We start from the raw sequence: 113,231 nt of genomic DNA on the forward strand, positions 1-113,231 counted from the left end.
GCACGCGGTCGCTGCCCGATTGTACCGGCAGGTGGAGGAACGGCATCAGGCTTTCGACGTCGCGGTGCGCGTCGATCAGGCCCTGGGTCATGTCGTTGGGGTGACTGGTCGTGTAGCGGATGCGGGCGAGGCCGGGGATGCGGTCGAGCGCGCGGATCAGGCTGCCGAGGTCGTGGCCGCCGCCGCTCCAGGCGTTGACGTTCTGGCCGAGCAGCGTGATCTCGCGCGCGCCGGCGTCGATCAGCGCCTTCGCCTCGTCGACAATCGCCGCGAACGGCCGGCTGACCTCCGCCCCGCGGGTGTAGGGAACGACGCAATAGGTGCAGAATTTGTCGCAGCCTTCCTGCACGGTGAGGAAGGCGCTGGCGCCGACCCGGCGGCGCGCGGGCAAGGCGCCGAACTTCGACAGCAACGGCATGTCCGTGTCGAGCGCGGGGGCGCCCGCCGCCGCTTTGGCGACCAGATCGGGCAGCTTGTGATAGGCCTGCGGCCCGACGACGACGTCGACCTTGGCGCGGCGGACGATCTCGTCGCCCTCCGCCTGCGCGACGCAGCCGGCGACCGCGATCATCGGCGCGCGGCCCTGCTCGCCCGCGACCTTCCGCAGGCGGCCGATGTCCGAATAGACCTTCTCGGTCGCCTTCTCGCGAATGTGGCAGGTGTTGAGCACGACGAGGTCGGCGGCCGCCGCATCGTCGGTGGCGACCATCCCGTCGGCCGCCATCAGCTCGGTCATCCGCTCTCCGTCATAGACGTTCATCTGGCAGCCGAAGGACTTGACGTGGAAGGTCTTTGGGGCAGTCTTCATGGCGGGCCGCATAGCGGTTTCGCGGCGGTTTCGCCAGCCGGCCGCCCGCAGCGCGAGACTGCGGCGGGTGGAAACAACGGAGAGGGGAAGGGTTGTCCGATGCCGATACCAGGAGACGATCATGCCCGTGCCCCCCGAGGAGACCAGCCAAGCCGGCCGGCGGATTGCGATCATCTGCGCGATCGTCGGCGTGCTGATCGTGGTGATCTACGTCGGCAACATCATCGCACAGAGCAAGGAGGTGCAGCAGCAGCGGGAGATGTCGCACGGCACGCGGCAATAGTTCGCACCGCCCGGCGCGGCGGGTCGCTGGCCGCCCTGTCGCTGATGCTGTGCCAGACCCCGGTGGCGTGGGCGCAGGACGATCACGAACGCCGCCCGCCGCGGCGGACGCGGATCACCCTGGGGCCGGAACTGGTCCCCGCCTATCCCGGCGCGAAGCGTGCGCGCCTGTCGCCGCTGATCGACGTGTCGCGGGCGAAGGGCGACGACCCCTTCACCTTCGAGGCGGCCGACGAAAGCGCCGGTTTCGCGATCTGGCAGCGCGACGGCTTCGCGATCGGGCCGGCGCTGGCGGTGCAGGGGCGGCGGCTGGCGAGCGACACCGACGGGCTGTTGCCCCGCATCGGCCGCACGATCGAACTGGGCGGATCGCTGCAATATGCGGTCGGCCCGGCATTCCGCCTGCGCGGCGAGATCCGGCAGGGGCTGGGGGGCCATCGCGGCCTGGTCGCCAATCTCGGGGCCGATTACGTCGCCCGGCGGGGCGATGACTGGCTGGTGTCGATCGGGCCGCGAGTGACCGTGTCGAACGCGCGCTACGACAAAGCCTATTTCGGTATCACGGCGGTGGAGGCGACACGCGCCGGGCTCAGCCCCTATCGATCGGCGGGCGGGGTGCAGGCGGTCGGCGCGACCGCAGGGCTGGTGCGATCGCTGGGCGGCCGCTGGGGCGTCTATGCCTATGCCCGCTATGACCGGCTGGTCGGGGATGCCGCGGCGTCGCCGGTGGTGCGCCGGTGGGGATCGCGCGATCAGCCGTCCGGCGGCATCGGCCTCAGCTACACCTTCGGCCGACGCTGAACGCGGCGCCTCCGGATCGGCGTATCACGCGGATCAGGCGGCGATATCGGCGGCCTCGGGCTGCATCAGCCAGGCTTCCGCCTCCGCCGGATCGAGGAAGAAGCGGGCGCCGCGGCCCTCCGCCGCACGCACGATCTGCTTGCGGGCCAGCGAGGCGCCGACGACGAAGGCGATGCGGCGCGAGCGGGTCGCCGGCGCGCCCAGCACTGCCTGGAAGCGCGCGACGATGTCCTGACTTTGGATCGCCATGTGGCGGATGTCGACCAGCGTCACATGCTGGTTCGGCGCGCAGGTGATGCGGCGATGCGCCAGATCGCGCGCCGCGACGAAGCGCGCGACGTCCTGAGGCTCGAAGAAGCCGGCCATGACGATGCGGACGAGGGCGCGTCCGGGATCCACGGTGATGTCGAACGTTGCGTGCATTTGTAGGGCTTTAGCCGGGCGAATCTTGCGAGATGGTAAAGCCGGGCAGCAATGGACCGGTAAGGCCGTTTGACCGGTGCGGCGCGTCGGCCTTTGGGAGGTGAGAAGACTGTCTGCTTCTATGCTACGGGACTGCTCGGCATTCCGCTCATCATGCTAGACGGTGCGACTTAAGCGTTGGCTGAGCCGTTCGTTTCCGATATCCATGCAGTATACGTACCTCAAGAGTGGAGTCGCGAAATGTTAATGATGCTAGCGCTCCTCATTCAGACATCACCCGTCATTGTTACTGCGCCTGTCGCCAACGAGGATAGTTTCTGCCGGGGTTTGCAACGCCAAGCTCTTCTTGCCAACAAGCTCGGTCCTCAGCGTTTAAGTGCGTCGACTACGCTAGTTAATATAAGCGTGGATTGCCGCCAACGCAGGCTCACTTATATCAAGACTATGGCGGTGCCATACGCCTCTCTTTCATTATCGGCGAAGCGAGGGCTTGAGTCGGCGTGGGATAGTGAGTTCTGCGGTTCGTCGCAATTTGCATCCATGGCCAAGTTAGGGTGGCTGTATAGGGAAAATGTATCGTTGATAGATGGCAAGGCGATGAGCTTTGACGCACAATGCCGGCGCACACCATGATAGCCCTGAACGCGTGGACGTATCGTAGCATGATCTTCCAAACGTCGAGCACGGATTCCTTGTGATCTTTGGACGTCAGTTGCCGCTTGTGATCAGTGCAGCAATGTGGTCGCGCATCCGATCCCGCTTTAGGGAAGCATAGCGTTGATCGCGGTCTCGAATGTCATCGTCGTCGATCCAATGACTCAGCTCCTCCCACGCGTTCTTCTCGGCGCGATCAAGCGCGAAGGGATTGGGGATCGCGGCGTCAAGTTCGGCTTGGCCTACGTCCCCACCGCCAGTCACACGATGAAGAGCTTCAAGAAGGAAGGTTCGGACGGCCGTCATTCTGTGACTTCGCCTCTCTGCTGAAATGTCCGCAATTCGGCGGTAGCGAAAGTTCGATTCTTGCCAGTCAATTTATATGCTGAATGCGTCTCTAGCCAGTGAGGGCTTTAAGCTACTGACGTCGGCCCATGAACCTTGAGTTTGGACCTTACGCGCAATCCATGATTTATAAGCTTGCTGCGGTGGGCTCACGACGATCCGCGGGCGGAGGAGACGTTTGATGAAAGCGATTGTCAAAGCCTTGTGCATAGTGGGTCTTGTGGCAGGAGGGGCGACTTCGGCCCTCGCTGGCACGACTTATTTCGAGAACCCGCAGGCCTATGGCATGCGGCAATACCTTGATGACCAATTGTATCGCTACAATGGCTCCTTGAGGTCGCGCTGCCTGGCGGAGGAGCGTGTCGGTCGCCTCACAACCACATGTCAGCAATACAAGCGCGATCTCAACCGCCTCCTTCGCGATCAGATCAGGCGCGAGGCCGGCCTCTGACTGCTCGAGTTGCTGCCGCCGTCCGAGACCTGCTGCCGGTTGATCACCGCCGGAGATCTGCTGTCGCCGTGTCCGTGTCGCTTCCGCCGCGACCGGTTGATGGCGGTCGGAGCGCCGGTCAGCCGTGCGGCTGGCCGGCGACCTGCTGCCAGGCCTGGGCGGCGATCGCCTTGCGGCCGGCATATTGGGCCGGGTCGAAGGGGGCGAGGCAGGTGAGCGTGACGGTGAAGGTGCCGCGGCGGCGCAGGACGCGGAGCGCGTGCGCCTGGCCAGGCTCGTCGCCGACCCAGGCGAGGTCGGGGGCGTCATAGCCGACGCGGATCGGCTGGACGCGGACGCCGGGCGGCGGCGGGTCGAGTGCGGCGAGCAGCGACGCCTTGAACGGCAGGACTTTGCTGCCGTCGCCGGTCGTGCCTTCCGGAAAGATCGTCACCGGCCAGCCGTGGGTGACTTCCGCGCGCAGCCGTGCGATCTGCGCCGTGACGCCCAGTCGATCCTCGCGCGACACGAAGATGGTGTGGTTGAGCGTGCACAGCCAGCCGATCAGCGGCACGCGCGCCAGCTCGCCCTTGGCGACGAAGGCGCTGCCGGTGGCGCCGGCAATGGCGAGGATGTCGATCCAGCTGAGGTGGTTGGCGAGCAGCACGGCGTCGCGGCTCAAGGGTTGGCCGACGACACGGACACGGGCACCGACGATGCGGGCGACGCGGCCGAGGAACCGGCGCGGCCAGGGCGAGGGCAGGCGCACCAGCCGCCACAGACCATGCAGCACCAGCGCCAGCAGCAGCGCCGCGACCAGAGCGGCGAGGCGCATGGCGAGACGCAATGTGGCGGCCATGCGGTCAGGCCCTGGCGGGACGGACGGGGCGGAACGGACGGGGCGGGGCGCACCGCCGGCTGGTTTGGCCGCCCCGGTCACCCGCGTCAGTTCTTGCGATCGAGGCTGACGCCGTACAATTCCATGCGGTGGTCGACGAGGCGGAAGCCGAGCCGTTCGGCGATCGCCTTCTGCAATTGCTCGACCTCCGGATCGACGAACTCGATGACCCGGCCGGTCTCGACGTCGATCAGATGGTCGTGGTGCGCTTCCGGCGACGGTTCGTAGCGGGCGCGGCCGTCGCCGAAATCGTGGCGATCAAGGATGCCCGCCTCTTCGAACAGGCGGACGGTGCGGTAGACGGTGGCGATCGAGATGCCGGGATCGATCGCGGAAGCGCGCTCATAGACCTTCTCGACGTCGGGATGGTCCTCCGCCTCCGAGAGGACGCGCGCGATGACGCGGCGCTGTTCGGTGATGCGCAGGCCCTTCTGGGCGCAGAGGGCTTCGAGATCGATCTTGCGAGGCATGCGCCATATGTAATGCGAAGCGCTTGTTGCGAAAAGCGCTACCGACTCGCAAAAAGACTGGAAGCCTGCCTTTCTGCAGGGGGGGCGGGAGGGGGCACTATCCGATCCCCTCCCGCCTGTGTCATTTCGCCGGCTTCTTTCGTGGCAGCACCGCCATCGTCCAGTCCTTGTCCGGCACCAGATATTTCGCCGCGGTCTGCTGCAGCGAGGCCGGGGTGACGGCGCCGAAGTCGCGGCCGATGCGGCGGGTCGCCTCGAAGCGGGTCGGGTCGGTGGTGCCGCCCGACAGTTCGCGCAGCCAGAACAGGCTGCTGGTAGCGGCCCGCTGGTAAAGCTGCTGCAGCGGTCCCTTGACGCGGGCGAGCTCGTCGTCGCTGACCGGATGGGCGGCGAGATCGGCGGCGATCTCGCGGGCGAGGCGGAAGAACAACGGCACGTTGCTGGGCGCGACCTGGCTCATCGCCATCAACCGGCCGCCGCCCGGCAGCCCCTTCGGCCAGGTGCTGGCGACGCCGGGGCTGTAGCTGGCACCGGCGGCCTGGCGCATCTTCTCGAACAGCCGGTCGCTGAACACCTGCGCCAGCACCTCCAGCTGGCGCGCGGTGGCGCTGTCCGCCATTCCGGCGCCGGTCGGCCAGGCGATCACCGCCGCCGCCTGCGTGTCGGGGCCGTCGTGCAGCCGGGTGACCGGCGTCGCGACATGGGCGGGGAAGCGGACCGGCGGCGCCGCCGCATTGGCGGCGGCGCGCGGCGGCAGCGCGCCGAAGCTCTTTGCCACCGCCGCGATCGCGGCATCGGCGTCGACCTGGCCGAAGACGTCGACCTCGATCGGGCCGCTGGCCAGCAGCGGCGCCCAGAAGGCCTTGAACGCGGCCGGGGTGAGCGCGTTGATCGCCTTCGCATCCGGCGTCCGCCAGCGCGGATCATTGTCGTGCAGCAAGCCTTCGAGGTCGCGCGACAGCACGCCGTCCGCCGACGACTGATAGCCGGGGATGGCGGTCAGCGCCGCCTGTTTGGCGCGCAGCACCGGGGCGGCATCCCAGCGCGGTGCGGCAAGCTTGCTGGCGATCAGCCGCAACTCGTCGGCGTAATCGTTCGGGCTGGACAGCGCGGCGATCGAGAAGGCGTCGTCGTCGAGGCCGAAGTCTAGGCCGAGCTGCCGGCCGGCGGTGAGCTGGTCGAGATCGTCCTGGCCGAGGTTTCCGATGCCGCTCTCCATCAGCGCCAGATCGCCCGACCAGCCGAGCGACGGCCGATCGGCGGGCAGCGCATTGTAGCCGCGGCCGAAGCGGACGCGGACGAAGACGCGGCCGGTGTCGTCGGGGTTGGGGAACAGCAGCATCGTCACGCCATTGGCGAAACGGACCTGTTCGAGCGGCAGGCCGGCGACCTGTTCGCGGCTGGCGACGGTGCCGGGTGCGCCGAGCGCGGGCAGCTTCGAAAAGTCGACCGAGCTCTGCGTGGCGCGCTTGACGGTCAGCTTCGACACGTCGGCCTTGAGCGCGGCGGCGAGCTTTTCGGCGGTGCCCTTCTCGGCGATGCGGGTGTTGACCAGCGCGCGTGTCGCCTCGCCCTCGAAGATCTTCTTGGTCGAGGCGAGCACGGCGGCGGGGTTGAACATCCCCTTCGCCTTGGCGTCGGTCAGGATGTCATATTGGTTCTGCGGCGCGGTCACCGTTTCGCGGATGTCGAGCGCACCGGCCATGTCGTCGGCCTGTTTGGCGCTCGCCTCGACCCGCGCGGTCTCAACGCCGTTGCGGATCGCGACCTCGTAATCGGCATATTCGCGGTCGATCTCGGCCTGGGTCGGCGGTGTCTTCTGCGCGTCGGCGATCTCGGCGCGGACGTCCTTCAGCGCCTGTTCCCACTGGTCGCCGACCGGCAGGATCAGCACCGTCGTCATGTTCGCCGAGCGCGAGCGGTCGTCGAGGTCGACGCCGGCCTGGACGAAGCTGGCGCCGGCGCGGGCGCGGCGTTCGAGACGGCGGCTCAGCACCTTGGCGGCGATCGTGTCGACCATCCGCTTCTGGTTGAAGATCTTGGTGTCGTTGTTGAAATGCCAGGGACGCAGCACGCCCATCATGACCAGCGGCGGCAGGCCGGCCTCGACCAGAGTCGCACTGGTCGGCTTGCTGGGATCGGGCTTGCCAAAGTCGGGGTCGGCGGGGTTGGGACCATGGCCCTGCCAGCCGGCAAAATGCTTGACGACGAGTTGGCCGAGCGTCGCCGCATCGACGTCGCCGGAGATGATCACCACCGCCCGCTCGGGTCGGTACCAGCGGTCGTGGAAGGCCTTGATCGACGCGCCAGTCGCCGCCTCCAGCGTCTTCAGCGTGCCGATCGGCGATCGGTCGGCGAGCGGCTGGCCGGCGAAGAACAGGGCGTTGGCGGCATCGCCCAGTCGCACCTGCGGCCCCGGCTGCTCGCGCCGCTCGGCAAGCACGATCGGCCGTTCGGCGGCGACCGCGGCATCGGTCAGCGTCGGGTTGGCCATCATCCCGGACAGGATCTTGAGGCTCTCGTCGAGCGTCTGCGGCGTCGCCGAGGGCAGGTCGAGCTTGTAGAGCGTCTGCGTCGGCGTGGTCGACGCGTTGGAATCGGAGCCGAAGGTCGCGCCGAACCGCTGCCACACCCGCTTCGCCTCGCCATCGGGCACATATTGCGAGCCGCGGAACGACAGATGTTCGATGAAGTGCGCGTAGCCGCGTTCCGAATCCTGTTCGTAGAGCGAGCCGGCGTCGATGCGGACGCGGATCGACACCTGCCCAGGCGGTACGCCGTTCTTGCGTACCGCATAGCGCAAGCCGTTGGGCAGGGTGCCGAAGCTCCACGCCGGATCGGGCGGCAGGTCGCTGCCCTTGTACAGCCAGGCGCTGGTGTCGACCTTGACCGCAGGCGCGGTGGCGGACGGGGCGGACTGGCCGGCCAGCGAATTGGCGAGCCCCAGCAGCGGGGCGATAAGCAGAACAGGCGCGAGCGCGCGGGAGAAGAACGCCATAGGCGACGGCTTGTAGCGCCCCGCGACCGATCCCGCCAGCGATGCGCAAAGCGACCGCGGCATGGCCATGATTTCGCCCCGCTCGAAGCGTAGCGACGCGGCCCGGGATGATCCGGTCGGGCACGTATCCGGCCGTGAAGAACAGGCCGTGATAACAGGGCGATGCGAGAGACGATGACGATCGGTGTGACGTATGGCGCAGGCGCGGGGCGGCGGCGCCTCGGCGAGGGCGGCCATGGTTGCGGGGATGGCACGCCGCCCGCCGATCCGCGCACGATCGTGGCGGAAAAGCGGCGGCCGGTGTCGCGGCCGGGCGGACGATTGCGGGATTCGCTCGATCGGCTGATCGCTGCCTCGTCGCTGGTGCCCGACGCGCCGGTGCTCGACGTGCGCGACTTTGCCTGGACCGCGACGCTGCGCCAGGATTGGCGGGCGATCCGTGACGAGGCGCTGGCACGGACCGACCGGTCGGGCGACGTTCTGCTGTGGCAGCGGGGCGATCCGGTGATCGAGCAGCTCGCTGGCGCGCCGCGGACCACGGCCGCGCTGGCGGCGGTGCCCAGGCTATACGACGCCGCCTTCGCCGTCCTGCCGCCCGGCGGCCACGTCGCGGCGAAGCGCGGGGCGAGCAAGGCGCTGATCACCTGCGACCTGGCTCTGTCGGTGCCGCGCGACGGCGACGCGCGCATGCGGCTCGGCGATCGCACCCTGCGCTGGGCGGAGGGCGAGACCCTGGTGTTCGACGACACCCGCGATCACGAACTTTGGAATGGCGGCGGTAGCGCGCGGATCGTCCTCCAACTGCGCTTCGCCAGGCCGCTGCGCCAGCCCGGACGTTGGGTGGCGGGGCTCGTGCTGCGGTATTGGCGGAGAGCGTGACGTCCTTCCCGCGAGCGGGGAGATTTGTGTGGATCGTCGAAACAAAGCCTTTCCGTCGTGCCGCTTGATCGCGACCCGCGCCCGCGCCACATGGCGGCAATGCTGATCGAGACCGAAGTCACGCCGAACCCGGCGACGCTCAAGTTCCTGCCCGGCCGCATCGTCATGGATGCCGGTACGCGCGATTTCGCCACCCCCGAAGAGGCGGAGGCGAGCCCGCTGGCCGAGGCGCTGTTCGCGCTGGGCGACGTGACGGGCGTGTTCCTGGGCCGCGACTTCGTGTCGGTGACGGCGGCGCCGGGCGTCGACTGGTCGGGGTTGAAGCCGGACGTGCTCGCCATCCTGCTCGATCATTTCTCCGCCAACATGCCGCTGTTCCGCGAGGCGCGCGCCGGCTTCAGCGTGCCGCCTGCGGAGGAGGAGGTCGCCGATGATCCCGCCGATGCCGACATCGTCGCGCAGATCCGCGAGCTGATCGACACGCGCGTCCGCCCGGCGGTGGCGAACGACGGCGGCGACATCGTCTATCGCGGCTTCGACAAGGGCAAGGTGTTCCTACGCATGCACGGCGCCTGTGCCGGCTGTCCGTCGTCGACCGCGACGCTGAAGAACGGCATCGAGCAATTGCTCAAATATTACGTTCCCGAGGTCACCGAGGTGAGGGCGGTCTGATGCGCGGACCCCTGAACGACGCCGCCCTCGACACGCTGTTCCGCGATGCGCGCAGTTTCGGCCGCTACACCGACCGGCCGGTCAGCGAAGACCAGCTGCACGCGATCTGGGAGTTGATGAAGTTCGGGCCCACGGCCGCGAACCAATTGCCCGCGCGACTGGTCTGGTGCGCCAGCGATGACGCGAAGGCGAAGCTTGCGGCATGCGTGTCCGAGGCGAACCGGCCGAAAGTGCTGGGCGCCCCGCTTACCGTCATCATCGGCATGGATGTCGAATTTCACGAGCATCTGCGCGAATTCTACCCGCATGTCGACGCGCGCGCCTGGTATGCCGACAGCCTGCCGGCGCGGGAGAAGTCCGCGCTGCTCAATTCATCCCTGCAGGCGGCGTATCTGATCGTTGCGGCCCGGGCGCTGGGGCTGGACGTCGGGCCGATGGGCGGGTTCGATGCTGCCGCGATCGACGCGGCCTTCTTCGGGGACCAGCCCAACGTGCGCGTCAATATCATCGCGACCCTTGGTTATGGCGACCGCGCCTCGTTGCACGATCGCCTGCCGCGGCCGGCGTTCGAACGGTTCAACCGGATCCTCTGATCTCGTACCCGCGGCGCCACCCCGGCGCGGCGCACGCTTGCGAACGGCGTGTGTGCGGGTCGGTCGGCGGCGCGTCGAGGCGGGAACGCTTTCCATCGTAGTCGCGACCGCACCCGGCTGTTGCTCTTGCCGCGCTGCTACGACAAAGCATTGTCTTCATGATCGCTTCCCGCACCCTCGTGATCGATACCGCCACCGCCGCCTGTTCGGTGGCCCTGATCGAGAACGGCCGCGTGGTCGCGGCGCGGCACGAGGTGGTCGGGCGCGGCCATGCCGAACGGCTGGTGCCGATGATCGCCGAACTGCCAGATGGCGGCCGGGCGGAGTCGATCCTGGTCGATGTCGGCCCCGGCAGCTTCACCGGCGTGCGCGTCGGCATCGCCGCTGCGCGCGGACTGGCGCTCGGCTGGGGCGCAGCGGTCGCCGGCTATTCCAGCATGGCGCTGCTGGCCGCCGCGGCGCTGGCCCGCGGCGAGGCGGACGAGGTGACGGTGGCGATCGAGGGTGGCCACGGCGAGCTGTTCGCGCAACCGTTCGCGCGCGGGCCCGAGGCGATCGCGCCGCTTGCCTCGCTGCGGCCAGAGGCGGCGCTGGCGGTGATCGGGGAACGGCCCGTCGTCGGCAGCGGGATGCGCTGGCTGCGGCCGATCGCGCCCGAACTGGCCGGCGAGGAGGCCCTGCCGAACGCCGCCGACGCGGTGCTGTTGCCCGCGGCGCTGGCGGCGCTGCCGGCAAAGCCCGTGTATGGCCGGGCGCCGGATGCCAAGCTGCCCGGCGGCCTCTTGCCGGCGGAGGCCTCCGCCTGATGGCGACGCGCGCCGTCTCGCTGCGCACCGGCGACGCCCGCGACGTCGCGACGGTCGATGCCCTGATGTCGGCAGCGTTCGATCCGCGCTTCGGCGAGGCATGGACACGCAATCAGTGCCTGGGCGTGCTGGCGATGCCGGGGGTGCGGTTGACGATCGCCTCGGTCGACGAGGTGCCGGCGGGGTTCGCGATGGTGCGGAGCGTCGCCGACGAGGCGGAGCTGCTGTTGCTCGCGGTGGCGCCGCCCTATCGCCGCCAGGGCATCGGCGCCGCATTGTTGCGCGCGGTGGTCGCCGAGGCGCATGGCGCCGGCATCGCCGACATGCATTTGGAGGTTCGCGCCGGCAATGCGGCGGTGCAGCTGTACGAGGCCAACGGCTTCAGCAAGGTCGGCGAGCGCCGCGGCTATTATCGCGGGCGCGGCGGCGAAGCGTTCGACGCGCACACCTATCGTCGGAACCTGTAGCAGGCAGGCCGGAGATCGTCCGGCCTGACACCGTCACCGCGACAAGCGTCACGGTGACGGGTCGCCTGCCTATCGGCCGCGGCTTAGCGGTGCATTGCGGCCTTCTCGGCGCGTGCCTTCTTGGCATAATGGTGATGGGCGATCACGCAGCCAGCGGCTGCCCCCATCATGGCGTGACCTTTGCCGACGAAATGGCCGCCGACCGCGCCGGCGGCGGCACCGCGGACACAGCCCTTCGCCAGCGCCGGCGACGCGGTCGCGACCATCAGCGGCAAGGCGAGAAGCGAGACGTAACGCATCGGACGATCTCCCGTAGGTGAATAGCCCCGGTATAGCGGCGTGGCGGCGCGCTGGTTCCGTTACAAATGCGTCATGTCGGGCCGGATCGTCTGCGGTCACGCACCCTTGTACAAGGCGTCGAGACGCTCGCCGTACATGGCGCGGATCATGTGGCGACGAATCTTCAGGCTCGGCGTGAGCTGTTCGTTCTCGATCGCGAAAGGCGCATCGGCGAGGATGAAGCGGCGGACGCGCTCGGTCACCGACAGATCCTTGTTCACCCGCTCGATCGCATGGCCGATCGCGGTGCGATATTCGCTGTTCTCCGCAAGGCGCGAGAAATTGCAGGCGTCGCCGTTGGCGGCGCACCATTCCTGCGTCCACTCCGGATCGGGGACGATCAGCGCGACCATGTACGGCTTGCGGTCGCCATAGATCATCGCCTGGACGATCTCTGGCTGCAGCGTCAGCATGCCCTCGATCTTCTGCGGCGCGACATTGTCGCCCTTGTCGTTGATGATCAGGTCCTTCTTGCGGTCGGTGATCTTGATCCGGCCGGCCGCGTCGAATTCGCCGATGTCGCCGGTGTGCAGCCAGCCGTCCTTCAGCACGCGCGCGGTTTCCGCCTCGTTGCGCCAATAGCCGTGCATCACCAACTCGCCGCGCACCAGGATCTCGCCGTCGTCGGCGATGCGCACCTCGGTCTCGACCAGGGGCGGGCCGACCGTCTCCATCCGCAATCCGGCAGAGGGGCGGTTGCACGAGATGACCGGCGCCGCCTCCGTTTGGCCATAGCCCTGCAGGAAGGTGAGGCCGAGGCTCTGGAAGAAGATGCCGATCTCCGGATTGAGCGGCGCGCCGCCCGACACCATCGCCTTCAGCCGGCCGCCGAACTTCTTGGCGATCTTCGGCTTGAACAGGGCGTTGACCGCGAGCTGCGCGGGGCGGTCGATCAGGCGCAGCTTGCCTTCGTATTCGCGCGCGCCGATGGCGAGCGCCTGGCCGAGCAGTTTCTGCCCCAAGCCGCCCTGCTTCTCGATCGCCTTGCTGATCCGGGTGCGCAGCACCTCGAACAGGCGCGGCACGACGACCATGATCGTCGGGCGCACTTCCTCGATGTTGCTCGCCAGCTTGTCGAGCCCTTCAGCATAGTAGATCTGGCCGCCGAGGCCGATCGGGAAATGCTGGCCGCCGGTATGCTCATAGGCGTGGGAGAGGGGCAGGAAGGACAGGAACACCTCGTCGCCCCAGCCGAAATCCTCCGATATGACGGTGCAGCAGCCGTTGACGTTGTGCAGGATGGCGCCGTGGTGCTGCATCACCCCGCGCGGCGCGCCGCCGGTACCGCTGGTGTAGATGATACAGGCGAGGTCGTCGCGCGCGAAGGTGGCGCGGCCGGCGGCGTGATCCGCGCTGGTCGGATGGTCGGCGATCAGCTGGCGCCAGCTGTGGAAGTCGATGCTGGCGGACGGGGCGCGCATATCGTCGATGCCGATCACCGTCTGGCCCTGGTTGGAGCGCAGCACCGCCGGGAGCAGCGTCTTTGCCAATTTGTCGGTCGAGACGATGATCGCGCAGGCGCCGGAATCGGCGATGATGTGCGCGTGGTCGCGCTCGGTGTTGGTGATGTAGGTCGGCACGGTGACGCAGCCCGCCGCCATGATGGCGAGGTCGCTGATGCACCATTCTGGCCGGTTCTCGCTGACCAGCATCACCCGGTCACCCGGCTTGACGCCGATCGCGGTCAGGCCGGCGGCGAGGCTGGCGACCTGACGCGCTGCCTCCGCCCAGCTGGTCGAGACCCAGGTCCCGCCCTGCTTCGCCCAGAGGAACGGCGCGTCCCCTTTCTCGCGGGCGCGCGCAAAGAACATCGCGACGAGGTTGGGAAAATATTCCAGCTTGCGCATCATTCTCTCCTGACGCCGGGCGGCGCTGCGTGGCAGCCGCCTGTGGCGGACAACTATTCGGACGGACGGTTGGCTGCAGCGCCGATCCGCGCCGGCCGGGTGACGCGGCCGTCCTCCGCCACCGCGACGCCCTCGCTGCGCGGGTCGGCGGCGCCGGTCCAGCGGCCGTCCTTCCATTCCAGCGCATTGGCCTTGAGGCCGAGCGGCGCGATCTCCGTCCGCTCGCCGAGCGCGACCAGCGCCGGCTGCATCGCCGCGGCGGCGGTATCCGCCTCCAGCGTCGCGACCTGGCTGGGGGCGTAGACCAGGCCGAGTGCGATCGCATCCTGCGCGCTGAGGTGCCAGTCGATGACGCCGACGATCGCCTTCGCCACCTGCGCGATGATCGTCGATCCGCCCGCCGCGCCGATCGCGAGGCGGACCTTGCCGTCGGGGCCGTAGACGATCGTCGGCGCCATCGACGAGCGGGGGCGCTTGCCGCCCTCCACCCGGTTGGCGACCAGATAGCCATTTCTGGCGGGGACGATGTCGAAGTCGGTCAGCTGGTTGTTGAGGACGACGCCGTCCATCACCAGGCCGCTGCCCCACGGACCTTCGACCGTGGTGGTCACCTCAACGACGTTGCCGGCGCGATCGGCGACGGCAAGGTCGGTCGTGCCCGCGACCTCGCTGACCGGCGCGGCGATGCGCGGCGGCGCGCCCGGCGGCGTGCCCGCGGCGACGTTCGCCATCGTCGTGGTCGGCGAGATCAGCGCGGAACGGCCGCGCAGATAGGCGGTGTCGAGCATGCCGGCGACCGGCACCTTCACATAGTCGGGATCGCCGACGTACATGTTGCGATCGGCATAGGCGAGGCGGCTGCTTTCCGCGAACAGATGCCAGGCGGTGGGGCTATCCTTGCCGAGGCCGGTCATATCGAACCGCTCGAGCTGCTTCAGGATCATCAGCACGGTGATGCCGCCCGACGACGACGGCGCCATGCTGCAGATGCGGTTGGCGCGATAGGTCAGACAGACCGGGGTGCGCGGCTTGGCATCGTAGCTGGCGAGATCACCGGTCGTCATCTTGGACGGGTTGCGGGCGGCGGTGTCGACGATGGTGACCAGCTTCTGCGCCTGCGCGCCGACATAGAAGCTGTCGGGGCCGCGCGCCGCGAGCTGGCGGAGCAGCGCGGCCTGCGCCGGATTGCGGACGAGATCGCCGACCGCATAGGCGCTGCCGTCCGGCCTGGTGACCAGCGCCCGGCTGTCCGGCGTCAGGTGTGCGCCGTAAGCGGCGACCGCATTGACGTAGCGCGGGCTGGCGCGGAAGCCGTCGCTGGCCAGGCGGATCGCCGGCTCGAACAGCTTCGCCCAGGGCAGCTTGCCGCCGCTGCGATGCGCCATCGCCATGCCGCGGATCGCGCCGGGCACGCCGACGCTGCGCCCGCCGGGGACGGCGTCGTCATGGCTGAGCGGCGTGCCGTCGGCGGCGTAGAACCAGCGCGGATCGGCGGCGGCGGGAGCGATCTCGCGCGCGTCGATCGCGTCGACCTTGCCGGTGCGCGCGGCGTGGCGGACCCAATAGCTGCCGCCGCCGAGCCCCGAGCTCTGCGGCTCGACCACGCCGAGCGCGAGCATCGTCGCGATGGCGGCGTCGGTGGCGGTGCCGCCGGCCTTCAGGATCTCCGCCCCGGCGGCGGCGGCGCGCGGGTCGGCGGCGCTGACCATGCCCTGAGCGGGCGGAGCGGTCTTGGCGAACGAGGCGGCGGGAAGCAGCGCGGCGGAGGCGGCGAGCGCGGTCAGGAGCGTCTTCATCACGCCAAACCGTAGCGGCATGACGGGGCAGGGCAAGGGTGAAGGGGGCTGTCTTCGCCGGCAACCGTCACCACCACCCTTCACCGTCATCCCCGCGAAGGCAGGCATGACGGTTCGGGCTTGATCAGGCTGCCGTACCGATTGCCTCCGCCATCGTCGCGAAGCCGTCGCGGGCGAGCAGGGCGTCGAGGTCGCGGAGGATGCGCGCCGGCAGGCCGGGGCCTGCGTAGACCAGCGCGCTGTACAGCTGCACCAGGCTGGCGCCGGCGCGGAGGCGGGCATAGGCCTCCGCGCCGCTGTCGATCCCGCCGGCGGCGACCAGCGGCAGCGCGCCGCCGGTGGCGTTGCGGACGTCGGCGAGCCGCTGGCGGGCAAGAGCCGCCAGCGGTGCGCCGGACAGGCCGCCGGTCTCGCGCTTGTCGGCGGCGGAGAGGGGCGGGCGGGTGATGGTCGTGTTGCCGATGATGATCGCGTCGACGCCATGGTCGATCGCGGCGCGGGCGACGCCGTCGATGCCGGCCGGGTCGAGATCGGGCGCGATCTTGAGGAACAGCGGTGTCCTCCCCTTCACCGCGGCGCAGGCGGCGAGCAGTTCGGCGAGCGCGGCGCCATGCTGCAGGTCGCGCAGCCCCGGCGTGTTGGGGCTGGAGATGTTGATCGTGACATAGTCGGCCAGCGGCGCGGCGGCGGTGACCCCGGCGACATAATCGGCGACGCGATCGGTCGCATCCTTGTTGGCGCCGACGTTGATGCCGAGCAGCCCCGCGCCGCGGCGGATCGCCCTTTGGACGTTGGCGATGCCGGCGGCCAGCCCATGATTGTTGAAGCCCATGCGGTTGATCACCGCACGGTCGGCGACCAGACGGAACAGCCGCGGTCGCGGGTTGCCGGCCTGGGGCAGGGGGGTCAGCGTGCCGATCTCGACGCTGCCGAAGCCAAGCGCGAACAGCCCGTCGATCGCCTCGCCGTTCTTGTCGAGGCCGGCGGCGAGGCCGACCGGATTAGGAAAGGAGAGACCGGCGACAATGGTGGCGAGACGGGGGCGCACGTCGGCTTTGGCGCCGCCTGGCAGCTTGCCGCGCAGCTTGAGCGCGCCGATCGTCATCGTGTGTGCGGTTTCCGGGTCGAGCGTGAACAGCAGCGGGCGGGCGGCGTAGGTCATGTCCGCGCCATCGCATCGCGCGGGGTGGGCGTTCAAGGGGCTCGCGCGAAGACGCGAGGCCGCGACGAAGTTGCGTTCACGCGAAGGCGCGAAGAAGATGGGTTCACGGGACGACGCGGAGAGTTTCGTTCGTGGTCCCGTCGTGCGCGACGAAACCGGCGCTCATCGGCGTTACGTGAAGGAGCGGCCGGTGGCGGCTTGGGATCGCGCCGCGAGCGGCAACCTCCGCGCCTTCGCGCGAACCAGAAACTTCGCGACTTTGCGGCTTCGCGTGAACCAGAACTACTCACGCTGATCGGCTTTTCCGCGGTTGACCCGCGGGCACAAACGCCTATCTGCCCAATCGGAACGATTTTGTCCGATTTGCGACACGTTCGCAACTGGAAAGGAACGATGCGGCTCTCCAGCCTCGCCGATTATGCGGTCGTCCTGATGACGGCGGCGGCGCGCCTTGCCGATGCGGGGCGGCTCAACGCCACGCGTCTGGCGGAGGAGACCGGCGTGCCGTTGCCGACCGCGCAGAAGCTGGTCAGCCGGCTGTCGGCGGCGGGGCTGCTCGACAGCGCGCGCGGCACCGGCGGCGGCGTCGCGCTGGCGCGACCGGCGGCGGCGATCAGCCTGGCCGACATCGTCGAGGCGGTCGAGGGCCCGATCCAGATGACCTCCTGCGTCGACGGTGCGGCGCACGATTGCGCGATCGACCATCAATGCCACGTCAAGCCGCATTGGGGCGTGGTCAATGCCGCGGTGCGCGGCGCGCTGGCGGACGTTTCGCTGGCAGACCTAGCTGCTCCCCTCCCGCTTGCGGGAGGGGCCGGGGGAGGGCGTGTAGCCTTGCCCGCCGGTTCGAATTTCCCCTCCCCTAGCCCCTCCCGCGAGCGGGAGGGGAACAAGGTACGAGTATAATGGCGACCAAGAATGCCGAGGCCTATGAGGCCATTTCGAAGAAGTACGAGTGGGGCTTCGCCACCGACATCGAACAGGACTTCGCGCCCAAGGGGCTGAGCGAGGACACGGTCCGCTACATCAGCGCCAAGAAGGGCGAGCCCGAATGGATGCTCGATTGGCGGCTGAAGGCGTTCCGCCTGTGGCAGACGATGGAGGCGCCGGACTGGGCGAAGCTCAACGTGCCGCCGATCGACTATCAGGACGCCTATTACTACGCCGAGCCCAAGGCGAAGGCGACGATCGCCAGCCTCGACGAGCTCGACCCGGAAATCCGCCGCACCTACGAGAAGCTGGGCATCCCGATCGAGGAGCAGAAGGTGCTCGCCGGGGTCGAGGGCGCGCGCAAGGTCGCGGTCGACGCGGTATTCGACAGCGTCTCGGTGGCGACGACCTTCCGCAAGGAGCTGGAGGAGGCGGGGGTCATCTTCCGCTCCATCAGCGAGGCGGTGCGCGAATATCCCGATTTGGTCCGCAAATGGCTGGGCAAGGTGGTGCCGCAGCGCGACAATTACTTTGCGACGCTCAACTCCGCGGTGTTCAGCGACGGCACCTTCGTCTACATTCCGGAGGGCGTCCGCTGCCCGATGGAACTGTCGACCTATTTCCGCATCAACGCGGAGAACACCGGCCAGTTCGAACGGACGCTGATCGTCGCCGACAAGGGCGCCTACGTGTCCTACCTCGAAGGCTGCACCGCGCCGATGCGCGACGAGAACCAGCTGCACGCCGCGGTGGTCGAGCTGGTCGCGCTCGACGATGCCGAGATCAAATATTCGACCGTCCAGAACTGGTATCCGGGCGACGAGAACGGTGTCGGCGGCATCTACAATTTCGTCACCAAGCGCGCGCTCTGCCAGGGCCGGAACAGCAAGGTGTCGTGGACTCAGGTCGAAACGGGTAGCGCGATCACCTGGAAATATCCGTCCTGCGTGCTGGCCGGCGACGGTTCGGTCGGCGAATTCTATTCGGTCGCCGTGACCAACAATCTGCAGCAGGCGGATACCGGCACCAAGATGATCCACCTCGGCAAGAATACCCGCTCGACGATTGTGTCGAAGGGGATTTCGGCGGGGCGGTCGGACAATACCTATCGCGGGCTGGTGCGTGTCGCGCCGACCGCGGAGGGCGTGCGCAACTTCACCCAGTGCGACTCGCTGCTGCTGAGCGACCGCTGCGGCGCGCATACCGTGCCGTATATCGAGGTGAAGAACCCGAGCGCGCAGATCGAGCATGAGGCGACGACCTCGAAGATCAGCGAGGACCAGCTGTTCTATGCCATGTCGCGCGGCCTGGATCAGGAAGCGGCGGTGGCGCTGATCGTCAACGGCTTCGCCCGCGAGGTGCTGCAACAGCTGCCGATGGAGTTTGCCGTCGAGGCGCAGAAGTTGTTGGGGATCAGCCTTGAGGGGAGCGTGGGATAATGCTGTGGCACGTCGCCATGGCGGGTGAAGCGTTGTTTTCGCTATCGTGTTGGTGGCTGGTCTATGGGGCATTGCGATACCGCCGGGATCTTTCGTGAAGCACTCTGATCGGCTCCAATATCAAACGCAGCCTCAGTTGTATATTTTCGCTGTTTTAGTTTGGGCAATGGTGGGCGTCATGACGGCATTGCTATTTTGGTTGTACGCGTTTGTCATGATCACTGGTCGCCCTCCTTTTATTTGATTGTCTGAGAGATAGATGCTGAAAATCGAAAACCTTCACGCCGAGATCGATGGCAAGGCGATCCTCAAGGGGCTGACCCTCGAGGTGAATGCGGGCGAGGTGCACGCGATCATGGGGCCGAACGGCGCGGGCAAGTCGACGCTCGGCTATGTACTCGGCGGGCGGCCCGGCTATGAGGTGACGCAAGGGTCGGTGACGTTCGACGGGCAGGATCTGCTGGAACTCGAGCCGCACGAGCGTGCCGCGGCGGGCGTGTTCCTCGGCTTCCAATATCCGGTCGAGATCCCCGGCGTGTCGAACGTCCAGTTCCTGCGCGAGAGCCTGAATGCACAGCGCGTGGGGCGCGGCGAGAAGCCGCTGTCGGGCGGCGAATTCCTGAAGCTGGCGCGCGAGCAGGCGGCGGGGTTGGGGCTCGACCAGGAGATGTTGAAGCGGCCGGTCAACGTCGGCTTTTCCGGCGGTGAGAAGAAGCGCAACGAGATGGTGCAGATGGGCATCATCGACCCCAAGTTCGCGATCCTCGACGAGACCGACAGCGGCCTTGACATCGACGCGCTGCGCATCGTCGGCGACGGCATCAACCGGATCATGCGCAAGGCCGACAAGGCGGTGCTGCTGATTACCCATTACCAGCGGCTGCTCGATTATGTGCAGCCCGATCGCGTCCACGTGCTCGCCGACGGCCGGATCGTCCGTTCGGGCGGGCCGGAGCTGGCGCATGAGCTGGAGCGCGAGGGTTACGCGGGGGTGGCGGCGTGACGCCGCTGCTCGACCTGCCGTCGAACCGCGAGGAGGCGTGGCGCTGGGCCGATCTGGGCGGCATAGCCGCGGCGGCGGCACTGGCGCCGGTGGCGGCGCCCGAGGCGGAGTTCCTCGACCTGCCCGGCGCGAAGCTGTTGTTCGTCGATGGCGTGCTGGACGCGACGCGTAGCGATCTCGGCCCGGTGACGCTGGGCGCGGTCGATCCGGGCGAACATCCGCTCGGCCGGCGGGCGTCGCAGGGCTGGACGCTGCGGCTCGCGACGGATGCCGTCGCCGAGCCGGTGCAGGTGGTGCATGTCGCGACCGGTGCCGAGAACCATCTCGCCGCCGCGATCGCACTGGCCGACGATGCCGCGGCGCAGGTGATCGAGACCTATGTCGGCGCGGGCTGGTCGAACCGGCTGGCCCGGATCACGCTCGGCAAGGCGGCGCGGCTGATGCGGTCGGTGCGGCTGTTGCAGGCGGCGGGCTTCACCTCGCTGCGCGAGGAAGCGACGCTGGGTGAGGGCGCCAGCCTGGTGACGACGGTGCTTGGCGCGGGCGATGCGGGCACACGGATCGACGGCGCAATATGCCTTGCGGGCGAGGGCGGCTATGCCGAATTCGGCGGCGCGCTGCTGACGCGCGATGCCCAGCGGCAGGAATGCGCGGTGCGCGTCCGCCATGCTGCGCCGAACGGCCAGAGCCATCAATTGTGGCGCGCGGTCGCGGCCGATCGCTCGGTCGCTAGCCTCGCCGCCGCGGTCGAGGTGGCGCGCGACGCGCAGAAGACCGATGGCGAGCAGTCGCTGCGCGGGTTGCTGCTGCAGCGCACGGCGACGGTCAACCTTAAGCCGGAGCTGGAGATCTTCGCCGACGACGTGAAATGCGCGCATGGTGCGACGGTCGGCGAGCTCGACGCGCGGGCGCTCTTCTACATGCAGAGCCGCGGTATTCCGAAGGCGCGGGCGCAGGCGCTGCTGACCCGCGCCTTCGTCGCCGACGCGATGGAGCGGATCGGCGACGAGACGGTGCGTGCGGCGTTCGTCGCGGATGCCGACGCGTGGCTGGAGCGGGCGCTTCAGTCCCCCTCCCGCTCGCGGGAGGGGCTAGGGGAGGGGAGTCGATGACCGACGCGTCCGCCTCGCCCGTCTCGACTGCCCTCGCCCAACCCCTCCCGCATGCGGGAGGGGAGCAGCCCCTCGACACGCTCGCCGATTTCCCGGCCATCCCCGCGGGCTGGGCGTATCTCGACACCGCGGCCACCGCGCAAAAGCCGCGCGCCGTGATCGACACGATCGCGCGCGCCTATGGCGAGACCTATGCCACGGTGCATCGCGGCGTGTACCAGCGGTCCGCCGACATGACGCTCGCCTATGAGGCGGCGCGGCGGAAGGTGGCGGGCTTCATCGGCGCGGGATCGGCGGACGAGATCGTCTTCGTGCGCGGCGCGACCGAGGGGATCAACCTGGTCGCGCAATGCTGGGCGGGAACGCAGCTCAAGGCCGGCGACCGTATCCTGCTGTCGATGCTGGAGCATCACAGCAACATCGTGCCATGGCAGATGGTCGCCGAACGCGTCGGTGCGGCGATCGACGTCGTGCCGCTCACCGCCGACCATCGCATCGACCTGGACGCGATGGCGCGGATGCTGACGCCGCAGCACAAGCTGGTCGCCCTGGCGCACGTCTCCAACGTGCTCGGCTCGGTGCTCGACGTGCAGCGCGCGACCGAGCTGGCGCATGGCGTCGGCGCGAAGATCCTGCTCGACGGCTGCCAGGCAGTGCCGCGCGTCGCGGTCGATGTCACCGCGATCGGGTGCGACTTTTACGTCTTTTCGGGACACAAGCTCTACGGCCCGACCGGGATCGGCGTGCTGTGGGGGCGGCCGGAGCTGCTCGATGCAATGCCGCCCTATCAGGGGGGCGGGTCGATGATCGACCGCGTGACCTTCGCCCGGACGACCTATGCGCCGCCGCCCGGACGGTTCGAGGCGGGGACGCCGCATATCGTCGGCGCGCTCGGCCTCGCCGCCGCCATCGACTATGTCGAGGGGATCGGGCTCGACCGTATCCATGCGCATGAGACGGCGCTGGTGCGCGATGCCCGCGCGGCGCTGGCGACGATCAATTCGGTGCGCCTGTTCGGACCGGAGGATGCGGCGGGCATCGTCTCCTTCGCGGTCGAGGGGGTGCATCCGCACGACGTCGGCACCATATTGGACGAAGGCCGGGTGGCGATCCGCGCCGGCCATCATTGCGCGCAGCCGCTGCTGGAGGCGCTGGGCGTCGACGCGACCGCGCGGGCGAGCTTCGGCGTCTACAACGGGCCGCAGGATATCGAGGCGCTGGTCCGGGGCGTCGAGCGCGTAACGCGGATTTTTGGGTAGGGATTTTTCGGATGAGCGACACGATCCGGGTCGAAGAGGTGGAAGCGGTGGCAGCGCCGCCGCGCGCGCGCGTCGAGGACGCCGCCGGCGCACCGCGCGAACGCGACTATCTGTCGGGCTTCCTGCAGCAAAAGCCGGCGGGCGATGCGGCGAACGAGCCGGGCGGCGCGCTGTACGAAAGCGTGATCGAGGCGCTGAAGGAGATCTACGATCCCGAGATCCCGGTGAACATCTACGATCTCGGCCTGATCTACGGCGTCGAGGTGACCGAGCAGGGCCATGCCGCGGTGACGATGACGCTGACCACGCCGCATTGCCCGGTGGCGGAATCGATGCCGGGCGAGGTCGAGCTGCGCGTCGGATCGGTGCCGGGGATCGCGGTGGCGGACGTCAATCTGGTCTGGGACCCGCCTTGGGACCCGCAGAAGATGTCCGACGAGGCGAAGCTGGAATTGGGGATGTTGTGAGCATTAAGCCCCTCCCCTTCAGGGGAGGGGTTGGGGTGGGGGCTGTCCGCGAGCGCATTCCTTGCGGCGACGCCCCACCCCCTACCCCTCTCCTGAAGGGGAGGGGCTTGGAGAAGAAGAGATGACCACCTTACGCCAGCGGCCGGCGCCGCTGATCCTGACCGAGAGCGCCGAGGCGCGGATCACCGAGCTGATGGCGCGCGCGCCGGAAGGTGCGAACGGCGTCAAGCTGTCGACGCCGCGGCGCGGTTGTTCGGGGCTCGCCTATTCGGTCGATTACGTCACCGAGGCCAAGCCGTTCGACGAGCGGATCGAGACGCCGGGCGGCACGCTCTACGTCGACGGCGGCTCGATCCTGTATCTCGTTGGGTCGACGATGGACTGGGTCGAGGACGATTTCACCGCCGGCTTTGTGTTCAACAATCCGAACGCCAAGGGCGCCTGCGGCTGCGGGGAAAGCTTCACGGTGTAGGCGCTGTTCGTCATGCCGGACTTGTTCCGGCATCCACCGCTGTGCACACGCAGCAGCCTTGGCTTACGCGGACGGGTGGATGCCGGAACTAGTCCGGCATGACGGTTGGAAAAGTCACAACGCCTTTTCGTAGATCACATAGGTCTTGTTGACGCGGCTCTGGATCGTCTCGGCGATCGAGCGCATCCCCTGATTGTCCTCGAGGATCCAGCCGATCTCGCCTCGGCTCGCACCGTAACGCTCCACCGACGCGCGGCGGATATACTCGATCATCATGAAGGCGAGCTGGCTCGCCATACGCGACGATTGCAGCTCCTTAACGACGCCCATCAACGGCACGCGCATCGTCCGCACCTTCGGCTTGCGCAGCCACAACAGCAGCTTCGCCCAGCCGAAGGGCAACAGGCTGCCGCCCAGCGGCTTCAGCGGCTCGTTGAGATCGGGCAGGGTGATCATGAACGCGACCGGCTTGCCGTCCAGTTCGGCGATGCGGATCAGGTCGTTGAACACGATCGGCTTCAGCTTGACGCCGACGTCCTTGATCTCGGGCGGGGTCAACGGCACGAAACCCCAATTGTCGCTCCACGCATCGTTGAGGATGCCGAGGATGATCGCCGCTTCCTGGTCGAACTTGCTCTTGTCGACCTCGCGCACGGTGATGCGCGGATTGTTCTCGCCGGACTTGATGATCCGCTTCACGATCGGCGGGAATTCCTGCGTGATGTCGAGCTCGTAGGTGTAGAGCGTCTTGACCACGCCGTAGCCGGCGCGCTCCACCCAACCCTGATATTCAGGACGGGCGTGGCCCATCATGATCGTCGGACTATGGTCGAAGCCCTGGACCAGCAGGCCCGGCTCTTCCCAGATCGACTGAGAGATCGGGCCGAGCGCGCGGTTCATGCCCTGTTCGCGCAGCCAGCCTTCCGCTTGGGCGAGCAGGGCGACGAAAATGTCCTCGCGCTCCGCATCCATCAGGCCCCATTGGCCGACGCCGGGGCCGAACCCCTGTTCGGCCGGCATGGTCAGCGCCAGCGTATCGATATGCGCGGAGATGCGTCCGACGACGCGACCGCCCTCTTCGGCGAGGAACAATTGCGCCTTGGCGTGGCTGTACCAGCCGTTCTTTTCGGGAGTAATCAGGCCGAGGGCTTCACCCTTCAGCGGTGGGACCCAGTGCGGATCGTCGCGATACAGACGAAAAGGCAGGTCGACGAAGGCCTTGCGGTCCTTCTTCGTCACTACAGGGCGGATCGTCACGTTGCTGGCCATCGTCTTTCCCTCCTCCGGCGCCGGGCGCATCTAGCACGAAGCCGCGGGCAAGCGAGTGACGATTGCGTCATCAGTGATCGAAAACTTGCGCGGACCTACGGGCGTCGCGCCTGTAAATGCCACGCTGTCGCCACTATCTGCAGGCAATGGCACAGGTCATGGACAGCACCCTTTCCCTCGCACGCGATACCGCCCCCGCGGCGGAGGGCGCGCGCGCCAAGACGATCCGGATCGCCGACGACAAGGCGATGCTGCGCACCGCGGCGGAACTGACGCGCGATCTGATCGCGCCGCGTCCCCGCGTCTATTGGGCGGACATGATCGCCTCGGTCATCGTCGGCTATGGCGCCTTGGTGGCGGCGGTGACGGTGTCGGGTGCCGGCTGGGTGGTGCTGGCGGCGGTGATCGCCGCGCTGGCGCTCTATCGTGCGGAAAGCTTCATCCACGAAGTCAGCCATATGAAGCACAGCAGCGTGCCGGGCTTCCGCGCCGGCTGGAACGCGCTGGTCGGCGTGCCGATGCTGACGCCGAGCTTCATGTACGAGGGCGTGCATAACCTGCACCACGCCAAGACCCGCTACGGCACGGTCGAGGATCCGGAATATCTGCCGCTGGCGCTGATGAAGCCGTGGACGCTGCCGGCGTTCGTCGTCATCTCGGCGTTGGCGCCGATCGGCCTGCTGATCCGCTTCGCCATCCTGTCGCCCCTGTCGCTGCTGTCGCCGCGACTGCGGACGATCGTGCGCGAGCGCTATTCGGCGCTGGCGATCAACCCGCAATTTCGCCGCCGCGCACCGGAGGGCGAGGCGCTGGCGCTGTGGAACCGTACCGAGACGGCCGCCAGCCTGTGGGCGATCGCGATCGTCGTGCTGACCGCCACCGGCGTTTTCTCGCTGCGCGGCGTGCTGATCGCGCTGGCGATCGGATCGACGGTTGCGGTGGTCAATCAGGTCCGTACCCTGGTGGCGCATCTGTGGGAGAATGACGGCGAGCCGATGACCGTCACCGGCCAATATCTCGATTCGGTCAATGTGCCGCCGCCGGCGCTGTTGCCGGCTCTGTGGGCGCCGGTCGGCCTGCGCTACCATGCGCTGCACCATCTGATCCCGGCGCTGCCCTATCACTCGCTCGGCGAGGCGCATCGCCGCATCACCGCGGCGCTGGAAGCGGGCTCGCCCTACCATAAGGCGAGCTACGCGGGCCTGCCCGGCCTTGTGCACAAGATCGTACGGAGCACGCTGGTCGCGCGCTAATTCGATGGTCGGGATCGTCCGTCCCGCCTAGAATGACGGTGACGGCTGCGGCGTTTCGCCCGGCCGGATCGAAAGGCGCGGGATCAATGGCGGGCATCGTGATCTTTATCGCGTTGGCGGCACAGGCTGCGGCAGACAATGCCGCATCGGGCGCCGGGACGATCACCGTCGCCGTCGCCCCCGATACGCCGGTCAGCCCGCCCGAGGCAGCCTTGCTGGCCGAGGGGGTGGGCGACGCGCTGGCGGGGGCGAGCTTCCTCGTGCTGCCCGGCCAGGGCGTGGGGCGCTATACCGCGCGCGTTTCGCTGACGCGCCATGCGCAGGGTCCGGTCACCGCACCGGGCAGTGCGATCGCGTCGAGCGCCGGGGTCGCCAATTGGGGTGCGGGCCTGCGCGTCACGCTGCCGACCAACAAGCAGCAGATTCACGAGCTGATGGTGTCGACGCTGACGCTCAGCATCGTGTCGCGTAAGGATGGTCGTGTCGTGTGGACGGGCAAGGCACTGACCGCGCAGGTCGAGGGCACGCGGGCCGATGCGCCGGGCGAGCTCGGCCGTCGGCTGACCCGGGCGCTGATGACGCGCTATCCGCAGCCGGCGCCGGAAACGTTATCGGTGCCGTGAGCCGCTGGGGCTATTCCTCGGTGCGGATCAGCACCGCTTCGCCGATCAGCAGGAACAGCAGAAATGGCGCCCAGGCGGCGAGGAACGGCGGGTAGGCGCCGAGATTGCCCATCGCCAGCGCGAAATTGTCCGCGACGAAGTAGGCGAAGCCGAGCGCCATGCCGATCACGGCGCGGATGAACAGCTGGCCCGAACGGGCGATGCCGAACGCTGCGACGGCGCCGAGCAGCGGCATCAGCACCGCGGACAGCGGCCCGGACAATTTGTGCCACAGCGTGCTCTCGAGCGACTTGGTCGGCCGGCCGGCGTCGCGCAGGTCGCCGATCGCTGCCTCCAGCGCGGGGAAGGACAGGCCGTCGGGATTGACCTCGCCCAGGGTGAATTGATCGGGACGGACACCGGGCGCGACGATGGCGGTGCCGATCGCCCGCTGGCGCGCGGTGGCGACGTCGAAGCGGGTGGCGGGGGCGATCTGCCAGCCGTTGCCGACCCGGCGGCCGCGCGGCGCGGTGATGATCGAGACGAGGTTGCCGCCGGTGCGGTCGTAGACGGTGACGTTGCCGAGCTGCACCGCATTGCCGCGGCCGCGGACCTGGCCGACCGCGATCAGATCGTCGCCGTCGCGCACCCAGACGTTGGACCGGTCGCCGCGGTCGATCGGCAGCGCGCCATATTCCACCGCCTTCCACTGGTCGAGCGTCGCGGTGGCGCGGGTGACGATCCGTTCGTTGAACGCGAAGCTGAAGATCGCCACGCCAAGGCTGGCGACGAGCAGCGGCGCGAGCACCTGATGCGCCGACAGGCCCGCCGCCTTCAGTGCGATGATCTCGCTGTTCTGATTCATCGTGAAAAAGGTCGCGATCGCGCCGAGCAGCACCGAAAAGGGCAGCAGAAAGGCGATGATCTGCGGCGCGCGCAGCGTGACATAGGTCCACACCTGCGCTTGCGTGTTGCCGGGATGGGCGAGGATGTTGCCCGATTCGCCGAGCAGGTCGAGCGTCTGCAGGATCAGCACCAGCGCGGCGAGCAGGCCGAACGTCCGCGTGAAGAACAGCCGCGCCATGTACCAGGACACGACGCGCGACGGGAAGAAGGCGTTCATGCCGTGCCCTTCTTGCGGTTGCGGCCGGGAATGTAGCGGACGATGACCTTGCCGACCTTGCCGAAGGCGCGCTCGATCGCGCCGATCGGCTGGCCGCCGGGGACATAGGCGATCGTATAGTACATCCAGAGGATCAGCCCGGCGAAGATCAGGAACGGCGTCCACAGCGCGATCAGCGGGTCGATCCGGCCGAGCTCGCCGATCGAGGCGGCGTATTCGTTGACCTTGTGATAGGCGACGATCATCACGATCGCCAGGAAGACGCCGACACCCGACGATGATCGCTTCGGCGGCACGCCCAAGGCTATGGCGAGCAGCGGCAACAGGAACATGGTTGCCACCTCGACCAGGCGGAAGTGGAATTCCGACCGCGTGCTGTCGCGCTGTTCCTCGCTCGCCGCGCGATGGCCGAGCTTGGCGAGTTCGGGCAGCGTGAATTCGAGATTGCGACCGCCGCGACGCCGGAAGCTCTCATATTTCGGCAGCGGGATCGGCAAGTCGTGTGAGGTGAAGGTCAGCACACGCGGCACCTGGAAATTCGGCGCCTTGTGCACCAGCGTGCCGTTGGTCAGGCGGAAGATGATCGTATTGGGATCGTCCGTCGCCAGGAACTGGCCGCTCTGCGCGGTCACCGAATAGCTGGTGCCTTTGTTCTCGACATGGACGAAGATGCCCTCGAGTTGACGACCGCGGTCGTGGCTCTGCTCGATGCGCAGCGTCATCTGGCTACCGAAATGGGTGAACTCGCCGACCTTGATCGAGGCGCCGAGCGCGCCGGTGCGCAATTCGAAGCGCAATTGCTCGTAATAATAACGCGCCTGCGGCTGGACGAAGCCGACGATCGCGATGTTAAGCGCGGCGAGGACGATCGCGTACATGTATGGCACGCGGAGCAGCCGCGTGTAGCTGACGCCAACCGCGCGTAGCACGTCGAGCTCCGAATTGGCGGCGAGGCGGCGGAAGGCGAGCAGGATGCCGAGCAGCAGGCCGATCGGAATACCGAGGCCGAGATATTCCGGCAGCAGATTGGCGAGCATCCGCCACACGACGCTGATCGGGCCCCCCTGCGTCGCGACGAAGTCGAACAGGCGACGGATGCGGTCGAGCACCAGCAGCATGGCCGCGATGGTCAGCGTCGAGATCAGCGGCAACGCGATCAGCCTGGCCATGTAGCGGTCGATGGATTTCATGCGGGAAGGGGCTCGGGCCGGAACGGGAAGGGCAGGCGTATAGGATTGCAGGCTAGACGCGCCAGCTAAAAATACCGTTCCGCTGCCGCAGAGGGGGCGGCTATTCCGCCGCGATCCGATGCGGCGCGTCCGGCCGTTCGCGTGCCATCGCGGCGCTGATCGCACGGTCCAGCCCCGACAGCGTGAACGGCTTGCGCAGTACCTGATGGTCGCCGAACTCGCTGGCATTGGCCTCGCCCGCGAAGCCGGTGACGAACAGCACGGCGACGTGCGGCACCTGCGGGGCGAGCGCGGCGATCAGTTCGGGACCGGTCTGGCCGGGCATCAGCACGTCGGAAATGATCAGGTCGATGTCGTCATGTTCGGCCAGCAGCGCCGCCGCCTTGCCAGGCTCGTCGCACGGCACCGGCAGATGGCCCAGTTCGGCAAGCGCGGCGACGGTGGCGGCAAGCACGCGCGGATCGTCTTCGACGACCAGCACGTGCAGCGTCTCGCCGCGATCGACCGGAGCGGCGGCGGCGGGCGAGGGGGCGGCGGCGGGGGCGACGCTGGTATCGCGCGGCAGGAAGAGCGTCACCGTCGTGCCGCGGCCGACGACGCTGTCGATCGCCATCGCGCCGCCCAGTTGGCGGACGAGCGCGAAGATCTGGCTGAGGCCGAGGCCGGTTCCCTTGCCGACCGCCTTGGTGGTGAAGAACGGTTCGAAGACGCGGTCGATGATCTCCGGCGGGATGCCGGTGCCGGTATCGGTGACCGCGATCGTGACGTGGTCGCCGGCGCGGCATTCGCCGACCTCGCCCGCGTTCAGCGTCGCGGTGCCGGTGGCCACGGTCAGCGTGCCGCGCCCGTTCATTGCGTCGCGGGCATTGACCGCGAGGTTGAGCACCGCATTCTCCAACTGCACCCGGTCGGCACGCACCCGCCAGCCGCAGGCCGCGTCCTGCGTGGTCACGGTGATCGCGTCGCCGAGCGTCCGGTCGAGCAATTCCGACATACCCGCGACCAGTCCCGCCGCATCGAGCGACTCCGGCTTCAAGGACTCCTCGCGGCTGAAGGCGAGCAGGCGGCGGGTCAGCGCAGCGGCGCGGTCGGCACCATCGGTGGCATTGTCGAGGTGGCGGCGGGCAGCGGCCGGATCGTGCTCGACGCTGCGCCGCGCCAGTTCCAGTCCGCCCAGCACCACCGCGAGCATGTTGTTGAAATCGTGAGCAATGCCGCCGGTCAACTGGCCGACCGCCTCCATCTTCTGGACCTGGCGCAGCTTCGCTTCCTGGACGCGCAGATCCTCGGTGGCACGCGACACCGCGGCGGCGAGTTCCTCGGCCCGCTGCTGCGCCGCCGTCGCCTCCGCACGGGCGACGGCCCGTTCGCCGATCGCGCGGATGATGAACCAGCCGAGCAGCAAGGCGCCGACGACGATGAGTACGCCGAAGAGCGCCAGCACCGCCGCTAGCCGGTTCGACCGCTGCACCGTGCGCATCGCGTCGGCGGTGCGCGCGTCGAGCAGGGCGCGCTCGCCGTCGATGATCCGGTTGAGCGTTCGGTCGATGTCGTTGAGGCTGGCGGACTGTCGCGCCTTGTAGAAGCGGGCGAGCGCCTGCGCATTCTTCTTGTAGGTGGTGCTGAGCGCGATCAGCGACAGTTCCTTGCCGCGATCCTCATAGGCGTCGCGGAGATGGTCGACGCGGCGGCTTTGCGTCCGGCTGGGCATGACGAGATCGTCGAGCCGGTCGAGCTGGGTGCCCGCCAGCCGCCATTTGTCGTAATAGATCTGGCCGAGGGCGGTGTCGCCGCTGATCACGTACCGGCCGAGCGCCGCTTCGGACTGGGCGATCGATCCCGCCAGCGTCCGCGCCAGGATCATCACGTCATAGCTGTGCGCCTGCAGCCGCAGCGCCCGGTCGCGCTGCCGGTTGGCATTGCCGAGCGTCACGATCAGCCCGGCCAGCACGAGCGCACCCAGCAACCCCATCACGACCAGCGTGATGGTGCGCCAGGCGGCTTGGCCCCCCCGGGCCAGCGGTTCGGCCTCGTCCCGCGTCACGGCAAGGATGCTACCCCAACCTCCCGTCGCTGGGAAGCCGGGGCCGGCGGCTCAGCCGATCGCGCCCACGGCCTGACCCGCGGCGCGGAAATGGCCGAGCACGGTGTCGATCTGCGCGTCGCTATGCTCGGCGCACAGCGAGCAGCGCAGCAGGAAGGTGCCGGCCGGCGTCGCCGGCGGCCGCGCCATGTTGACGTAGACGCCCGCCTCGAGCAGCGCCTGCCACATCGCCACCGCCTGCATCTGGTCATCCAGGATCACCGCGACGATCGCGCTGTCCGGATTCTCGGTGCCGAGCCGGAAGCCCAGTTGTTTCAGGCCGCCGTGCAGGCGACGCGCATTGGACCAGAGCTGCGCCCGCTTGCCATGCGCGGTCATCAGCTTGCGGATCGACGCCTCTGCCGTGGCGACCACCGACGGCGGCAGCGAGGCGGTGAAGATATAGGGGCGGCAGGCGAGGCGGATCGCCTCGAACTTCGGATGGTTCGAGACGCAGAAGCCGCCGACGGTGCCGACCGATTTGGAGAAGGTGCCGACGACGAAGTCGACATCGCCTTCCAGGCCCTGATCCTCATAGACGCCGCGGCCGTTGGGGCCGAAGAAGCCCATCGAATGCGCTTCGTCGCTGAGCACCATCGCGCCATGCTTCTTGGCGACGGCGACCATCTCCTTGAGCGGCGCAATGTCGCCGAGCATCGAATAGACGCCCTCGAGCACGACGAGCTTGCCGGCATCCTTGGGCAGGCGGCCGAGCCGCTTGTCGAGGTCGGCGACGTCGTTGTGGCGGAAGCGGACGATCTCCGCATAGCCCTGTTTGCAGCCGTCGTAGATCGAGGCGTGGCTGTCGGCGTCGAGGATTACGTAGTCGCCCTTGCCGGCGACCGTCGAGATCATGCCGAGATTGGCCATATAGCCGGTCGAGAAGACGATCGCGCCCGACACGCCGTAGAAATCGCGCAGCGCCTGTTCCACCGCCATGTGGTCGCGGAAGGTGCCGTTGAGCATGCGGCTGCCGTTGGTGCCCGATCCGAACTGGTCGAGCGCGGCATGGCCGGCGGCGACGACGTCGGGATCGAACGTCATGCCCATGTAATTGTAGGTGCCGAGCAGGATCGTGTCCCGGCCGGCGATCACCGCCTCGGTCGGGCTCTTCACCTGTTCCATGACGATCGCGAAGGGATCGGTGACGCCGGTGTCGATCAGCGCCTGACGCTCGGCAATCAGCCCGTCGAACTTGCTCATCAGGTCGCGCGGGGCGTCGCTGACCAGCGGGCTCGGCACCTCCGGCTGCAGGCCCGTCTCGGTCATGCCTGCGCCTTCAGCTTGACGACGGCATCGGCGAGCTGGCCGATATTCTCGATCTCGGCCTGCATGTTCATCGTGATGATGATGTCGAATTCGTCCTCGATCGCGGCGACGAAATCCATCACCGTCAGGCTGTCCCATTCCAGGTCGCCCTGGAAGGTGGTGGCGTCGGTCAGCGCGACGCCCTTCTTGTTGAAGGGTTCGATCTGGGCCTTGATGGTGTCGAGGATCTGGGTGCGGTCGGTCATGATGATGTTCCGTTGGCAGGCAATTACGGCAGGGTTGCGGCTATAGCAGGCCGTTGGCGCGATACCACCGGGCGGTGGCGGCGAGGCCGTCGGCGGTGGTCGTGGTAGCGGTCCACAGCGCTGGAGGCGGGCGGCGGGCGGGATCGGCAGTCCAGTCGCCGTGGCAGAGGTAGCCGACGCGGTCGGCGGTTAGCTTGGCCGCCGTGCCGCGCAGCCGACGATCGAGCGCCGCGCCGAGGCGCAGGCCGGCAGCGGGCAGATGGATCGGCCAGACACGCCGCCCGACCGCTCGGCCGATCAGCCGCGCCATTTCGGCATGGGTGAGGACATGGCCGTCGTCCGCCTCCAATATGGCGCGGGGCCCGCTCCGCTCCGCGAGCGTCAGGAGCAGTCGGGCAAGATCCTCGACCGCGATCAGCGACACCTTGCCCGGCGGCGGCAGCAGCGCCAGCCCGAAGCGGGCGAGGCGGAACATGTCGCGCATCTCCATGTCGCCGGCGCCGTAGACGCCGGTCGGGCGGACGATCGTCCAGTCGAGCGGCGAGGCCGCGACCAGCGCCTCGCTCTCGCGCTTCGACCAGCCGTAGAGCGACAGCTGCGGCTCCCGCGCCGAAAGGGAGGAGACGTGGACGAAGCGGGCGATACCCGCCGCCTGCGTCGCGGCGATCATGGTGCGGGTGCCATCGACGTTGCCGGCGACGAAGCCCGCGCGATCCGGTGCGCTGACAACGCCGGCGACATGGATCACCGCGTCGCTGCCCGCGACGAGATCGGCGAGGCTGCCGGGACGATCCAACGCCCCCTCCACCCAGGTGACACCGTCGCGTGCCGGCTGAGCACGCCGGGTGAGGGCGCGGACGTGGTGGCCGGCGGCGAGTGCGCGGTCGACCAGCACGCGTCCGACGAACCCGGTGGCGCCAGTGATGGCGAAGGTGGTCATCGGCCCGCAATCCTGGTGCCGTCACGCCCGTGTAGGCGGGGATCCGGACACGCCAACGGCGGCGATGGACGTGCAAAGCACGGGGACGACGAAAAGCCGGGGCGCATCACAGCAGCGCCAGATGGTTGCGGTGGACCAGCGCGGCGCGGGGGGCATAGCCGAGGATGTCCGTTTGCTCCTCCGTCCGGCGGCCGAGCAGGCGCGCGGTTTCGGCCGCGTCATATTCCGCCAAGCCGCGTGCGAGGCGGCCGTTCGGCCCCTCGATCGTGACCAGGTCGCCCCGCGCGAAATCACCTTCTACGCGCGTCGCGCCGGCGGCGAGCAGGCTGCCGCCCTGTACCAGCGCCGCCGCGGCACCGGCGTCGACATGGATGCTGCCGGCGGCGGTCAAGCCGCCAGCAAGCCAAGCCTTGCGGGCCGACGCGGTTCGCTCGGCGACGAACAGCGTGTGCCGCGGCTCGCCGGCGAGCGGATGATCGACCCGACCGGAGGCAATAGCAAGCGCGGCACCCGCCGCGGTGGCGATCCGTGCCGCCTCGACCTTGGATACCATGCCGCCCGATCCCATACCGGAGGCGGAGCCGCGGTCGGCCATGCCGGCGACCGCGTTGATCCGCTCGACCCGCGCGATATGCCGTGCGGCCGGATGGATGTGCGGATTGGCGTCGTACAGTCCGTCGACGTCGGACAGCAACACGACACCGCTGGCACCCGCCGCCTGCGCGACACGCGCCGCAAGACGGTCGTTGTCGCCGAAGCGGATCTCCTCGGTAGCGACGCTGTCATTCTCGTTGATGACCGGCACGACGCCCAGGCCGAGCAGCCGGCCGAGCGTGGCGGCGGCGTTGAGATAGCGGCGGCGATCCTCCAGATCGGCAAGCGTGACCAGCATCTGTGCCGCCGTCAGGCCATGCAGGCCGAGCAATTCCGCCCAGGTCTGGCTGAGCGCGATCTGACCCGTCGCAGCGGCGGCCTGCGCGTCTTCCAGGCTGGCACGACCGCCTTTCGTAAGGCCGAGCCGGCGAGCCCCGAGGGCGATCGCGCCCGAGGATACGATCGCGACCTGCTGCCCCTCGCGCATCCGCGCGGCGATGTCGGCGACCAGGGTGGCCAGCCATGGCCGTCGCACATCCCCCTCGGCGCCGACCAGCAACGCGGAGCCGACTTTCACGATCAGGCGGGGGCAGACGGCGGGCGCGAACAGCATGGCCGCCCGCCTTTGCCCGCTTTGTCGACCGACTCCAAGGGGTGGCGGCACCGTCGGTGCCGCGCCGTTACTGCAGCGAGGACGAAGGAATGCCGGTGGTCAGCGCACCGAAGCCGTGTGCCTCGCAATATTCCGAAGCCTCGGTGATCAAGGCAACGAGCAGCGTCTCGTCGAGTGCCAATGCCAAAGCGAGCGCCTGATCGAGATGGAGGCGCATCATCCGTCTGGCATCAAGGTCGTTCACACGCGCACACTCCGCTCCGGATGCGATCACCGAAGCATCTAACCGAATTGGATACGGTTCATCGTGATCCAGATCAACAATGCAGCGCTTTGATCGACCGGAAGCGTACGCAAATTGGTGGTATGGCTATAAGGGCGACCATTCCACCGTATCTTCTTCGCCGTCGTCGCTGACCGGGGTCTCGGCGGCCGGGCCGATCGCCTCGAGTAGCCGGTCGAGCACCCAGTCGACACCGGTGCCCGCCGCACCCGACAGCGGAATCACATCGGCGCCGCTTGCCGCGGCGAGCTCGGCGGATAGCGCCTCGACCAGCTCGTCGTCGAGCGTGTCGATCTTATTGAGGGCGATCACCTGCGGCTTGTCGGCCAGGCCGGCGCCATACGCCTCCAGCTCGTCACGGACGATGCGATAGCTTTCGGCGACATCCTCATCATTGGCGTCAACGAGGTGGAGCAGCACGCGACAGCGCTCGATATGGCCGAGGAAACGGTCGCCGATGCCGGCACCGTCCGCCGCGCCCTCGATCAGGCCGGGAATATCGGCGACGACGAACTCGCGATTGTGGTGGCGGACCACGCCCAGCTGCGGCCGGGTCGTGGTGAAGGCATAGGCGCCGACCTTCGCCTGCGCATTGGTCACCGCGTTGATGAAGGTCGACTTGCCCGCATTGGGCAGACCGACGAGCCCGGCATCGGCGAGCAGCTTCAGCCGCAGCCACACCCACGCTTCCTGGTAAGGCCAGCCAGTGCCGTGCTGGCGCGGCGTACGGTTGGTCGAGGTCTTGTAGCTGGCGTTGCCGCGACCGCCATCACCGCCGCGCAGGAACACCGCGCGCTGGCCGACGCGGGTGAAATCAAGCAGCACCTCTTCCTTGTCTTCCGACAGGACCTGCGTGCCGACCGGGACCTTGATGACCAGATCGTCGCCGCCGGCGCCGGTCCGGTTGCTGCCCGAGCCGCCCTGGCCGCGCGGCGCGCGAAAATGCTGGGTGTAGCGGAAGTCGATCAGCGTGTTGAGGCCGGCCACCGCCTCGAAGACGATGTCGCCGCCCTTGCCGCCGTTGCCGCCGTCGGGGCCGCCATATTCGATGAACTTTTCGCGCCGGAAGCTGACGGCGCCGGGGCCGCCCCCGCCGGAACGGACGAAAATCTTGGCTTGGTCAAGGAAATGCATGACGTCTCTTTAGCGTGCCGCGGCGGCAAGGCCAGTGTCAGCCGAGCGGCTGGCGCAGGGCGTCGGCCGCGATGTCCCGAGCCGTGCGGCGCGGTAGGCCGAGCGCGCGGGCGATCGGCGCGCCGAGCAGCGCATCGCCGAGCGCCATCAGCATCAGCTGCAGCGTTTCCTCGGCGATGGGCCGGGGGCGGGGGGCGAGATCGACGGCGAGTTCGTCAACCAGGCCGTGGATCGCGGCGAGAATCGGGTCGAGCGCATCCTGGTTGCCGGTCAGGATCATCCAGCTGGCAAGCGCACCCGCCCCATCCCTGTCGAACGCGTCGAAGACCAGTTCGACGATCCCGGCCGGGTCGCGCTCGTCGGCTGGTGTTTCGGCGATACGCGCCCGGATCGCGGCGGAGATGGCGCTCGCCATCCGCGCGATCAGCGCCTGCTGCAGCCCCGCCGCCGAACCGAAATGATGAAGCAGATTGGCGTGGGTGCGGCCGATCTCCGCCGCCACCGCCTTCAGCGTCACCGCTTGCGGCCCCTCGGCGACGAGGAGCCGGCGCGCCGCGTCGAGCGCGCGATCGCGAGAGGCTTCCGGGGACAGGCGCTTGGGCGTCGGCACGAGCAGCGGCGTAGCGGGCAAGGGCGCGGAACGTAAGGGGCGATGTCCCCTCCCCGAAGGGAGGGGGCGGTCAGGCCGCGATCGGCATCGGTTTGGAGTCGTCCGCCGTCAGGTCGAGCGCATATTCGAGGCTCGTTGCCGCGTCGGCGCGCGCGGGCGAACGCTTCAGCGCGGTCCGGCCGGTCGGTTGGAAGCCGAGCTTGCGCAGCACGCGACCGGATGCGGGATTGTCGGCATAATGCCAGGCGCCCAGCCGCGCGAACGGCAGCGCGTGCCGCGCCATGTCGATCACGGCGCGGCCCGCCTCGGTGGCATAGCCGCGCCCCCAGGCCGACGGGGTCAGCCAATAGCCGAGCTCGGGCCCGTGATCATATCGTGTGATGCCGATGCCGCCGATCAGCGCCGGCGTTTCGCCGTCGTGGCAGACGATCTGGAAGCGCGGTTCGTGGGCGCCGCGCGGGCTGGACAGAAAGGCCGACGCCGCTGCCTCGTCATAGGGGAAGGGGACGTGGCTCAGCATCCGCGCCACCGCTTCGTGTCCGATCGCCCGGCTCAGCGCAGGGGCATCCTCCGGCCAGCCGGGCCGCAGGGTCAGTCTCTTGGTTCTGGCGAACATGCTCGTCGCTCTCCTCATGCGTGCCGCTGCCACGCGTCTGTGACGCGGCGGCGACAGGGTTGAGGGAGCACGAAAAAAGGGAGCCGGGGTGACCCGCCTCCCTTGTCTGGTTGGCACCGCCTGGGCGGTGCGACCGGGTCAGCCTGGTGGGCAACCCGGTTGGTCGCCCGATGTTATTCAGCCGCCTCGGCCATAATCTCGACCGAGCAGAATTTGCGGCCGAGCTTGCCCTCGTGGAACGCCACGCGGCCGTCGACGAGCGCAAAAAGGGTGTGGTCCTTGCCCATGCCGACGTTGCGGCCCGGGTAGAACTTCGTACCGCGCTGACGGACGAGGATGTTGCCGGCGATCGCTTCCTGACCACCGAACTTCTTCACGCCAAGGCGACGGCCGGCCGAATCACGACCGTTGCGCGACGAACCGCCTGCTTTCTTATGTGCCATGCTGCTCTACTCCTGGTTCGCGCGTACGGATCAGCCGACCGACACGATCTTGAGGATCGTGTGGTTCTGGCGATGGCCGTTGCGGCGGCGATAATTGTGACGACGGCGCTTCTTGAAGACGATGACCTTCTCGCCCTTCGCCTGTGCGATGATCTCGGCGGCGACGGTCAGACCCTCGACGCTCTTCAGCTCCGAGCCTTCGCCCGCGAGCAGGACGTCACCCAGCGTGATCGACGCGCCGGCTTCGCCGTCCAGCTTTTCGACGACGATCTTGTCTCCGGCGGCGACGCGATACTGCTTGCCGCCCGTGCGCACGATAGCGAACATGGCTCTTGTCACTTCCCAATAAACATATGACCGCGCGAAGGCATGCCTTCGGCGGGATGAAGCGCGGCAGCTAAGGAAGAATGGCGGCGCTGTCAACCGCCGATGGTGGCGAAATCGGCGCGGTCGAAACACTCAGTGCCGGTGCTCGCGGCGCAGCGCGTAGCGGCCGTCGACATAGTCCGAGAACAGCCCGGCGATGGCGGGGTGGTCGATCGGCTCGTCGCTGTCGTCGGGCACTAGATTCTGCTGGCTGACGTAGGCGGTGTAGCTCGATTCGATACTCTCGGCGAGCAGATGGTAGAAGGGCTGGTCCTTGCGCGGTCGCGCGTCCTCTGGAATCGCCTCATACCATTCCTCGGTGTTGGCGAAGACCGGGTCGACGTCGAAGATGACGCCGCGGAAATCGAACAGGCGATGGCGGACCACGTCGCCGATCGAGAAGCGAGCATGCGCGATCGGCGGGGCGGTAATCTCGGCTGGGGTGGCAGGCAGGACGCTGTCGTGGCGGGGCATGACGGATAATTTAATGCCGTTTGCGCATCGCACAAGCGCGCGGAGCGCTTGCCACGTCCCGACGAACCCGTTAGAGGCGCGCCCTCGACCCGCCCAGGGGGTGTCTAGGGACGCCCGCCGAGCATCCTCGCGGAGAGGTGGCAGAGTGGTCGAATGCACCGCACTCGAAATGCGGCGTGCCGGCAACGGTACCGTGGGTTCGAATCCCACCCTCTCCGCCACACAGTCCTTTGTATCTGTGGTCATCTGGGAAGCGCGCCAGATAGTGCCCGCATTCCCGCGAGTTTCGCGTAGCGCCGCGCGTGAATTGCGTAGCAGAGAAACCTGGTGGATGAGGTTTCTGCAGGCCAATCGGGAGATATTCTCCGGTCCATGAGGGCGCAGTACCGAACTGCGATCTGCCCATTATTCGCGACGCTTCATGCTCAAAATACAGAATTAAACAGGGTTGGGTAAGCTCTGGAGCATGGCGCTGATGCGGCAAGCCCGCTGCCCGCCCTCGTGCGACGGGCCATTGCATCGTCAAATGGCCAATTTACACCAGGGATGGAAAAGTTCCGCAGCAGCGTGGAAAAGAGCGTATGCAGGGTTGAAGGACTGCTTCACGGGCATACATTGCGGTTGTCAACAACAAAAGTGCGGTATGCCTATGGCGTGACGGGAAGTCGAACCAGCTTCAGGTTCAACTCAAAATAATGGCAGTGTCCCGCCAAAGCGCGGAGTCCATACCATAATCCCGTCACCTTGCCGTGGCTCACATTTTCGCTTTCGAAACCAGAGCATAGCAAAGGTGACTCCTCATTTGGGGGTCATCGTCATGATGAACAATCCACAGTTCGTGGAGGCGGGGAAGCTCGACCTCCTTTCTGGTCTATCATCCGAAATCCGCTTCGTCACTCCTTCGTCATTGGCTGCATTTGGTCGTCGTGCGCGGACGCATTCCAGAGATCAGATTACGCAGATAGCAAAGAGCATCGAAACATTTGGGTTTTCGGTTCCCTTGCTGGTCGATGAGAAAAATAAGATCATCGCGGGTAACGCCCGACTTGAAGCGGCCATTCAGCTCGGTCTCGCTGAGGTGCCTGTAGTCACCATCTCGCATCTGACACCTGAAAAGAAGCGCGCCTTCGTGCTGGCTGAGAACAAGCTTGCGACCGCTGGCGGCTGGGACCGCGCGGTGCTGAGTCTCGAGTTCAAGGAACTTCTTGAGATCGCCCCGGATTTCGATCTCGACGTCACCGGCTTTGTGGATCCTGAGATCGACGCCCTGGTGTTGTGCCAGGAAGAGCCGGAACGCTCGCCAAAAATCGTGCCGCCTACGACTGCAACCAGCCAGATCGGTGACCTGTGGCTGCTTGACCGCCATCGGCTCTTGTGTGGCGACTCCACCGATAAGGCGACAGTAGCCCGGTTACTGGACGGCCAGGAAGCAAGAATCACGTTTAGCGATCTTCCCTATAATGTGGGCATTGCAGGCAACGTCACATCGTCGAAGGACAGTCGCGAGTTCGTCATGGCATCCGGCGAGATGTCGGACGACGAATTCATCGATTTCCTTAAAAAGGTATTTGCGCGCGCATGCGAAAGCCTGATGCCAGGCGGCCTTGCCTATATGTGTATGGATTTCCGCCACATGCGGCACATGCTGGACGCGGCAGACAAGAACCCTCTGAAGCTTTTGAACCTCATCGTATGGGACAAGGGGCTCGGCGGCATGGGGAGCTTTTACCGATCCCGGCACGAGCTCATCTTCCTGTTCGCGCACGAGGGGGCGACGCACCTCAATCGCGTTCAGCTTGGTAAGCACGGCCGCGACCGCAGCAACGTCTGGACCTATCGCGGCATGCATGGCTCGGGGCACGAGCAGAAGCGCGCGCGCGAACTCCATCCGACCGTCAAGCCGCTGGCGTTGGTCAAGGATGCCATTCTCGATTCGACCAAACGTGGGGATCTCGTGCTCGATCTCTTCTCCGGAAGCGGCACTACGATACTTGCTGCGGATGATACTGGACGCAGGGGTGCAGCAATGGAGCTCGACCCGATTTACACCGACACGACCATATTGCGGTGGCAGGAGCACAGCGGGAAAGAAGCGGTTCTGGCATCGAGCGGACGGACCTTCCGCGAGGTGCGAGCCGAGCGTGCCACCCGCGTGGCATCTAACGCTGATACGCAACAGACAAGCGACTTGACCCAGGCGGCGCCTCCGGCCCGCGTTCGCACGCGCCGCGCGGCTTGAGGAGGATGGTATGTCTGAACATCAGGCCACCAGTGGCACCCCGCGCTCGGCCGAACCTGCCGACGGATATGCCGTCACGCGCGGCAAGCCGCCGCGCGAGCATCAGTTCAAAGCCGGCAAATCGGGCAATCCGTCCGGGAGACCGAAAGGATCGCTGAACTTCAAGACGCTCCTCCAGCGCGAGCTCGACCGGCAGATCACGGGGACCAGCAACGGTCGCGCGGTCCGGATGACCAAGCGCGAAGCGATGGCCGTCCGGCTCGTCGGCGAGGCGATGCGCGGGAACCTGAAAGCCATCGATGCCGTGCTGCATCACGCCGGGGAAACCGCGGCGAGCACACAGGCGCTGCCCCCCATGGACACCGATCCGGCCCGAGACGCCGCCATCTTGGCGGCATACCTCGCCCGGTTCCCGCCAGGGGGGACAGCATGACTCCGCCCGCCGACATCTCGTCAGCGCTAAGCGAGCTTTGTCGGCGGGATTTTCAGGTGTTCGTCGAGCGGGTGTTCGCGACGCTTGATCCCGCTGCCGAGCTGGAGCGTGCTCCCTATCTCGAGATCCTTAGCGACTACCTCGCCCGTACCGAGCGAGGCGAGGTTCGTCGTCTATTGATCACGATCCCGCCTCGACACCTCAAGTCGATCGCGACCTCCGTGGCATTACCTGCCTGGATGCTAGGGCGCGATCCGACCCGGCGCATCCTCACGGTCAGCTATTCGAACGATCTCACCAAGGAACACTCCCGTAATTTCCAGCGCGTCGTCAGCTCTGGCTGGTATGCCCATACCTTCCCGGAGACGGCGAGCAGCCTTGCGCGCAATACGATCTCGGAAGTGCGTACGAGGCAGAATGGATTTCGTCGCGGCGCCTCGTTCGGCGGGTCGCTGACGGGTTTCGGTGCCGATGTCATCATCATCGACGACCTGATGAAGGCCGGCGATGCACGTTCCCCGGTGCAACGGGACAACGTATGCCACTTCTACGGCAACAGCCTCGTCAGTCGCCTCAACGACAAGTCGCAAGGCATCATCATCGCCGTGCAACAGCGACTGCACGAAGACGACCTCGCCGCGCACCTCCAGACCATGGGCTACGCCCATCTCAACCTTCCCGCGATTGCCGAAGAGCGGCAGCAGTTCGTGCTTTCGACGGGCCGCGTCCATGTGCGCGAGCCTGGTGACCTCCTGAAACCTCGCACAGAGCCGCGTCCGATCCTCGACGAGTTCAGGCAGGCGATGGGAAGCTCCGACTTCGAAGCACAGTATCAGCAGAACCCGACACCGCCCGACAGCGCGCTTATCGAATGGTCGCGGATCCAAACCTATAGCGAGGCACCTGGCCGTGAACGCCTCCAGTACGTCGTCCAGAGCTGGGATACCGCATTCACCGATGGGCCAAAGGCGGATTTCTCGGTGGGCACCACCTGGGGCTTTCACGATGGCGCGTGGCTGCTGCTCGATCTCCAACGCATCCGGTTATCGTATCCGGACCTGCTGGCGCGCGTCCGGCGCGAACGGAAGAAGTGGCAGGCCGACACCATCATCATCGAAAAGGCAGCGACGGGTCATGCCTTGCTAGAGGACCTTTCCCGCGATCACCGCTGTCTCAGCGAGCCTGAACACCACGCAACCCAGTGCAACCGCTACGCCTCTCAACCGGTAATGAGCAAGGAGGAGCGGCTGGTCGTCGGCGCAGAGCGCCTTTATTCGGGCCTTGCCAAGTTCCCCCAGAAAGCACGCTGGCTTGCAGAGCTTAAGCGGGAGATGATGGGCTTCCCGAACCTTGTCCATGACGATCAAGTCGACAGCGTGTCGCAATTCCTTCTGTGGGTTAAACAGCGACAGGGCCGGCTAGCCAGCGGGGGAGGGGCATCGGTACAATCGCGCCCTGACGGCCGGCGGGATCCACCGCGACCGGCCGGACGCGCCCGTGGGTGATCGCGTCCGCCGGTCCTCTTTCATCGCATGGATGGGCGCCCTGATGGCTTGCGGGCGGACCCGAAGCCGGCGCGCTGTTGCCCGCTTATAGCGCGCTCGCACAATAGCGGCATTTGGTCGCAAGCTTGCGTACTGGCTCGGCGCAGGAGGGGCAGCGCACATAGTCGCCGTGCTGACCGCGGCGAACCGCGGCCTCTTTTCCGCCTGCCATCGTCAATGAGACAATAAATCCAGCCAATGGGCTTGCAAACGCCGCCCAAGCCATGCTCTCGCCGTTGCCACCAGTGCCAACCGACACTAGTATAACCAATGGCAATACAGGAACGGTAGAAAGCGCAAACAGCGCCAGTCCAGACCGATTTCGCTTTGACGCGATGACGGCATTTAGGGCTGCCCAGGCGATGATGACGATGAGGCCAATCAGCGGTTCCATAGAACATCCTTCTGCGTGGGCGTGGTGGCACGATGCATGGCTGGCTCCACAAGGCAGCTAGCCTCGATTGCGGGCGCGATGGCGCGGCAAGGATAACAGCGCATCTTATTGCGCACTTGCAGATGTAGCACGCTGGCCCGTGCGGTCGCACTTCATCACTGCCTTGTAGAGCATCATCTTTGTGCCGATGTCACTGTCGGCGCGTTCTGTTGTGAGACTGGCGAAATGGATGCTGTCGGGGCATCCAAGCCTTTGCGCGAGCTTGCGGCGAACATCGTCTTCGTCGCGCGCCTTGACGACGCCGGTCATCGCGACGCCTTGCTCGTTGCCGATCATGGTTGGCACCGGAAACCCCCACGGGGACGTCGCACAACCGGCCGCACTCAGTAGCAACGCGACCGCGCCAGGCCGCCCGGCATGCTTCCACGTCGGCGCCTTACGGGCACGCATGTCAGTGACATGTTTATAGCTCAAAACGCTCATTATTCCCCCTCGCTCTACGACGGAATGTCGACAATCAGTGACACGCGTCATGCTCGACGTACGCGATAAAGCAACTGGAATGTCACTGATCGTCTGTAGATCAATCGTCGACAGCGGCATCTTTACAGACCCGTGGATGTCCGACAGCGCCTTGCCACCAACCTTCGTCGTCTGCGTAACCACCACGGGTGGAGCCAGGAGGATTATGCCGATCGCGCCGGCATCCATCGCACCTATGTCAGCGACCTTGAGCGTGCTGCTCGCAACCCGACGATATCGCTGGTCGAGAAGCTTGCAGTACCTTTCGGCGTGACGGCGAGCGACCTCATCGCCTGATTGCGGAACCGGCGGAAAGCTGCGTCTCGACTTCAGGCCCTCGCCGCGGCTTTGGTCGCGGTCAGGAGGCAGACGATGACCCCAGACGAGATGATCAGGATACAGATGACGGCCGCGGGCATGCTGATGGAGGATCTGTCCGCAAAGGTTGTGCTTGACCCCTTGCATCCCGCCCGCCCGCGAGAACTGCGCGAGCTCGCCGGGGACCTCTCCACCATCGCCGACGTCGTTGACCGTATCCGTCGGGCCTAGCCTTTCCGCCCGCCTAGACTGGGGGGCACGTCGGCAGGAGCGTCGCGATCTGCGTTCGCCAGTCGGCGGCGATGCCGCCTTCGGCGGTGAGGCTCGCGACGGTCACGCCGGCGCGCTGTCGCCCCGCCAGGATCGCCTCGGTGACCGCCGGTGCAAGAAAAGCCAGCCGGATCACTCTGCAGACATATGATCTGGTCACGCCCTCGCGGACGGCAAGCTCGGTCGTGCTGATCGCGCCGGCGCGCAGGATACCCCACCAGCGCCGGGCCTGAACCAGCAGGCGGATGAGCGACTTGTCCGGTGCTGCCTGTGCGGTGCGGCCACCGTCCTGCACGAGGCGCAAAGCGCGACCCGAGCGGGTTAATCGTGCCGCGCAACCTACTTCGAAGGTCGCCATCCCCTCATCCCGTCGGGGAAGCGCAAGGAGGTTGGCAAAGGCAGCAGCGTCGCAGGTGAGGGTAATCGCGGCATCGCCAATTTGCACTTGCCGCACGGTATCCAGCATCGCCCGGTAGCGTTCGGTGCCCTTGCTCGCGGCAAGCGCCTCGCAGCGTGTGTGAAATTCGGTGATCTGATGAACACGGACGTCGAGCTCTGCCAGTGCCGCAAGCTCGATCGGCTGGCGGAGGAGTTCCTGTAATTTCCCGATCACCAGCCCCTCGATCTCTCGTGCGGGTATGCGCAGACCGGTGGCACTCGCACCCGATTGCAGGGCGCGGCTGACGTAATAGCGATGACGCACCTTGTTCTTGTTCGCGTGTGTCGCGACCAGCGGCGCGTTGTTCCCATCAACGATACGACCAGCAAGCAGGCTGCTCTCGGCGGTGACCGCCCGGCTGCGCTGGCCCTGACGATGGTCGGCGAGCATCGTCTGCACGGCATCGAAGGTCGCCGCGTCGATGATGGCGGGGTGAAGGCCGCCATATACCTTGTCCTTGTGACCGATCTTGCCGGCGTAGGTAACGTTCTTGAGGATATGGTAGAGCTGGCCACGGGTGAAGGTGCCCCCGCCCAGGGGCTTGCCACCGACCGTGACCCGCTCAGGCACAGTGATGCTCGTCCGGGTCAGCTCTTCCATCAGGCGCCGCACACAACCCAGTGCAAGATAGCGGGTGAAGATGTGACGGATGAGCATCGCATGCTCCTCGACGACGACGAGGCTGCGGTCGTGCGGGGCATAGCCCAACGGCGGGGTGCCCCCCATCCACATGCCGCGTGCTTTGGATGCGGCGATCTTGTCGCGGATACGCTCGGCGGTCACCTCGCGCTCGAACTGCGCGAACGACAGCAGCATGTTGAGGGTGAGGCGGCCCATGCTGGTGGTCGTGTTGAACGACTGGGTGACGGAGACGAAGCTTGTTCCCGCGGCATCGAAGGTCTCGACGAGCTTGGCGAAGTCGAAGAGCGAGCGGGTGAGGCGGTCCACCTTGTAGACGACGATAATGTCGATCCGGCCAGCCTCTACTTCGGCAAGCAGCCGCTTGAGGGCAGGGCGCTCGAGTGTGCCGCCGGATAGCCCGCCGTCATCATAGACCTCGGGCATCGCCGTCCAGCCCTCGCTGGCCTGGCTGAGGATATAAGCGGCGCACGCCTCGCGCTGCGCATCGAGGCTGTTGAAGCTCTGTTCCAGCCCCTCGTCGGAGGATTTGCGCGTATAGATCGCGCAGCGCACCGTCTTCATGCTGCCACCTTCTTCTTGAGACCGAAGAACGCCGGACCCGACCAGCGCGTCCCCGTGATTGCGCGTGCAACCTCGGAGAGCGATCGCCATTCGCGGTCATCCCAGCGAATGATCTGATCTTCACCAACCGTGACGACGTGTGCCTGGCCCTGCCATTCGCGCACCAGCCGCATGCCAGGCGTGGCTGCCTGTGTACGGGTCTGCCCGCGGGCAAGTTGGTCGAGCGTCTGGCTGGCAGCGCGGGCAAGACCGGCAGAGGCTCGCGCCTGCATCTCCCAGGCAAGCGCCAGCCGCAGCATCTTCGGGCTGACTGTGGGCGCCGCTGTCCCAACCAACGATTGCCAGCGCTCCCGCAGCGTCGCGGAGGACAAGGTCTCCAGTTCGCCGAGATCCGAGGCGGACACCATTACGCCGCCCCCAGCAGGCGGTAACAAGTAATGCTGTCGCGTTTGATCCGCTGGATGCTGTGCCCCTTCTTGCGCAACCCCGTCAGCGCGGCGCGTGTCGTATGCGGCTGCCATCCGGTCGCTGCCATCAGTTCAGTTACGGGTATTCCCTCCGCTGACGCGAGAAGTTCGAGAACCAGCGCGATCTTGGTGGGTGCCTTGTCGACAGCGATCACCGCAGGCAGCTCGCCGATCGCCGTTGACGATCCCGCATCGATGTCGTCATCGACGCCGATCGCCGCCATCCCTGCTTTGGTGATGAAGAGGCCGTAGGTCAGGTCGCCATCCGTACGGTGAATGGCGGCCGCATTCGTCGTCGGCAGTTCGATCAGCATCGCTCGTCGAAGGAGTGCTGCCAGCGCCTTTGTGGCGCCGCCCCCGCGGTGGACGCTGCCGGGCAGCGGTAACACGCTGCCGTCCTTGCGCTGGCATGCCGTGGCGAGGAGGATGCGCTGGGTATCACTGAGCTTTATCATGGTGGCTGTACTCCGGTTTGGGAGCAGCCCTGATGCTGCCCCACCAGCCAGAGCCCCGGTGAGCGGCTCACCTGGGGCGGGGGCAGGGCAAAATCCCTGCGCGTCGTCTGACACCGCTGTTGCTCTGCTTCGCTGCGAAGTCGAACAGAATGTGCAGCGATTCTGCTTTTGGTGAAAAACGGCCAGTCCGTTTTCGGACGTGCGCGGAATGTCCGATCTTGGTGGAGAGCGGCCTGTCCGCTTTCGGGCATCGATCACGATAAAGCGGACGCTCGTTCAGGCTGGAGGCCATGGGGCGTGAACGGGTTGTCCCCTCGAACCGCGAGCGAACTTGTGATGCGCCCTTTTGACACTTTGAAACCGGCACGAACCCGTGCGTCAACGGGGAGGATCACAACCGCCTTGGTCTGTTGAAAAATGCCGGACATGCCGGATTGCTTCTTCGTTTCACCCCTACCGTAAGAAGCGCCGCTATGATGGGATCAGACTGTCGCGGTGGGCGGGGAGGGGCGTCCCGTCGCACCATAGAAGCCACGTTGCCCGCAGACCACCTCTTGCGCCGCATCGATCGGTGTCCGTCAAACCGAGGGACGATCAATGCAAGCCGTTGGTCACGGTTGCGGTGCTGAGGCGGGTAGGTCGGGATCGGCCGCCGCAGTCAGGGCAAGAACATGTTGCACCATTCGCCAACCATAGTTTTTGGCAGATACCGCGCACAGGACATAGGCTCCCAAAAGGCAAGCGCCGTATATCGCAGAACGACCTATGTTGTCGTTGATCATCAGTGCAAGGATTGGCAGCGGCACGATCAAGAGCGCGGTGATCGTGCCGATATCTCGCGCCGCAAGGTATCGACGATGCGGGTCGCAAACGCTGACGTCGTCCCGAAGCGGTTTATAGATCCGGTAGAACAACTGATTCTGCATCGCCGGATCGGTTGGGAGGGAGCCTAGCTTGCTTTGCAATGCCGTCATGTCGACGTGCGACGAGGTCGGACCGACGACGGTAAAGGCCCGCGCCCCAGGCAGGGGGTGGTTCCATCGTAGATGGATGAGCCGATCGCGCCAGTTGGGTGGAATCAATCCAAGCAAAATCAAAGAGGCGATGACAATCAGCCCAAGTGATGCCGATCCCGGCACTGCCATTGCTTCAAGCTTTGCGATCAAATGTACCGACCGAGCTTTGATGAGCTTGGCTGGTTCCATTGCCACCACCAGAAAGGCTGTTGCGTGGGCCATCATGGCGGCACGGATGAGCCAGGCGTTTTGCTCTTTGAGCGATTTGGTCTCAGCCACCGTTTGTATCCTTCGCGATCAGGGCGTGAAAGCGAAGCGGCGTTACAATCAGCAACACCGATGGTGGCGTACGCCCCGCCGCCAGCTCGGTCGCCGTCCGCCAGTCGAGCGCTGATGGGCCCTCGTCGGCAAGATGGCTGTGCCAGGTGCCAACATCGAAGAGCGTCCGTCCGCTAGCCTGATGGCGATGCTCGATTGCCTTCTGAAGGCCAGTAGTGCCGAGAACGAACAGGCCGGCAGAAAACGTGCTGTCAGCTGGTGCATCGAGCAGATCGACCACGGTGACCGTCTTCATCCGGGCACTGCTAAGGCCGACGAGCAGACCCCCGATCTCCGCATGCGGCGAGGCCGCGGCCGCTGACCTGATCTTTGCTGCAATGCGCTGGCTGATCCGCAGCTCCCAGCCGTCGGTACCCTCGATCGCGACGGTTTCGAAGGACGGTACGGTTTGGCGGGTCCAGCGCGTTGCGGGGGTATCGATGTCACAGACGCCAGTGACAATCAGGCCGTCGGCGTTTGGATGGTCAGCCGCGTGGTCGATCTCTTTGGAAAGGCCGGCTGTCATCATCGAGAGCTGCGCATCGTCGATGGTCATCGTCAACGATCCGCAGCCCTGGCCTATCTGAATTTCAGCGAGACCGGTTTCAGGGTCGGCAAGCAGCGCTACAGCCTCACCATCGGCCAGCGTGGCATACATCTCAGCCATCAAATCGTTGTGATTTGGGTTGTGAGTGGTTCCATCAACCAGCATGTAAGCCATGCGGCCGCGACCAAAGAGCGCCGCCTCGATATAGCGCGCACGTTCATTCGGACGGATCGCGGTGGATAACGCTTCACGCACCGCGAGAGAGGCAGTGGCGTTGACGACGATGCCTGTGCCTGCGGGAATAACTTTGGCCCGGTTAGCCTCGTCGCGCAGAGCTGACGCGATGTCATCCTGGTAGACTGTTGGCGACAAGCTGAACCCGACCAGCTCATCAGCGAGCGCCGCAGTCTTTGGCTGGCCTACCGCGGTAGGGGAGAGGGCGTGTCGCGCCATATTGTGCGGGCGAAGCCACCCCTCGTCGCTGATTGCGACGATCTGCTGCCCGGAGCGGGCGGCGTGCAGCGCTAGTTTCGAGCCGACGCTGCCGCAGCCGAGCAGCGCAAGCGCTGGCCGTTCGGGTACCCCTGCCAGCGTTCGCAGCAATGGCGCATTCAATGTCTGATAATGCAGAGCAGGTACGACCGGCTCATCGCCTCCACCGACGATTGGTGTCGTTCTCTGGTCATAGGGACGGATTTCAATGACGTACGGCAGTAATTCAATCGGAGAGGTTGATCCGATCAAATGAAAGGGTCGTTCGACGCACAAGACAATGCCAACTGGTATCGGCTGGTTAAGGTGCCAGCCCTGCCACGACCGTTCCAGATTTCTGAGAAAAAGATCGAGACCGCGACGGCAGCCCAGCGTATCAGCACGCGAACGAAGCTCATTGATCGTTGTGACGTCGTCGGGGGTGTAACGGTTGCTAACGTGGGTACCACCAGAGGGAGGCTTGTCGGCCCAGACAATCCCGATGATGGTATTCCCCGACGTGCCCCCTTTCGACATTGGCGAAACGCTGAACAGCGACTTGTCCGTCGTACTGAGCGGCGTTTTAACGCCATCGCTGTTGATCCAAACCGAAGCACCATCAAGCAGCGTCGCGTCCTCGGCCCCCATTCTACCGAAACGGCTACGCCAAGCTACATAGCCGCCGGCCTTCAGCCGGCTGGCACGCATGGTCTCTGCGTCGAAGGCCAATGTATTGCTCAACCCACGCCGCATGGCCGGTTCCCAGCCTTGCACTGGGTCGATCAGATGGTTGATCGCGGCCTTGCGCAGCCAGACAGCAACCTGTTCGACAAGATGGAACACGCCATACTCGACCAAGCCGAACTGAAGGAAAAACTCGTCTTGATTGCCATCGACAAGGCATGGCCTGGGCGGCGCGTCAGCGCCGCCCGGGTGAAGATGGGGGAAGTTACGCGGGAAGTCCGCGCGAAGGCGCACCTGAGGAGAGCGCCAGGGATAATCAGACGGGATACGCAGCGTGACCGGCTCAACAATCCGGACGCCGGTGTCGCTGCCGCCATCCGCCTGAAAGTGGAGGGGCATTTCGACCCTCAGATCGATGCGAACCTCATTATCGCCGATGACCTCGCCACCGGCGAATTCCGGGTGGCTTGCCGCGACCCGGAGGATGTCATCCGCCGGGGCTGCCGGTTTCGGAGAGGCCATCAGGAGCGGCCGTGCGGCCGTGCCTGTGCCGCCGTTGCGCCGATTCCCAACGCCGTTGCTGCCGCCTTGCCGGCATTCATGACCGCCTTGACGATGCCACTAGCGCCGATCTCGTAGCGCAGCGGCTGCTGTTCATCTTCCCAGACGTCGGTGACGCACCGGAAGCGATCATCCTTGCCCTCAACGATCGAGATGTACTCGCGCTTGGCGCGATCGCTCGGCGGATCGGCATCCTCAGGATCGATATGTTCGCAGCTGGCGACGATGACGGCGCCTTTGCGGATTTGCGCCAACGCGGTGCGGGCGCTCTCACATACCTCGGCTTCCTCTCCCCAGGTCGAGTAGCTGTCATAGCTCAGGCTATGCCAGGAACAATGGTGCGGCGCCTGAAGGATATCGTAGCTCAGCCAGTCGGCATGCGCTGCCCCATGCTTGTCCCACAGGCGTTCCCAGATCGCGACCTCCGCGTCTCCGCCGGTCAGGAAGCGGCACTTGTCGGCATACCCGGCCCCGCGGATCGAAAAGCGCAGAATGACTGACGACCGGTTTTTTGCCAGCAGTTCCACCAGTTCTTCATCGTCGCCTTGCGGCATCGGAGCCAGGAGACGAGCTTCAAAGGCGCCAGCGGTGACGCGGTTGAGGCTGGACACGACATCGTCGGTCTTTACGACGATCCCCAAGATGTCATCGGTCTTACCCTTGATGTCCTCGCCCAAAATCTGGATACGATCGCCCTCGATCCCGGTCGCCTTGGTGGTACGATACAGCGCTACCCGGCGCCGGGCTTCTTTTGCCCAGGCCTTGGCATCGTCACATAGCGTGTGCGTCATCGATGCCCGCCGAAACACGATGGGCGACGACCACATCTCGCGGATCAGGATCTTGTCGTCGGCCTTGACCCAGTCATCGGGGGGTCCGAGGTGAAAGTGCTTCGACAGACCACAGATATGGTCCTTGTCGGGATGGGTGTTGAGAAAACCATCGACGAAGAGCCGACCCTTCTCGTCGCGCTTCAGTTGCTCGCGCAGCAGGCTCATGACGTCGGGTGTGTCATCATCCGGGTCGTCGGCACCCTTGCGGATGTGGATGTCGATCAGCAGCGTCTGATCATTGTCGAACCGCAGCAGCGTCATGTCGCCATTGCAGACCGGGTAAAACGTGATGGCAGCCGTCATTGTGTCGTGTCCTTCCTACCTGAACCCTGACACGAACACGTCCCCGAATGGCCGCGCCAGCTTTAGCTATATGTTAAGCATGCCATCGAGATTCAAGCCGTCCAATGGTGACAAGAATGGCAGTGGACGCGTGCGAGCTTAACACGTACCTTAAGTGATGAGGTGCAGATGGGCTCAGCCGAGCGATCACCAGCCGAGCATGCCGAGGTGCGAGTCGATGGGCCTCGGCGCTGCATCGCGATGCGTGCCAGTGACTGGGCGCGGTTGCACCATGCCATACCTGTGACGGTGTTCGCACGGCTGATGGGGCTGTTCCGCCGGTTCTGTAATGGCTGTGATCATCTCCCTGAACAGGCCTTTCGGCGCGTAGCGGGTGACCAGCATGGTCGCCTGGAGGAGTTTATCGCAACCGACGTTCAGGTGGTCGGTCGTCGTGGCACTGACGAGGCGCGTCAGACATTTTTCGTAACAGAGGTGCGTATTGCCCGCGTCGTGGACCCGGTTCTCCAGCCGGTCGCGGCGCTGCAAGTGATGCTGCCACTCGAACTAGTTGTACAGAAGGAACGTGAGCGATGACTGAGATAGGAGCGGGCATAACGGCAGGAAGTGCGGTGACGTGCGATGTCGACACGCTTGCCGTCGAACTCGCAGAAGCCGAATTCATCGTTGCGGTCCAATCAGAAATACAGCGAGTGATGAACGAAAGAGGCTTGCGTGCTCGTGACCTTTCGAAACGATTAAATGTCTCGGAGGCGCGGGTTAGTCAGATGTTTGGCGAGCAGGCCAAAAACCTAACCATACGAACCATCGCAAAAATATTCTACCATTTAGGACAAAGTCCTGTCCTCATGACGCAATGCCAATTAGAAAATATTATCGCTCTGTCGAGAGGTGAAGCTACGGACGGTAACCAGCACTGGACAGTTTCAGGGCTCGTTAACGATATACAAATTGGTTCGAACATCGTGGTAACGCACGATGAGACTGCCCTGGCGTCGCCAGATCGCGGCCGATTGGTGGATCGTTGGGCGCGGGCCGAAGAAGCCGATACTAGGCGGGTCCGACGGCTTGCGGTTGCGGGCTAGGATCCAGACCTTGGCCCAAGATGCCGCAAGCATGGACCCTAGTGTCTACAATAGCCTGGTTGCACGTGCACACTTGCGCAGCATCCGTATGACAACCAGTGAGTTCGATATGAAGCCCGAGGCGCTGGATCTCGATCCCGACGCATGGCGCAACAATGTCGTCGCGGGCGTACTTGACAGCTTCCTCGAAAATGAAAACGGATCGCTGTATGGCGTTTTCAGCTTCAAAGTCGTTTGCCGCTACGGTCGCAAGCGCGTGCTGTCTATCGGCGCGACCTATCTTGCGAGTTATCGCATCCACGGGGCCTGCGATGAAGGTGCATGCGAGCTTTTTATTGAACGAGTCGGCAAGGTCGCAACGTATCCCTATTTCCGTAGCCTGGTTGCAACGCTGACCGGGCAAGCCGGCCTGATGATGCAACCGTTGCCAGTGCTGAGCTTTGCGCCCCGGTCAATCGATTCCGCGGCCGTCCTTGAGCAAGGATCGCTGGCTGTGGGTACGCCTAAGCGGCGTCGTTTGCCTGCAAAGTGAGAGATTTGTAGGGATGTCGCGATAACCGCCACATCCCTATTGGTCAGCGGATCACCACGACCTTAGCACCGGCATCGCTGGCGACGGCTCCGTCAATCCAAGTGCACCGGATGGTAGGCGGGGCGGTGAAGGGGGCTTCAATGCCTCGTCCCCGCAAGCCTGCCTCGCCCTTCCATTACTTCAATTCGTCACCGTAGGTAATCCGGCTGGTCGTGATGATGTACGTCCGCTTCCCCCTGTCGCTGCGCAACGTCGAGGATCTGCTATTCGAGCGCGGCATCGACATTTGCCATGACACGGTGCTGCTCTGGTGGAACAGGTTCGGGCCGCTGTTCCCGGGTGATATTCGCCGCGCTCGGGTCAGCCGCATGCGTAAGTTTCGCCAATCGCAATGGCATCTCGACGAGATGTACGTGAAGCTCAACGGTGAGATGGTCTACCTGTGGCGCGCCGTCGATCACGAGGGTGAAGTGCTTGAGAGCTACGTTACGCGCAGCCGCGACAAGGCGGCGGCCCTGACCTTCATGCGCAAGGCGCTGAAGCCGCATGTCTCACCAGCGACCGTCACGACGGATGGGGTGCAAGCTATGGTGCTGCCATGGACGGGCTCGGCTGCCGTGACCGCCAGGAGATCGGTCGCTGGGCGAGAGCGACGCGGTTGGATGGGCAAGAATGGAGTGTCGCGCCCTTCTGATCGACTGGCCGCTACTCGCGATGCTGGTCGGTATGCACCGGGGCACGGCACGATCGCCGGAAGAGGATGTCGTGGCGGGACCGGCAACGCGGTTCCTGCAAGATCTGGTGCCGGCGATCGCGTCCGAGACGCCGCATGGGTTCGACGCGGCTGAATGAGGAGGCTGTCATGAGGCCGATGGGTCTGCCGTCCATTTTGTCCGGGCGGTAGATTGCGCCGGTTTAGGCCGCATCCTAGATTTGCCGCATGACCGATACGACCGACCTCAGCTCAATCGATCAGGGTACGCTCGACTGGGCGCATTCGATGCAGGCGCGCAACGCGGAGTATCTGCTCGGCAAGCTGGCGCGGCAGAATCATGGCGAGGCGATGGATCCGGCCTATCGCGATCGCCTGATGCGGGCCGCTGTTGAGGGTGGGATGGACCCGGCCGTCGCAGCGGCGGCCCTCGACCGGCCGGTTGGCGGCAAAGTGTCGGAGTTCGACGAGCCCGAAGCGCGGCGCTCGTCGAGCGATCTGGTCGAGGATCTGACCACGACAATGCGCAACGCGACCATGTCGACCGGCGACAGGCAGTTGCTCGTCTGGTCATTGGCGACCGGCCAGGTCAATGCCTTGTGCGCGGCAAACAGCTGGGATCCGACCTACTATCATATTTTCGTCGACCCGGACCTCCTGGTGTTCTGCAACGGGATCGGCAAGCTGCTTGCCGAGTGCTTCGCGCGCGAGAATGCGATGGTGGGCGACCAGCTCGATATGATCGGGTTGATGGCGAACGCGCAGAGTGAGGAGATCCAGCGCAGGGCGGTTGACCTGTTCGCATCCGCGGTGCTCAGAGGGACGCCCAGAGCGAGCAAACCATGGCCGCCGTCACCGGCCGCCTATAATTACGCGCAGCAATTGACGATGGCGCTTAATTTTTTCCCGCTCGCGCATGAGCTGGCCCATCTCCACCTCGGCCATGTTGAGGCCCCGGCGACGCAGGAGCGGCCGGTCGAGGGCCATGGCGATTTCCTCGTCTATGCGCAGGACGATGAATTCCAGGCAGACATCGTCGGCGCGCTAGTCACGATCGAGACGCTCAAGCGGCTCGAAGTACCGGGGCTGATGAACGCGCTCGCGCCGTATATCTTCCTGAAGAGCATCGCGCTTCTTGAGGCGTGTTTCGAGGTGTTCGAGGTGAGCGCCGGGGAGATGAGCGCGACCCATCCCAATTCGATCGACCGCGCGCGCAAGATGCGTGGGGCGATAGAATACATCATCGGGCGGGGGGAGCCAGTACCGCGCTACGCTAATGCGATGCGGGCGGTTGACCGTGTGCTCGACGCCTTCCTGTTCGGCTGCATCATGAACCTCCAACGGTTGAAAGCGGAGGGGCAGACGCCGCGCGAGCGGTTCCGGCTCACCGTCGCCGAATATGACGAGCGGATGGAGGCAGAATGGAAGTCGTCGGGGGCCGAATAGTCGATCGCCTAGCCGAACCGCTCGCGGTGGACGAAGTGTAGATTAGCAGAGTAATAACGTCCGATTTTGACAAGAGGCGCTGTTTGACACGCCGTAGGCGATCGGCAGGAAAGTCCCCAAGTGCGCCTTTTGGCGCCGCGATCGGGGGGGGGGGGGGCAGCGGGTTCGCTTTGCAAACATGAATGGATGACCGCTTTTTGGGATTGGAGATCGCAGGCTGAACGGCCGTGTATGGGTCAATGTGGTGCCAATCCCAACTCGACGCCGGTCTTGTCGTGCAACGCGAAGCGGTCGACGAGATCGGCGCTGGCCTGGTTGTAACCGATCACCTCGACGTCACGTCCGTCGCGGCGCAGGCGGACGACGATCTTGTCCAGCGCGGCGACGCCGGAAATATCCCAGAAGTGCGCGTGGGTCACATCGATCACCACGCGTCGCGTCGGTCCCTCCGCCCGGAACGCGCGGGTAAACCGGTCGACCGAAGCGAAGAAGATCTCTCCGGCGATGCGATAGGTCGCCTCGGCGCCGTCGGCGGTTTCCCGGCGCTCGACGGAGAACATCCGCCGCACCTTGCCCGCGAAGAAGATGCCGGACAGCAGAACACCGGCGAGGACGCCGAGTGACAGATCGCGCGTCGCGACGACGACAACGACCGTCGTCAGCATGACGACCGACGACGTCGGCGGATGACGACGCAGGTTGGCGATCGAGTCCCAGCTGAAGGTGCCGATCGACACCATGATCATGACGGCGACGAGCGCCGGCATCGGCACGCGCCCGACATAGGGGCCAAGCACCGCCAGCAGGAACAGCAGGAAGCCGCCCGCGACGAAGGTCGACAGGCGGTCGCGGCCGCCAGAAGTGACGTTAATGACCGACTGGCCGATCATCGCGCAGCCGCCCATGCCGCCGAAGAGGGCGGCGACCATGTTCGCTCCGCCCTGCCCGGCGCACTCGACCCGCTTGTCGCTATCGGTATCCGTCATGTCGTCGACGATCTGCGCGGTGAGCAGCGATTCGAGCAGGCCGACCGCCGCCATCGTCAGCGAATAGGGCATGATGATCCGCAGCGTATCGAGCGTCAGCGGCACATTCGGGAGGGCGATGCTGGGCAGCCCTTCGGGCAGCTTGCCCATGTCGCCGACCGTATGGACGCTAAGTCCCATGCCGATGCTGATTGCGCTCAGGACGAGGATGGCCACCAGCGGCGACGGCAAAGCCGTGGTGACGCGCGGCAGACCGTAGATGATGACGAGGCCGGCAGCGACCATCGCATAGGTATCCCATCCCACGTTGGTCAGCTGCGGCAGCTGCGCCATGAAAATCAGGATGGCGAGCGCGTTGACGAAGCCGGTGATGACCGAGCGAGAGACGAACTGCATGACGAGGTCGAGCCTCAGCATACCGGCCACGACCTGGATGAGCCCCATCAGGATGGTGGCGGCGAAGAGGTATTCGACGCCGTGCTCGCGGACGAGCGGGATCACCACGACGGCGACCGCCGCAGTCGCCGCGGAAATCATGCCGGGACGGCCGCCGAGCAGCGAGATCGTCAGCGCGATGGCCACCGACGCGTAGAGGCCCACGCGCGGGTCAACGCCGGCGATGATCGAGAAGCCGATCGCCTCGGGGATGAGGGCAAGCGCGACGACGATGCCTGCGAGCACGTCGCGGCGGGCGGCGGTGCCGTCAGTGAACCACTGGCGGCGGTAGGAAGCGAGATCGAATGTCATCAGGGATCCACATCAGGGCACATGGCGCGGCGGGGCAGCGCGGTCGGGTTGCATGTGTGATGTTGTCCGGCGGATCGGCGGCCGGAATAGCCACCCGGGATTTCACCGGGTCCTTGCGATTAGTCGCGCTTACTAGAGAAGGTCCGGGTTCAGGTGCAACCGCCTTTTCTCGGCTTGGAGGCCGCGGCCGTTTGCCGACGCTGCTGGCTTGGGAAATGCATGCCCGGCGTCCGAACGCCGGCATGCGCGTTCGAGAGACCAGGATTCCGTCTCGTTAGCCGGGGAAGCAACATCCTTCTGAGACTTCTGCCGGTTCCAGACGTTGGGGGCGAAACAGGCAAAAGGAATGGCGATGGCGCGGCTCTACAGGCTGGTGCTCGCATGGTGCGTGGCCATTCTCGGTGGCTTTTTCGCTGTCGCCGGCGGCGTTCTCGCCTCGCTTGGCGGATCGCCTTATTATTTGATCGCAGGCATCGCGCTGATCGTCAGCGGCGCATTGCTTGGCCGTGTGCCCCGGCTGGGGCGGTGGTTGTTTGTCGCGATCTGGTTCGGCACGCTGGTTTGGGCTGTGTGGGAAGTGGGGCTGGACGGACTGCAACTCGTCCCGCGTCTGCTCGCGCCGACGGTGCTGCTGGCGCTGGTGCTGCTGACCGGATGGCGGTCCCGGTCGTGGCGGTCGCATGCCCGGGCGATACCCGTCGCGGCGACGGTGCTGCTGGCGCTCGGGACCGGCGGCGTGCTGCTCCATGGCCGGGGCGTGGAGGCGCAGGGTGCAGCCGGCACCGCGCCATTGCCCGCCGCTCCAACCGGGGAAGCGGATGGCGACTGGCGCGATTATGGCGGCACGTTGTCGGGCCGGCGCTATTCGGCGCTCGCCGATATCACCCCGCAGAATGTCGGACGGTTGCAACTCGCCTGGACCCAGCGCACGGGCGACCTGCCGATGGCGGCCGAGACGCAGGAGCACAAGCGGGAATATCATTCCGAGGCGACGCCGATCCATATCGGCGACACGCTCTTCACCTGTACGCCGCACTCCTTCGTCCAGGCGATCGACGCGACCACGGGCAGGACCAAGTGGAGCTGGCACGAGGATGCGCCGATCGCCGGCAACAATTATCTGGTCTGCCGCGGCGTCACCTATTTCGAGGCGCCGGCGGGGACGCCGTGCCCGCACCGCATCTTCGCGCCGACGTTCAACGCGCGGCTGGTGGCGCTCGACGCCGAGACGGGTCGGCCATGCCCGAGCTTCGCGAACGGCGGGGCGATCGATCTGCGCACCAACATGGGGACGTCGAAGCCGTCGGATCAGATCGGCACCACGCCGCCGGTCGTCGTCAACAACCGGCTGATCATCGGCGAACGGATCATCGACAACGTCAATCGCGATATCCCCTCCGGCGTCGTGCGCGCCTATGATCCGGTTTCGGGTGCACCGGTCTGGGCCTGGGACGTCGGCCGCTCGCAGGACGCGATCGTGCCGTTGCCGGAGGGACAGACCTATACGCGCGGCACGCCCAATGTCTGGGGCGCGATCACCGCCGACGCGGCCAACGGCCTCGTCTATCTCGGCACGGGCAACGCCTCGCCCGATTATTGGATCGGGTATCGCCGGCCGTTCGACGACCGCTTCGGCTCGTCGATCGTCGCGCTCGACATCGCGACCGGCAAGCTGCGGTGGACGCGGCAGCTGGTCCACCGCGACATGTGGGACATGGACCTGCCCATCGGTCCGTCGCTGTTCGACTATCGCGCCCCCGACGGTCAGGTGATTCCGGCACTGATCCAGACCACGAAGATGGGGCAGGTCTTCTTCCTCAACCGCCTGACGGGCGCACCGCTCGCCCCGATCACCGAACGGCCGGTGCGCACCGATGGTGCCACCCCGGGCGTCCGGGTCTCACCGACCCAGCCCTTCTCGACCGGCATGCCCAGCTTCACCCCGCCGGCACCGACCGAAGTCGCCACCTGGGGCGCGACGCCGATCGACCAGCTCTTCTGCCGGATCGACATCCGTCGCGCGCAGGGTGCCGGCATCTACCAGCCGATGGGGCTGAAGCCGATCATCGGCCATCCGGCCTTCGACGGCGTCACCGACTGGGGTGGCGCGGCGGTCGACCCGGTGCGCGGCGTGATGACCGTCAACACGATGGAAATGCCGTTCAAGCTGTGGTTGATGCGTCGCGACGACCCGCGCGTGGCGCCGCTGATGAAGCGGAAGCAGGGCGGCGAGAACGCCATGCAGGCGCAACTTCAGACCCAGTACAACACGCCCTATGTCGCGGTGGTGAAGGCCTGGGTCGGCATCTTCGGCGCGCCCTGCGTCGCGCCAGCCTGGGGTCATCTGACCGCCGTCGACCTCGGCACGCGCAAGGTGCTGTGGCGCAAGGTGCTGGGGACGGCGCGCGACACCGGCCTGTTCGGGTCGCATCTCGGCGTGCCGGTGAAGACGGGCGTGCCCAATCTCGGCGGCTCGATCGTCACCGCAGGCGGCCTGGCCTTCATCGGCGCCACGACCGATCAGTATCTGCGCGCCTTCGACCTCAATACGGGCGAAGTGGTGTGGAAGGCGCGGCTGCCCGCCGGCGCACAGGCGACACCGATGACCTATCGCGGGCGCGACGGGCGGCAATATGTCGTCATCACCGCAGGCGGCCACGGCGCGTTGGGGACGCGTTACGGCGACTACACGCTGGCGTATGCCCTGCCGAAGAGCTGACGCTATCGCCCGCGTCAGTTTGCGAAGGCATCGCGATTCGTCCGCTCGACCAGCTCCCGGTCTGCGTCGCTGGTCAGCGCGGCGCGTGCCCGATCGACCGCATCGGAGGCTTCGTCCGCGATGACCTGTCGCGCTGCCGGCGCGTGTCGCGCTAGCGCTCCAAGCGCCTTCTGCAGGCGGACGCTGACTTCGACGATCGCGGCGCCGTCGCGCGTGATGGGCCTGCACCAGTCGTTGAGCAATGCGGCCAGCGGTATCGGTGGAACATGAACCCTGGCGGGTAGGGGCGTGATATGCTGCGGCCGATAGTCGAGCAGCCGCAGCATCACCCGGCTGCCGGCTTCGATCACCGCAATGGCGGTGCCGGGGTCGTTGACCGCAGGTGACAGCGCCCGCGACGCGATCTCCGACAGTACCACCAAGCCGAAGCGCGGATCGTGATCGAAGGCGCGCTGGTGCGCCAGCGTGAAGGCCTGCTGCACCTCTTCCACCGCCGCCTCATCGACGGTGCCGTCGATCAGCGCCATCGGCCGGCCGGGTTCGACCAGTCTGCCGGGGAGGGCAAGCACATAGATGTCGGTGTCCATCGCCTCGGCGATCCGCCCTAGCAGCGCGATGTCCATGTGGGTGACCCGCGCCATCGTCGGCGCCGGCACGGCCGTCCTGCCGCTCTGCTCGACCGCGGGCGGTTCGCCATCCAGCGCCAGCGGTACGGCGATCGTCTCCACCGCTGCCAGCGCTGCGCGCTCGACCCGGTCGATCGTGTCGGACACGCGACCGAACCGGGCAATATGCTCGATCCAGCGCAGCAGCGTTACGACGATGAACAGGATGACGAGGATCGTGCCGAAGAACAGGATGACACGGCCGGTGTCGCCATAAAGGCCGGTCGACAGCGCGACGATGCCTACGATCGCGAACAAGAAACTGCCGAGGAAGGTGGCGAGCGCATTCTGCGCGGTGCTGTCGTCGATCAGCAGCTGGACCGCGCGCGGCGTGATCGTGCTGGTCGCCCCCGAATAGGCCGATACCATCGCGGTCAGCGAGAAGGTCGTGACCGCCAGCATGCTCGAGGCGAGCATGGTGAGGATGCTGTCGACCGACTTGGATCCAACCGTCGCGGCAAAATGATAGGAAATAGTGTGACCCACCAATGCACCGGCAAGGGCCAGCGCCCCGCCGAACCCGCACATCAGCGCGGCCCTGAACCACATCCTGCGCGTGAGCAGGCGGATCAGCCACTGCCATCGCGTCATCGCCGCTCCCCTTTCGGCCTTTCCAAGCCCTGGCGACGGCGCGGAGTTCCGCAGCAGCGGCGCGTTAGTGTTCCGCCTCGTCCGATCCGGTCAATTGCCAGCGTCGGAGCAGGCGCGGCATCGTGAGCCCCTGTGCAAAAATCGAGAAGGCGACGACGCCGAAGGTGATGACGACGATCTGCCCGCGCTCCGCGATGCTGGCGGGTACCGCCAGGGCGAGCGCCAATCCTACCGCGCCCCTGAGGCCGCCCCAGACCAGCACGTGCTGATAAGTCGCGGGTAGTCGCAGCCCCGATCGCGCGAACGGCAGCACCAACGGATAGACGGCGGCCGCGCGGCCGATCAGCGTCAGGACGATCGCGACGACCAGCGGCAGCGATACCAACGCGATCGGCTGATGCGCCTCATGGCTGCCGATCAGCAGGAACAAGCAGGAATTGGCGAGAAAGGCGGCATAGGTCCAGAAATCCTGCACATGCTGCCGGCCGGCTACCGAGATCGAGCCGCGGGGCCCGACATTGCCGACGATAAGGCCTGCCGCGAGCGCGGCGAACACGCCCGACGCATGGACATGTTCGGCGAGCAGGAACGATCCCCAGGCGACGACTGTGGTCAGCGTCACCTCGACCAGATGATCCGCCGTCCGACCCGCGATGGTCAGCACCACGAAGCCGATCGCAGCCCCGATCACAAGCCCGCCGGCGACCGTCCACAGCAGCGCGAGCGACGCGCCCGATGCGGTCAGCGCCTCGCCGTTGGCGATGCCGACGAGAATCGCGAAGCCGACCGCCGCGACACCATCGTTGAGCAGGCTTTCGGATTCGACCACCATGCTGAGCCGCGGTTCGGCCTTCATCTCCTTGAAGGCGGCGATCACCGAGACCGGATCGGTCGCCGCGATCAGCACCCCGAAGAAGGCGGCGCCGAGCATGCTCCAGCCGAGCAGCAGGTGCATGCCGCCCGCGACCACGGCACCGCTGATCGCGACGCCGACGAAGGCGAGCACCAAGGTCAGCGGCATTTCCCTTCGGAAGCGCGACCAGCGGAGCTGCATCGCCGCCTCGAAGATCAGCGGCGGCAGGAAGACGTTGAAGATCAGCTCTCGCGACAGCGGCAGCTCGGCACCGACCGGCAGATAGGCGAGGCCGATGCCGGCAAGCACTAGACCGGCCGTATAGGGCAGCCCGATCCGCCGCGAGACCATCGCCACCAGCGAGGCGACGACCAGTAGCGTACCGAGTTCGGTCAGGCCGATGTCGCCGCTCATCGGCCGCCCCCCGCCACCGGCGTCAGCGCGAATTGACGGCCCGCGGCGGGGGCGGGCTGTGGCGCAATGCCCTGCTGCCGCAACAGACCAGCGATGGCCAAGGCGCGCCGCTGACTGAGACTGGGCGCGGCAGGCGGTGCGCCGGCGGGCAGCCCCGGCACGGTGAGCGCCGAGACGTTCCAGCGATGCGCCGCCCACGCCGAGGTGGCGACGGCATCGCTCGCCACCGCGTCGAGCGTGTCGGCGCCGCCGGCGAAGGCGATCGTTGGCAAGGGGCCCTGCGGCGGGACGATCGCGACGTCCCAGTCGTCGCTTTGCTCGGCCGCGCGCCGTTCGAGCGCGCGATAGGTCGCGACGCTCGCCCCGGGCAGCGGGGCGGCCGCCGCCACCGCACGATGATGGTCGCGGTCGATCGTCACGGCGTCGGGCGTGATGCCGGTGATCAGCGCGATACCGTTCGCCAGATCGGTAACCCGCTGCGCGGCGGTATTGGTAGCTTCGCCGGCCTGGCGCAGCTCCTCGCGCTGCGCAGCGAGCGCATCGGCTCCCGCGCCGAGCAGGATCTGGTCGAGATTGAGCCGCACCGGCCGATCGAGCGCCTGCGCCAGCGCCGCCTGGATCGCGCTGGTCTTCTGCATCGAGCGGCGCGGGGTGATGACAACCGCGCGCACGACGATCGGCTCTGCGGTGAAGTCGATGTCGAGCTGGGTCACGCGCGCGTCGGCGCCGAATCGGTCCGACAGCAAAGAGCGGGTCTGCGACGTCGCCAGCGCCTCGCGGCCGATCCGGTTGAGCGAGATGCCGAGCGGGATCGCCATGCCGACGAAGACCAGCACCAGCACCACGGTCTGCATCCAACCCTGGCGACGGGACAAATGATGGCCGAAGCCGTAGAAGCGCGCCATGACCGTCGCCGACAGCGCGATGGTGATGAAGTTGGTCACGAACAATGCGAAAGCGCCCATGCCGACCGGCGCGTTGCGCGTGGCGAGGCCGTATCCTACTACCGCGAGCGGCGGCATCAGCGCGGTCGCGATTGCGACGCCGACGATGGTGTCACCGCGCCCCCGGATGATCGCGAACGTGCCGGCCAGCGCGGCGAACAGCGCGACGGCCAGGTCGAACAGATTGGGACGCGTGCGCGCGACGATCTCGGCGGTCGGCGCCTGCAGCGGCGAGGCGAGGACGAGCAGCGCGGTAAAGGCGATCGCGAGGGCAGAGCCCAGCGCCAGCGCCTTGAGCGACCGCCGGAGTTCGCGGAAATCGAACAGCGCGAGGCTGAAGCCGAAGCCGAGGATGGGGTTCATCAGCGGCGAGATCAGCATCGCGCCGATGACGACCGCCGGCGACGACAGCAGAAGGCCGAGTTCGGCAATGCCGGCCGACATCATCGTCATGAAGGCGAAGCGCGCGGTCCAGCCGCTCTCCTCGACAACGCGTGCCAGCACCGCTTCGTGATCGACGCGACCGACCACCGACCTGCGCCACCAGCGATAAAGCGCGAGGCGGCCGAGCTGCTCGGAGGCCGCGTGCTGGTCGATGGGGAGGGTGGGGGAGGTCATCGGCGACTGTGTTTCCTGCGAGCTTGTCGGGAGGAGGTCAGCTTTCGGCCGGCGCGCCGACCGCGACGGCGGTCAGGCAGATCAGGCCGATCGCGAGGAAACCGAAGCGGTGGCGCCAGTCGCCGACGCCGTTGCGCCGCGCCACCGCGAACGCCAGCGCGCATTGCAGCGCGTAGAACAGAGCGAAGGCGCGCGACGACAGCGCCACCACCTGGAACGGATCGGTCAGCCAGACGACGGCGATCGCCAGCAAGCCGGCGAGTGCGAATGCCAGCGGCACGGGCACCCGGCGTCGCGACACCTCGTTGATCAGCCCGCCCGCGCCGATTGAATCGGCGACGGCTGCGCTAAGCTGGCTCGATACCGCGCCGGCGAGCACAAACACACCCAGCGCTGGGGCGATCAACTCCATGATGTCGAGAATGCCCGCGACGCCCTCCGTCTGCGCAGCGCGCGACAAGAAGGGTGTCAGCAATGCGATGAAGGCCAGATAGATGGCAGAGGCGATCCATTGCGCATGGCGCATCGTCCTGATCCGCAGCTCGGCGGGATAGTCGTGGCCAAGATAGCGCGACGTCTCGAACCCCTGCACCGTGATGATCAGTCCGAGCAGTATCGGCAGGCTGGCCCAGCCCACCCGCGCCGGCGGCAGCGGCTGGACTGCGCCGCTCGTCGCCCAGGCGATGCCAAGGGTCACCAGCAGACCGGCGATGATGCCGATCTTGATCGACACCGTACCATGCGCGACATGCTCGACCTTGCGCAGATCGCCGCCGAGCGCGAGCAGGGTCATTGCCGCGATCAGCACAGTGACGACGATATTGGCGATGAGCGGTTGCCAGGCCGGATCGACCGCGATCGGCTTCAGCGAAAACTCCGCCAGCAGCTTCAGATAATAAGCGACCGACACGGCATAGGCGAGGGCGAGCACGCCCTGGGTGATGCGCGCCGCCCAGGCGATCGGATCGGCGAATGGAGCGGTCGCCAGATGATCCTCGACATGGCGGATGTTGAAGCGGATCACCCATCCGGCGGCATAGGCAATCGCGAGCAGCGCCGCCATGGCAAGCAGGGCCGCGCCGCCGAATTCGCGTGCTAGCAACGGCCCGCAAATTAGAAAGCCCGAGCCGATGATCGACGCCAGAGGGGTCACCGTCGCGCGCCAGCCGTCCGATCGTGCGAAGGGGCTGAACGTCAGCAATGCCGCCACGATGATCGAGACGCCAAGCGCGATGATGACGATCATGGGGAACTCCGGCGACTGGATCAAAGCGGCAGCTCTGAAGCCACGGTAGGCGGGCGTGCTATCCTCGGGATCACGCCAGTGCCTGTCAACCGCCGCGCCATATCTCAGCTGTCAGCGGCCTTTCGATCTCTGTCAGGCACGACCTATAATGCGCAATTGCCGCTACATCGCCTCCTTGACGCCCGTCCGCACGAGCAGCCAATTCATCGGGTAGCTTGTACAGAAGCCGGCCAGCATTGCGATCTGCATGGCGAACCAGAATTCTGGCTGGTCGGCTGTGGCCAAGCCGCCGAACTGCCGCTGGAACCACAGGAACTGGATCAGCGCCATTCCGCCGTACATGCCCACTTGCCAGGCACTGATCGACAATATGTCAGCTTTGATGGCCGCCTTCAGGCCGTCGCCCGGCGAGAGATGCCGCATCGGAACGATACTCCAATATTGGAATCCGATACCGAACAGGAAGGCCAGCAGGAAGTCCGGTATCCACAGGGCGAACATCCGCGTACTGAACAGCGTACCGTAGCCGAACCATAACGCTATCGAAGGCAGGGCAAGGGCGATCCCCTCCGCCACGATGTCGCCGAGCGTGCAGCCAGCGCCGCAGTGGCTGGCCCCTTTTAAGATGGAAACGGCAAACGGATCGTCATTGTCCTGCCGGGTAGAGCGCCCCCAGCGGTAGTAGATTGCGAGCCACAACACGCTCCCGAAGAGCGCGGTTAGTGGCCACACCACCGCCATAACGGCCATCTTCGGCGGATGGCGCCACACATCCAGCGCGATGGTGACGGCGCAGATTACCGCCAGCGACAGTGACAGGATCGCCGCGAGGTGGATGGTGGCAGAAAAGTGCGGCATCGTGGCATAACGCTCCGTCAACCTTCTAGATGCGGCGCGTGATGCGTGCGGCTACAGATGGAGCGTCGATACGGTCGTTCGGCCTGTCGTTGCACTCCGCCCGACTTCCGCTTCATCAAAAGCGAAGCCATGCTCTTTAGCTGGACGACATCGGCGCCCACTTTAGCTGGCCCCAGTGCAACCTCTTCGGTTGTGCGCCCCGAAGCGCAGTCGAAGACTCTTCAACCGCGGCATCGAAGATTAACAAATGGCAGAAGATGGGGAGTAGGCGGATGGCGACGAATGACCGCTTCTGGGTCTAATCGGTCCAGATGATGCAAATGGGCGGCATCAACGCCGGCGAGTGGTCTTAACCTGCAACTCAGCTTTTCCGTCGGCCCGCGATCGCCACGAGAATCGAAGCCGCATCGGTTCGCTTACGCTTATACGGATATTACCACCGTGGGGGACGAGCGAGATTGGCATCCCGTCAGGTCGCACTGGCTCTCCATCGCTCGTACCGTAATCAGCCGCACGCCAGTCGTCCGATGCGACCTTGAACTGATATCCGCCTGGAGCGAGCTCGAGGTCTATCGTCCAGATGTTCCCGGACGTGTGATTGAATGGCGCGGTGGTAGACCACCCATTCATCGATCCGCGAAGATAAAGGGGGACATCTCTCCGCGCGGGATCGAGGGCTGCGGCGCGTTGTAGGGTGAGCAGCGGGCCACCCTCGATGATGCGAAAGCTTCGGTAGTCGGGCGCGAACTCGATTAGGATTCCGCTCGCGTCAGTGCGGAAGCGCGAGGCCCCGACCGATACCAGCCGCTCGGGACGCGGCCCACCGGTCTGTGCGAACAGGCCATCAGCGCGCGCGTCGAGGAAGACGGAGATCCCGTCGCCTTCGTACAGCCCGGCCAATGCGGCGATTTCGTCTTGTGAGAGAGGGCGTTCGACATGTTGTTCGGAGGCTAATTCCTTCCACCCGTAGTCGGTCGCCACAGCCCGCACGATCTCGTCGGCGAGACGCTTCCCCTTGTCGCCGTTAGTAAGGACGACTACGCCCTCGCCCTTCACGACATAGGCGACCATGGTGGATTGATACCCTTCGTTGACACCGTCGTGGCCGAAGCGGCGACCCTGAGCCTTTCCAGACAGCGATGGCCCCAGGCCCCAATCACCCATGACGGGCGACACCATCATGCGTGCAGTTCCGGGCCGGAGCCGGCGTCCCGTATGACCCGCCACCGCCTCCTGCTGATCAATCAGGAAACGCGCCAAGTCGCCTGCCGTGGTCCAAAGTCCCGCCGGACCGAGCTCAGGATAGACATGATAGCCACCTGGAATGATTCGTCCGTCGACGTGACCCAGCGCGGCGTTCGCCAGAATCTCGGGCGAAGGCGGTTGCGCGAAGGCGCTCCGTTTCATTCCGAGCGGGCGAAGCACTTCTCGCTGTGCCAAGGCGGCAAAGGGTAGGCGAGCCGCGTCGCTTAGGATGGTCTGAATGAGCACGTAGCCGCCGCCTGAATATTGCCACTGCGCACCGGCGGGTAGGATGCTGCGAAGCGGCTCATGACTGGCTGGTGGCTCGCCAGCTAAAATTTGCGCTTCGGTCGGAAGCGGCGCGCCGGGCACGTAGCCGGGGAAGCCTTGCAGGTTTAGACCGGCCGTATGGCTAAGCAGTTGGCGCAACGTCACGCCAGTCGGCGCGAGCTTCGGATCGGATGGCAGTCGCCAGGTTCGAAGCTCGCGGTTGACGTCCCGGTCGAGCGAGACGACGCCGCGGTCGGCAAGCCGGAGTGTGAGCACGGCCGTTACCGCCTTGCTGATCGATGCGGCTTGAAAGACGGTGTCAGGCGTTACCGGCGCACAGCTCTCGACGTCACGGACGCCCCAACCCCGCGCCCAGGAGATTTGCCCGTGATGAATGACGGCGACGCTGACGCCGGGGACGTTGTAGGCGCGCATGCGCTCGGCCAGCGTCGCCGGTTGAGTTCCTACCCGTACGATGGCGGGGAGAAGTTCTGTTTCGACATGGCGGGTATGCACATTGGTGATCCCGCCAGCATGCCGGGTGGGGGTGGCGCAGCCGTTGACCGGTGGCCGAGCCCAAACGCCCATGCTCGAGGCTAGCCCGGCGCACGTCGCACCGAGCAGAAGCATCCTGCCCATCAGAACTTCCTTCCCAGGAACTGAGATTTAAGTATGCCCGCCAGTCAGTGGCCAACCGCTAATGCTGTTCGGCGCACGCGTGAGGCCGCGGTAGCTGGCCTTGCCACCAGGCTAGTGCAGGAATGAGGGCGAGTTCCGCCACAAGCGCCATGAGTGGCCGGCAAATGACGGTAACGTCAACGAACAGCACAGTACCCACCAGCACCAACGTGATTGTTGCTGCCGCGTTGAGCGACCAGAGCAGCGCCACTGCCCGCCATCGGCGCTCGAGCAACTGCCAGGCGATAGCAAGGTGCCCCGCCGCAAGGACGATCATAACGAGCGCAAGCGCCGGAATGACGCCTTGATAGGCGCTCGTGAACAACGTGCTTTCGAGACGATCCGGACTGGGCAGGACGTAGTGATACCCCACCAGCGCCGCGATGATCTGCATCGCCGCCATAGGCACGATGAGGCCGAGCGCGACCGCGTAACTCGTGAGCCTGAAACGGCCCTCCCACCTCATGGGCATTTCGCGCCAGCCCGCAGCGAGACAGCCGATCGAGAAGCTTAGCCCTCGTCCGGCCTCAGTCGCGATGTGGAATTCCGCGGCCATCGCGGCTGTCCACTCGTGGCGGTCCTCACTGAAGGAGGCAAGCGCCAATGCCATCACGCCGCGGGCAATCCGGTTGCTCATGCCAGCTTCGCCACAGCGGCAGAATTCGTCGCCATATCGCGCGCCAGCGCTAGACCGCTAGCCGTGAGCCGATAGACATGACGCGGCGGTCGTCCGGGCTGCTCCGGCTCGCGCCACTCTGCCTCAACCAGCCCCTGGTCGGTCATCCGCATCAACAGCGGATAGAGTGTGCCCGACATCAGCCCGGTCTCCTTCATCAATTCGTAGCCGTGCCGCCAATCTGCCGCTTGCGCGGCGAGAGACCCCAGGAGGAGGATCATTTGCTGTGATGGTCGACGACGGCGGCTCATCATGATATTACGACATATGTAGACTTAAGTGTCAACCGGGGGGCGGGTTGCGTTCATCGCCGAGCGGACGCCCGAAGCTGAGCTACGATCGAAAGGGTGCCGTCAATCCAAATGACCGGATGGCAAGCAGAGCAGCGTACCTGCGTATCATCTACGGCACCAATTGCGACCAGTAAGAGAATCGCGAGCGGCTTAAGAAGCCTGAGCTGCGGTGCAAGCGAAGCTCGCGCTGAATGAGTTCGAATTGGGGCGGGGAGCGCTGCACTGTCTTGTCGACCAAGCGCCGTTCACGCGCGTGCAGCAATGCGTTTTCGGCGTGCTAGCGATGAAAAGCGAACCGGTCGACCCACGGCTGTTATCGCTGGTATGAACGGTGATCTGACGGCCGACCGCTAACAAGCCGTTTCGACCGTTAGCAGTCGCCTCCACACTAGTCATCTGGCGCAAATCGCGCATGTACGAATGACCGAAAGTGTGAAGGCACGATAGGCTTGCGAACGGCTGATTATGGGTCGAAGCGTTAAGCGGCGCGCATCATTCGTTTGCAGGCTCACGGGGCGGGTGGAGACAACGCTGCACCGTATCGATTCTACTACGCCGGATCTTCGCGCCAGCATTTGGCTTCTCTCTTGCTAACGCAGACGCCGAGCTATCGAGGCGCTTCTGCACTGCCGCCGTGCTCAGGCCGAGCTGCCTCCCGGCGTCGAATGCTGTCCCCCGATACTCCCTGTCAGCATTATAGACGGCATGTTCGCCATTGGACCGCATCACTTCGGGATCGCTACGGTATAAAGCGATCAAACCATAGCAGTCGACGGATTGGTGCATTACCGCAGTGAACTTATGCGTACGGTACCAGGTCGCGGCCAGCGCCGGTGGTACCGTGACCAGCGCGGCCACGATCAGGATAGCCGGTTCACCCGCCTTCAACCGACGCCGGAGGCTCATCGGCTCTCGCCGATAGCCTGACGCCCGGCCGGCGAACGCGAACTGTGCTGCCTTCAGCGAAACGTACGCGAACAGCAGCAGGATGAACGCCCACTTCATCGGGCAGGGATGGGCATCGGCGTCGAAAGCATGGCGACCTTGCCCTGCGGGCCGAGCACCAGCGCCATCATCACGTCGCCGTGCAAGAAGTGCAGCTGATACTCGTCCCCACCGAACGGCCCCGGACCGTTGAAACGTATCGACTGCAAGGGACCGAGCGCGGCGAACTGCGCTTGACGCTCGGACAACGCGGCTCTCACCTCCGTTGCAGGTTCGGGCGCGAGGATCGAATAGTCCGGGCTGCCGCTGGCATAGCCCGCGACAATTGAGCGCAACGCCTCTTCCGAGCCGGGATGTGGCGTCGATCTCGGCGTGAAGACCCGTTCGGCCGAGGCCTGCTCGATGGTCGCGACCTGCGAGCCACCGGCCTTACCGAGTGCGACCTGCAATGCATCCGTGGACGGCACGGCGATGTCGGGCTGCACCCCGCGTCCCTCCCAGTTGGTCTTGGTCACGGCGTTCTCCGCCCGACCGAACGGGATAAGCGCGCCCATTCCATGGCCGAGCTCGGTCATGTCGACCGGGTTCGCACCACCGCCGGTGACCTCCCCGATCAAAGTGCCGCGCTTAAGCGACTGGACGTCGTAGGCAAATTCCTCCCCGCCCGAGAAGGTATCCCTGCTGGTCAGGACATAGACCGGAACAGCGGCGAAGTTGACCGGAGTCGGCGTGCTCGCAAACGCGTCGCGGGTGTAGTCGTGCGTCCCAGGTGTGCGCACGACGATGGTGTTGATCGGTCGGCCGGGCGCGGTGAGAAAGCTGACGAGATAGGCAACCGAGGCCGGATCACCGCCGCCGTTGCGGCGCGCGTCGATGATGAGCGCGCGGCTGCCGGCAAGCCCCGTCATGGCCCGATCGATCGCCTGTTTGAACGCGGGTAGCGGCGGGAAGCCGATCACCTCGATATAGCCGATGCCGCCCGCGATCCGGTCGGCGCGGACGATCCCGGCTTCGCCGCGCGGCATCGATCCCGTCGGCCCGCGCCGCGGCCCGTCGAGCGAAACAATCCGCATATGCTTGTCGTGTGCGATGGCCGACAGATCGTCGGTCAGGCGCTTGGCGAATGCGGCGCGCTCGAGCGATGCGTAGGTGCCTGCGCTTGAGTGACTTTCGAGCGCGACCGCCGCCTTCTCTCCGACATCGGGAAACACGTATTTGTCACGTAGCGCGCTAGCCAAGGCTGTTACGATCGCCTGGCGATCAGCTTGATTGAGTAAGCTGGCAGAAGCCGGAACCGCTGCCGTCGAAGGCATCTGGGCGGTCGCCGACGCAGCCGAGCAGAGGAGCACGGTCAGGATCAGGTACCTTGCGCATCTCATCGATCATCTCCTTCGGAAGCGGGGAGCGCGGCAAGGCGCTTGGCGATGGGTTCGGCGTCGAGAGCCGCGTCGAACCGGTCGAGAACCAGCGGCAGGTTGCACTCGATCTCCGCGAACAGGGCGTCGAACATGGCGGCGAGGCGTTTGTTGAAAGCACGGATCGCCGCTGCTTCCCGGCGCGCCTTTTCGGTGGTGATGAGCCGACGCCGGCGGGCGTCCTCGGGGTCGACCTCAATCGACACGAGACCGAGTTCCTCGAATCGCTGCGCCATTCTGACGATAAGCGGGTGGGAGAGCCGCAACCGGCGCGCAATCTCTACGACACCGATAGAGCCATGCTCGTCGAGCATGAGCAGCATCGACGCCCCGCGAGGTGGCACGTCAAGGCCCATCGCGGCGAGCATGCCACCCACCTGATCCACGATACGATCCGAAGCGCGACGCAGGCGGTGCGCCAGGAACACGTTGCCCTGCGCTTCGACGAAATCAGCCATACAGTGACCATATCGGTAACACGTTACGTGTCAAGTTACCGATGATTGCCGATCTCTGCGGCCTGATAGGACCAGAGCCTCATGTCTCGTCTACCTGTAGATGAACGAAGGTCCGCTTTCCGGAAGCGACTGCGACCCTTCGAATGTCTGGATCTGGGTCAAGGTTGCTTTGATCCCGCATCACCTGGGTAGACGGTTTGGCGGTTTCCCGTCTTCGACCCAACTTTCGATCGGTGTTTCTAGATCTTTGGGCGCGCGGCTACCGCCGCAATGGCCCATGCCGGGGATCAAGAATAGCCGGTACCAACCGGCGAGGACACGACCATTGGAGCCGAGTTGTCGCCGGACTGCCGCGCGATAGTGCAGCGTGTCGAGCGGCGACACGACTGGGTCGGCGAGGCCGTGGTATTGCAGCAGCTTTCCCCCCCGATTTCGGAAGGCGCTGAGGTCGGGATTGGTGGCGTCGATCAACGAGGACAGGCGTTCCTGAGCGCGGGTGATAGTGGTGCCGATGTCGGCATTCCGCCACGTCCAGTCAGGTGTGAATGCCCACCACCGCCAAAACCCGAGCCGCGCAGGCTGATTGGGTTGGCGTGGATCGGCCCAATAGTTGCTCCAGCCGGTTTCGCTGCCAGGGAGGTAGGGGAAGGTGAGCTGCTTTCCGGTCGTGGGATCGCGTGCGCCCGCGTACAGGCGGCAGGCTGCGGCGATCTTTTCCCGCGACAGGCAGTCGAACGCTTCGCCGGGCTTGCATTGCAGAGCCTGCGGGTCGGGTTGGCAAGACAGCGGTGCGACCAGCCAGCGGTTCGCCGCATTGCCCGCGCTGCGACAGACGCCGAGCGCATGCCGATGCAGCAGCGTCAGGTCGGCGGCGTCGAGGATTGGGGTCGCGTCGTCGCCCGCACGATGGTTGGCGAGATATTGCCACAGAAAGGCGGCATTGAGCCGCACGCGGTCCGCGCCCGGGGCGCCCGCGACGATGCCGTCGAAATCAGCGGGAAAGCGCTGCGCCTCCATCATCGCCTGGTGGCCGCCGGTCGAGCAGCCGGCGAAATAGCTGTGGGTCGGCGGCCGGCCGTAGAAGCGGGTCGTCAGCGCCTTCGCCGCTACTACGGTAAGATGCACCGCGCGCCAGCCCCAGTCGACGATTGCTTGTGGCGCGTCGCGGGCGAACGCGGGATCGTCGCCGGTGTGGCCGGTGTGGCCGGTGTCGGTCGCGACCACCGCGCTGCCACGCGCAAGCGCGGCCGCCATTGCGGCAAGCGGCATGTTGGAGGAATAGCCGCCGTTGCCGAGCATCTGAAGCCGTCCGGTCCAGCGCTCCGCCTCCGGCAGCCACAGGCGATAGCCAATTCGGGAGCCCGGCACCGGGCGCAGCACGCCTTCCAACCGGCAGGCCCCGCCCGCCGCTTGCGCGGTTACGCTGCCGGCGTCTGCGATTGTTTGGTCGGCAAGCGCAGTGCAGCGCGGCCCCGCGTGCAGCGGCGATGCGATCGAGAGGGCGATCGCGATCGTCGCGGCGAAGCGGGGCGGCACCAGTCGGGCTCGGTCAGAAGCGGAAGCCGGTGCGCACGCCGTAGGTGCGCGGGTCCTGCAGCTGTACGCTGGCGTAGGTGCCCGATCCCGCGGTGGAGACCACCAGGCTGTTTTCGACGTTGCGGACAAACCCCTGGACGTACCAGCGGTTCGCCGGCGCGTTGTAGGTCAGCGTCAAATCCGTCTTGGTGAAGCTCGGCTGGCGGAACTGGTTGAGCGTGCCGAGCGCAGCGAGATAATAGCTGTCGCTGAGCCGCGTCCTTGCCGCGGCCTGGATGTCGCCACCGCCCGCCAGCGGGATCGTCTGCGTGATGCCGGCGGTTACCGTCCATTCGGGCGACCGGTCGAGCTTGCGGCCGGCGAAGCTGACGGTCGGGGTCGGGAAGAAGTCGGTGTAGCGCGCGTTGAGCCAGGACGCCGAGGCGTCGAAGCGGGTGTGGGGGCCGGGATTGGCGACGGTTTCAAGCTCGACGCCGTCGACCTTCGCCTTGCCGGCGTTGGTCGTCACCTGGCACGGGCCGCCGCAGATCGTCGAGAGCTGGCTGAGCTGGATACCCTTGAAGTCGTAGTGGAAGGCGGACAGGTTCACGCGCAGCGCGTTACCGACCAGACGCGTCTTCAACCCCGCCTCGTACGAAGTGATCGTTTCGGGATTGTAGTAGAGCGCGTTGGCGGTCACGGTGCAGCCGGGACCGGTGCCGATCTCGCACCCGTCGTTGAAGCCGCCCGCCTTGTAACCGGTCGAGACGACCGCATAGAGCAGGCTGCGCGTGTTGAGATCGTAGTCGAGACCCGCGCGCCACGTCACCTTCGAGAAGTTGCGCTCGGCATCGTTGGCGGAGATGCTGTCGCCGGCGGCGCCGCAGGCGACGGTGCGGCAGATCACGGTCGCGCCTAGGCGCTTCTTGTTGTCATGCGAATAGCGCGCGCCGCCGGTCAGGCGCAGGCGATCGGTCAGGCTGAGGGTCGCCTGCCCGAAACCGGCGAGCGATTCCGACCGGACGTAGCGCTGCGGGAAACCGAAGGTGTAGCCCGGCGCACCGACGGTGGGGTTTAGCAGGCCGAAAATGTAATAGTTCTGGAAGCCGGTTTCATGGAAATAGTAGCCACCGATTTGCACGGCGAGCGGGCCGAACGTGCCCGACAGGCGAAGTTCCTGGCTGTTCTGGCGATAGGCGGCGTCGTCGCGGGCCGGATAGACGGTGGCGCCGCTCGCGGGGATCAGCGTCAAATCCTCGCGCCGTTCGAACTTGCGATACGATCCCAGATAGTTGAGCTGGACGGGGCCGAAATCATAGGTGAAGTCGGCGAGCACCCCGTAGATGTCGTTGTCGCGACCGAGCGGCGTCGTGACGGGCACGTTTAGTGTGCGCTGCGCGTCCTTGCCGGCCACGGGAGCATAGATGGGCGCGACGCCGTTGGTGTTGAAATTCCGGTAGAAGTTAGCGGCGGGTACACCGTTGATCGTCTGGCCGCCGACATGCGAATAATCCGCGACGACGAGCAGCTTGGCAGGGCCGCTGTTCCACGCCGCCGAGAGGCGCCCCGAAACGTTGTTGCGGAACGGGTCGAGGTCGGAGCGGACGCGCGGCCCCGCCTGGATGAAGCTGTCGCGTCGGTCGTAGTTGAACGCCGCGCGCACGGCGAGCTCGCCGGTCACTGGCACGTTGATCATGCCGGTGAGCAGGCGGCTGTCGTAATTGCCGTATGCCGCGTCGAGCGATGCTTCGAACCGGTCGACGGGGTGGTTGGTGATGACGTTGATCAGGCCCGCCGTCGTGTTGCGGCCGAACAGCGTGCCTTGCGGACCGCGCAGCACCTCGACCCGCGCGACGTCGAAGAAGCTGACTTCCTGCGTCTGCGGGCGGGCGATGTAGATGCCGTCGATCATGAAGGCGGCGGACGGATCGCCTTTTTCGGTGCCGTCCGTGCTGGTCACGCCGCGGATGGTGATCTGCAATCCGTTGCCACGGTCGATCGACAGATTGGGCACCTGTTCGCCGAGGGTCGTGGGATTGGTAATACCCGCCGATAGCAACGCATCGCCGGTGATCGCGGTCAGCGCGATCGGGGTCTTCGAGGCGAGCGTCTCGTTACGCGTCGCGGTGACGATGATGTCGCCGGTCGCGGCCTGTGCGGCGCTGTTCGATTCGGCGACGGTGGTATCGGTGGGGGTGTCGGCGGTCTGCTGCTTGCTCTGCGGCGGTACGGTCGCGGCCGGACCGATCTGCTGCGCGCCGGCGGCGGATGCCGTCAGTGCCAATGTCGAAATGCCGCACGCCAAGACCAACCGCTTCATCAACCCCTCCTGTATGCCCGCCATGTCGGCGGATCGTGCAAGCCGTCGGGAAAGTCGGACGCTCCTCCGCGGCGGGTGTGTGTTGCGCGATTATTGCCGATCCGGGAAATAGAACGTTTCTATCGATCTATCGGCTTTGCGTATGGGCGGTGGCCGATCAGCGCGATGCGAACAGATGCGGATCGTGCCAGCGGCGCGCGGGCATCGAAACCTCGACCGTCTGGCCGATGTCTTCGGCCGACGCGCCGGTTGCAAAGGTGTAGCGGCCACCAGGCATCGCCCAGCCGCCGCCCTGCCAGTCGGCGAGCAGGCGGGGGTCGATCGTCACGGTGACGGTCTGCGACGCGCCCGGCGCCAGGTCGACGCGGCGATAGCCGACCAGGCGCCGTTCCGCCTTGCCGCCACGCCCGGTCAGGTACAGCTGCGCAACGGTGGCGCCGGCTCGCTGGCCGGTGTTGCGCACCGTCCAGCTCGCGGTGGTGCCGGTGACGCTTGGCGCGCCTTGCGCAAAGCTGGTGTAGGACAGGCCATAGCCGAACGGGAACAGCGCCTTGTGCCCCTTGCGCGCATTCCAGCGATAGCCGAGGTCAGCGCCCTCCACGTCATAGTCGGCGGTCAGCGTCATGGTACCGTGCGGCGGGTTGCCAGCGAAATCGGGCTCGAGCTCGTCGAAGCCGTCGACCGCCTTGCGCGGCAGCTGGTCGATCGCGGCGGGGAAGGTGATCGGCAGATGGCCCGAGGGGTTGGTCTTGCCGAACAGCACCGATGCGATCGCCTCGCCACCGCGCGCGCCGGGATACCAGGCTTCGACGACCGCCGCAGTGCGGTCCAGCCAGGGCATCAGCACCGGCCCCCCCGTCTGCAGCACGACGATCGTGTTGGGGTTGGCGCGCGTCAACGCCTCGATCAGCGCATCCTGGCCGTTGGGCAGCGACAGATCGGGCTGGTCGAGCCCTTCGGTCGACCATTGCGTTGCAAAGACGATGACGACATCGGCGCGGCGCGCCTGATTGACCGCATCGGCGATGTAGCGGCCGTCACGGAAGTGGACGTCGGCCGTGGGCGCCAGTGCCTTGATCGCATCGAGCGGGACGGAGCGCTGGTATGCCTGGGCGAGGAAGGCGGCGAAGGGGCTGGTGCCGCCCAGCGGAATGGAGACGGCCGGGCCCTTGGCGTCCTGCACTTGGCTGGAGCCGGCGCCCGACAGCACGCCGGTATCGGCATAGCCGCCGATCACCGCGATCCGCTTTGCCGAGGCCGCGAGCGGCAGCGCGCCGCGTTCGTTGCGCAGCAGGACGATGCCCTGGCGCGCAACCTCCTCCGCGACCGCCGCATTCGCGGCGAAGTCGATGGTGCCCCCCGGCTTGGCGGGATCGCGGTCGAGCTGGTTGTCGTAGATCGCCCACAGCACGCGACGGTTCATATCGTCGATGCGGCTGGCGTAGCGACGGTCGCCACGCGCGGCGTCGGCGAGGCGCTTGGAGAAGAAAACCGCCGGGTCGAGCTGCGCACCCGATTGCTGATCCAGCCCCTTCAGCGCGGCGTCGAGACCGGGCACTGCGCCCCAATCCGACATCACGAAGCCGCGATAGCCCCAGTCCTGCTTCAGCACGCGATTGAGCAGCCAGTCGTTGGCGCACGCCTGTTCGCCGTTGACCTTGTTATAGGCGCACATGACCGAGCCGGGGTTGCCGATCTCCATCCCGATCCGGAACGCGAGCAAGTCGCTTTCGCGCGCGGCGGCCTCGCCGATCTTCGAATTCACGAACTTGCGCGCGGTCTCCTGCCCGTTGAGCGCGAAATGCTTGATGGTCGAAATGATGTGGTTGGACTGGATGCCGCGGATGGCATGGCCTGCCAGCGTGCCGGCGAGCAGCGGGTCTTCGCCGAGATATTCGAAATTGCGGCCGTTGCGGGGGTCGCGCATCAGGTTCGCGCCGCCGGCGAGCAGGACGTTGAAGCCCTTCGCGCGGGCCTCGCCGCCGATCATCCGGCCGCCCTGTTCGATAAGATCCGGGTTCCAGGTCGAGGCCATCGACAGGCCCGATGGCAGCGCGGTCGCGCCATCCTTGCGGATGCCGCCGATCCAGGCGACGCCTAGGCTGGCATCGGTCTCACGCAGCGAAGGCACGCCCAACTGCGGCAGACCTGCGACATAGCCGGCACCGGGGATCGCCTCGGGCGGCAGCGGCTGCGGGTTGGGGCCAAAGGGCAGCGGCATGATGCCGTGGGTCAGCACCGTCTTGTCCTCAGCCTTCATCTTGGCGAGCGTCGCTTGGGCGCGGGCGGCGGCGTCCCCAGCGGGCGGTGGCGTCTGTTGCGCACCAGCGGCAGAGGCGGCGAGGGCAAGCGCCAGGGCTGAACAGAGCGAAAGCGGGCGAAGGGTCATGACGGTCTCCTGAAGACGGCATTTGGCGCGGCGCGGGGCGGCCAAGATGGGATGGATCAGCGCAGCACATCGCTACGCTCGGCCAGGTCGACGATGCGGGCGGCGTCCTCGGCCAGCAGCCAGCGCTGTTGGACCTGCTCGGCGGCGACGGCGCGGACACGGGCGACGAAGCCGTCATGGTCGCGGTAGCGCGCCTCGAGCGACGGACGCGGGTCGCCGGCGGCGTGGCGCTCCGCTTCGGTACGCGCGAACGGGATGAAGCCGCCGATGAACCCGCACCCGCCGCCCGCACCATAGCCCTGCGTCAGGACATTCCAGCCGGTGTAGGTGCCGAGCGGTACGAGATGCTGGACCGAAGGAACGCCCGCCACCTCGTTACCATCAGCATCGACGCGGGGGACGCGCGAGGGGATGGTCCGGCGGATCGTCGGCGGCTGGCGGCCGAGCACGCCCGACAGTTCGGTATAGTCGAAGCCGGGGCCGAAGTCGTAGTCGAGGAACGGGTTGAGCTTGCCGTCGGGCGCGGGTGCGTGCGGGATCGCCGGCCAGCCCATTGCGGCCGCGGTCGGTGCGACGAGGTCGCCATGCGCGATCGTCGGATAGCGGCTTGGCGGCGGCGAGGTGCCGGCGCTTACCCAGGCGGCAAGCGCCACGAGCACTGCCCGGCGCGTGTCGGCGGACGGGTTGGGGTTCCAGGCGAGCGTGCAGCGCGGGGCCGCGGTGGGGGCAGTCTCTCCGCCAACCGGGAAGCCGCCCCGATAGGAGCCGCCGTGGGTGACACCGGGAAAGTAATAGCGGCGCACCTCTGGCGGCAGCGGCAGGTCGCGGCGCGCGTCGGTGCCGACGAGGTTGGGCGACATGCGCAGGCCCCAGAACTCGGCGGCGCCGAACGTCTCGACGATCCTGGGGCAGGTGGTGTCGGCGTGGCAGCGGTCGAGCAGGCTGGCGGTCCCGCGGCCCCGCACCCGGTCGTCGTAGCGCGACCACCACAAGGCGCCCTCGCTTCCCGGCTCGTACAGGCCGGCGGCCCCGCCCGGCACGCCGAAGCGGATGTTGAGCGGCACTTGACGCGCGGCGATATTGGGATTGGCGCCGTCGAAGACGCGCCGGCCGTCCTCGCCCGCGTTAAAGCCCAAAGCGATGAAGCTGCGGACGAAATTGCCCGATTGCGACGTGCCGGTAATGATAGGCCAGCGCACCTGGCCGGCGACCGGATTGGGCGTGCCGCCCTCATCCTGCCGCGCACTGCGCAGAAAGGCGTTGAGGTCGCGGACCGCGGCGAAACCGATGCCGAGCACTTTGGGATCGCGGCCCTGGTAGACGAGCGTGTAGGCGCGGTCGGGCTTGAAGCCGCCGCGCACGCACAGCTGCGTCGGGTCGGGCCGGCCGGGGAAGGGAATTCGGCGGCAATCGGCGAAGGCCCAGTCGGTCGGCCGGATCGCGGTGCGGGGTGCGGTATCGCTCGTCTGGGTGAACAGCTGTCCGCGCCGCGTATCGAGCGAGACGGGCAGCGGCCGGGGTGTCGGACGGACGATGCCGCCGGTGATCGCGACGCTGGCCGTGCCCGAACCGACGTCGGTAAAGCGCTGCAGCACTGGCGCGACCCTACCGCGCGCGATTGGGACGGTGAGCGTCTGCACGCCAATTTGCGGTGCGATGTCCCCCTGCCAGCCGCTGACGACGCGGATGTCGCCGCCGGCATCCGCGGCGACCGTGCCGTTGCCGCGGTTGGGCACGTCGTACCACAGTAAGCCGCTCGCCTTCGCGGGATCGGCGGGCAGCGCGATCGCGAATGTCGCGGAGTAAGCGACACGACCGTTCGCCAGCCGCGGCGCGGCGGCAAGGTCGCTGATGATGCGATTGTGCGGATCGGCGGGGTCGAGTTCACCCTGATAGGTGCCGCGCAGGATGCGATAGGCAGGCGCTCCGGGCCGCACCGGTGCCACGTCCTCGCGTGTGGTGACGTGGAGCCGCGTCAGTCGCGCCTCAGCGGGCATGACGGTGTCCGCGAGCAGCAGCGCGGTGGCGAGGCGTGCCCGGCGGCTCACGCCGCATCCTCCAGCGGCAGGTCGAGCAGCTGCGCGCCCAGTGTCTTGCCGTGCGCGTCGAGCGCCAGCGAGCGGGTGACGCCGCCGGCCAACGCGCCCTCCAGCACGAAATTGAGCGCACCCAGTGCAGGCAGCTCGTACCGCGTCGCGGTGCGGATCGGCAGGTGCGCCAGATGCGCCGCGACGCGCTTCGTGGTGACCGTGCGGGCGATCAGCGCGAAATCCGCGGGGTCATAGGCGATGACCGAGATTTGAGAGGTTTCCCCCTTGTCGCCGGTACGCAGGTGCGCAACGTCGCCGAGCAGCATCTAGGCCTCCATGATCGTGACGCGGGGGTGGACGAGGGTTGCGGGGATCAGTGTCGACGCCACCGCGACGACCGCGCGGGTGCTGCGCACCGCGCCGCCGCCGCCGAACGGGCCGTTGGTGTAGAGCGCCTCGACTTCGCTGCCGATGCGATCGGCGGCCTGTTCGCTGCGCGTCCGGGCGGCGACGCGCAGGCGGACCTCTCGCGGGGTACCGACCACTTGCGTGCGATCGACTGCATCCATGCCGATCAGGTCGATGCGCAATTCGTCGACGGGCGCGCCGATCAGCGCCAGCCGCTCCCGCACGATCTCGCCCGCGAGTGCCGCACGGTCGGCGGCACCAGGACCCGCATAAGAGATCTGCGCTTCGCCGATGAAACCGTCGTCATAGCCGATCGACACCTTCAGCGATCCCGAAGCGGTGCGCCCCGAGCCGCCCGACACCGCGATGCGATCGGGGCCGCGTTCGTCGAAGCGGACGGTGGTGAAGTCGGCGATCACATCGGCCTGGTGGTAGGCGGCGGGATCGAGAATTTCGTAGAGCAGTTGCTCCTTGCAATTGGCGATCGTCAGCTGCCCGCCGGAGCCTGCAACCTTGGTCAGGATCGCGCTGCCGTCGGCAGTGACTTCCGCGATCGGAAAGCCGAGACGGGCGAGTCCGGGCACCTGCTTGCGCGCGCCATCGGCGAAATAGCCGCCGGTCAGCTGGCCTGCGCATTCGAGCAGATGACCGATCAGCGTGCCGCGGCCCTGCCGCTCGGCATCGTCGAACGACCAGCCGAAGGCGTGCGCGAGCGGGCCGGTGAACAGCGCAGGGTCGCCGACGCGGCCGGTGATGACGATCTGCGCGCCGCCCGCCAGCGCCTCGACGATCGGCGCGGCACCGAGATAGGCGTTGGCCGAGATGATCGTGCTGAGGTCGCGGCTGCTGCCGGGATGGTCGATCAGCGGAAAGTCGCCGGCGGTGATGACGTCGAGCACGTCGTCGCCGGTGACCGCTGCGATCCGGACGGGGCCGAGCCCTAGCTCGCGCACCACCGCGCTCACCGCCTGCGCCGCGCCAAGCGGGTTGGCGGCGCCCGCGTTGGTGACGATCCGCACGCCGCGGGCGATCGCCGCGGGCAGGACGCGGCGCATGCGGTCGATCAGCAGCGGGTCGAAACCGGCGTCGGGATCGACCCGCCGCGCGCCTTGCGCCAGCGCGATGGTACGTTCGGCCAGGCATTCGAAGACCAGATAGTCGAGCTCGCCCTTCTCGACGAGTTCGATTGCGGGTTCGATCCGGTCTCCGGCAAAGCCGGCGCCGGCGCCGATGCGGACGCGCTGGGGGAAGGGGGCGGGGACGCTCACAGGGGAATCGCTCCAAGCAGCAGCGCCGCGGCGACCATCACCAGGCTCGCGGCTAATAGCCAGGGAATGGAAAAGCGCTGGTGCGCACCGAGGTCGACGCCGCTCAGCCCCGCGACGAGGAAAGTCGCAGGGGTGAGCGGGCTGACCGGGAAGCCGGTCGTCATCTGGCCGAGCAGCGCGGCCCGGGCGACTGCGACGTCAGGCGTGCCGAACGCGTCCGAGACATGGGCGAGCACGGGCAGCACCCCGAAGTAGAAGGAATCGGGGTCGAACAGCAGGCTGAGCGGCATCGACGCGACGCCGACGATCACCGGCAGATGCGCGCCGAGGCTTGCCGGAATGTGCGATGCGGTGGTGGTGGCGATCGCGCCGAGCATCCCCGATCCCGTCATGATGCCGGTGAAGGCGCCCGCGGCGAGCAGGATGCCCGCCATCATCAGCGCCGCACGCGCGTGTGCGTCGATGCGGCGGCGCTGTTCGGCGGCATCGGGATAATTGACGATCAGCGCGAGCGCGGTGCCGAGCATGAAGATCACCACGGGCTCGGCGATGCCGGCGATCATCGTGCCGACGACGACCAGTGTCAGCGCGGCGTTGAGCCACAGCAGGCGCGGGCGGCGCAGCGCGGCGTCATGCGCCTCAGTTTCCGCCTCTACGTGTGCGGTGCCGACTACCGCCCCGGTGGGGACGAGGCCCACGGCGAGGCGGCGTTCCTCGCGGCGGCCGAGCCACCAGGCGGCGGCGAAGACGAAGGCGAGGCCAATTGCCTGCACCGCAATCATCGGCGTGAACAGCGTCGAGACCGGCACCTTGAGCGCGGCGGCGGCGCGCAACGTCGGTCCGGTCCAGGGGAGGAAGTTGACGCCGGCCGCCATCGACGCGGTGCAGGCAAGGACGCGCCGATCCATGCCCAATCGGTCATAAAGCGGGCGCAAGGCGGGGATGGTGATCAGGAAGCAGACCGCACCCGATCCATCGAGGTGGATGAGCAGCGCTAGCAATGCGGTGCCGATCGTGATGCGGCTCGGCCGTTCGCCGACGAGGCGCAGCACCAGGCCGACGAGCGGCGCGAGAAGCCCGGCATCGGTCATGATCCCGAAGAACAGGATCGCGAAGACGAACATGCCCGTCACCGGCGCGATCTTCGCGACGCCGGCGGTAATATAGCCCGGCATCGGCGCGACCTGACCGACGACCACCGCCGCGACGATCGGCACCAGGATCAGCGCGGCGAGCGGCGAGACGCGGTTCGACAGGATGAGCGCGAGCAGCGACAGGATCGTTAACGCGCCGACGAATGCGAGCATGATCCTCCCCCGGGAACACCCGGTCGATGCCGGCTTAGGCACAAGATGACGGCGGCGATGCTATCCAGCAATTATAATTTTCTGATCGATCGATCAGGCTTTTGTATGGCGGAGGTCGTGACTGCCCGCCGCATGGCTCAAGGGGCGACCTGCTCCAGGAAATGCCGTCGGAACGCCTCCACCGCGGGCGCGAGCGTGCGGTGGAGTGGGTGCGCGATGCCGATCATCCGTTCGATCACCGGCGCCTGCAGTGGCCGCGCCGTGATCGCACCGCCATGCAGCATCCCCATCGTCGATCGCGGCAGAGCGGTGATGCCAAGCCCGGCCTCGATCATCGCGCCGACGGTGGCGAGCTGCGTGCATTCGTACAACGGGCGCACCGCGACATCGGCCTTGCTCATCGCCGCGTCGGTCAGTTCGCGCACGCTGCTGCGCGGCGCCATCGCGATGAAGGGATGGTCGCGGAACATCGTCCAGGTCGCAGGCTCGGGCACGTCGAGCGCGCTGCCGGTCGGCACGATCATCTCCAGCCGGTCATCGAACAGCGGCGCGAAGTGGAAATCGACCGAAGCGGGCGGCGTGGTGACGGCCAGGTCGACCTGGCGTTCCTGCATCTGCTGATACAGCGTCCCCGACAGCGAATCGCGCACGATGATCTCGACCTGCGGGTGCGTGCGCTGGAAGCTGGCGATGACGCGCGGCAGCGCCCCCGCCGCCACGGACGGCAGCGCGCCGATGACGACGCGGCCGCGTTCACCGGCGAAATTCTGCGCGAGTTCGGAGAAGGCGTGATCGAAATCCTGCGTCAGCCGCTCGACGATCGGCAACAAGGCTTCGCCCGCGCTGGTCAGGCGGACGTTGCGCGAGTCCCGATCGAAGAGGCGCGTGCCCAGTTGTTCCTCGAGCAGGCGGATCGTGCGGCTGAGCGCAGGTTGCGAGATGTTGGTCAGCCGTCCCGTTTCGCTGAAGCTGCGATTGTAGGCGACCTGCATGAACAGGCGCAGGCTCGACAGGCTGGGCGCGCGGCGCATCGCGGTCAGGTGCCGGCTCGGCGGCGCGGCGTCAATGGCGCCGCGCGCGATGCTTTCTGGCCGTGCACCGGCGCCCGCGACAGCCGGGCGGCGTCGCGGGCGGGTAGGAAGAGAGCGATCCTCATTTGTTGGTGACGGACACTTTCGCGAGGTCGGCGTCGATCGCGCGGAGCTTGCTGTCGGTCAGCGAAGGCAGATAGGCCTGCAGCGCCTCCAGCGTCACGCCGCGTGCCATGCCGAGCTGCGGGCTGGCGAGGACGTCGGGGATCTGGCGTTCGAGCACCGCCTTGGCGGCGGGATCGTCGAGCAGTTTGCCGAGCGGCGTCGTCAGCGTCGTATAATGGCCGGACGCCAGCGCCTGTGCCATTCGGGTCTTGCCCGTCTCGATGTCGGCACCCCAGGGATCGCGTTCCGCCACGGCTTTGCCATCGGCCGTGAAGTCCATCAGAACGTCGTTCACGCGCGTGTAGCGCGGCCAGTCGGGCAGATCGGCGCCGTTGGGATTGCTCGCCTTGGCGAAGTTGGTGACGTAGCGGCTGATCGTCTTTCCGACGGCGATGTCCTTGGCCGTGGTCTTGTCGCCGTATTTGATCGCGGCGGTGTCGAAGAAGAACGGAATGTCGGTTGCGTGCTGCGCGCCCGGCTGCCCGACCGAATCCGCTACATAGGAGAAGCGGTATTCCCACACCGGCACGCCCTTGTCGGCCACTGCCGCGGAGGCATCGCGCGCACCGGCGATCATGAAGCCCGACTTGCCACCCATATCGGCGCTGGTCGCGCCGATGATCATCGGCACCTTGGCGAAATTGCCGCTGGTATAGGCCTGGCCGAGGTCGACGACGATCTTGCCGTCGACGAATGGGCCGGTGTTGGTGACGGGGCCGGGCTTGGGCCGGAACATCTGCATCATGCTGAGGCCGTCGGTGACGTCTTCTGCACTGAGCGCGCGCAGCTTGGCGAGCGCGCCGGGACTGTTGGGGTCGATGTTCTTCGACCGGGCGAAGTCCGACCCGATCTTTTCGACGTCGGACAGCGTCTTCTTGTCCGACTGGCCGTTGCCGCCCGACATCACGAACGCCTTGCTGAACAATCCGCGCGCGAGCGGCGAGGTGTTGAGCATGTGGACGGACATGCCACCGGCGCTTTCACCGATGATGGTGACGTTCGACGGGTCGCCGCCGAACGCTGCGGCATTGCGCTGCACCCACTTGAGCGCCGCGATCTGATCCATCACGCCGTAATTGCCGAGCATGCCGTTGTCGGCGTTCGCCTTCGACAGCTCGGGCAATGCGAAGGTGCCGAAGCGACCCAGGCGATAGTTGAAGCTGACGAACATCACGCCCTGCTTGGCGAGATTTGCGCCGGAATAGGTCGGCGGCGAGGCGCCACCGTTCACGAAGCCGCCGCCGTAGATCCAGACGATGATCGGCAGCTTTCCGCTCGCGTTCGCCGGCTTCCAGACGTTGGCGTACAGACAGTCTTCCGCCGGGGTGGTGCCGAGCGGCGCGGCATCACTGGGGAAGGGCACCTGCATGCAGTCGTGCGAATAGGCGGTCGCCTGGCGCACGCCGGACCATGCGTCGGCCGGCTGCGGCGCCCGCCAGCGTAGGGGACCGACCGGCGGCTTGGCGAATGGAATGCCCTTCCAGCTGGCGACACCATCCTCCACGCTGCCGCGGACCTGGCCACGATCCGTCCTGACGATGGGGGATGCCTGCTGGGCCGGCAGGACTGCGGGAAGCGTGACGCTGGCGGCGGTGGCGGCGAGGAGGAGCAGTCGGAAGGGCGTCATCGCATAGAACTCCAAGAGGAAGAGGGGGCCGGACGCCGGCCCGAAAGGAACCGGATCAGAAGGCCTTGGTCAGCTGTATCGTGACGATGCGCCCGAAGATGTTGGCGTTGGAGGGATCGAAGGCGCCATAATTGCTGCCCGCCTGCGTCAGCACAAGCGGCGGATCCTCGTTGGTCAGGTTCTGGATATTGGCGCTTAGCCGGACGCCGCCGAGCACGCCGCTCGACCGCGGGATCGAATAGGTGAGGCCGAGGTCGACCGTTTTCCACGACGGCACCTTGGTCTGCGGACGGCCGGTGATCGGGATCGTGTTGGTGTAGGAGCCGGTATAGTTGAAGAAGGCGTTCAGACCGAACCCGCCCAGCGTCCAGCCTAGCGAACCGCGCCCGCGCAGGCTGACCGGGTAGTAATAGGTGTCGAGCACGTCGACCGTCGCGCCGCCCTCGACCTGTTGCAGCGTCTGGTTGAGGATCTTCGTCAGGCTGGCACCGACATTCCACTCGCCGAAGGACGTGGTGAACCGATACGAGGTCTGGAAGTCGAGCCCGTCCTGGAAGGTCGTCGCGGCATTGGCGCTGCGCGCGTCGAGGATGACGCCCACGGTGCAGGCGCTGAGGATCGGCGTGTTGTAGAGCGCAGGATTGGCGGCGATGAAGGCGGCGAGCTTGGGGTCGTAGGTCGCGGGATTGTTGTTGACGCAGGTCGCGGGGTTGCGGACCGGCGTGATATACTGATTGTAGAGCGCAGCATTGGCGGGGCTCGACAGGAACAGCCCGACGTTCTGACCGACGATCTGGTTCGCATAGCGCGTATTGTAATAGGTCGCCGAGAAGCGGAAGCCCGACCCCGCCGGCTTGACGTCGAAGCCAGCCGACCAGGTCGTCGCCGTTTCGGGCCTGAGGTCGCGATTGGCACCGAGCAGGATGTAGGTGCTGCTGAACCCGGGATACAGCAAGGCGATGTCGGTGCGCCCGGAATTGTTGGCGAAGGGCAGGCCGATCACCGCCGACGAATAATTCTGCGGATTTGTGTCGGTCAGCGCGGGCGCGCGGAACGACGTGCCCCACGATCCGCGAATCGACAAGAAGTCGTTCACGGTCCAGGTCGCGCCGATCTTCGGATTGGTCGTGCTGCCGAAATCGGAATAATTGTCGTAGCGCACGGCCGCGTCGACGTTCAGTTCCTGCACCAAAGGCACGTTCATGCCCGCGCCGATGATCGGCACGAACAGTTCGGCGAAGGCGCTGGCGGTGCTGCGATGCGTGGTGCTGTCGTTGGTGATCGCGAAGGTGTTGTTGGTGCGGTCCGCCTCGAACGCATTGTTGCTGCCGTTGCGCAGGTGCTGGCGATTGTAGGCGAGCTCGCCGCCGAAGGCGGTGCGCACTTCGCCGCCGGGCAGGCTGAACAGCGGGCCGTTGATCTTCACGACGCTGTCGATGAACGTGTTGAACGAGAATTGCGTATTGGTGCCGATGAAGGTCGCATATTGCGCATCGGTGAGCGGCGTATTCGAGAAGGGGTTGATCCGCCCTGCGGAGATCTGTGCCGCCAGCGCTGCACCGTTCGCATTGTTGCCGAAGTTGCAGATGCCGCAGGTCGAATCGTGCGCATAGGTGAAATAGCTGTCGACGTTCCAGCGGTTGGGCAGCGTGCCGGTAATGCCGCCGGTGACGCTGATCGTCTCGGTCGGATTCTTGGTGACCGAGGGGCCGTTGAAGAAGTTGATCGGGTTGACCGCGATCGTCTGTGCCAGGGCGCCGCCGCAATCGGCATTGGCCGCCGAGGCGGAGGCTGGCGCGCCGGCGATGTAATAGGGGCTGCCCTGGCAGACGAGAATGTTGTTGCCGACGCGCGAATTGCCGTAGCTGCGGCTCGACGTGTCGCGCTTTGTGTAGAAGCTTTCCAGATAGACCGAAACCGACGGTGCGAGGTCCTGGTTGAAAAACACCGCGGCCTGATCGCGCTTCTGGCGGCCGAGGAAATCGGTGTAATAGGACTGGTCGACCAGATTGGCACCGGGCGTCAGCTGCGCGAAGGTCGTGCCCGGCCCGGCGTTGGTCGGGATCGTGTAATAGCTGTAGGGCACGCCATTGCCGCCGGTGACCAGCGTCGGCGTCGACACGCCGAGCGTCGCATTGTTGGCGCGGGAATCGACGCCGCCGAGCGGAGTGAGGTCTCGGCGCAAGAATTTCGAGCGACCGTTGACGAACGCCTCGCGATCCTCATGGTCGTAGGTGACGATGATGTTGCCCGTGCCCCAGCTTTTGCCGGCGGTGACCGAGGCGCCCCAAACGTTGTGATAGCGGTCGAACGTGTCGCGACCCGTTACCTCCAGCCCGTCGAAGCGCTTGCGCAGCACGTAGTTGATCACGCCCGAGATCGCGTCGGAGCCGTAGATCGCCGAATTGCCGTCGCTGACCACCTCGATCCGTTCCAGCGCGGCGACGGGGATCTGGATCGATTCGGTAAAGGTGCTCGCCGCGCCGCTCGGCACGACGCGGCGGCCGTCGACCAGCGTCAGCGTCGCCGAGGTACCGAGGCCGCGCAAGTTGATCGCATTGCCCTGCGTCGAATTGCCGCCGTAGCCCGACGTGCCGCCCTGACGGTAGACAGGACCGGAGCCGCCCGAATTGGGGTTGTTCTGCACCTGCGGCAGCGTCTGCAGCACGTCGTTGACGTTGGTGTAGCCGGTGGCCAGCACCTGCGACCGGTCGATCGCCAGCGTCTGTGAGCCGACCGGCTTGACGCCCGAAATGTTGGTGCCGGTGACGACGATGTCCTTGTTGGCGTCCGCATCGCTGCCGGCTGTATTATTGCCCGCCTGTTCGGCGCTGGTGGTCTGAGCGCCCGGCAGCGCATCGGCGCGGTCCGCGGCGGTCGGCGGCGGCGGGGCGACGGGTTCGTCGGTTGTCGCCTGCGAGGGCTGGGCGAGTGCGTCTGTGGCGGGCGGCGTCTGCTGCGCGGCAGCGACGGAGGCATGCGCAGCGATCGCCAGAGCGATCAGGCTGGCACCACGGCGGATCATATGCATCTGGGATATCACGACAAAATCCTCCCCACGCGCGATGGCGTTGATCGCCCTCGTCTTCGTCGGTCGGCCTGTGCGTCGGTCGATGGACAGGCTGACGGCATCGGATGTGCCGCACGGACACGAAACGAAAAAATAGAATTTGCCGATCGACCGATCAGTAAAGTGAATGAATGGTCGCCGGCGCATCGATGCGTCGAACCGATCGGTCGATTGATGTTTTGGATTGGACGCGCCGAGCGGTGTCGTAGTCTAATCGTCCGATACGATCCGCGTCGCGGCCCCCCCCCTTGGGCCGGCCCGGGAGGCGCGGGCGACAGGGAGACGGAACCATGACGGGATTTGCCATCGCGCCGGTACGACGTTCGGCATCGGCAAGGCTGGCGGCGTCGGCCACGCTGGCGCTGCTGGCGTCGACAGGGGGGATGGCAGCGGCGCAGCCCGCCGCACCGCAGGCGGGTGCCGCGACGGCGTCTCAGTCGGGTCCGTGGATGAACGCCAGCCTGCCCGCGGATCGCCGTGTCGCGCTGCTGCTCGCGCAGATGACGCGCGCCGAGAAGCGGCAGCTGGTGCACGGGTTCTTCGCCACCGACTTTCCGCCGAAAGGTTTCAAGGCGCCGGCAGGCGCGCGCATCGGGTCGGCGGGCTATGTCCCCGGCATTCCCCGGCTGGGTATTCCGGCGCAATGGCAGGCGGATGCCGGCATCGGCGTCGCGAGCCAGGGCGGCGCACCGCGCAAGCGCGAACGGACCGCGCTGCCCTCCAACCTCGCGATCGCCGCCTCGTGGAACCCGGCGCTCGCCGAGCGCGGCGGCGCGATGATCGGGGCGGAGGCGCGGGCGTCGGGCTTCAATGTGCTGCTCGCGGGCGGCGTCAACTTGGCGCGCGAGGCAGGGAACGGCCGCAATTTCGAATATGGCGGCGAGGATCCATTCCTCGCCGGCACGATGGTCGGTGCGCAGATCGCGGGCGTGCAGTCGAACCACATCATCTCGACCGTCAAGCATTTCGCGATCAACGACCAGGAAACCGATCGCAACACCGGCAATGCGGTGATCGACCCGGCGCAGGCGCGCATGTCGGACCTGCTGGCGTTCGAGTTCGCAATCGAGCGGGGCGCGCCGGGATCGGTGATGTGCGCCTACAACCGCGTCAACGGGCCGTTTTCGTGCGAGAGCCCGTGGCTGCTGACCGACGTGCTGCGCCGCGACTGGCACTGGCCGGGCTATGTCATGTCCGACTGGGGCGCGACGCATTCGACCAAGCCGGCGATCGAGGCGGGGCTCGACCAGCAATCTGGCTATCCGTTCGACAAGGAGTCGTATTTCGGCGCCAATCTCGACGCGGCGCTGCAGTCGGGCGCGGTGAGCGAGGCGCAACTCGACACGATGGCGGGGCGCATCCTGCGCGCGATGATCGTCCACGGCGTGTTCGACTACCCGGTGACGGCCGCGCCGATGGACCTGCCGGATGCGATGCTTGCCCGGCATGCCGTCGTCACCCGTCAGGCGGCGGAGGGCAGCATGGTCTTGCTGCGCAACGAGGACGCGATCCTGCCGCTGTCGGCAAAGACCCGCTCGATCGTCGTCATCGGCGGCCATGCCGACAAGGGCGTGCTGGCGGGCGGCGGCTCGTCGCTCGTCTATCCGAAGGGCGGCAATGCCGTACCAGGACTCAAGCCCGCGTTCTGGCCGGGGCCGGTCATGTACTACCCATCCTCGCCGTTGGAGGCGATCCGGCGCCAGGCGCTGGGTGTCACGGTTACCTTCGTCGACGGCAGCGATCCGGCGGCCGCGGCGGCGGCGGCGCGGACCGCGGACGTCGCGATCGTCTTTGCGACGCAATGGACGGGCGAATCATTCGACGTGCCGCTCGCGCTGCCGGACAACCAGGACGCGCTGATCGACGCTGTGGCGGGCGCGAACCGGCGCACCGTCGTGGTGCTGGAGACGGGCGGCGCAGTCCTGACACCGTGGCGGGACAAGGTCGCCGGCGTGCTCGCCGCCTGGTATCCCGGCACCGCGGGCGGCGAGGCGATCGGCAACGTCCTGTTCGGCCGCGTCAATCCGTCGGGGCATCTCCCGATCAGTTTCCCGGACACTGCTGCGCAGTTGCCGCGCCCCGGCCTGCCGGCCAAGGACACGTTCACCTATGCCGAGGGCGCGGCGGTCGGCTACAAATGGCTCGACAAGCAACGGCAGCGCCCTGCATTTGCCTTCGGCCACGGCCTGACGTACACCCGGTTCGACTATGGGGCGTTGCGGGCTAGTGCCGAGGGAGGGGCCGTCCGTGCGACCTTCACGGTACGCAATACCGGCAAGGTCGCCGGCACCGCCGTGGCGCAGATCTATGTAGCCGGTACAGGTTGGGAAGCGCCCAAGCGCCTCGGCAATTTCGCAACGCTGAGCCTGGCACCGGGACAAGCGCGAAGCGCAACCGTCACGATCGACCCACGGCTGTTTGCGACCTTCGACGAGCAGGCGCGCCAGTGGCGGATCGAAGGAGGTACGTACAAGGTGATGCTGGGTAGCTCGTCCGATTCGGTCGCACAGGAAGTTACGGTGATTTTGGCGCAGCGGGTGTTTCCAGCCGACTGGCGTCGATGAAGGTAGTGAGGGGCGCTGTCGGATGAACGAACGTCCGGTTTTTGGATGAGCAAACGAGGTGCCGCGCGTCCGCTTCTGGGTCACCGAGGTGAGGGAAGGACGGCTGAACTCGTACCGAACTGTTCTATCTTGTCCTTGATAGCCCGGGAGGGGACAGCAATTCCTCGATCTTGCCGTTCGGGGCTGCGCGGTCCAGCAGCGAAGCGAGTAAATCAACCGACTCCAGCATTGCATCGGGATCGTCGATGAATTCGCGGCCCAGCGACATGCCGCGCATCGCCCAGACCACCAGGCGGATCGCCGAATTGTCCGCGACATCCGTGCCCAGCCGTTCGCGGAACGCCTTGGCGGCGAGTTCCTCGATCGCCGCCTGCACCGGCTTGATGAGCGCGGCGAGCTCGGGTTCGCTGCGTGAGGCGACGAATATCTCGAGCACCGCAATCCCCGAGGGGCGCGAGAGTACCTCCCAGGAGATGCGCGGCCAATCCGAAACGCGCGATCCGATCTGCCGCTCACGCTGCAATTCGCGGTAGGCGAGCACCTCTTCATCGAAGACCCATCGCACGACCTCGGCAATGAAGGCAGCGCGCGATGCGAAATGATGCGTGATCGCACCACGGCTCACTCCCGCCTCGTCGGCGATGACCGCGTTGCTGGCGCGGGTGTAGCCGAGCCGGCTGATCGCGCGGACCGCCGCCTCGAACAATGCCGCGCGCGTGTCGGCCGTCCGCTGCTCCTGCGTCCGCCGCTGCACCTTTGCCCCGTTCATCCTCACTCCCTCGACGTGGCGCGAGCATGAGCGCGTCCCGCTGCGCGAGACAAGGCCCCATCCATCAGAAGCGCCATTCGAACGCCCCGCCAATGCGGCGGAAGGCATTGTCGGGCAGCGTCTGGACATATTGGCCGACTGAGAAATTGCCGGGATAGATGGTGGCAGCGTAACGCTTGTCGAACAGGTTGCGGACGAACACGCTGAAGCGGGCGTGATCGCCGATGTCGCCGATCCCGATCGTGCCGTTCACCACCGAATAGCCCGGCTGGATCGTATTGGGGTCGTTGATCGCGTAATAGAAGCGGCTGCGGTAACGCCAGTCGGCGGTCACGAAGACCTTGAGGTCGCCGCCGATCGGCTGGTCGAGGTTGGCGGCGAGGCTGGTCGTCCATTTCGACGCCCCGACCAGCGGCGTTCCCGCAGCGTTGAAGCTGGGCCCGGCGAGCGTGCAGCCCTGAGCCGCGGTCTGCCCGGCGAAGCACGCGACGTTGTAGTTGCCGTATTTGGCGTCGAGATAGGTGACGCCGCCGTTGAGCGTGACCCCGCGCGCCGGCCGCACGATCGCCTCCGCCTCGACACCGCGCGTCTTGAGTTCGCTGGCGTTGCCGGTGCGGAACGAGCCGAGGCCACCGTTGAGCGAAGGGTCGAAGACCTGCGCCTGGAAGTCGCGGAAGTTGTTGATGAAGCCTGCGACGTTCAGGCTGAGCTTGCGGTCGAGCAGATCGAACTTGGCGCCGACTTCGTAAGCGTCCACCTTTTCCGGATTGACGTTGAACGCGACGCCCGCCGCGGAGCTGACCGCGGGGCCTTTGTACCCACGCGTATAGGTCGCATACAGGTTGGCAGTTGGCGCCAGCGCATATTCGATGCCGGCACGGCCCGAAAAACCGTCGGCGTTGCGAGCGGCTGTGATCGGCGCGGCGAGCGCCCCGACGCAGCGCTGGCCACCGCTCAGCAGGAAGGTGACGAGGTTGCAGACCCCCGGCACCGTGGTGACGGTGGTGGTCGAGTCGATCTCGTCGTGGGTATAGCGACCACCGGCGATCAGGCGGAGCTGCGACGTCAGGTTGAACGTCAGCTGCGCAAAGCCGGCATAGCTTTTGGTCGTGTAATTGAAGTTCGACTGGCCGTTGACCGGCGACAGGCGCACCGGGAAGCTCGCAGGGAAGACGCCGAAGGTGCCATCCTGCAGAATCTGCGCGTCGATGTGCTGGCGGAAGAAGTACAGGCCCGCTGTATAGTCGACGGCGCCGGGCTCCGCGTTGGCGATGCGCAACTCCTCCGACAGCTGATACGATTGAGAATTAGCGATGTTGGTGTCGAAGAAGGGCACCGGCGTCTGGTCGACGTCGTTGTTCGCACGCGCCTTCAGATTGCGATAGGCCGTGACCGACGTGATCGCGACGGGCCCCGCGTCGTAGTTCACCGACAGCTGCGCGCCGAAGCTCTTTTCGTCGCGCACCACGTCGGTGCTGCCGATCGCGGTCTTGTTGTTGGTGGGGGAGGCGACGACGCCGAGCGCGGTATTCTGAGCGAACACGAAATTGGCAGGCGCCAGCGGGCGGAAGGCAGCGGGGATCGGCGTCGGGTCGTTGCCGCCGAATTTGCGGATCGTCGAATAGGCTTCGATACCGCTGTTATTCTGGTTGTCGACGATCGCATACAGCGTCAGCCGGTCGGTCGGCTTCCACAGCAGTTTGCCCGTGCCGAACCAGCGCCGCACCGGATCGAGCCGGCCCGGGCCGACCAGCTGCGTCGATGGCTTCTGATATTGGTAGCCGCCGACGACGCGCAGCGCGGCTGTGTCGCCGATCGGCAGGTTGACGACCGCTTGCGACTGCACCTGATCGCGACTGCCGGCCTGGACGCGGCCGCTGGTCGAATAGACGCCGAGCTCGGGCCGCGCCGTAGTGATCGAGATGAGGCCGGCCGTCGTGTTCTTGCCGAACAGCAGCCCCTGCGGACCGCGAAGCACCTCGACGCGCTCGACGTCGGCAAGCGAGTTCAAGGGCACGTAGCGGGGCAGGGTGATGTTGACGTCGTCGACCGCAATGCCGACCGCCGACTCGATGCCGTAGTCGAAGGAATTGGTGCCCACGCCGCGGATCGCGAAATTGGGCACCCCGGGCGTCGCGGTGAAATTGAGGCTGGGCGCGCGCTGCGTGATGTCGGCGAGCTGGTTCGCGCCGGTTTCGCGGAGCGACTGGCCGTTGACCACGGTGATCGCGATCGGCACGTCGCGCAGATTTTCCGAGCGGCGCTGCGCGGTGACGATGATGTCACCCTCGGCTGTGGTTGCGTCGGCCTGCGGCGACGATGCCTGGGCATCGGCCACCGGCGCAGTTTGTGCCTGCGCGCTGCCGGCCCATGCCAGCGCACTCGAACCTATCAGCAGTGTCAATCCGCGCATCGTCTAATCCTCACCCAATTCGCGGTCCGCGCCGCTTGACATCAAGCATCGTCTGCTCAAAACATACTGTCAAGCGCGTATGTAAGTTTGCGTGATGGGAGAGGGGTATGATGACGTTCCGCCACAGATGCGCCACGGTGACCGCGCTGCTGCTCTGTACGGCGGCAGGACAGGGCGTGGCGCAGACGCGGGCACCGTCATCCGACGCGAAGGCCGCGGAGCGACGCGCCGCCGATACCGAGCGTCGCATGCGGCCAGACGAGCGGACGACGTTGACCCACGGCCTGTGGGCCATTCCGCTGATCCCCAATGTCGTGATCCCGCCCGAGGCGGTACTCGGCGCAGGCTATGTCACCGGCATCCCGCGGCTCGACGTCCCGGCGTTGATCGAAACCGATGCAAGCTTGGGCGTGTCCTACATCGCCGGCCTGCGCAAGGACGGCGCGACGGCGCTTCCGTCGGCAACCGCCATGGGGTCGACCTGGAACCCGGACCTGATCCGGCGGGGCGGTGCGATGATCGCGAGCGAGGCGCGGGCAAAGGGCTTCAACGTGCTGCTCGGCGGCGGCATCAACCTGATGCGCGATCCGCGTAACGGGCGCACCTTCGAATATTTCGGTGAGGATCCGCTGCATTCGGGCGTTCTGGGCGGGGCAGCGATCGACGGTGCGCAATCGCAGCACGTAATGTCGACGGTGAAGCATTTTGCGCTTAATGCGCAGGAGACCGGCCGGCATGCGGTTGACGGGCGTATTTCGGACGACGCATTTCGGATGAGCGACCTGCTCGCCTTCGAACTGGCGATCGAGCGCGGCAAGCCGGGCGCAGTGATGTGCGCCTACAACCGCGTCAACGGCGCGCCGGCGTGCGGCAGCGACTATCTGCTCAACCGCGTGCTGAAGCGGGATTGGCGCTACCCCGGGTTCGTCATGTCGGACTGGGGTGCGGTCGGCGCCACGGACTTCGCGCTGGCCGGACTCGACCAGCAATCGGGCGCGCAGATCGACAAACAGGTGTATTTCGGTGCGCCGCTGGCAGAGGCAGCGGCGCGCGACAACGCCTATGCCGCACGCGTCGCCGACATGAACCGGCGCATCCTACAGTCGATTTATGCGGTCGGGCTGGATGCGCATCTGCCAGTGAAGGGGCCGATCGACTTCGCCGCAAACGCGGCCGTCGCTCGCGCGGTCGAGGACGAAGGCATCGTACTGCTGCGCAATCAAAACGCGCTGCTGCCGCTGTCGAAGGACGTGCGATCGATCGTGGTGATCGGCGGCTATGCCGATTCGGGCGTGCTGTCGGGGGGTGGTTCGACGCAGGTCCAGCCCGAAGGGGGACCGGCGGTATCGTTGCCGATGGGCGGCGAAGGGCCGCTCGCCAAATACAACAACCAGACATACCACGGCACCGCGCCGCTCGCCGCGATCCGTGCCCTCGCACCCAAGGCGAAGGTGACGTTCGTCGATGGCCGCTATCCGGCGGAAGCGGCCGCGGCGGCGCGCCGGGCAGACGTCGCCATCGTCTTCGCGACGCAATGGATGAGTGAAGGCGCGGACGTGCCCAACCTCTCGCTGCCCGGCGGTCAGGATGCGACCGTCGCTGCGGTCGCCGAGGCCAATCCCAAGACGATCGTGGTGCTCGAAACCGGCGGGCCCGTGCTGATGCCCTGGCTCGATCGCACGGGTGCGGTGCTGGAGGCGTGGTATGGCGGCGCGCGTGGTGGCGATGCGATTGCCGCAACGCTGTTCGGTGACGTCGACCCGTCCGGCCGTTTGCCGGTGACATTCCCCGCCTCGCTCGACCAGCTGCCTCGGCCGGCGTTGCCATATGCCGGGATGATCGATCGTGATTTCGCCGCCGGCGTCGCCGAGGGCAAGACCTATCCGATCGACTATGATGTCGAGGGCGCCGACGTCGGCTATCGCTGGTTCGCGCGCAACGGGGCAAGCCCGCTGTTCCCGTTCGGATTCGGGCTGAGCTATACGACGTTCGACCATCGCGCGTTGCAGATACGGGGCGGCGCGTCGCCCAGTGCCACCGTCACGATCCGCAACACGGGTACGCGCGCCGGCAGCGATGTCGCGCAGCTTTACCTCGTCTCGACGCCGGCCGGGCGCACGCTCCGACTCGCCGGCTTCGCCAAGGTGACGTTACAACCTGGCGCGACCGCGACCGCCGCGCTGGCCATCGAGCCGCGCGTGCTCGCTGACAGCAAGGGTGGTCGCTGGACGATGCCGGCAGGCACCTACGGCTTCGCGCTCGGCCGGTCCGCGACCGATCTGGGGCCGGTCGTCACCGTCCGTCTGCCGGCGCGCGAGTGGCGCTGAGCAGCACGGTATTTGGGGCATCAGAAAAGGGTCATTCGATGGCAGGTCTTCGCATTCTCACCGCACTGCTCGCGCTGGCCTTGCCGCTGCCGCTTGGGGCGCAGACCATCCCGGTCGAACCGATGGCGACGCCGGTGCAGCCCGATGCGATCCCGCTCGGAACCGGCGGCGTGCCGGGCATGCCAACGGAAAGCTGGTTCACGCTCGCCGGCCGTCCGACGGTGCGCAACGTGTCGACCGCGACGCTGCTCCCCGTGCTGCCCGCGAAGGGGAAAGCGACCGGCGCCGCGGTCGTCATCGCGCCCGGCGGCGGCTTCGTGATGGAATCGATGGAGGCGGAGGCGATGAAGCCTGCCCGCTGGTTCGCCGACCATGGCATCGCGGCCTTCGTCCTGAAATACCGGCTCGATCCGACGCCCACGCCGATGGAGGCCTTCAAGCAGGCCGCGCTCGCCCGCTTCGCCGCCGCCGCGATCGCGGGGGCGAAGGGTGGCGCCGACATCCCCGCGCCCGCGCCGGCGCTTGCCGACGCACAGGCGGCTATGCGGCTGGTCCGCACCCAGGCCGCGCGCTGGGGAGTCAATCCCGACCGCGTCGCCTATGTCGGCTTTTCCGCCGGCGCGATCATGGGCGTCAATCTGGTGAAGGCCGCCGCCCCAGGGACGACGCCGGACCTGATCGCCGCCATCTATCCGTCCATGGCGCCGAGCATTGTCGCCCCGACTGCACCGCCGCTGTTTGTCGCGGTCGCGAGCGACGACGAGCTGTTCGGCAAGCAGGGCTACGGTCTGCCCGACAGCTGGCGACGCGCCGGCCGTCCGGTCGAACTGCACGTCTACGAACATGGCGGCCACGGCTTCGGCTTCGACGGCAAGCCGGGCACGACCAGCACTGGCTGGAGCGAGGCGCTGCTCGGCTGGCTCGGTGCGCACGGCTGGCTCACCAAACGATAAGAACGGCCCGCAGAGGCCGCCGAGAGGATACCCCCTGACGAGGAGACGGGACGATGCGTTGGTCGCTGATAGGTGCGTTGAGTGCGATAATCCTTTCGCAGCCGGTCACGGCGGCGACGTACCAGCCGAACGGGCCGATCGAGCGGCGATATGCCGCGTATGGTCCGTGGGCGACGGCGACCATCGTGTCGAACGGCGCCTGCGACCACGAGGGCAATGTCTGCGACATCTGGTATCCCGCAGAGCTCGGCACCAATCCGCTGAAGCGCATGGCGAGCGGCTTCCGCCATCCGGTGATCGTCTTTGCCAACGGCACCGCCGACACCGTGCCCGCCGACAAGAACGGCTATTTCCTGCGACACCTCGCGAGTTGGGGGTTCATCGTCATCCGCTCGCGGGATGGCTGGACGGGACAGGGCGATACGGTGACCGACGCGGCGAACTATCTGCTCGGCCTGTCGCGCGATCCCCGGAGCGTCTTCTACGGTAAGGTCGACGCCGACAATATCGGGCTTGCTGGCCATTCGCAGGGGGCCGCGACCGCGACGTTATTGTTTTCGCGCAACGACACCCTGTTCAAGACCTATGTGCCTATTGAAACGCCGCTACGCGCCGTCTGCGTGGTGGCCAATTGCACGATCGACCTCGGCGCTTTGCCGCAGGTGACGCGCGGTTCGATCTTCTACATCGGCGGCGATGCCGACGTCATTTCCAGCCTGCCGACCAACCTTGGCTATTATACACCGACCTCGGATGCGGTGGACAAGGTGATGGGGATGATCGCGCTCGGCGCTCACACCGAGATCGAGGGTAACCCCGATTGCGCGACTGGTGGAATTCCGGGTTCGTGCAACATCGGCGTCTATCCACTGCTCGGCTATCCCACCGCCTGGTTCATGTGGAAGCTGCAAGGCGCAGGCGACGGCCCGGCGGCGTTTGGCGCCGATGGCGAGCTTGCCCATGCATCCCCCGCATGGCTCGGCGTGCTCAGCAATGTCCGCCCGCGCTGATCGATTCACCGTAGGGTGGGCGCTGGCTGGGCTCAGCGTCGCGGTGTTCGTGTTGGCAGCAATTGGGGCCCGAAGGCCATCGCTTGTTGTCCCGCCATCCGATCGTGTCAGGGTCGTCTCCTCTATGGCAAAGGCCACCGTTTCCGTCAGACACGTCGATCCGCCTTCATCGCCCGCTTGGAAGGGGCCGGCGCACTTTGCGGTGATCAGCGCGCTTCATCTGCCAATGAGGACAGAGTTGCGTGACGTGACGGGTACGCAACCGACCCGGCAGGTTCTTTGCGGTCAGGCGCGGACCGGGTCGGACCAGCCGTTCCGACGCTTCACTTACGTGAAGACGGCGAAGCTAGGCGCGATCGACGATGGCGGGGCCGATTTCGCAGAGGCCTACGCGCAATTGTGCGGCCACTAACGGTAAAGTGACATGGACATGGCTGGACATGGCGGCTCTGAACCCGACACCACCCTGCTCGTAGGCGCCTCACGCGAGCTGGGGCTGACGACGGCGACCGCCTTTGTCGGAATGGGCTGGTATGTCGTCGGCATAGTGGACGAAGACCGGCCGTGCGGCATGCCCGACGTCGCCGCGCACTCGTAGCAGGTGCGTATCCAACGGATCGACATCACCCACCCGATCAGATCTCAGCTTTGCTCGAATGCCTGGCGGCCATCGTATTCGATGCTGTGTTCTAACGCTGCTCGTGGCGCGGACGATCAAGGACGCGGCACCTCCCCAGCGATGGCCTCATCGGTGTGACGTTATCTGGGCAGATCACTGGCGCAAAGATTTGCCGGAAGGGAGCGTACGACGACTCTTGCGGCATCACTCAAGGCGCCTTCGGGTGCCAATGAGGCGATCTCAAAACCTGTCGTTACGCTGACCGCTCGACAGGACAGGTCGGGCTTGCGCTTGATCGATCGATACGACGCGACGGCCCCTGGGTGAGTGTTGCGGCCGACCAAAGCGGAAGGGGCCAGCCCGCGCCTTTTTTGCGAAACGGATCACTTGAACGAACGTCCGATGTTGGAAGGTCGCCGTGCCGTTTCCGATGACTGCTTCTGGGTCAGCCTCGACGAGCATTGATCGGACTTGCCTTCAGCGACGATCGGCGTTCCTTACGTTTACCGTCGACCGAATGAACCCCGCGACATCCGCAAGCACCGGCCCACGACCGCGAAACGGGCGGGCAAGTGCGAGTAGGATGCCGACATGGCCCAGTTTAGGATATGCCCGTTGCTTCACCGCAACGCCGCCCGCGCGCAGCCTGTCGGCCAGCGCCTCGCTGTTTCGAGGACGGACGACGGTATCCTCGGTCCCGTATAGCAGGAGCGCGGGTGGATCGCCGCTTCCGGCCCATGTCACCGGCTGCGTCTCCGCCGGGTTGGATATCTGCCCGAAGGCGGCACGGCTCGCATCTACATCGAACGGGGCGAAGTCATAGGGGCCGGCAAGCCCGACGAACCCCCGCACCACCGATCGCGCCTCTCCCAGCCAGCGCGGGTCGACCGCCAGCATCGCGGCGATGTAAGCGCCCGCCGAATGGCCCATCAGCACGACCGAGCGGCCATCGCCGCAATATCGATCGGCGTTCGTGTGCGCCCAGTGCACGGCGGCAGCCCCGTCCTCGACGAACGCCGGATAGCGGACGTCGGGCACCAGTCGGTAATCCGGAATAACAGTCACGAACCCCTGTGCCGCCAGCGCGCGGCCGACGAATGCATAGCCCGCGCGCGTCCCACTGTTCCAGCTGCCGCCATAGAAGAACACAACGACCGGCCGTGGCTGGCCGCAAACGCCGCGCGGCGCATAGACGTCCAATCGCTGGCGGGGCGCCGATCCGTAGGCCAGCCCCCTAGCGACCAGAGCACCGCCGCGATCTTTTGGCACCAGCCTGTCGAACGCGCCAAGCGGCGAACAGGCGGTGGCAAGCGCCCCGAGCAAGGCGCCAATCCCCGGCCCCGCGCCGCGCCGCCTGACGCCATTCCTGCTTACGATCATATGGTGCGTCCTTCCGTTTCCCCGCAGCGTAGCCGACGTTGCCGGGTGGGGCGCGCCCCACCCGGCTTTTTTCAAACGCGGCCCCTGCGCCGCATAGGGGGTAATGGCCGACCCCCATCATCTAGAGCGTTCGTCGTTGTCCCTATGCGGGCCGGGCGGCATTCACGAGACCTACGTTTGCCGCATCAAGCGGAGCCGCCGTACTTCGCTTATCATGGTCGTCGGCAAGCTTGCCGAGCCGCTTGGCGTCAATAGCGCAAGTATGCTTGGCACCTAATCTGTTTGAAAACTTCATTTAGCCTTCAGTCTACTGATGGCGGCTGAAATGGACGATGCGGCTGCGGATTTAATCGAGCAGATGCTACACAAAGCGGCGAGCATCATAGAAGATGCCGGAGCAAGTATCTTCGTCAATGAAACGGCCGCGCCGAAAACGCGTTTCTAAAAAATTTCAAAAGGCGGCTGATTCAGATCGGGCAGGTCGTGGACAAGGCTGAAGCTCTCATAAATGAAATGTGTTCACAGAATGAGGAGAAATGCTGGCAATTGGTTGGGCACCTTATTGCGAACAGAAATGGGCCGCGATAATGGGTAGCATCATTTCAAATGGAAAGAGACGCAATGACTGACCAATACGATATTCACCCTGTCGAGCTTGCGACGGAACTGACGGTTGCGTGGCTGGGAAATCAGCACAATCGCGTCAACGCTGATGACGTCCCGGCTTTCCTGACGAAAATGCACGAAACGGTTGTCGCTTTGTCGACCGGTGCCACGGCAAGCCCGCAAGAACCGTCAGTTGGCGAGGCGGAGTACACGCCATCGGTTTCTGTGCGTAAGTCGCTCGCCTCCCCCGACGTCATCTTTTCAATGATCGATGGTAAGCCTTACAAGACGCTGAAGCGCCATCTGGCGACCAATGGTCTGACGCCTGACGAATACCGCAAGCGCTACAATCTGAAGAGCGACTATCCGATGGTCGCGCCGTCCTATGGCGAAGCTCGTCGCCAAATGGCCAAAAAGATTGGCCTTGGCCGTAAGCCTGGCCAAACGCCCGGCCATAAGGCCTCCAAGTAAGGCTGTTGTGGGGAGCTGATGTCTTCATCGGCTCCCTTATCAGTTATGACTTAGCAAGTTTGCGGCTTGCTATCTCTAGAATGTAGCTATGGCGCTCCGGCTAGGCTGGCGACCTCGACCCTATGGCACTGTTTGTCCCAGAGCGAACTACCGATCACGACAGGCCGAAAATGTGCGGCGTAGGTGCGATTTCGACACCCTTATGCTTAGCCAAGGCTGTCGCTTTGACCTGTGACGCCTCCGCCTTGATGCAGCCCGGCCGTCGGTGCTTGGCAGCCCCGTTCGGATCCGATCACTTGCGCCCGATACCATGTCGCGCCAGTCTTTAGGTTACCAGCGATAATCTACCCGTGAAGGCACGGGGGTGGGAGGTGCCGAATGCTGCTCGCGCTCGCTATGTTGCAGGCCACCACGCTCGGCGCGACCAATTACGCAGCGGACCAGCCGATCGCCGCGCCGATGCGCAAGCCCGTCTTCGCCGACGAGTTCTCCGGCTCTACCGTGGACGATTTAAAGTGGCATTTCGACATATCGCGCAACCGCGAGGGCTGGCCCAACCACGAGCTAGAGTACTACGGCCCGGACAACGCTCGCGTCGCCAATGGCGCGTTGGACATCGTCGCGCGTAAGCAACGCCCCCAGAAGCTTGATACCGGCGGACAGAGTTACACCTCGGCGCGAATGGTCAGCCGGCAGGCCTTCGGCTACGGCTTCTATCAGATTCGGGCGCAGCTGCCCTGCGGACGTGGCATGTGGCCGGCGATCTGGCTGCTGCCCAACAAGGGCTCATGGCCTGCGATGGGCGAGATCGACATCATGGAGATGGTCGGCTGGGACCGGAACGTCATCCACGCGACACTGCACAGCGCGAAGTACAACCACGTGTCGAAGACGCAGCGGGGTGCGCAGATCAAGGTCCCCACTGCCTGTTCCGCGTGGCACGACTACCAGCTCGACTGGGGGCCCGACGAAATCCTCATCGGCGTCGACGGACGTGCCTACATGCGGGTCGTCAACGATGAACCAGGCGATCCCGCAGCCTGGCCCTTCATCAAGCCATTCCAACTCATCCTTAATCTTGCGGTCGGGGGCGATTGGGGCGGGGTCAAAGGGGTCGACGACGCGGCCATGCCGCAACGGATGCGCGTGGACTATGTGCGATACTGGAAGCAATAGCTTCCACGGGTATGACGCCAAAGCCAACCCGTCACGCATCATTCCCGAAGCCGTGCGGCCGTCGGATCGTCGAGTCGAGCAGCCGTTCTCCAGTCACATAGACCCGCTTCGAGCCACCCGAGGCGGCAGCCAGGCGGGCGTCCGCTCGGGTACATCACGTAACGCTTGGGTGCTTCAGGCCTCATCGAGGCAGGCAGCACCTGCCAGGCCATTGGTTCCGCCGACGGTCTCCAGGAACCCTGCGACCAGGGGGTGGGCCTGCACCCGCTGTGCATTGCGCCGTCCCGCTTCTCCGTCCAGGCTCAGCCGATTGGCCTCCGCGACGTGGTAGATGGCGACTGTCGCATCGATCCGGCTGAAGCGCGCGCCCTCGGCGGCGAGCCTGACATAGAAGTCCCAGTCATTGCAGTTGTGGAAGGAGGGATCGAACCCGGCGACGCGCACCGCAAAGGTACGCCGCACAAGGGACCAACTGGGGCCGATCGCTCCGGTCATAGCCAACGCGGCGAGGATGTCGCCGCCCTCCCAGGCGCATTCGGGGGCGCCCAACCCACCGTCGGGCCAAGCACGTCGAAATCGGCCGACCACCACGTCGCTATTTAGACCGCCGGCAAGCAGCGCAGCGGCGGCGTTCGGCAACCATACGTCGTCGCTGTCCAGAAACGCGACCCACTCCGCCCTCGCCACGGCAAGTCCAGCGTTTCTTGCGGCGGAAGCCCCGCCGTTGCGCGGCATCAATATGGAGTGGACGGAAGCGTGCCTGCGCTCGAGAGCAGCAAGGACCTCGGCTGTGCTGTCAGTCGATGCGTCATCGACGAGAATCACCCGATCGGGCGCGACGTCCTGAGACAGGATACTCGCCACGGCGGCTGTGACGGTTTCGGCACGGTTGAAGCATGGAATGACGACGTCGTAGGTCGCCCGCCTCACGTCGTGAGACGGGCAGAAATCGGATTGCAGCATGGCTTCGATATAGATGCTCCGGCGTCGGCCGCAACGCACCGTGTCGTTGATGCTCCTTCATACAGCTCGGTCACGTGCCCGGGTTTCAGCCTTCAAGACGCCGTAATGCTTGCCGGTCATGACGCGGCTCTCGGACTGGAGCAACTTTGCGCAGAATTTCAACAAATGAATTTCGAGCTTGCCATTGCTCGATAGGCGGCCACGCTCAGATAATACTTACGAGATATTAAATGTCGAAACCGATACATCGTAGCGGATGCTTGCGAAGCAGTCAGGTAATCCATTCAAGAGCGGCAGCGCGGCTATTGAAGACGGCCATATTGTCGCGGTTCTCGCATATGCGCTTGGCTTGTTGACGAGCAAGGACGCCTTCCGTGTACATCGCAACACGCCTGTGAACCATGGCGGGATGCTCTGCGAGCGCCTTCATGGCCAAAACGACATCTTGTATCTGTATGTTGGCTTTCGTAAAGTCGTATAGAGAAGCCGGCGGTTTGGAGCCGATCGGAAACCGTGCAATTTCTGAACCCAACTCTTTCGTAAAGGCCTCGCACTCTGCCAGTGTGCAAAGACCCTCCACCTTGACCTCGATGTAACGTGCATCATGGTTGACGTTGATGGTGTACAATCCGTCCTCCGCTGCGCAGGTGCCTTCTTGCTAGCGGTCTGCGAGGCCTTTACTCTGGTCTCACAGAAAACGCGACCTTGCGCTGCCTTTGTCTTGTGGCGGTCCGGTAAGTGATTTCCTAAAGCCCCGCTTTGAAGAGGCTTTAAACTCAGTTTGATGTGCGATTGTTTGAGGTCTCGTCGGGCGAGAGCTTATAGAGCGGCAGCTCGCTGTAATCGTGCGAGTAAGAGGGGATCGGTCGGCTGGTCCAATCCAGCCCGTCCATTGACACGCTAAGCTGGCCGTTCCCTATGATCTCTTGATGAACGACTGGTAGTAGTCTGGAAGCGAGCGGCACCGGCTAGCCGCCGACTCTGGGTCGTGGAGTCGCGATAGCTCCCGGTCCGGTTAGATCGCGCGCCAAGGGGACTTTTCTTTTTCGCGTTTTAGCCGCAAATAACGGCAAAATGGCTGTCTCACCCGACTATTATTCTGTCTTAGGGGTGCCCTCGACGGCAAGTCGCGAAACCATCCACGCTGCGTGGAAAGCGCTGCTCCGTCAATATCACCCCGATGCCAATCATGGTGTGGATGTTTCTGCTCGTGCGAAAGAGATCAACGAGGCGTATTCTGTTTTGGGAAGAAAGGCCGCACGCGCTGCCTACGATCGGTCGCAATTCAGGTCTCCTGCCCACCGAGCGGCCGCGGGCCGTCCGTTTGACCCCAGGAGAGCCGGCAGGCGCCCGATGCGACCCAGCCCATCTATGCAGCCCAGTGGTAGCTTCTCGCAGCCGCTAGAGACCAACGAATGGCTGATGGGCCTTTTCCTTCTGATCCTTACCGCCGCACCAATCGCTACAATCCTGGTTCTGTGGAATGAGGGATCGGGGTCGGCGCCAACGGTTCGACATAGCGTCGTTGCTCACCCCGCGCCTGAGCCATCAGCAAGCGCCGTCCGCAGCTCATCAGGCACAAAACTCGGGCTTCAAAAGCCTGCTTCCTAGAAATTTGCTCAGTCGCGATCTGCGAGTTCGCAGGGTCATCCGCCAAAAGCGATCTTAACCGGAGTATGAACGAGCGGCCGAAGCGGAGAAGCTGGGTAGGGGGCGGGAACGACTGATTATGGATCCCTCAGCAGCCCGCCGGCGTCGCGTCTAGCATCGCGGCGGAAGAGACAATCTCGATATCGGCGAGCCGGCGCAGATACGCCTCGACGAAGGGCTTGTGCGCCGCGCCGACGACCAGCAGCGCCCGGCCGCCCGGGATGCGAGCGGTCACCTCGCGCACTGCGGTCGCCATGTGGAGGTTCTGCGCCTCCCATGCTGCGACCGACTGGCGGCCCACGCGGCCCATCGTCGGCTCGCGCAGTTGTGAATACCACTGGGCGTCGGCGTCGAGGCGACCGAACGCGGCCGAGTTCACCCAGCGTAGTCGCCGCATCACCTCGGGCTGCGTGGCCAGGCGGAGGCGGTCGGCGGACTCGGTGCGAAAGGCGGGGGTGTCGTGATTGAACAGGGCCTTCTGTCCAGGCGTTGCGTCGACCGCGGCGGAGAAGGCCGTAAAGTCGGGGCGGGCGGTATCGCTTGAATGGTCGCCTGCGCCGTACACCCGCTCAAGCCCTGCGTCAGCGGCGGTGCGCGCCGCGATCGAGGAGAGCTCACCGCGCCCTCGAGCAATCTGATCGAGGTTTTTTGCGAGTTCAGAATCGACGCCGTCGCTCGCAATCCGTTCGGTGGCGGGCAGGCGCATCCATTGGACGACCGCGGAGAAGGGTTCGGCGGCGGCGGCGAAAAGCGCTGCGAGGCGGCGGCGTTCGGCGGGGGTGCGCGGCGGGGCCGCTGCGAGCTTCTCGGCGGCTGCCAGCGCCTCGGCGGGGCCAATTCTTAGCGAGGCCTGTGCACCGCGCGCGATCTTAAGGGTGCCGCCGCCATATTTGCCCGCGTCGCCGTGATACGCCTTGTAGGCGTCGAGCATCATGATTTGCTCGCCTGGCATCGCCTCGGTCAGCACTGCGTTGGGCCGGTACGCCTGGAGGCGGCAGAGCACCGGGCGAAGCCATTCGGTGCGGAATGCCGGGTCGGCATTTTCGAGATGCGTGACGCCGAGAACCATCACTTTGGTCGTCGGCAACGCGAGCTGGCGATCTTGCGCGAGTTCGGGGCTAGGCAGCGGCAGCGCGACGGCGGCGCTCGCGAGCAGGAGCAGCGAGGAAGCGATCGCCACAGTCGGAACTGGGAACCTCATTGTGCCTGCTCCTTCAGCACGGCTAGCCGACCCATCGCATGGTCGTTGCCGGGATCGTGCCTCAACGACGCCTGGTAGTTGGCGATCGCGCGCGGGCGGTCGTTTGCGGCCTCGTAGCCCATGGCGAGGCTGTCGAGCGCATTGGCGCTGTCCGGGTGCAGTGCGACGGCGAGACCAAACACGGCGACTGCCTGCCGCGCCTCCCCGGCATCGAGCAGCATGCCGCCCCAACTATTGAGGTCGTCCTCGCTCACCATGAAGCCGGGCGCCCTGCGTAAACGGTCATAGGTGCGCTTTGGATCTGCAAAGCCGTCGGCGATCAGCGCGGCCCGCAGCCGCTTGACCGGAAGTGGCAGGCCGCCGCCGTTTGCGGTGAGCAGGTCGGGCAAGAACTGGCCCGCGATCTCGTCGATGAACTCTTCGGGGTTCGCCCCCGCAAGGTTGGTAAGCACCACCACCGCCAGATCGTCGTGCGGGTAGACGAAGAAGGCAGACCGGCGGCCGCCGATGCCCGCTGCGACCTGATGCCCGCCATGGTCGGAGACCGGCCAGCCCATCGCCCACGGACCGGCACGACCGTTGTTGAAACGTCCGGGGCTCCACAGCGTCCTTCGGCTCGCAGGCGTCAGAAGCGTGTCGTCACCCAGCGCGATCAACCAGTTCGCGACATCGCTGGCACTCGCGTTTAGCCCGCCAGCGGTGCGCATGAAGGGCGAGAATTCGTCCCAGGCATGTTCAACCGGGCGCGTCTGCCCCTGCACCGCGCCGCCTCGATAGCGGTAGGTACGAGCCCGTCCAGGCATCAGGTCGCGCCCATCGCCGAACGCTGCGACGCGCATTCCGGCGGGCGCGAACTGTCGTTCTTCGATGAAGCGCTGGAAAGGCACGCCTGACACCCGGTCTATGAGCTTGCCAAGCAGCACGTAGTTGGTCTGGTTGTAGCTAAATTGGGTACCCGTCGGCGACTGGAAGGGCATCTTTTGAACCGCAGCCCAAGCGGATGCCTCGTCGCCGTTTCCCACGAGCGAGCCGGTGCCTTGCCCCTTGGGCTGGATCAGCACGTCAGGCAGGCCAGACAGATGCGCCAACAACTGGGCAACGGTGATGCGCATCCATGTCGGGGGCAGGTCCGGCAGATAGCGTCCGATCGGGTCGGCGAGCGACAACTTGCCGTCCTGGACAAGCTGCAAAACCGCGACCCCGGTAAAGCTCTTGGTCGCCGAGTTGAGGGTGAAGGCAGTCCGCGGCGTCACCGGGGTTTGGGTCTCGAGATCGGCGATGCCGAACGCCTTGTTGTAAACGATCTGACCCGAGCGGATAACGGCGACCTGCATGCCTGGGATTGCACGGTGACGCATCTGATCCCTGACGACGGCGTCTATGCCCGCGACACTCCGGGGGGACGCGAACTGCGGTGCATTTGCGCTTGCGACTAAATGAAGCTGCGGCGGCGCCGTGGCCGGGACCAGCAATGCGACGCCTGCGAGCACTGACAAGAGCGAGTTCATGCCCGATGACTACATATGTAGTCGCGGCTGGTCAATCTGCCATGATGCTCGGTCGTGGATTAGGGCTTTGGGCAAACCGCGCTAATTGAGCGCGTCCGGGCAAGCCGGAGCATTTAGCAGGCTTCATCCCGGCGTTATCGCTGCAACAAGGCGGTGGCGCGACGAATAGAAAGAGCGGCAGGTCACGGGGGTGGGAGCTGTAGTTTGAAGGCCGGAAGTGGGTCCTTGCTCCCCTTCGTCAGGCTAGTCTTCTTGCCGTCTAGTCTCCGCTCCGGGGCGGAGGGCAGCCGCGATCGTTGCGGCCAAAGCCTCCTCAGCCCTTTGCCGTCCGGCAGGATCCTTTGCGAGCAGATCCTGGCGAATCCATTCGGGTGCCCGACGAACAACGTCGGTAATCACTGCGAGCTGCTCAGAGGTCATAACTCCACATCACCGTCTCACCGCGCCGATTGCAAGCGCGTTCCAGGTAAAGGTACGGAAGCGACCGGTGCGTTAGACTCCGCTGCAGCGAAATGGCTGCTTAGACATCGGTGCCTGAATGCCACGAGTGGCACGATGACGCAGCAAGCTTGTTCCGACAAAGGGCGGGGCCGACGCTTCCGCGCATCCAATCGCTAAATGCGGTCATTCCGCTTGCCGACAAAGACGGACGTTTGAACATCAAGTGAGTCTCTGAGAGGAATGCCTGTTGCAGGTGAACGAACGGCAGAAAGCCGAGAGCGCTTCGATGGACTTGAATGACCAGATTTGGGTCAAATCGTGTCAGGCGGTAGCGGCTACGTCGCAAGCGCGATCGGAACGCGATAAACAGCTTCTGCATCGCCGCCCAAAGCCCGACAGAGACTGAGGCCGGCATGCAGAAGGCGCGAGGCCAGTTCCTTGCTGCGCTGCTCCGTCAGTCGCGGCTCGGGCCCAGCAAGGCTGAGCGTCCCCACCAGCCTGTTACCTTCGCCAATAATGGGCACCGACATCGACGCGACGTGCGGCGTCGTCGCGCCGGCGGTATAGATTGGAAGCGGCGGCAGATCAGGTTTGACGTTCGGCCAGTCGGCGAACAGCCTCAACAGTTGAGCGCTCCCCGCCTCATCCATCGGCCGCTGCGTCCCAGGGGCGACGTCGAGGCGGAGACTGCTTGGGGAGTTCACCCGAAAGAGACAGAGCCGGACATCGCCGTGTCGCACATAGAAGGTCGCCGTTTCTTGGGTTTCGGCAGCCAACCTCGCAAGCACCGGCATGACATGCTGCTCGAGATCGGTGCTCTCCTGGTAGATCGTGCCCAGTCGAACCACGCCACTGCCGAGCTGGTAGCGCCCGTCATGCAGACGCACGATAAGGTTGTAGCGCTCAAGCGAGATGGCGAGGCGCATGATCGTGCTTTTGACGAGCCCGGTGCGCTCCGCAAGCTCGACTAAAGTCAGTGCCTTGTCGCCGGTGCGGAAGCAGGTAAGCAGTTCGAGCGCCCGCTCCGCCGCGGCAACGCCTTCCAGTGCCGGCCTGTCCTTGATGTTCGTCGCCATGCTGATCCCTTCCCCGATCAGTTAGCGGGGAAGGGCGGCGTCTGTCATCACACGCCTTTGCAGCCCAGACGCTTCAGCGTCTCGTCGACCCACGCGCGTGGGTTTTCGCCTCGACGGATCTTCTCCATCTGGGCCGTCTCGGCAGCGTGCTTCGCCGCCGCTGCGGCGTGCACGGCGTGCGCGTCATCAATCGCAACTGCGACCAATCCATCGTCGTCGCCAAGCACGAGGTCGCCGGGATGGATGACCATGCCGTCGATCGCGATTGGCACGTTCACCTCGCCCGGTCCATCCTTGTAGGGACCGCGGTGCGTCACGCCGGCGGCGAAGACGGGAAAGCGACCGGCGCGGATTGTCGCGGAATCCCGTATCGCACCGTAGATGACGATGCCGGCGAGTCCCCGGCTCTCCGCGTGCGCCACCATCAGTTCACCGATTAGCGCGTTCGTAAGATCGCCGCCGGCATCCATCACCACGACGTCTCCAGGTTCTGCAAGGTCGAGGGCCTTGTGGAGCATCAGGTTGTCGCCGGGCCGCGCCTTCACCGTCACTGCCGGGCCAGCCAGCACGCCGCCCCCATGCATAGGACGAAGAGCGGCGCCGCCGGCAGCCATTCGGCTCATGGCATCGCTGACGTTTGCCACCGGCAGCGCGGCAAACTGCCGGACCAAGTCCGCGTCGATGCGGCGGTGAATGGGAAGAACGCGAAAGCCGATGGTCATGCGATTGCTCCTGCCGGCGATCCACGAAACCGGACGCCGGGGTGTCGATCAGAAGTTGAAGCGGAAGCCGACGCGGAACAGGCGGCCGGTGGTGTCATAGAGGCCGGTGTTGGTCGCCAGCGCGATCGTGCCGTCGCCGGGCGCGGCGGGAGGGTCGGTGTCGAGGACGTTGCGGACATTGAAGTAGAATTCCGCACCCTTAAAGCCGACGTCCTCCAGCTTGTAGCCAATCTGCAGATCCCAATAGGCTTGCGGCTTGATGTTCTGGAGATCGATCGCGTCGGGCCCGCGCGTCACGTCGTACCGCCCGCCGCCGATGAATCGCACCTGGTTGAAGACGTTGAAGTTGCCCTTGTAAAAATCAGCCTGAGCGTTGAACCGCCAGTGCGGGTTGGCACTGATTCCGACCTCGCCCGCGCGATCGATCGGTGCCGAGCCCGGCGTGGTCGACGACAGCTTTCCGACGTAGGAGACGACCGTGCGCAGGTTGAGCGTCGCGTCCGTGTCCATCATCGAGGACAGAGGCACGCGATAGCTCGCTTCGACGTCAACGCCGTTGGTTTCGAGTTCGGACAGGTTGATTGGGAAAGCGGTCAAGCCGGTCAGATTGCCGCCGCCATCTCGCTGCACGAGGCTGCAGGCGAGCTGGTTGCCGGTGAAGCACTGGTCCACCGTCTGCTGCGGCGTGAGCGTCCCGATCGCGTCCTTGATCTTGATGTCGTAATAGTCGACCGAGAGATTGAACCCCGGGATCATCGGCGGCTGCAATACCGCGCCGAGCGTAAGAGTGTCGGCCTTCTCAGGCTGCAACTGCGTATTGCCGCCGGTGGTGACGAAGATGCCCGACAGACGGATGTTGTTCTTGAACGGATCGACGATCGTCGCCGACTGCGTACGGCCGCTGGTGAAGAGTTCCGAAAGGTTGGGCGCGCGGATGTCGCGCGAGCGCGTTCCGCGCAGGCGCAGCGCGTCGAACACGGTCCAGCTCAGTCCCGCCTTCCACGTCGTCACACCACCACTAGTCGAATAATCGGTGTAGCGGACGGCCCCGTTGAACTCGAGCGCCTTGGCGAACGGCAGGTTCCGCAGCAGCGGCACCACGGTCTCCACGTAACCTTCGCGCACGTCGTACTTGCCTGACCAGGGCTGCGGGTTGGCGAACAGGAATGCGCCCGCCCGCGAAAGCGGATCGACGTCGAGCTCGGCTGTCTCCTTGCGATATTCGCCGCCAGTCGCGAACGAGACGGGACCTGCCCAGCCTTCGAACAGGGTCCCCGAGACGTTTAGCGACGCGACGTCCTCGGTGAATACCGAGTCGGTGCGGCTGGTGCCGCGCGTGTAGGCAAGGGCGGCGGCGGACGGGGAGCCCTCACCGAAGACGTTGAAGGGCGCGCAGCCGTCGTTGGGGTTGGTCAGCGTGGAGCGGCAGACGATCTGGCCGTTCGCAGGGTTTATGACCGCGTCGGCGGCGCGGGTGAAATTCGCCGTGATCTCGTTGTTGAGGACATCGGTGCGCTGGTTGGTGCGGCCGTGCTGGTAATAGCCGTTGACCTTCAGGCCGCCGACCTTGGCGTTGAAGCCGCCGACAAACCGCCGGGTGTCGGTCGTGACCGCGACGTCTGTAAGGCCGCCCTCCACCGACCAGCGCAGCATCGTCAGGCTGGTGACGGCGGGATTGGCGGCGAGCAGGGTGCGGATGGGCTGGGGCAGGAAGGCGTTGTCGCGCCGGATCGTGATTGGGTTCTGAACTTGGTGGCGATTGACCGAAGTCGAGTAGCGGGTGTCGGTCCAGCCGTAGGACGCCTCGCCGAAGACGGAGAAGTTGTCGGTCAGGTTGTATTCCGCCCGCCCGAAAGCCGACCAGCGCTCCAGGGGACGATTGATCTCCTGAAACAGCTCGGTGTCGACGCCGTCGCCGCCGATCTGCTGGGTAGCTGTGGTGTAAGAGCCGAAGCTATAGGGCGATACGGTGCCACCGGGGCCGAACTGCAGGCCACGAAACAGTGCATTCTGCGCGGCAGTTCCGCCGTTGCCAGTCAGCAGCATGCCGCCATAGGTGCCGAGATTGCGAACATCGTTCGCGAGGATCTGCGCCGGGCCGCCGGCCGGGCCGTTGATGAGGTTGGTGCCTCGCCGAGCCCAGTCGCGCTGCCCCTCGAGAATGCCATCGTTCTTGTAGTATTCGCCGCTGGCAATGAGATGCAGGCGGTTGCCGGCAGTGCTGATGCCTCCGGTCAGGACGGCGCGCTTTTCCGCATTGTCACCCTCGGTCGAGATACCGGACGATACCTCGCCCTTCAGACCCTCGTACTTGGTATCGAGAACGAAATTGACCACACCGGCGACTGCGTCGGAGCCATAAGCGGCCGACGCGCCGCCGGTG

106 protein-coding genes, 1 tRNA gene, 1 pseudogene and 1 other annotated feature (2 of these 109 only partly in view) are annotated in these 113,231 nt (G+C 65.9%); of the genes and pseudogenes, 41 read left to right on the forward strand and 67 right to left on the reverse strand.

The window, feature by feature from the left end:
* Positions 1-808 carry the 5' portion of a tRNA (N6-isopentenyl adenosine(37)-C2)-methylthiotransferase MiaB gene (gene miaB, locus ACU5AX_RS12750; protein ID WP_446691227.1) on the reverse strand. 512 nt of this gene lie to the left of the window's left edge, so 808 of the gene's 1,320 nt are visible here — the first part of the coding sequence; its start codon is at positions 806-808; its stop codon lies beyond the left edge, outside the window.
* A gap of 121 nt (positions 809-929) precedes the next feature.
* Here miaB and ACU5AX_RS12755 point away from each other — a divergent pair, with 121 nt between their 5' ends.
* Positions 930-1,091: a hypothetical protein gene (locus ACU5AX_RS12755; protein WP_198354557.1), complete on the forward strand. Its 162-nt coding sequence runs from the start codon at positions 930-932 to the stop codon at positions 1,089-1,091.
* 44 nt (positions 1,092-1,135) lie between these two features.
* Entirely contained in the window at positions 1,136-1,891 is a 756-nt protein-coding gene (locus tag ACU5AX_RS12760) for a MipA/OmpV family protein (protein WP_446691228.1), read from the forward strand.
* Between the two features lie 33 nt (positions 1,892-1,924).
* On the opposite strand, the gene ACU5AX_RS12765 is transcribed toward ACU5AX_RS12760, so the two are convergent.
* Both ACU5AX_RS12765 and ACU5AX_RS12770 read right to left on the reverse strand, forming a co-directional pair.
* The gene (locus ACU5AX_RS12765; RefSeq protein WP_446691229.1) at positions 1,925-2,314 is read right to left on the reverse strand and encodes a hypothetical protein; all 390 of its coding nucleotides are present in this window, start codon (positions 2,312-2,314) and stop codon (positions 1,925-1,927) included.
* A 708-nt stretch (positions 2,315-3,022) separates the two neighbouring features.
* A complete protein-coding gene (locus ACU5AX_RS12770) occupies positions 3,023-3,274 on the reverse strand; it encodes a hypothetical protein (protein WP_446691230.1) in 252 nt (83 codons plus the stop codon).
* Between the two features lie 220 nt (positions 3,275-3,494).
* On the opposite strand from ACU5AX_RS12770, the gene ACU5AX_RS12775 reads away from it, so the two are divergent.
* Entirely contained in the window at positions 3,495-3,764 is a 270-nt protein-coding gene (locus tag ACU5AX_RS12775) for a hypothetical protein (protein WP_446691232.1), read from the forward strand.
* 118 nt (positions 3,765-3,882) lie between these two features.
* Here the strand turns inward: ACU5AX_RS12775 and ACU5AX_RS12780 are convergent, their stop codons facing one another.
* The 3 genes from ACU5AX_RS12780 to ACU5AX_RS12790 form a co-directional block, all read right to left on the reverse strand.
* Positions 3,883-4,602: a lysophospholipid acyltransferase family protein gene (locus ACU5AX_RS12780; protein WP_446691233.1), complete on the reverse strand. Its 720-nt coding sequence runs from the start codon at positions 4,600-4,602 to the stop codon at positions 3,883-3,885.
* 86 nt (positions 4,603-4,688) lie between these two features.
* Positions 4,689-5,111, reverse strand: coding sequence for a Fur family transcriptional regulator (locus tag ACU5AX_RS12785; RefSeq protein WP_198354565.1), 423 nt, complete (start codon positions 5,109-5,111; stop codon positions 4,689-4,691).
* 121 nt (positions 5,112-5,232) lie between these two features.
* Positions 5,233-8,109 carry a M16 family metallopeptidase gene (locus tag ACU5AX_RS12790; RefSeq protein WP_446691334.1) on the reverse strand — a complete coding sequence of 959 codons (2,877 nt, stop codon included), beginning with the start codon at positions 8,107-8,109 and terminating at the stop codon, positions 5,233-5,235.
* Between the two features lie 174 nt (positions 8,110-8,283).
* On the opposite strand from ACU5AX_RS12790, the gene ACU5AX_RS12795 reads away from it, so the two are divergent.
* The 5 genes from ACU5AX_RS12795 to ACU5AX_RS12815 all read left to right on the forward strand — a co-directional run bounded on the left by ACU5AX_RS12795 (position 8,284) and on the right by ACU5AX_RS12815 (position 11,526).
* Positions 8,284-8,988, forward strand: a complete 705-nt coding sequence (locus ACU5AX_RS12795) for an aspartyl/asparaginyl beta-hydroxylase domain-containing protein (protein ID WP_446691234.1) — start codon at positions 8,284-8,286, stop codon at positions 8,986-8,988.
* A 99-nt stretch (positions 8,989-9,087) separates the two neighbouring features.
* Positions 9,088-9,660: a NifU family protein gene (locus tag ACU5AX_RS12800; protein ID WP_198354567.1), complete on the forward strand. Its 573-nt coding sequence runs from the start codon at positions 9,088-9,090 to the stop codon at positions 9,658-9,660.
* The gene (locus tag ACU5AX_RS12805; RefSeq protein WP_446691235.1) at positions 9,660-10,253 is read left to right on the forward strand and encodes a malonic semialdehyde reductase; all 594 of its coding nucleotides are present in this window, start codon (positions 9,660-9,662) and stop codon (positions 10,251-10,253) included. The genes ACU5AX_RS12800 and ACU5AX_RS12805 overlap by 1 nt, the downstream gene beginning before the upstream one ends.
* Before the next feature lie 158 nt (positions 10,254-10,411).
* On the forward strand, positions 10,412-11,059 hold the full coding sequence (gene tsaB / locus ACU5AX_RS12810) for a tRNA (adenosine(37)-N6)-threonylcarbamoyltransferase complex dimerization subunit type 1 TsaB (protein ID WP_446691236.1): 648 nt from the start codon (positions 10,412-10,414) through the stop codon (positions 11,057-11,059).
* Positions 11,059-11,526, forward strand: coding sequence for a GNAT family N-acetyltransferase (locus ACU5AX_RS12815; RefSeq protein WP_446691237.1), 468 nt, complete (start codon positions 11,059-11,061; stop codon positions 11,524-11,526). Before tsaB ends, ACU5AX_RS12815 begins: the two co-directional genes overlap by 1 nt.
* Positions 11,527-11,609: 83 nt before the next feature.
* Here ACU5AX_RS12815 and ACU5AX_RS12820 read toward each other — a convergent pair whose 3' ends face one another.
* From ACU5AX_RS12820 to ACU5AX_RS12835, 4 genes are all read right to left on the reverse strand, one after another.
* Positions 11,610-11,825: a hypothetical protein gene (locus ACU5AX_RS12820; RefSeq protein WP_198354571.1), complete on the reverse strand. Its 216-nt coding sequence runs from the start codon at positions 11,823-11,825 to the stop codon at positions 11,610-11,612.
* A 96-nt stretch (positions 11,826-11,921) separates the two neighbouring features.
* Positions 11,922-13,712: an AMP-dependent synthetase/ligase gene (locus ACU5AX_RS12825; RefSeq protein ID WP_446691335.1), complete on the reverse strand. Its 1,791-nt coding sequence runs from the start codon at positions 13,710-13,712 to the stop codon at positions 11,922-11,924.
* 53 nt (positions 13,713-13,765) lie between these two features.
* Entirely contained in the window at positions 13,766-15,508 is a 1,743-nt protein-coding gene (ggt, locus tag ACU5AX_RS12830) for a gamma-glutamyltransferase (protein ID WP_446691238.1), read from the reverse strand.
* 124 nt (positions 15,509-15,632) lie between these two features.
* Positions 15,633-16,670 carry a quinone-dependent dihydroorotate dehydrogenase gene (locus ACU5AX_RS12835; RefSeq protein WP_446691239.1) on the reverse strand — a complete coding sequence of 346 codons (1,038 nt, stop codon included), beginning with the start codon at positions 16,668-16,670 and terminating at the stop codon, positions 15,633-15,635.
* On the opposite strand from ACU5AX_RS12835, the gene ACU5AX_RS12840 reads away from it, so the two are divergent.
* The 8 genes from ACU5AX_RS12840 (at position 16,669) to ACU5AX_RS12875 (ending at position 23,352) form a co-directional block, all read left to right on the forward strand.
* Entirely contained in the window at positions 16,669-16,965 is a 297-nt protein-coding gene (locus tag ACU5AX_RS12840) for a hypothetical protein (RefSeq protein ID WP_446691240.1), read from the forward strand. The two genes, ACU5AX_RS12835 and ACU5AX_RS12840, sit on opposite strands and share 2 nt — an antisense overlap.
* A gap of 98 nt (positions 16,966-17,063) precedes the next feature.
* Positions 17,064-17,576 carry an SUF system Fe-S cluster assembly regulator gene (locus tag ACU5AX_RS12845; protein ID WP_446691241.1) on the forward strand — a complete coding sequence of 171 codons (513 nt, stop codon included), beginning with the start codon at positions 17,064-17,066 and terminating at the stop codon, positions 17,574-17,576.
* Complete coding sequence (gene sufB, locus ACU5AX_RS12850) at positions 17,576-19,039, forward strand: Fe-S cluster assembly protein SufB (RefSeq protein ID WP_446691242.1); 1,464 nt, start codon at positions 17,576-17,578, stop codon at positions 19,037-19,039. The genes ACU5AX_RS12845 and sufB overlap by 1 nt, the downstream gene beginning before the upstream one ends.
* A gap of 259 nt (positions 19,040-19,298) precedes the next feature.
* A complete protein-coding gene (gene sufC, locus ACU5AX_RS12855) occupies positions 19,299-20,042 on the forward strand; it encodes a Fe-S cluster assembly ATPase SufC (protein WP_198354575.1) in 744 nt (247 codons plus the stop codon).
* Positions 20,039-21,154, forward strand: a complete 1,116-nt coding sequence (locus ACU5AX_RS12860; RefSeq protein WP_446691243.1) for a SufD family Fe-S cluster assembly protein — start codon at positions 20,039-20,041, stop codon at positions 21,152-21,154. The genes sufC and ACU5AX_RS12860 overlap by 4 nt, the downstream gene beginning before the upstream one ends.
* Entirely contained in the window at positions 21,151-22,413 is a 1,263-nt protein-coding gene (locus ACU5AX_RS12865; protein WP_446691244.1) for an aminotransferase class V-fold PLP-dependent enzyme, read from the forward strand. The genes ACU5AX_RS12860 and ACU5AX_RS12865 overlap by 4 nt, the downstream gene beginning before the upstream one ends.
* 11 nt (positions 22,414-22,424) lie before the next feature.
* The gene (locus ACU5AX_RS12870; protein WP_446691245.1) at positions 22,425-22,880 is read left to right on the forward strand and encodes an SUF system Fe-S cluster assembly protein; all 456 of its coding nucleotides are present in this window, start codon (positions 22,425-22,427) and stop codon (positions 22,878-22,880) included.
* A 121-nt stretch (positions 22,881-23,001) separates the two neighbouring features.
* Positions 23,002-23,352: a HesB/IscA family protein gene (locus tag ACU5AX_RS12875; protein WP_446691246.1), complete on the forward strand. Its 351-nt coding sequence runs from the start codon at positions 23,002-23,004 to the stop codon at positions 23,350-23,352.
* A 114-nt stretch (positions 23,353-23,466) separates the two neighbouring features.
* On the opposite strand, the gene ACU5AX_RS12880 is transcribed toward ACU5AX_RS12875, so the two are convergent.
* Positions 23,467-24,621 (reverse strand): N-acetyltransferase, encoded by a 1,155-nt coding sequence (locus ACU5AX_RS12880; protein WP_446691247.1) that lies wholly within the window; start codon positions 24,619-24,621, stop codon positions 23,467-23,469.
* A gap of 158 nt (positions 24,622-24,779) precedes the next feature.
* Here ACU5AX_RS12880 and ACU5AX_RS12885 point away from each other — a divergent pair, with 158 nt between their 5' ends.
* Complete coding sequence (locus ACU5AX_RS12885; protein WP_198354887.1) at positions 24,780-25,874, forward strand: fatty acid desaturase family protein; 1,095 nt, start codon at positions 24,780-24,782, stop codon at positions 25,872-25,874.
* A gap of 86 nt (positions 25,875-25,960) precedes the next feature.
* A complete protein-coding gene (locus ACU5AX_RS12890; RefSeq protein WP_446691248.1) occupies positions 25,961-26,497 on the forward strand; it encodes a hypothetical protein in 537 nt (178 codons plus the stop codon).
* Positions 26,498-26,507: 10 nt separating this feature from the next.
* Here ACU5AX_RS12890 and lptG read toward each other — a convergent pair whose 3' ends face one another.
* The 14 genes from lptG to hspQ all read right to left on the reverse strand — a co-directional run bounded on the left by lptG (position 26,508) and on the right by hspQ (position 38,459).
* Positions 26,508-27,599: an LPS export ABC transporter permease LptG gene (lptG, locus tag ACU5AX_RS12895; RefSeq protein ID WP_198354582.1), complete on the reverse strand. Its 1,092-nt coding sequence runs from the start codon at positions 27,597-27,599 to the stop codon at positions 26,508-26,510.
* Positions 27,596-28,789, reverse strand: a complete 1,194-nt coding sequence (gene lptF / locus ACU5AX_RS12900; RefSeq protein ID WP_198354583.1) for an LPS export ABC transporter permease LptF — start codon at positions 28,787-28,789, stop codon at positions 27,596-27,598. The genes lptG and lptF overlap by 4 nt, the downstream gene beginning before the upstream one ends.
* Before the next feature lie 100 nt (positions 28,790-28,889).
* Positions 28,890-30,761 (reverse strand): ATP-binding protein, encoded by a 1,872-nt coding sequence (locus ACU5AX_RS12905; protein WP_446691336.1) that lies wholly within the window; start codon positions 30,759-30,761, stop codon positions 28,890-28,892.
* A gap of 123 nt (positions 30,762-30,884) precedes the next feature.
* Entirely contained in the window at positions 30,885-32,141 is a 1,257-nt protein-coding gene (spt, locus tag ACU5AX_RS12910) for a serine palmitoyltransferase (RefSeq protein WP_446691249.1), read from the reverse strand.
* Positions 32,138-32,386, reverse strand: coding sequence for an acyl carrier protein (locus ACU5AX_RS12915; protein WP_198354585.1), 249 nt, complete (start codon positions 32,384-32,386; stop codon positions 32,138-32,140). The genes spt and ACU5AX_RS12915 overlap by 4 nt, the downstream gene beginning before the upstream one ends.
* A gap of 40 nt (positions 32,387-32,426) precedes the next feature.
* Positions 32,427-33,326, reverse strand: a complete 900-nt coding sequence (locus ACU5AX_RS12920; RefSeq protein ID WP_446691250.1) for an SDR family oxidoreductase — start codon at positions 33,324-33,326, stop codon at positions 32,427-32,429.
* A 106-nt stretch (positions 33,327-33,432) separates the two neighbouring features.
* Complete coding sequence (gene proB / locus ACU5AX_RS12925; RefSeq protein WP_446691251.1) at positions 33,433-34,533, reverse strand: glutamate 5-kinase; 1,101 nt, start codon at positions 34,531-34,533, stop codon at positions 33,433-33,435.
* A gap of 67 nt (positions 34,534-34,600) precedes the next feature.
* Positions 34,601-34,753: a hypothetical protein gene (locus tag ACU5AX_RS12930; RefSeq protein WP_446691252.1), complete on the reverse strand. Its 153-nt coding sequence runs from the start codon at positions 34,751-34,753 to the stop codon at positions 34,601-34,603.
* Positions 34,754-34,903: 150 nt separating this feature from the next.
* Positions 34,904-35,950: a GTPase ObgE gene (gene obgE, locus ACU5AX_RS12935; protein WP_446691253.1), complete on the reverse strand. Its 1,047-nt coding sequence runs from the start codon at positions 35,948-35,950 to the stop codon at positions 34,904-34,906.
* A gap of 37 nt (positions 35,951-35,987) precedes the next feature.
* Complete coding sequence (locus ACU5AX_RS12940) at positions 35,988-36,581, reverse strand: TetR/AcrR family transcriptional regulator (protein ID WP_446691254.1); 594 nt, start codon at positions 36,579-36,581, stop codon at positions 35,988-35,990.
* Positions 36,582-36,630: 49 nt separating this feature from the next.
* Positions 36,631-37,176 carry a GNAT family N-acetyltransferase gene (locus tag ACU5AX_RS12945; RefSeq protein ID WP_446691255.1) on the reverse strand — a complete coding sequence of 182 codons (546 nt, stop codon included), beginning with the start codon at positions 37,174-37,176 and terminating at the stop codon, positions 36,631-36,633.
* Positions 37,177-37,349: 173 nt separating this feature from the next.
* Positions 37,350-37,619 carry a 50S ribosomal protein L27 gene (gene rpmA / locus ACU5AX_RS12950; protein WP_198354592.1) on the reverse strand — a complete coding sequence of 90 codons (270 nt, stop codon included), beginning with the start codon at positions 37,617-37,619 and terminating at the stop codon, positions 37,350-37,352.
* A gap of 30 nt (positions 37,620-37,649) precedes the next feature.
* A complete protein-coding gene (rplU, locus tag ACU5AX_RS12955) occupies positions 37,650-37,946 on the reverse strand; it encodes a 50S ribosomal protein L21 (RefSeq protein WP_198354593.1) in 297 nt (98 codons plus the stop codon).
* A 132-nt stretch (positions 37,947-38,078) separates the two neighbouring features.
* On the reverse strand, positions 38,079-38,459 hold the full coding sequence (gene hspQ / locus ACU5AX_RS12960) for a heat shock protein HspQ (RefSeq protein WP_446691256.1): 381 nt from the start codon (positions 38,457-38,459) through the stop codon (positions 38,079-38,081).
* A 131-nt stretch (positions 38,460-38,590) separates the two neighbouring features.
* On the opposite strand from hspQ, the gene ACU5AX_RS12965 reads away from it, so the two are divergent.
* The 4 genes from ACU5AX_RS12965 (at position 38,591) to ACU5AX_RS12980 (ending at position 42,636) form a co-directional block, all read left to right on the forward strand.
* Positions 38,591-38,680, forward strand: a tRNA-Ser gene (locus ACU5AX_RS12965).
* 581 nt (positions 38,681-39,261) lie between these two features.
* Positions 39,262-40,698, forward strand: a complete 1,437-nt coding sequence (locus tag ACU5AX_RS12970) for a site-specific DNA-methyltransferase (protein WP_446691257.1) — start codon at positions 39,262-39,264, stop codon at positions 40,696-40,698.
* A gap of 10 nt (positions 40,699-40,708) precedes the next feature.
* On the forward strand, positions 40,709-41,131 hold the full coding sequence (locus tag ACU5AX_RS12975; RefSeq protein WP_446691258.1) for a DUF5681 domain-containing protein: 423 nt from the start codon (positions 40,709-40,711) through the stop codon (positions 41,129-41,131).
* Positions 41,128-42,636 carry a phage terminase large subunit family protein gene (locus ACU5AX_RS12980; protein ID WP_446691259.1) on the forward strand — a complete coding sequence of 503 codons (1,509 nt, stop codon included), beginning with the start codon at positions 41,128-41,130 and terminating at the stop codon, positions 42,634-42,636. Before ACU5AX_RS12975 ends, ACU5AX_RS12980 begins: the two co-directional genes overlap by 4 nt.
* A gap of 85 nt (positions 42,637-42,721) precedes the next feature.
* Here the strand turns inward: ACU5AX_RS12980 and ACU5AX_RS12985 are convergent, their stop codons facing one another.
* Both ACU5AX_RS12985 and ACU5AX_RS12990 read right to left on the reverse strand, forming a co-directional pair.
* Positions 42,722-43,069 (reverse strand): zinc ribbon domain-containing protein, encoded by a 348-nt coding sequence (locus tag ACU5AX_RS12985; protein ID WP_446691260.1) that lies wholly within the window; start codon positions 43,067-43,069, stop codon positions 42,722-42,724.
* 105 nt (positions 43,070-43,174) lie between these two features.
* Positions 43,175-43,405 (reverse strand): hypothetical protein, encoded by a 231-nt coding sequence (locus ACU5AX_RS12990; protein WP_446691261.1) that lies wholly within the window; start codon positions 43,403-43,405, stop codon positions 43,175-43,177.
* A 279-nt stretch (positions 43,406-43,684) separates the two neighbouring features.
* On the opposite strand from ACU5AX_RS12990, the gene ACU5AX_RS12995 reads away from it, so the two are divergent.
* Positions 43,685-43,888, forward strand: a complete 204-nt coding sequence (locus ACU5AX_RS12995) for a helix-turn-helix domain-containing protein (protein ID WP_288935993.1) — start codon at positions 43,685-43,687, stop codon at positions 43,886-43,888.
* A gap of 75 nt (positions 43,889-43,963) precedes the next feature.
* Positions 43,964-44,140, forward strand: a complete 177-nt coding sequence (locus ACU5AX_RS13000) for a hypothetical protein (protein ID WP_446691262.1) — start codon at positions 43,964-43,966, stop codon at positions 44,138-44,140.
* Between the two features lie 13 nt (positions 44,141-44,153).
* Here ACU5AX_RS13000 and ACU5AX_RS13005 read toward each other — a convergent pair whose 3' ends face one another.
* The 6 genes from ACU5AX_RS13005 to mblB form a co-directional block, all read right to left on the reverse strand.
* Positions 44,154-45,821 (reverse strand): recombinase family protein, encoded by a 1,668-nt coding sequence (locus tag ACU5AX_RS13005; RefSeq protein WP_446691263.1) that lies wholly within the window; start codon positions 45,819-45,821, stop codon positions 44,154-44,156.
* Complete coding sequence (locus tag ACU5AX_RS13010) at positions 45,818-46,228, reverse strand: DUF2924 domain-containing protein (RefSeq protein WP_446691264.1); 411 nt, start codon at positions 46,226-46,228, stop codon at positions 45,818-45,820. Before ACU5AX_RS13010 ends, ACU5AX_RS13005 begins: the two co-directional genes overlap by 4 nt.
* Positions 46,228-46,743 carry a DUF3489 domain-containing protein gene (locus ACU5AX_RS13015; RefSeq protein WP_446691265.1) on the reverse strand — a complete coding sequence of 172 codons (516 nt, stop codon included), beginning with the start codon at positions 46,741-46,743 and terminating at the stop codon, positions 46,228-46,230. Before ACU5AX_RS13015 ends, ACU5AX_RS13010 begins: the two co-directional genes overlap by 1 nt.
* Before the next feature lie 611 nt (positions 46,744-47,354).
* Positions 47,355-48,038: a hypothetical protein gene (locus ACU5AX_RS13020; RefSeq protein ID WP_446691266.1), complete on the reverse strand. Its 684-nt coding sequence runs from the start codon at positions 48,036-48,038 to the stop codon at positions 47,355-47,357.
* Positions 48,031-50,301, reverse strand: coding sequence for an anti-phage 6A-MBL system cap2_3 protein (gene cap2-3, locus ACU5AX_RS13025; protein WP_446691267.1), 2,271 nt, complete (start codon positions 50,299-50,301; stop codon positions 48,031-48,033). Before cap2-3 ends, ACU5AX_RS13020 begins: the two co-directional genes overlap by 8 nt.
* On the reverse strand, positions 50,301-51,476 hold the full coding sequence (gene mblB / locus ACU5AX_RS13030; RefSeq protein WP_446691268.1) for an anti-phage 6A-MBL system MBL-fold protein: 1,176 nt from the start codon (positions 51,474-51,476) through the stop codon (positions 50,301-50,303). Before mblB ends, cap2-3 begins: the two co-directional genes overlap by 1 nt.
* A gap of 282 nt (positions 51,477-51,758) precedes the next feature.
* Between mblB and ACU5AX_RS13035 the strand changes: the two genes are divergently transcribed.
* The 5 genes and pseudogenes from ACU5AX_RS13035 (at position 51,759) to ACU5AX_RS13055 (ending at position 55,251) form a co-directional block, all read left to right on the forward strand.
* The gene (locus ACU5AX_RS13035) at positions 51,759-52,052 is read left to right on the forward strand and encodes a hypothetical protein (protein WP_446691269.1); all 294 of its coding nucleotides are present in this window, start codon (positions 51,759-51,761) and stop codon (positions 52,050-52,052) included.
* Positions 52,049-52,561, forward strand: a complete 513-nt coding sequence (locus ACU5AX_RS13040; protein ID WP_446691270.1) for a helix-turn-helix domain-containing protein — start codon at positions 52,049-52,051, stop codon at positions 52,559-52,561. Before ACU5AX_RS13035 ends, ACU5AX_RS13040 begins: the two co-directional genes overlap by 4 nt.
* Positions 52,562-52,571: 10 nt before the next feature.
* The gene (locus ACU5AX_RS13045) at positions 52,572-53,093 is read left to right on the forward strand and encodes a hypothetical protein (RefSeq protein WP_446691271.1); all 522 of its coding nucleotides are present in this window, start codon (positions 52,572-52,574) and stop codon (positions 53,091-53,093) included.
* 200 nt (positions 53,094-53,293) lie between these two features.
* Positions 53,294-53,736, forward strand: a pseudogene (locus ACU5AX_RS13050) (IS6 family transposase); the annotation flags it as partial.
* A gap of 297 nt (positions 53,737-54,033) precedes the next feature.
* The gene (locus ACU5AX_RS13055) at positions 54,034-55,251 is read left to right on the forward strand and encodes a hypothetical protein (protein WP_446691272.1); all 1,218 of its coding nucleotides are present in this window, start codon (positions 54,034-54,036) and stop codon (positions 55,249-55,251) included.
* Between the two features lie 236 nt (positions 55,252-55,487).
* Here the strand turns inward: ACU5AX_RS13055 and ACU5AX_RS13060 are convergent, their stop codons facing one another.
* Positions 55,488-56,984 carry a SulP family inorganic anion transporter gene (locus ACU5AX_RS13060; RefSeq protein WP_446691273.1) on the reverse strand — a complete coding sequence of 499 codons (1,497 nt, stop codon included), beginning with the start codon at positions 56,982-56,984 and terminating at the stop codon, positions 55,488-55,490.
* Between the two features lie 60 nt (positions 56,985-57,044).
* Positions 57,045-57,100, reverse strand: a sequence feature (sul1 is cis-regulatory element that is thought to sense ions involved in sulfur or methionine metabolism; They are found in Alphaproteobacteria).
* Between the two features lie 236 nt (positions 57,101-57,336).
* Here ACU5AX_RS13060 and ACU5AX_RS13065 point away from each other — a divergent pair.
* Positions 57,337-59,703, forward strand: coding sequence for a membrane-bound PQQ-dependent dehydrogenase, glucose/quinate/shikimate family (locus tag ACU5AX_RS13065; RefSeq protein WP_446691274.1), 2,367 nt, complete (start codon positions 57,337-57,339; stop codon positions 59,701-59,703).
* Between the two features lie 14 nt (positions 59,704-59,717).
* Here ACU5AX_RS13065 and ACU5AX_RS13070 read toward each other — a convergent pair whose 3' ends face one another.
* The 8 genes from ACU5AX_RS13070 to ACU5AX_RS13105 form a co-directional block, all read right to left on the reverse strand.
* Positions 59,718-60,959 (reverse strand): DUF2254 domain-containing protein, encoded by a 1,242-nt coding sequence (locus ACU5AX_RS13070; RefSeq protein WP_446691275.1) that lies wholly within the window; start codon positions 60,957-60,959, stop codon positions 59,718-59,720.
* 64 nt (positions 60,960-61,023) lie between these two features.
* Entirely contained in the window at positions 61,024-62,226 is a 1,203-nt protein-coding gene (locus tag ACU5AX_RS13075; RefSeq protein WP_446691276.1) for a cation:proton antiporter, read from the reverse strand.
* Positions 62,223-63,788 (reverse strand): DUF389 domain-containing protein, encoded by a 1,566-nt coding sequence (locus ACU5AX_RS13080; protein WP_446691277.1) that lies wholly within the window; start codon positions 63,786-63,788, stop codon positions 62,223-62,225. The genes ACU5AX_RS13075 and ACU5AX_RS13080 overlap by 4 nt, the downstream gene beginning before the upstream one ends.
* A gap of 37 nt (positions 63,789-63,825) precedes the next feature.
* On the reverse strand, positions 63,826-65,034 hold the full coding sequence (locus ACU5AX_RS13085) for an Aq_097 family APC-type transporter (protein ID WP_446691278.1): 1,209 nt from the start codon (positions 65,032-65,034) through the stop codon (positions 63,826-63,828).
* Between the two features lie 162 nt (positions 65,035-65,196).
* Positions 65,197-65,892 carry a DUF4396 domain-containing protein gene (locus tag ACU5AX_RS13090; RefSeq protein WP_446691279.1) on the reverse strand — a complete coding sequence of 232 codons (696 nt, stop codon included), beginning with the start codon at positions 65,890-65,892 and terminating at the stop codon, positions 65,197-65,199.
* A 330-nt stretch (positions 65,893-66,222) separates the two neighbouring features.
* Positions 66,223-68,043, reverse strand: coding sequence for a serine hydrolase (locus tag ACU5AX_RS13095; protein WP_446691280.1), 1,821 nt, complete (start codon positions 68,041-68,043; stop codon positions 66,223-66,225).
* A 58-nt stretch (positions 68,044-68,101) separates the two neighbouring features.
* Positions 68,102-68,719, reverse strand: a complete 618-nt coding sequence (locus ACU5AX_RS13100; protein ID WP_446691281.1) for a hypothetical protein — start codon at positions 68,717-68,719, stop codon at positions 68,102-68,104.
* Positions 68,716-68,979, reverse strand: a complete 264-nt coding sequence (locus ACU5AX_RS13105) for a PadR family transcriptional regulator (RefSeq protein ID WP_446691282.1) — start codon at positions 68,977-68,979, stop codon at positions 68,716-68,718. Before ACU5AX_RS13105 ends, ACU5AX_RS13100 begins: the two co-directional genes overlap by 4 nt.
* Positions 68,980-69,220: 241 nt before the next feature.
* Between ACU5AX_RS13105 and ACU5AX_RS13110 the strand changes: the two genes are divergently transcribed.
* Positions 69,221-69,379 carry a hypothetical protein gene (locus ACU5AX_RS13110; protein ID WP_446691283.1) on the forward strand — a complete coding sequence of 53 codons (159 nt, stop codon included), beginning with the start codon at positions 69,221-69,223 and terminating at the stop codon, positions 69,377-69,379.
* A gap of 164 nt (positions 69,380-69,543) precedes the next feature.
* Here the strand turns inward: ACU5AX_RS13110 and ACU5AX_RS13115 are convergent, their stop codons facing one another.
* The 14 genes from ACU5AX_RS13115 to ACU5AX_RS13180 form a co-directional block, all read right to left on the reverse strand.
* Positions 69,544-70,056: a hypothetical protein gene (locus ACU5AX_RS13115; RefSeq protein WP_446691284.1), complete on the reverse strand. Its 513-nt coding sequence runs from the start codon at positions 70,054-70,056 to the stop codon at positions 69,544-69,546.
* On the reverse strand, positions 70,053-71,309 hold the full coding sequence (locus ACU5AX_RS13120; RefSeq protein ID WP_446691337.1) for a S41 family peptidase: 1,257 nt from the start codon (positions 71,307-71,309) through the stop codon (positions 70,053-70,055). The genes ACU5AX_RS13115 and ACU5AX_RS13120 overlap by 4 nt, the downstream gene beginning before the upstream one ends.
* Entirely contained in the window at positions 71,257-71,382 is a 126-nt protein-coding gene (locus ACU5AX_RS13125) for a hypothetical protein (RefSeq protein WP_446691340.1), read from the reverse strand. The genes ACU5AX_RS13120 and ACU5AX_RS13125 overlap by 53 nt, the downstream gene beginning before the upstream one ends.
* Positions 71,372-71,869, reverse strand: a complete 498-nt coding sequence (locus ACU5AX_RS13130; RefSeq protein ID WP_446691285.1) for a MarR family winged helix-turn-helix transcriptional regulator — start codon at positions 71,867-71,869, stop codon at positions 71,372-71,374. The genes ACU5AX_RS13125 and ACU5AX_RS13130 overlap by 11 nt, the downstream gene beginning before the upstream one ends.
* 180 nt (positions 71,870-72,049) lie before the next feature.
* The gene (locus tag ACU5AX_RS13135; RefSeq protein WP_512701448.1) at positions 72,050-73,258 is read right to left on the reverse strand and encodes a tannase/feruloyl esterase family alpha/beta hydrolase; all 1,209 of its coding nucleotides are present in this window, start codon (positions 73,256-73,258) and stop codon (positions 72,050-72,052) included.
* Positions 73,259-73,418: 160 nt separating this feature from the next.
* Positions 73,419-75,704 (reverse strand): TonB-dependent receptor, encoded by a 2,286-nt coding sequence (locus ACU5AX_RS13140; protein ID WP_446691286.1) that lies wholly within the window; start codon positions 75,702-75,704, stop codon positions 73,419-73,421.
* A 157-nt stretch (positions 75,705-75,861) separates the two neighbouring features.
* Positions 75,862-78,093: a beta-glucosidase family protein gene (locus tag ACU5AX_RS13145; RefSeq protein ID WP_446691287.1), complete on the reverse strand. Its 2,232-nt coding sequence runs from the start codon at positions 78,091-78,093 to the stop codon at positions 75,862-75,864.
* Positions 78,094-78,149: 56 nt separating this feature from the next.
* Positions 78,150-80,141, reverse strand: a complete 1,992-nt coding sequence (locus ACU5AX_RS13150) for an alpha/beta hydrolase domain-containing protein (RefSeq protein WP_446691288.1) — start codon at positions 80,139-80,141, stop codon at positions 78,150-78,152.
* Positions 80,138-80,449, reverse strand: a complete 312-nt coding sequence (locus ACU5AX_RS13155; RefSeq protein WP_446691289.1) for an AtuA-related protein — start codon at positions 80,447-80,449, stop codon at positions 80,138-80,140. Before ACU5AX_RS13155 ends, ACU5AX_RS13150 begins: the two co-directional genes overlap by 4 nt.
* The gene (locus ACU5AX_RS13160; protein WP_446691290.1) at positions 80,450-81,799 is read right to left on the reverse strand and encodes an acyclic terpene utilization AtuA family protein; all 1,350 of its coding nucleotides are present in this window, start codon (positions 81,797-81,799) and stop codon (positions 80,450-80,452) included.
* Entirely contained in the window at positions 81,796-83,106 is a 1,311-nt protein-coding gene (locus tag ACU5AX_RS13165) for a CitMHS family transporter (protein ID WP_446691291.1), read from the reverse strand. Before ACU5AX_RS13165 ends, ACU5AX_RS13160 begins: the two co-directional genes overlap by 4 nt.
* Positions 83,107-83,243: 137 nt before the next feature.
* On the reverse strand, positions 83,244-84,137 hold the full coding sequence (locus ACU5AX_RS13170; protein ID WP_446691292.1) for a LysR family transcriptional regulator: 894 nt from the start codon (positions 84,135-84,137) through the stop codon (positions 83,244-83,246).
* A 121-nt stretch (positions 84,138-84,258) separates the two neighbouring features.
* Positions 84,259-85,929: a carboxylesterase/lipase family protein gene (locus ACU5AX_RS13175; RefSeq protein ID WP_446691293.1), complete on the reverse strand. Its 1,671-nt coding sequence runs from the start codon at positions 85,927-85,929 to the stop codon at positions 84,259-84,261.
* Positions 85,930-85,984: 55 nt separating this feature from the next.
* Complete coding sequence (locus tag ACU5AX_RS13180; RefSeq protein ID WP_446691294.1) at positions 85,985-88,972, reverse strand: TonB-dependent receptor plug domain-containing protein; 2,988 nt, start codon at positions 88,970-88,972, stop codon at positions 85,985-85,987.
* A 317-nt stretch (positions 88,973-89,289) separates the two neighbouring features.
* Here ACU5AX_RS13180 and ACU5AX_RS13185 point away from each other — a divergent pair, with 317 nt between their 5' ends.
* On the forward strand, positions 89,290-91,563 hold the full coding sequence (locus tag ACU5AX_RS13185) for a beta-glucosidase (protein ID WP_446691295.1): 2,274 nt from the start codon (positions 89,290-89,292) through the stop codon (positions 91,561-91,563).
* A gap of 124 nt (positions 91,564-91,687) precedes the next feature.
* Here the strand turns inward: ACU5AX_RS13185 and ACU5AX_RS13190 are convergent, their stop codons facing one another.
* Positions 91,688-92,269: a TetR/AcrR family transcriptional regulator gene (locus tag ACU5AX_RS13190; protein ID WP_446691296.1), complete on the reverse strand. Its 582-nt coding sequence runs from the start codon at positions 92,267-92,269 to the stop codon at positions 91,688-91,690.
* Between the two features lie 127 nt (positions 92,270-92,396).
* Complete coding sequence (locus ACU5AX_RS13195) at positions 92,397-94,745, reverse strand: TonB-dependent receptor (RefSeq protein ID WP_446691297.1); 2,349 nt, start codon at positions 94,743-94,745, stop codon at positions 92,397-92,399.
* Between the two features lie 107 nt (positions 94,746-94,852).
* Between ACU5AX_RS13195 and ACU5AX_RS13200 the strand changes: the two genes are divergently transcribed.
* The 5 genes from ACU5AX_RS13200 to ACU5AX_RS13220 all read left to right on the forward strand — a co-directional run bounded on the left by ACU5AX_RS13200 (position 94,853) and on the right by ACU5AX_RS13220 (position 99,633).
* On the forward strand, positions 94,853-97,072 hold the full coding sequence (locus ACU5AX_RS13200) for a beta-glucosidase family protein (RefSeq protein ID WP_446691298.1): 2,220 nt from the start codon (positions 94,853-94,855) through the stop codon (positions 97,070-97,072).
* A 38-nt stretch (positions 97,073-97,110) separates the two neighbouring features.
* Positions 97,111-98,025 (forward strand): alpha/beta hydrolase, encoded by a 915-nt coding sequence (locus ACU5AX_RS13205; RefSeq protein ID WP_446691299.1) that lies wholly within the window; start codon positions 97,111-97,113, stop codon positions 98,023-98,025.
* Between the two features lie 53 nt (positions 98,026-98,078).
* Positions 98,079-99,035, forward strand: a complete 957-nt coding sequence (locus ACU5AX_RS13210) for an alpha/beta hydrolase (protein ID WP_446691300.1) — start codon at positions 98,079-98,081, stop codon at positions 99,033-99,035.
* A 124-nt stretch (positions 99,036-99,159) separates the two neighbouring features.
* On the forward strand, positions 99,160-99,447 hold the full coding sequence (locus ACU5AX_RS13215) for a hypothetical protein (RefSeq protein ID WP_446691301.1): 288 nt from the start codon (positions 99,160-99,162) through the stop codon (positions 99,445-99,447).
* 12 nt (positions 99,448-99,459) lie between these two features.
* Positions 99,460-99,633, forward strand: a complete 174-nt coding sequence (locus tag ACU5AX_RS13220) for a hypothetical protein (RefSeq protein WP_446691302.1) — start codon at positions 99,460-99,462, stop codon at positions 99,631-99,633.
* Between the two features lie 498 nt (positions 99,634-100,131).
* Here ACU5AX_RS13220 and ACU5AX_RS13225 read toward each other — a convergent pair whose 3' ends face one another.
* Positions 100,132-101,034, reverse strand: a complete 903-nt coding sequence (locus ACU5AX_RS13225; RefSeq protein WP_446691303.1) for an alpha/beta hydrolase — start codon at positions 101,032-101,034, stop codon at positions 100,132-100,134.
* 313 nt (positions 101,035-101,347) lie between these two features.
* Between ACU5AX_RS13225 and ACU5AX_RS13230 the strand changes: the two genes are divergently transcribed.
* The 3 genes from ACU5AX_RS13230 to ACU5AX_RS13240 all read left to right on the forward strand — a co-directional run bounded on the left by ACU5AX_RS13230 (position 101,348) and on the right by ACU5AX_RS13240 (position 103,287).
* Positions 101,348-101,479 (forward strand): hypothetical protein, encoded by a 132-nt coding sequence (locus tag ACU5AX_RS13230; RefSeq protein WP_446691304.1) that lies wholly within the window; start codon positions 101,348-101,350, stop codon positions 101,477-101,479.
* Between the two features lie 176 nt (positions 101,480-101,655).
* Positions 101,656-102,111 (forward strand): Ros/MucR family transcriptional regulator, encoded by a 456-nt coding sequence (locus tag ACU5AX_RS13235; RefSeq protein WP_446691305.1) that lies wholly within the window; start codon positions 101,656-101,658, stop codon positions 102,109-102,111.
* A gap of 378 nt (positions 102,112-102,489) precedes the next feature.
* A complete protein-coding gene (locus ACU5AX_RS13240) occupies positions 102,490-103,287 on the forward strand; it encodes a glycoside hydrolase family 16 protein (protein ID WP_446691306.1) in 798 nt (265 codons plus the stop codon).
* Between the two features lie 174 nt (positions 103,288-103,461).
* Here the strand turns inward: ACU5AX_RS13240 and ACU5AX_RS13245 are convergent, their stop codons facing one another.
* Positions 103,462-104,250 carry a glycosyltransferase family 2 protein gene (locus ACU5AX_RS13245; RefSeq protein WP_446691307.1) on the reverse strand — a complete coding sequence of 263 codons (789 nt, stop codon included), beginning with the start codon at positions 104,248-104,250 and terminating at the stop codon, positions 103,462-103,464.
* Between the two features lie 271 nt (positions 104,251-104,521).
* Positions 104,522-104,878 (reverse strand): hypothetical protein, encoded by a 357-nt coding sequence (locus tag ACU5AX_RS13250; RefSeq protein ID WP_446691308.1) that lies wholly within the window; start codon positions 104,876-104,878, stop codon positions 104,522-104,524.
* Positions 104,879-105,324: 446 nt separating this feature from the next.
* On the opposite strand from ACU5AX_RS13250, the gene ACU5AX_RS13255 reads away from it, so the two are divergent.
* Complete coding sequence (locus tag ACU5AX_RS13255; RefSeq protein ID WP_446691309.1) at positions 105,325-105,861, forward strand: J domain-containing protein; 537 nt, start codon at positions 105,325-105,327, stop codon at positions 105,859-105,861.
* Positions 105,862-105,988: 127 nt separating this feature from the next.
* On the opposite strand, the gene ACU5AX_RS13260 is transcribed toward ACU5AX_RS13255, so the two are convergent.
* From ACU5AX_RS13260 to ACU5AX_RS13285, 6 genes are all read right to left on the reverse strand, one after another.
* Entirely contained in the window at positions 105,989-107,080 is a 1,092-nt protein-coding gene (locus ACU5AX_RS13260) for a DUF5694 domain-containing protein (RefSeq protein WP_446691310.1), read from the reverse strand.
* Positions 107,081-107,097: 17 nt separating this feature from the next.
* Positions 107,098-108,609: a serine hydrolase domain-containing protein gene (locus ACU5AX_RS13265; protein ID WP_446691311.1), complete on the reverse strand. Its 1,512-nt coding sequence runs from the start codon at positions 108,607-108,609 to the stop codon at positions 107,098-107,100.
* Positions 108,610-108,852: 243 nt separating this feature from the next.
* On the reverse strand, positions 108,853-109,029 hold the full coding sequence (locus ACU5AX_RS13270) for a DUF6771 family protein (protein ID WP_446691312.1): 177 nt from the start codon (positions 109,027-109,029) through the stop codon (positions 108,853-108,855).
* A 356-nt stretch (positions 109,030-109,385) separates the two neighbouring features.
* Entirely contained in the window at positions 109,386-110,126 is a 741-nt protein-coding gene (locus ACU5AX_RS13275) for an IclR family transcriptional regulator (RefSeq protein WP_446691313.1), read from the reverse strand.
* A 47-nt stretch (positions 110,127-110,173) separates the two neighbouring features.
* Entirely contained in the window at positions 110,174-110,848 is a 675-nt protein-coding gene (locus ACU5AX_RS13280) for an RraA family protein (RefSeq protein ID WP_446691314.1), read from the reverse strand.
* A gap of 48 nt (positions 110,849-110,896) precedes the next feature.
* On the reverse strand, positions 110,897-113,231 hold the 3' portion of the coding sequence (locus ACU5AX_RS13285) for a TonB-dependent receptor plug domain-containing protein (protein WP_446691315.1). Its footprint extends 560 nt past the window's final position; 2,335 of the gene's 2,895 nt are visible here — the last part of the coding sequence; its start codon lies off the right edge, out of view — the gene reads right to left on this strand; its stop codon occupies positions 110,897-110,899.

Source organism: Sphingomonas benefaciens, assembly GCF_052907485.1.

Coding starts and splice junctions, on each gene's coding strand:
- ACU5AX_RS12755 (WP_198354557.1), top strand. CDS start 930: ATGCCCGTGCCCCCCGAGGAGACCAGCCAAGCCGGCCGGCGGATTGCG.
- ACU5AX_RS12760 (WP_446691228.1), top strand. CDS start 1,136: ATGCTGTGCCAGACCCCGGTGGCGTGGGCGCAGGACGATCACGAACGC.
- ACU5AX_RS12765 (WP_446691229.1), bottom strand. CDS start 2,314: ATGCACGCAACGTTCGACATCACCGTGGATCCCGGACGCGCCCTCGTC.
- ACU5AX_RS12770 (WP_446691230.1), bottom strand. CDS start 3,274: ATGACGGCCGTCCGAACCTTCCTTCTTGAAGCTCTTCATCGTGTGACT.
- ACU5AX_RS12775 (WP_446691232.1), top strand. CDS start 3,495: ATGAAAGCGATTGTCAAAGCCTTGTGCATAGTGGGTCTTGTGGCAGGA.
- ACU5AX_RS12780 (WP_446691233.1), bottom strand. CDS start 4,602: ATGGCCGCCACATTGCGTCTCGCCATGCGCCTCGCCGCTCTGGTCGCG.
- ACU5AX_RS12785 (WP_198354565.1), bottom strand. CDS start 5,111: ATGCCTCGCAAGATCGATCTCGAAGCCCTCTGCGCCCAGAAGGGCCTG.
- ACU5AX_RS12790 (WP_446691334.1), bottom strand. CDS start 8,109: ATGGCGTTCTTCTCCCGCGCGCTCGCGCCTGTTCTGCTTATCGCCCCG.
- ACU5AX_RS12795 (WP_446691234.1), top strand. CDS start 8,284: ATGACGATCGGTGTGACGTATGGCGCAGGCGCGGGGCGGCGGCGCCTC.
- ACU5AX_RS12800 (WP_198354567.1), top strand. CDS start 9,088: ATGCTGATCGAGACCGAAGTCACGCCGAACCCGGCGACGCTCAAGTTC.
- ACU5AX_RS12805 (WP_446691235.1), top strand. CDS start 9,660: ATGCGCGGACCCCTGAACGACGCCGCCCTCGACACGCTGTTCCGCGAT.
- tsaB (WP_446691236.1), top strand. CDS start 10,412: ATGATCGCTTCCCGCACCCTCGTGATCGATACCGCCACCGCCGCCTGT.
- ACU5AX_RS12815 (WP_446691237.1), top strand. CDS start 11,059: ATGGCGACGCGCGCCGTCTCGCTGCGCACCGGCGACGCCCGCGACGTC.
- ACU5AX_RS12820 (WP_198354571.1), bottom strand. CDS start 11,825: ATGCGTTACGTCTCGCTTCTCGCCTTGCCGCTGATGGTCGCGACCGCG.
- ACU5AX_RS12825 (WP_446691335.1), bottom strand. CDS start 13,712: ATGCGCAAGCTGGAATATTTTCCCAACCTCGTCGCGATGTTCTTTGCG.
- ggt (WP_446691238.1), bottom strand. CDS start 15,508: ATGAAGACGCTCCTGACCGCGCTCGCCGCCTCCGCCGCGCTGCTTCCC.
- ACU5AX_RS12840 (WP_446691240.1), top strand. CDS start 16,669: ATGTCCGCGCCATCGCATCGCGCGGGGTGGGCGTTCAAGGGGCTCGCG.
- ACU5AX_RS12835 (WP_446691239.1), bottom strand. CDS start 16,670: ATGACCTACGCCGCCCGCCCGCTGCTGTTCACGCTCGACCCGGAAACC.
- ACU5AX_RS12845 (WP_446691241.1), top strand. CDS start 17,064: ATGCGGCTCTCCAGCCTCGCCGATTATGCGGTCGTCCTGATGACGGCG.
- sufB (WP_446691242.1), top strand. CDS start 17,576: ATGGCGACCAAGAATGCCGAGGCCTATGAGGCCATTTCGAAGAAGTAC.
- sufC (WP_198354575.1), top strand. CDS start 19,299: ATGCTGAAAATCGAAAACCTTCACGCCGAGATCGATGGCAAGGCGATC.
- ACU5AX_RS12865 (WP_446691244.1), top strand. CDS start 21,151: ATGACCGACGCGTCCGCCTCGCCCGTCTCGACTGCCCTCGCCCAACCC.
- ACU5AX_RS12870 (WP_446691245.1), top strand. CDS start 22,425: ATGAGCGACACGATCCGGGTCGAAGAGGTGGAAGCGGTGGCAGCGCCG.
- ACU5AX_RS12875 (WP_446691246.1), top strand. CDS start 23,002: ATGACCACCTTACGCCAGCGGCCGGCGCCGCTGATCCTGACCGAGAGC.
- ACU5AX_RS12880 (WP_446691247.1), bottom strand. CDS start 24,621: ATGGCCAGCAACGTGACGATCCGCCCTGTAGTGACGAAGAAGGACCGC.
- ACU5AX_RS12885 (WP_198354887.1), top strand. CDS start 24,780: ATGGACAGCACCCTTTCCCTCGCACGCGATACCGCCCCCGCGGCGGAG.
- ACU5AX_RS12890 (WP_446691248.1), top strand. CDS start 25,961: ATGGCGGGCATCGTGATCTTTATCGCGTTGGCGGCACAGGCTGCGGCA.
- lptG (WP_198354582.1), bottom strand. CDS start 27,599: ATGAACGCCTTCTTCCCGTCGCGCGTCGTGTCCTGGTACATGGCGCGG.
- lptF (WP_198354583.1), bottom strand. CDS start 28,789: ATGAAATCCATCGACCGCTACATGGCCAGGCTGATCGCGTTGCCGCTG.
- ACU5AX_RS12905 (WP_446691336.1), bottom strand. CDS start 30,761: ATGGGGTTGCTGGGTGCGCTCGTGCTGGCCGGGCTGATCGTGACGCTC.
- spt (WP_446691249.1), bottom strand. CDS start 32,141: ATGACCGAGACGGGCCTGCAGCCGGAGGTGCCGAGCCCGCTGGTCAGC.
- ACU5AX_RS12915 (WP_198354585.1), bottom strand. CDS start 32,386: ATGACCGACCGCACCCAGATCCTCGACACCATCAAGGCCCAGATCGAA.
- ACU5AX_RS12920 (WP_446691250.1), bottom strand. CDS start 33,326: ATGACCACCTTCGCCATCACTGGCGCCACCGGGTTCGTCGGACGCGTG.
- proB (WP_446691251.1), bottom strand. CDS start 34,533: ATGCTGTTCGCGCCCGCCGTCTGCCCCCGCCTGATCGTGAAAGTCGGC.
- ACU5AX_RS12930 (WP_446691252.1), bottom strand. CDS start 34,753: ATGATGCGCCTCCATCTCGATCAGGCGCTCGCTTTGGCATTGGCACTC.
- obgE (WP_446691253.1), bottom strand. CDS start 35,950: ATGCATTTCCTTGACCAAGCCAAGATTTTCGTCCGTTCCGGCGGGGGC.
- ACU5AX_RS12945 (WP_446691255.1), bottom strand. CDS start 37,176: ATGTTCGCCAGAACCAAGAGACTGACCCTGCGGCCCGGCTGGCCGGAG.
- rpmA (WP_198354592.1), bottom strand. CDS start 37,619: ATGGCACATAAGAAAGCAGGCGGTTCGTCGCGCAACGGTCGTGATTCG.
- rplU (WP_198354593.1), bottom strand. CDS start 37,946: ATGTTCGCTATCGTGCGCACGGGCGGCAAGCAGTATCGCGTCGCCGCC.
- hspQ (WP_446691256.1), bottom strand. CDS start 38,459: ATGCCCCGCCACGACAGCGTCCTGCCTGCCACCCCAGCCGAGATTACC.
- ACU5AX_RS12975 (WP_446691258.1), top strand. CDS start 40,709: ATGTCTGAACATCAGGCCACCAGTGGCACCCCGCGCTCGGCCGAACCT.
- ACU5AX_RS12980 (WP_446691259.1), top strand. CDS start 41,128: ATGACTCCGCCCGCCGACATCTCGTCAGCGCTAAGCGAGCTTTGTCGG.
- ACU5AX_RS12985 (WP_446691260.1), bottom strand. CDS start 43,069: ATGGAACCGCTGATTGGCCTCATCGTCATCATCGCCTGGGCAGCCCTA.
- ACU5AX_RS12990 (WP_446691261.1), bottom strand. CDS start 43,405: ATGATCGGCAACGAGCAAGGCGTCGCGATGACCGGCGTCGTCAAGGCG.
- ACU5AX_RS13000 (WP_446691262.1), top strand. CDS start 43,964: ATGACCCCAGACGAGATGATCAGGATACAGATGACGGCCGCGGGCATG.
- ACU5AX_RS13005 (WP_446691263.1), bottom strand. CDS start 45,821: ATGAAGACGGTGCGCTGCGCGATCTATACGCGCAAATCCTCCGACGAG.
- ACU5AX_RS13010 (WP_446691264.1), bottom strand. CDS start 46,228: ATGGTGTCCGCCTCGGATCTCGGCGAACTGGAGACCTTGTCCTCCGCG.
- ACU5AX_RS13015 (WP_446691265.1), bottom strand. CDS start 46,743: ATGATAAAGCTCAGTGATACCCAGCGCATCCTCCTCGCCACGGCATGC.
- cap2-3 (WP_446691267.1), bottom strand. CDS start 50,301: ATGGCCTCTCCGAAACCGGCAGCCCCGGCGGATGACATCCTCCGGGTC.
- mblB (WP_446691268.1), bottom strand. CDS start 51,476: ATGACGGCTGCCATCACGTTTTACCCGGTCTGCAATGGCGACATGACG.
- ACU5AX_RS13040 (WP_446691270.1), top strand. CDS start 52,049: ATGACTGAGATAGGAGCGGGCATAACGGCAGGAAGTGCGGTGACGTGC.
- ACU5AX_RS13055 (WP_446691272.1), top strand. CDS start 54,034: ATGACCGATACGACCGACCTCAGCTCAATCGATCAGGGTACGCTCGAC.
- ACU5AX_RS13060 (WP_446691273.1), bottom strand. CDS start 56,984: ATGACATTCGATCTCGCTTCCTACCGCCGCCAGTGGTTCACTGACGGC.
- ACU5AX_RS13065 (WP_446691274.1), top strand. CDS start 57,337: ATGGCGCGGCTCTACAGGCTGGTGCTCGCATGGTGCGTGGCCATTCTC.
- ACU5AX_RS13070 (WP_446691275.1), bottom strand. CDS start 60,959: ATGACGCGATGGCAGTGGCTGATCCGCCTGCTCACGCGCAGGATGTGG.
- ACU5AX_RS13075 (WP_446691276.1), bottom strand. CDS start 62,226: ATGAGCGGCGACATCGGCCTGACCGAACTCGGTACGCTACTGGTCGTC.
- ACU5AX_RS13080 (WP_446691277.1), bottom strand. CDS start 63,788: ATGACCTCCCCCACCCTCCCCATCGACCAGCACGCGGCCTCCGAGCAG.
- ACU5AX_RS13085 (WP_446691278.1), bottom strand. CDS start 65,034: ATGATCGTCATCATCGCGCTTGGCGTCTCGATCATCGTGGCGGCATTG.
- ACU5AX_RS13090 (WP_446691279.1), bottom strand. CDS start 65,892: ATGCCGCACTTTTCTGCCACCATCCACCTCGCGGCGATCCTGTCACTG.
- ACU5AX_RS13095 (WP_446691280.1), bottom strand. CDS start 68,043: ATGGGCAGGATGCTTCTGCTCGGTGCGACGTGCGCCGGGCTAGCCTCG.
- ACU5AX_RS13100 (WP_446691281.1), bottom strand. CDS start 68,719: ATGAGCAACCGGATTGCCCGCGGCGTGATGGCATTGGCGCTTGCCTCC.
- ACU5AX_RS13105 (WP_446691282.1), bottom strand. CDS start 68,979: ATGATCCTCCTCCTGGGGTCTCTCGCCGCGCAAGCGGCAGATTGGCGG.
- ACU5AX_RS13115 (WP_446691284.1), bottom strand. CDS start 70,056: ATGAAGTGGGCGTTCATCCTGCTGCTGTTCGCGTACGTTTCGCTGAAG.
- ACU5AX_RS13120 (WP_446691337.1), bottom strand. CDS start 71,309: ATGCCTTCGACGGCAGCGGTTCCGGCTTCTGCCAGCTTACTCAATCAA.
- ACU5AX_RS13125 (WP_446691340.1), bottom strand. CDS start 71,382: ATGATCGATGAGATGCGCAAGGTACCTGATCCTGACCGTGCTCCTCTG.
- ACU5AX_RS13130 (WP_446691285.1), bottom strand. CDS start 71,869: ATGGCTGATTTCGTCGAAGCGCAGGGCAACGTGTTCCTGGCGCACCGC.
- ACU5AX_RS13140 (WP_446691286.1), bottom strand. CDS start 75,704: ATGAAGCGGTTGGTCTTGGCGTGCGGCATTTCGACATTGGCACTGACG.
- ACU5AX_RS13145 (WP_446691287.1), bottom strand. CDS start 78,093: ATGACCCTTCGCCCGCTTTCGCTCTGTTCAGCCCTGGCGCTTGCCCTC.
- ACU5AX_RS13155 (WP_446691289.1), bottom strand. CDS start 80,449: ATGCTGCTCGGCGACGTTGCGCACCTGCGTACCGGCGACAAGGGGGAA.
- ACU5AX_RS13165 (WP_446691291.1), bottom strand. CDS start 83,106: ATGCTCGCATTCGTCGGCGCGTTAACGATCCTGTCGCTGCTCGCGCTC.
- ACU5AX_RS13170 (WP_446691292.1), bottom strand. CDS start 84,137: ATGCGCCGCGCGCCCAGCCTGTCGAGCCTGCGCCTGTTCATGCAGGTC.
- ACU5AX_RS13175 (WP_446691293.1), bottom strand. CDS start 85,929: ATGACGCCCTTCCGACTGCTCCTCCTCGCCGCCACCGCCGCCAGCGTC.
- ACU5AX_RS13185 (WP_446691295.1), top strand. CDS start 89,290: ATGACGGGATTTGCCATCGCGCCGGTACGACGTTCGGCATCGGCAAGG.
- ACU5AX_RS13195 (WP_446691297.1), bottom strand. CDS start 94,745: ATGCGCGGATTGACACTGCTGATAGGTTCGAGTGCGCTGGCATGGGCC.
- ACU5AX_RS13200 (WP_446691298.1), top strand. CDS start 94,853: ATGATGACGTTCCGCCACAGATGCGCCACGGTGACCGCGCTGCTGCTC.
- ACU5AX_RS13205 (WP_446691299.1), top strand. CDS start 97,111: ATGGCAGGTCTTCGCATTCTCACCGCACTGCTCGCGCTGGCCTTGCCG.
- ACU5AX_RS13210 (WP_446691300.1), top strand. CDS start 98,079: ATGCGTTGGTCGCTGATAGGTGCGTTGAGTGCGATAATCCTTTCGCAG.
- ACU5AX_RS13215 (WP_446691301.1), top strand. CDS start 99,160: ATGGCAAAGGCCACCGTTTCCGTCAGACACGTCGATCCGCCTTCATCG.
- ACU5AX_RS13220 (WP_446691302.1), top strand. CDS start 99,460: ATGGACATGGCTGGACATGGCGGCTCTGAACCCGACACCACCCTGCTC.
- ACU5AX_RS13225 (WP_446691303.1), bottom strand. CDS start 101,034: ATGATCGTAAGCAGGAATGGCGTCAGGCGGCGCGGCGCGGGGCCGGGG.
- ACU5AX_RS13230 (WP_446691304.1), top strand. CDS start 101,348: ATGGCGGCTGAAATGGACGATGCGGCTGCGGATTTAATCGAGCAGATG.
- ACU5AX_RS13235 (WP_446691305.1), top strand. CDS start 101,656: ATGACTGACCAATACGATATTCACCCTGTCGAGCTTGCGACGGAACTG.
- ACU5AX_RS13240 (WP_446691306.1), top strand. CDS start 102,490: ATGCTGCTCGCGCTCGCTATGTTGCAGGCCACCACGCTCGGCGCGACC.
- ACU5AX_RS13245 (WP_446691307.1), bottom strand. CDS start 104,250: ATGCTGCAATCCGATTTCTGCCCGTCTCACGACGTGAGGCGGGCGACC.
- ACU5AX_RS13255 (WP_446691309.1), top strand. CDS start 105,325: ATGGCTGTCTCACCCGACTATTATTCTGTCTTAGGGGTGCCCTCGACG.
- ACU5AX_RS13265 (WP_446691311.1), bottom strand. CDS start 108,609: ATGAACTCGCTCTTGTCAGTGCTCGCAGGCGTCGCATTGCTGGTCCCG.
- ACU5AX_RS13270 (WP_446691312.1), bottom strand. CDS start 109,029: ATGACCTCTGAGCAGCTCGCAGTGATTACCGACGTTGTTCGTCGGGCA.
- ACU5AX_RS13275 (WP_446691313.1), bottom strand. CDS start 110,126: ATGGCGACGAACATCAAGGACAGGCCGGCACTGGAAGGCGTTGCCGCG.
- ACU5AX_RS13280 (WP_446691314.1), bottom strand. CDS start 110,848: ATGACCATCGGCTTTCGCGTTCTTCCCATTCACCGCCGCATCGACGCG.